This is a genomic window from Microbacterium sp. NC79, assembly GCF_019061125.1.
Classification (GTDB): Bacteria; Actinomycetota; Actinomycetes; order Actinomycetales; family Microbacteriaceae; genus Microbacterium.
Genome location: NZ_JAHQYI010000001.1, coordinates 1,325,165 through 1,439,240 on the forward strand (window position 1 = coordinate 1,325,165; position 114,076 = coordinate 1,439,240).

The following is a 114,076-nucleotide window of genomic DNA, read 5'->3' on the forward strand; positions in this document are numbered from 1 at the left end:
GCTGCTGCCTGGGACGAAATGCGTCAGCGCCGTGAAGTGCGCGCGGGCGTCAACCGCCTCGTGAACTTCGATGACGCGAACCTGCGCCGATCCGCACAGGCCGCGGTCGCCGCGTGTGCACGCATCGAGCGCGCACTGGAGATTCTGGCGGATGAGGTTCCTGACCACCTTCGTCAGGCTGGCGAACTTCGCCTCGCTCACCGCGATGCGAGCCTTGATGAGCTTGGTCACCGTGCCGACCCGCCGCTGACGAAAGACGCTGTCGCCGGCCGCATCCGTCGCCTGCTGGCGATGGCAGACAAGCGTGCTGAGGCCGAAGGCATTCCCGGAACCGAAGCTGCGGTTCCGACCGGAGAAGACTAAACACGCGCGACAATTCACACACCGCCTGGCAAAGGAATCTTCCCGAGCCAGGCGGTGTTGTCGTCGGTAGGATGAAAATGATTGACCTTCCCGCCTCGGCGGTTCCGGAGGTCACCAAGGCGCCCACTGGGTGCAGACCAGAAAGAAGCGAAACAATGGCGACATACACGCTGCCAGAGCTGACCTACGACTACTCGGCCCTCGAGCCGGCAATCAGCGGTGCCATCATGGAACTGCACCACGGCAAGCACCACCAGGCTTACGTCACCGGTGCTAACACGGCCCTCGAGCAGCTTGCTGAGGCTCGTGCCGCGGGAAACTTCGCGAACATCAACAAGCTCGAAAAGGACCTCGCGTTCAACCTCGGCGGCCACACGAACCACTCGATCTTCTGGACGAACATGTCGCCGAACGGTGGCGACAAGCCCACCGGCGAGCTCGAGGCAGCGATCGCGGACCACTTCGGTTCGTTCGACGCATTCCAGGCACACTTCACCGCAGCAGCCCTTGGTGTTCAGGGCTCGGGTTGGGCTGGCTTGTTCTGGGACTCGATCGGCGAGAACCTGATCATCCAGCAGTTCTTCGACCAGCAGTCGCAGTTCGCTGCCGGTTCCGTGCCGCTGCTCCTGCTCGATGTTTGGGAGCACGCATACTACCTCGACTACAAGAACGTCCGTGCTGACTATGTCAAGGCGTTCTGGAACATTGCGAACTGGGACAACGTGCAGACACGTTTTGAAACAGCACGCACGCAGAGCAAGGGCCTGCTGGTACAGTCGTGAACGGTGGCGTCCCCGGTGGGGATTCCACCGGGGACGCCGATGTCCGCGACTTCTATTCGTCACGCGTTCATCGGCGCGCGTGACAGACCACTAGGGAGCATAAGTGGCTGTAAAGATTGGTATTAACGGCTTCGGCCGCATCGGGCGCAACTATCTGCGCGCGGCCCTTGCACAGGGAGCCGACCTTGAGGTTGTTGCCGTCAACGACCTCACCGACAATAAGACCCTCGCGCACTTGCTGAAGTACGACTCGATCCTTGGTCGTCTCGACCAGGACGTCACGTACGACGACGAGTCGATCACGGTGGGTGGCAAGGTTATTCGGGTGTTCGAGGAGCGCGACCCCGCCAACCTGCCATGGGGCGAACTCGGTGTTGACATCGTGATCGAGTCAACGGGTCGCTTCACGAAGGCTGAAGACGCTGGCAAGCACATCGCTGGTGGCGCCAAGAAGGTCCTCATTTCGGCACCGGCAACGGGCGAAGACGCAACGTTCGTCATGGGTGTCAACGAGCACCTCTATGACCCGGCCGCGCACCACATCATCTCGAACGCATCGTGCACCACGAACTGCCTCGCGCCGCTCGCCAAGGTGTTCAACGACAACTTTGGCATCGAGAACGGTCTGATGACGACGGTCCACGCCTACACGGCTGACCAGAACCTGCAGGACGGCCCGCACAGCGACCTTCGCCGTGCACGTGCTGCTGCTGTCAACATCGTTCCGACTTCGACCGGTGCGGCAAAGGCAATTGGCCTGGTTCTTCCGGAGCTTAAGGGCAAGCTTGACGGCTTCGCTCTGCGTGTACCGGTTCCGACCGGTTCGATCACAGACCTTACCGTCACCTCATCACGTCCGGTCACGCTGGACGAGGTGAAGGCTGCGTACAAGGCAGCTGCAACCGAGGGGCCGCTCGCCGGCATCCTCAAGTACACCGAAGACGAGATCGTCTCTAGCGACATCGTGACTGACCCGCACTCGTCGATCTTCGACGCAGGCCTGCTGCGTGTGATCGGCAACCAGGTCAAGCTGTCGAGCTGGTACGACAACGAGTGGGGCTACTCCAACCGTCTCGTCGACCTCACCGAATACGTTGGAGAGCGTCTCTAAATATGACTCTGCGAACCCTCGACTCGCTCGGATCCCTTGCGGGCAAGCGCGTTATCGTCCGTTGCGATCTTAATGTTCCGTTGAAAGACGGTGTTATTAGCGACGACGGTCGAATCCGCGCCTCACTTCCTACGTTGAACACTCTGATCAATCAGGGTGCGCGCGTAATCGTGTGTTCTCACCTCGGGCGACCCGAGGGTGCACCGGACGAGCGTTACAGCCTCGCTCCGGTCGCGCAGCGTCTCGCAGAACTCCTCGGAAAACCGGTCGCGTTTGCGCGCGACACGGTAGGGGAGTCTGCGCAAGAAGCCACAGCCGGTCTCGATGACGGCGGCATCGCCGTCATCGAGAACCTGCGCTTCAACCCCGGCGAGACCAGCAAGGATCAGGGCGAGCGTGACGCGTTCGCTCGGCAGCTGGCTGCCCTCGGGGACGTCCTCGTTTCGGACGGCTTCGGTGTTGTGCACCGCAAGCAGGCGAGCGTGTACGAACTCGCGCAGCTGGTTCCGTCTGCCGCTGGCCTGCTCATCGCCACCGAACTTGATGTGCTTGACCGCCTCACCGAGAATCCGGAGCGACCGTACACGGTTGTTCTTGGCGGCTCGAAGGTGTCAGACAAGCTGGGTGTCATTGAACACCTGCTTCCGCGCGTCAACCGCATCCTCATTGGTGGCGGCATGCTGTTCACCTTCTTGAAGGCCGAGGGCCACAACGTGGGCTCCAGCCTGTTGGAAGAAGACCAGCTCGACACCGTACGCGGGTACCTGGCCGACGCGCGCGAGCGCGGCGTCGAGATTGTGCTGCCGACCGATGTTGTTGTCGCGGAGAAGTTTGCCGCCGACGCCGCACACGAAGTTGTTGCTGCCAGCGCGATCGAAGAGACGAGCTTCGGAACCGCTGGCATCGGTCTCGACATTGGCCCGGAGACGTCGAAGGCCTTTGCCGACGCCGTTGCCTCGAGCAAGACGGTGTTCTGGAACGGCCCGATGGGCGTGTTCGAGTTCCCCGCTTTCGCTGGCGGTACGAAAGCAGTTGCGCAGGCGCTGACTGCCGTTAACGGTCTCAGCGTTGTGGGCGGCGGCGATTCTGCCGCAGCCGTACGTCAGCTCGGTTTTGCCGATGACCAGTTTGGTCACATCTCCACCGGTGGTGGTGCAAGCCTCGAATTCCTCGAAGGCAAGAAGCTTCCCGGACTGGAGGTCCTCGGATGGTCGTAACACGTACGCCGCTCATTGCGGGTAACTGGAAGATGAACCTGGATCACCTCCAGGCGGTCGCGTTCGTGCAGAAGCTGCACTGGACGTTGAAAGACGCGAAGTTTGAGTCGAACGCGGTCGAGGTTGCGGTCTTCCCGCCTTTCACCGACATTCGTTCAGTGCAGACGCTGATCGACGCCGACAAGATTCCGTTCTCGCTTGGTGCACAAGACATTTCAGCGCAGGACTCCGGCGCATACACGGGTGAAATCTCGGGCCTGTTCCTCTCGAAGCTCAAGTGTGGCTACGTCATCATCGGCCACTCCGAGCGTCGCGAATACCACAACGAGACCGACGAGATCGTGGCAGCGAAGACGAAAGCCGCCATCAAGCACGGTGTCGTACCGGTGATCTGCGTCGGCGAAACTGCCGAAGACCTCGAAAAGCACGGGGCTAGCGCGGTTCCCGTCGCTCAGCTTCGCGTCGCTCTCGAGGGCATCGACAAGAAGGCCGATATCGTCGTCGCTTACGAGCCGGTCTGGGCGATCGGCTCCGGCCAGGCGGCAACGCCCGCGCAAGCACAGGACGTGTGCAAGGCTCTGCGCGGCGTCATCGCTGAGACGCTCGGCGATGAGGCGGCGGCGCGCACCCGTGTGCTGTATGGCGGGTCAGTGAAGGCAAACAACATCGCCGCGTTCATGCGCGAGCCTGATGTAGACGGCGCTCTCGTCGGCGGTGCAAGCCTGATCGTGGACGAATTCGCGGCGATTGCTCGCTTCCCGAGCCACGTCGGCGTCTAGCGTTTCGCTGAGGCAGATTCGTCTTCTCCCATATACTGGAGTTTCGTGCGCGATCCGTTCGCACTTGAAAGGTTTTTCCGTGGCTATTCTTGAGCTCATCCTGCAGATTGTGCTGGGTATCACCAGCCTGCTGCTGACCCTTCTTATCCTTCTGCACAAAGGACGCGGTGGCGGTCTGAGTGACATGTTCGGCGGCGGAATGAGCGCCTCCTACGGTTCCAGCGGTCTTGCCGAGCGCAACCTGAACCGCTTCACCGTGGTTCTCGCGCTTGTCTGGTTCGTCACGATCGTCGGCCTCGGCCTGATCACGAAGTTCACGGGATTGGCAGGCTAATGGCTACCGGAGGAAACGCAATTCGCGGCACCCGCGTCGGCGCTGGCCCCATGGGCGAGCAGGATCACGGTTACCACGCTGACCGTACCGCTGTTTCGTACTGGGACGCACTCGGCAACGAGACCGTACGCTACTTTGCAGCCAACCTGCCTGAGGAAGAAATTCCCGAGCAGATTGACTCGCCGCAGTCCGGCCTGCCCGCAGGTCGCGACAAGGACAACCCGCCGGCACTGGCTAAACCTGAGCCGTACAAGACGCACCTGGCATACGTGAAGGAGCGCCGCACAGACGAAGAGGCCGTCCAGTTGCTGGATGAAGCTCTCGCCGCAGTGCGCGCACGCCGCGGACAGTAAGCATTAAGCGAAAGGGGTGGGACCGCACAAGCGGTTCCACCCCTTTCGCGTTCCGTCAGCCCGTGGTTCCGGCGTCAGCCCGTGGTTCCGGCGTCAGCCCATGGTTCCGCGTCAGTCCGTGGTTCCGGCGTCAGTCCGTGGTTCCGGTCCGTCGCACTTCATATGTTGCGCGAGACACAATTTGGTCGGCGAGAAACATGCGGCGCGGTGATGTTTCGCCGACCAAAATGTGTTTCGCACGCATGCGGAACCGCGGGAGCGGAACCGCGGGTGCAGAACGCAGCCCGCGGAATCCAGCCCGCGGAATTGCGGGGCCGTTAGAAGCTGGGGTCAATCAGTTCGGCAGGAACCTGACCGGCGGCGGCTTCGTCAACAATGATGATCGTGCGGCTCGTGCCCTTGGCGCCGGCGGCAGGAACCTGCTCGTAGTTGGCTCCAGCGAGAATGAGTCCGAGGGCTCCGGCCTTCTCTTCACCCGCGACGACCATCCATACTCGACGCGAGGAGTTGATCACAGGACGCGTCAGCGTGATGCGTTCGGCGGGAGGTTTGGGGGAGTTGCGCACCGCGACGGCGGCGCGATCCGTCACCGTGATCGCCGAGCGATCCGGAAACAGCGAGGCGATGTGGCCATCGGGCCCGACGCCCAGGAAGCAGACGTCGAAGCTCGGCCAGGCGTTGGAGCCGTTGGCAAAGCTTGCGAGCTCGGTAGCGTACGCGTCGGCTGCCTCATCCAAGGTCAAGCCTTCGTCTGACGCAGGCATCTCGTGAATGTTCGCTGCCGGAATATCCAACATGTCAAGAAGCGCGGCACGAGCCTGCCCCTCGTTACGGTCGGCATCGTCACGAGCGACCCAACGCTCATCGCTCCACCAGAAATGTACGGCAGACCAATTGACCAAATCACGCAACGGGTTTTCTGCCACGGCCGCCAGAACCGCGATGCCCATGGTTCCGCCGGTCAACGACACATGTACCGGTCGATCTTCCGATGCATCCATGGCGACCTTGCCGAGAAAGCGCTTGGCAACGCTCTCGGCGAGATCGGTTGGCGTCGGCACAACGACGACACGTTTTTCGGTCATGCTGAGTGTCCTTCCGAGGCCGGACCGAGGCGGTGCCAGCCTTCTGAGATGACTCGACCGTACAGCACGTCGGGGTCAAGGCGACGCAGCTCTTCGGCGAGGCACTCGCGCAGGGTGCGTCGTGGTAGCGGTAGATCATGATCCGGTTGCCCCGGCTGCGTCAGCAACGCAACACCCGGTTCCGGACGCTCCAACAGGATGTCGCCAGACGCGCGCGTCAGGCGCACGCTCTTGATACCCTCTCGCCACGTCTCGTGCGACTCGTAGACCCACTTCACCGGTACGTCGAGTTGCAGACGTAGCCAGGCGGCAAGCAGACCGGTGGAGGGGGATTCAGCGGAACCATGAACTTCGACTGCAGTCACCTGGTCGTAGGGCGGCTGGTCAAGCACAGCGGCCAGTTGCTCGCGCCAGTAGGTGAGGCGGGTCCAGGCCAGGTCAGTGTCGCCAGGGGCGTACCCTTCGCCAAGGTTGGACAGTCGCCGCACCGTGTCAGGATCGGTGGACGCGTCGGTAATGCGGCGCTGTGCAATGCGGCCAAGCGGGCTGGCGGCAGGACGCAGCGGCGGCTGGTCAGGCCACCACACCACGACGGGTGCATCAGGCAGGAGGAGCCCGGTAACGAGGCTCTCCTCGTTCGTTGCGGCGGCGCCGAATGCACGGAGGACGATGACCTCACTAGCGCCCGCGTCGCCACCGACGCGAATCTGTGCGTCCAGACGAGCATCCGCGTTTCGATCGGTCAGCAAAACGATGACGCGCATCGGGTGCTCGCGTGACGCGTCATTGGCGGCATCGATGGCGGGCTCTGCTGCTTCTTCACGAGTCGCGATGACCAGCGTGAGCACGCGGCCAAGCGCGACGGCACCACCCTCTTCACGGACCTGCACGAGGCGCTTAGCGACCTGGCTAATGGTGGTGTCAGGAAGATCAACGATCATGGTCGCCTCCAGGTGCGTCCGTCGCGTGCCAGCATGTGGTCGGCACTCGCCGGACCCCACGAGCCAGGTGCGTACTGATCAAGCGGCCCGCCGAGGGATGCCCAATACTCTTCGACCGGGTCAAGAATGCGCCAGGACTCTTCTACCTCTTCGTGACGGGGAAACAGCGGCGGGTCGCCAAGTAGAACGTCAAGGATCAGACGCTCGTACGCCTCCGGGCTCGCCTCGGTGAAGGCGTGACCATAGCCGAAGTCCATCGTCACATCGCGAACGTGCGTGCCGGTTCCTGGCACCTTCGAGCCAAACTTCAGCGTGACACCCTCATCGGGCTGAACACGGATGACGAGTGCGTTCTGGCCGAGGTCAGGCGTGCTGCCACGAGAAAACAGGTGTTCGGGTGCGCGCTTGAAAACCACCGCGATCTCGGTGACGCGACGGCCAAGGCGCTTGCCAGTGCGCAGGTAGAACGGCACTCCCGCCCAACGGCGCGTGTTGATCTCGAGCTTGACCGCGGCAAAGGTCTCGGTGGCGGAGTCCGGTGCCATGCCATCTTCTGTCAGGAAGCTGCGCACTTCTTCGCCACCCTGCCAACCGCCAGCGTACTGACCGCGTGCCGTCGCCGCTGACAGGTCATCTGGCAGCGTGACAGCGGCGAGAACCTTTTCTTTTTCGGCGCGCAAGTGGTCGGCGCTGAGGCTAATCGGCTCTTCCATCGCCGTGAGCGCGAGCAACTGCAGGAGGTGGTTCTGCATGACGTCGCGTGCAGCACCGACGCCGTCGTAGTAACCGGCACGACCGCCAACACCAATGTCTTCCGCCATCGTGATTTGCACGTGGTCGACGTAATTGCGGTTCCAGATCGGTTCGTATAGCTCGTTCGCGAAACGCAAAGCCAGAATGTTCTGGACGGTTTCTTTACCGAGGTAGTGGTCGATACGGAAGATCGCATCGGGAGAGAACGTTGACTCCAGCGCCTCGTTCAGCTCGCGGGCGGATTCCAGATCGTGGCCGAACGGCTTTTCAATGACGACGCGGCGCCAACGATCCGGATCCTGCGTATTGCTGACGAGCCCCGACTCGCGCAATTGGCGGGCCACCGTCGGGAAGTCCTTCGGCGGAATCGAGAGGTAAAACGCATGGTTACCCATGGTTCCGCGCACCCGATCGAGATCCTCGACAGTGTCGCGCAGACTCTTGAAGCTTTCCGGGTCATCAAACGTGCCCTGCACGAAGCGAATTCCCTCGAGAAGCTGCTTCCAGGTCTCTTCGCGGAACTCGGTGCGCGCATGCGCCCGAACCGCGTCGTAGACAACCTGCGCGAAGTCCTGATCTTCCCAATCACGGCGTGCAAAACCGACCAGCGCGAAGCCGGGAGGAAGCAGGCCACGGTTGGCAAGGTCATACACGGCAGGCATCAATTTCTTGCGCGAAAGATCGCCGGTGACACCGAAGATCACCAGGGCGCTTGGCCCGGCAATTCGGTTCAACCGGCGATCATCGGGGTCACGCAGTGGGTTGTGCCCACGCGAGATGAATGCAGTCATCGGGGGAGTGCTCCAGTTGGGGGTTTGAGTCAGTCGTCGACAGCCTGAAACAGGTCAAGCACGTCGTCACCGGAATCGCTCAGTGTGAAGGTGACGACGGGGCGACCGTGCTCGGCAAGAACGGCGGCGTCACCGGCGGCCTGCGCCTGGATCAGCTGACCGAATGTAAACGGACGCTCCGGAATTTCGACGTCGACACTATCCGACTCCAGAATCTGCAGGAAGACGCCCTGTGCGGGGCCACCCTTGTGATACTGGCCGGTGGAGTGCAGGAATCGCGGCGCCCATCCAAACGTCACGGGGCGACCGGTGTCGGCAGCGATCATGTCGCGCAAGCCCTCAAGCTGCGGGAACTCGAGGCGATTCACGTAGGCCTGAATCGAGACGTATCCGTCGGCAGGGAGAGCCGCATACAGTGCGTCAAGCGTGCCCTTGAGGGTTCCGCTCGCGGTGAGAGTTGCGTCGCTCGCACGCACCTCAACATCCGCCTCAACGAAAGCCGGCTCCGTTGGTTCCGGTCGCGAATCCAGCAGCGCACGTGCCGCGACCTTTGCCGACTCCACATCGGGCTGGTCAAACGGGTTGATGCCGAGCAGACGGCCAGCGATCACCGTGGCGTACTCCCACAGCACGAGCTGTGCGCCAAGCGAACCCGAAACCAGAATTTCGCCCTTGTGGCGTTCGAACAGACGCAGGTGCTCCGCGTCTTCCACGAGGCGAACGATCTGCACGTCGTGCGGCGTGTTATCGACCTCGGGGGAGAGCGACGTCAGGACGACAGGCAGAATGCCGGTGCCTTCCTTGCCTGTCGACTCCGCAATGAGCTGCTCGATCCAGTCAGGCAGGCCGACGATCGCGGTGCCATCCGGAACCAAGCCGAGCTTGTCCTTGCGGCTGCCGTTGAGCGAGCCTCCGATGGCGGCGCCGAGCCGCAACGCAGGGTTTTCGATCGAGTCGATCGACACCTCGAGGAGGGCCGAATCTGCTTCGCGCAGGAGGGTTTCGATGTCGACGCCGGCGAGCCCAGACGGAACCAGTCCGAAGGCCGTAAGCGCGGAATAGCGACCGCCGACGTTCGGGTCGGCGTTGAAAACCGTGTAGCCCGCCTCACGAGCCGACGCATCGAGCGGCGAGCCCGGGTCGGTCACAATGATGATGCGCTCGGTCGGGTCAATGCCGAGGTCGCGGAACGCTGCCTCGAACGCGCGGCGCTGAGAGTCGGTTTCCACCGTCGAGCCGGACTTCGACGAGACGACGAGCGCCGTCTGCGCGAGTGAGCCATTCTCGTCGCCATCAAGGGCAGCGAGAACCTGGCCAGGTGCCGTCGAGTCCACAATCACAAGGGGCACACCCGCCGTACGGGTGATGACCTCGGGGGCAAGCGATGAGCCGCCCATACCAGCGAGAACGATGCGCGTGACACCGGCAGCGGTCAGCTTGTCGCGCAGAGCCTTGATCTCAGCGACAAGTGGGGTCGATACGCTGACGGCTTCAACCCAACCGAGTCGAATTGACGCCTCGGAGACCGACTTTTCGCCCCACAGTTCGGCGTTTTGCGCCGTAATGCCGGAGGCGACCATGTCGTTTACGAGCGCGGGCAACTCTGCCGCGGCGACCTCGGCCGGATAACCGGTCAGGTGAACTTCGGTGGCGCTCACTTGGCGGCCTCCAGTGCCATGCGGACGGTCTCCTTGAGCTCCTGCCACGAGGCAATGAACTTCTCAACGCCCTCGTCTTCGAGTAGCTGGGTGACATCGGCGAAGTCAATGCCGACATTCGCCAGTGCTGCCATGAGGTCGTGGGCACCTGCGTAGTTCGTCGTGATGGTGTCACCGCTGATGACGCCGTGGTCGAACGTCGCTTCCAGCGTCTTTTCCGGCATGGTGTTAACGGTGCCTGCCGCGACCAACTCTGTGACGTAGAGCGTGTCAGGCAGAGCAGGGTCCTTCACGCCGGTAGACGCCCACAGCGGGCGCTGTGCGTTGGCGCCTGCCGCAACCAGTTCCTTGGCGTCTGCTGCCGCGAAGCGCTGCTCGAACAGTTCGTAGGCGAGGCGCGCATTTGCGAGACCCGCCTTGCTCTTCAGCTCAAGTGCTTCCGTGGTTCCGATCGCCGCGAGACGCTTGTCTACCTCGGTGTCCACACGCGAGACGAAGAACGAAGCGACGGAGTGGATCTTGGACAAATCGTGGCCCGCTTCGCGCGCCGCCTGGAGACCAGCAATGTACGCCTCGATGACCTCGCTGTAACGCTCGAGACTGAAGATCAGCGTGACATTGACGCTGATGCCAGCGGCAATCGTCGCGGTGATCGCGGGAAGGCCCGCCTTGGTGGCCGGGATCTTGATGAGCGCATTGTCGCGACCCACCAACTGCCAGAGCAGACCGGCCTGGGCGATGGTTCCGTCCGTGTCGTGTGCGAGGTCGGGGGAGACCTCGATCGACACGCGACCGTCGACACCGTTCGTTGCGTCGTACACGCCGCGGAAAATGTCGGCTGCTGCCCGGACATCGTCGGTCGTTGCCGCGATGATGGCGTCGTCGACAGACACGCCGTCAGCGGCGAGCTGGTGAAGCTGCGCCGCGTAGTCTTCGCCGCCGTTGCCAATGGCACCAGCGAAGATGGTCGGGTTCGTGGTGACGCCCGACACGGTGCGGCTTTCGATCAGTTCGGCCAGGTTGCCGCTCACAATGCGTGAGCGCGAGAGGTCGTCCAACCAGATGCTGACGCCCGCTGCAGCGAGGTCTTGGGTGGGAGTGCTCATGCGTTCTCCTTAACTGTTTCGCGTGCGGCTGCGACGACAGCTTCTGCCGTGATGCCGAACTTTTCGAAGAGGGTCTTGTAGTCGGCGCTTGCGCCGAAGTGCTCGAGCGACACACAACGGCCGGTGCTACCGACGATGGCGTGCCACGGCATTGCGATGCCGGCTTCCACCGAAACGCGCGCCTTGACCGCAGCAGGCAGAACGCTCTCGCGGTATTCAGCCGACTGTTCAGCAAACCATTCGAGCGACGGAGCGGAAACCACGCGGGCGTTGATGCCTTCGCCAGCCAGAGTCTCGCGGGCGGAGACAGCAAGCTGAACCTCGGAACCTGTGGCAATCAGGATGACGTCTGGGGTTCCGTTCTGCGCTTCGGCCAGCACGTAAGCACCCTTGGCAGCGAGCTGTGCGGATGCGAACGTGTCGCCACTGGCTTCGCCTTCGCCGCGCGCGAACGTGGGAACGTTCTGACGCGTCAGGGCAAGACCGGTCGGGCTGCCATCGCGGCGAAGCGTCTCGAGCCAGACAACCGCTGTCTCGTTCGCGTCGGCTGGGCGAACGACGTTGAGGTTCGGGATTGCGCGAAGCGACGCCAGCTGCTCAACAGGCTGGTGCGTCGGGCCGTCTTCACCGAGGGCGATCGAGTCGTGGGTCCACACGTAGATCGCGGCGACGTTCATCAGCGCGGCCAAGCGAACGGCCGGGCGCATGTAGTCACTGAAGATCAGGAACGTGCCACCGAAGGGGCGTGTCTTACCGTGCAGGCGGATGCCGTTCAGGATCGAACCCATGGCGTGCTCACGGATGCCGAAGTGCAGCACACGGCCGTACTCATTGCCCGACCACTCGTGCGTTGACCACTGCGTCGGAACAAACGACTTGGCGCCCTTGATCGTGGTGAGGTTCGACTCTGCGAGATCGGCGGAACCACCCCACAGCTCGGGAAGCTCGGCAGCAAGCGCATTCAACACGGTGCCGGAAGCGGCACGCGTCGAAACGTCTTTACCCGATTCAAACACGGGAAGAGAGTCTGCGATGTTCTCGGGGAGGGCGCCTGCTTCGAGGCGGTCAAGAAGCTGCTTACGCTCCGGGTTTGCCGCGGCCCATGCGTCGAACGCTTCCTGCCACGTGGCGCGGGTGGCGGTTGCGCGTTCCTGCAACTGGCGAGTGTGCGCGATGACATCGTCTGCAACAACGAACGTCTGCTCGGGGTCAAAGCCGAGAACCTTCTTCGTGGCAGCCAGCTCGTCAGCGCCGAGCGCTGAACCGTGGATCTTGCCCGAGTTCTGCTTGCCGGGCGACGGCCAACCGATGATCGTCTTCAGGATGATGAGTGACGGCTTGTCTGTCTCACCCTTGGCCGCGTCGATTGCCGCGTTCAGTTCGGCGACGTCTTCGACATACTGGCCTGTCTTCTTCCAGTCGACCGTCAGCACCTGCCAGCCGTAGGACTCATAGCGAGCAGCGACATCCTCCGTGAAAGCGATGTTCGTGTCGTCTTCAATCGAGATCTGGTTCGAGTCGTAGATCGCGATGAGGTTACCGAGCTGCTGGTGGCCAGCGAGCGACGAAGCCTCGCTCGTGACGCCCTCCTGCAGATCGCCGTCGCCAGCGATGACGTAGACGAAGTGGTCAAACGGGCTGGTTCCTGCCGCTGCCTCAGGGTCGAACAGACCGCGCTCGTAGCGAGCAGCGTAAGCGAAGCCCACAGCCGAGGCGAGGCCCTGACCGAGCGGACCTGTCGTGATTTCGACACCCTTGGTGTGACCGTACTCAGGGTGGCCTGGGGTCAATGAGCCCCACGTGCGCAATGACTTGAGGTCATCAAGTTCGAGACCAAATCCGCCGAGGTACAACTGCACGTACTGCGTAAGCGAGGAGTGACCAACCGACAGGATGAATCGGTCGCGACCAAGCCAGTCAGTGTCTGCCGGGTCGTGGCGCATGACGTGTTGATACAGCAGGTACGCTGCGGGCGCCAGGCTCATCGCGGTGCCAGGGTGGCCATTGCCAACCTTTTCCACAGCATCCGCAGCGAGTACGCGTGCCGTATCTACAGCGCGCTTATCGATCTCTTCCCAACGCAGTTCCGACACCCGGACCGCCCTCCCGAAAAGTAGGTGCGCTCAACCCAAACGTGCCCTAATTAGTCAGAAATTAAGGGGAATTCGCTGAACGCGTGTATGTCATTTCAGCATAGCGACTAGCGCTGGTGCGCGGCGCTGATTGTGTCTTTGTGACAAGACCAGACCGCGTTCGTATCGCGGTAGACTAGTTGCGTGTGTGCTTTCTGCCGTGCGCACAAATCTCTCACGTCCTAAGGGGGCGATCCACCTGACTGCGACATCTGCCGCACCGGCGAATGCGAAGCTCAGCCTCGGTAAAACGATCCGCGCGTATGTGGAACTGACGAAGCCGCGGGTCATGGAGCTTTTGCTCGTGACGACCGTGCCTGTGATGTTCCTCGCGCAAGACGGCGTGCCCAACGTATGGCTCATGATCGCAACCGTCATCGGCGGAGCCATGAGTGCTGGTTCCGCCGCGTCCTTCAACATGTACATCGACCGTGACATGGACGCGCAGATGCAGCGCACCGAGAACCGCCCCATTGTGACCGGGGAAGTATCGCCGCGCAACGCGCTTATCTTCTCGTGGGTGCTTGCCGTTGTCTCCACCGTGTGGCTTTTGCTCACCACGAACTGGCTTGCCGCCACGTTGTCTGTCGTGGCGATCTTCTTCTACGTCGTGATTTACACGTTGATCTTGAAGCGTCGTACCGAACAGAACATCATTTGGGGCGGGATCGCGGGATGCTTCCCGGTGCTCATCGGATGGACTGCCGTCACCGGATCGCTGTCGTGGACGCCCTTCATCCTGTTCATCGTGGTCTTCCTCTGGACGCCGCCGCACTACTGGCCGCTGTCGATGAAGTACAAGGAAGACTACGGTTCGGTGCACGTGCCCATGCTGGGCGCCACGCGTCCGACCCACCAGGTGGGCCTCCAGATCATTCTGTACGCGTGGGCAACGATTGCTTGCTCACTCCTGCTGATCCCGGTTGCGGGCATGGGCGTCGTGTACACCGTCTCAGCTCTCGTGTTCGGCGGCTGGTTCCTGTACGAGTCACACCGCCTCTACAACCAGGCAGTGAAGGGCGCAAACGCGGCTCCGATGCGTGTCTTCCACGCCTCGATCACGTACCTCACGCTGCTCTTCGTCGCGATTGCCGTCGACCCGCTACTCCCGTTCTAACGGGTTCTCAAACGGCCGCTCACTTTTGTGGGCGGCCGTTTTGCGTTTCACGGTTCGGTCTTCACCGCCGATGACTCCGCGCTCGTGCCCGGGTGGTCCCGTACGCTGCCTACTCCTCCCGTGGTTCCGGTTTTCCCAGTTATGCATGAGCCTCCGCAGTTACGCATGAGCAAACTCCCCAAAGACCGGCGACACGCTGTGTTTTCGGGCATGAACGGCCGTCCGCTCATGCATAACTGAAATCGTTCATGCATAACTGGGCCGACCCGTCGAGGAAGACTGAGGTCCAGGGGCGGAACCAGGGCAAGTGGAACCCAGGCTTCGGAAGCGGGGCCGCGGAGGAAGCTTGCGAGCCAAGGGCCCTCGGAAGCGGGGCTGCGGAACCAGGGCTGGCGTACCCGGGCTGCAGAACCCCGGGGGTGGGGTTTCGATACGCGTGGCGGGTGAGCGCGTGTCGCAAAAGAAGTGTGCCGCCCGGATAATCCGAGCGGCACACGAAGAAGTAGCGCGTTAGGCGGCGAGAGTGTCGACCGTGACGGGGCGTTTGAGCTTCAGCACGATCGCGGTATACGCGGCAGCGGCGAGGGCCGCGAGCACCATGTGAATACCAACGAGAAGCGGCGGCAAGCCTTCGCGAGCCTGCCAGACGCCGACCATAACCTGCACGCCAACAACCACGACGAGCGCGATCAGCCAGGTGTGTACCGGCAGGCGCTGCGCCCAAGCCGCGATCATCAGAACAACGAGCAGGCCGGTGAGGATATATCCGGGCCACGAGTGCACGTGGGCAAGAACGGTGGCGTCGAATCCGTTGCGAGCAACATCAGCATCGCCCGAGTGCGGGCCCGATGCGGTGGTCAACACGCCGAAGAAAATTGTCAGCGCGAGCGCCAAGCCCGTGACATGCGTCAAGATCGCAAACCACGACGGAACAACGCGTTCGCGGGCTGCCTCGCCCTGATACATACGCACGAGGTACGCCGGCGTCACGCAGGCCAGCAGCAACGAAGCGACGTAGTGGAAGCCGACGATAAACGGGTTCAGCTCGGTGAGAACGGTGATGCCGCCGACGAAAGCCTGAGCGATGACACCGACCAACACGATCCATGCCAACACGGGGAGATCCTTGCGGCCAGGAATCGTGCGAATTGATTGCACCGCGCCGATGATGGCGACGAGCAAAAGACCAGCGGAGAAGAACGGGAAGGCAGGCACGCCCGCCAGCGCAGCGATAACGTAAGCCACGAGGCCCGTCGTGATTCCACCCAGCGCAAACCACAGCATGTTGATGACGGAGCGGCGCCCGCCGATGATGTGCAGCGTGAACAGCAGCACGACAAGCGCCAGGATTCCGACGACGCCGGTGATCGTGCGGTTGCCGAACTCAATGAGGCCGTGAATGCCCTGCTCCGGAGTCGGAACCAGGGACTCCGGCGTACACAGCGGCCACTCGGTGCATCCGAGGCCAGAACCGGTCAGGCGCACCGCGCCACCGGTTCCGATGATGAACACCTCGAAGATAAACGACAGCCACGCGAACACGCGTACCGGCTTACTAAACGTGGTGGGCAAGCCGAGGAAGGAGCGCTCTCGCCCTCCAGGGCGAACAGAAGCCGTCTCCGGGGTGACGATGTCAGTCATGAAGCCTCCGGTTCCGCCCAAAGGGGCCAGCGGAACCTGTAGAATCGAAGGGTTGCAAGATCGCGAAAAGCGCGGCTCTTGCGTTCAAGTGTAGGCGTCTTCTGGACGCCGCAAAGAAAGGCCCGACGGCAACTCCCACGTAAACGCGGGGGAGTGCGACCGGAGCGGATAACACCGCTAGGCCATAAGGAGAGTGTGACGCCATGTCTGATGTGCTCATTGACCGTCCCGAGCTCGAAGGGCTGGGGGTGTACGAGTTCGGCTGGCACGACGCCGACGCCGCTGGCGCAAGCGCTGCCCGCGGTATTAACGAAAACGTCGTGCGTGACATCTCGGCACTGAAGGCTGAACCCGAGTGGATGCTGAAGACCCGTCTCAAGGGCTTCCAGCTGTTCGGTCGCAAGCCGATGCCGACGTGGGGTGCTGACCTGTCGGGTATCGACTTCGACAACATCAAGTACTTCGTGCGCTCGACGGAGAAGCAGGCCCAGTCATGGGAAGACCTGCCTGAAGACATTCGCAACACCTACGAGCGCCTCGGTATCCCCGAGGCTGAGCGTCAGCGTCTCGTTGCCGGTGTCGCCGCACAGTACGAGTCTGAGGTGGTCTACCACCAGATCCGTGAAGACCTTGAGGCCCAGGGCGTCATCTTCATGGACACCGACACGGCACTGCGCGAGCACCCCGAGTTCTTCGAAGAGTACTTCGGAACCGTTATTCCGGCTGGCGACAACAAGTTCGCTGCTCTCAACACGGCCGTGTGGTCGGGTGGCTCGTTTGTGTACGTCCCGAAGGGCGTGCACGTGGAGATTCCGCTGCAGGCCTACTTCCGTATCAACACGGAGAACATGGGCCAGTTTGAGCGCACGCTCATCATCGCTGACGAAGACAGCTACGTGCACTACATCGAGGGTTGCACCGCGCCGATCTACAAGTCGGACTCGCTGCACTCGGCTGTCGTCGAGATCATCGTGAAGAAGAACGCTCGCGTTCGCTACACGACGATCCAGAACTGGTCGAACAACGTCTACAACCTGGTGACCAAGCGTGCCATCGCACACGAGGGCGCAACCATGGAATGGGTCGATGGCAACATCGGCTCGAAGGTCACGATGAAGTACCCGTCGATCTTCCTTACCGGTGAGCACGCCAAGGGCGAGACCCTGTCCGTCGCGTTTGCTGGCCCCGGCCAGCACCAGGACGCTGGCGCAAAGATGATCCACATGGCTCCGTACACGCAGTCATCGATCACGTCGAAGTCGATCGCTCGTGGTGGTGGCCGTGCCGGTTACCGGGGCGAGGTTCGTATTGACGCCAACGCCCACCACTCGTCGAACTCCGTGGTGTGTGACGCCCTTCTGGTCGACACCCAGTCACGCTCAGACACGTATCCCGCGATCGACATTCGTGTCGATGACGTCATCCTCGGCCACGAGGCCACGGTCTCGAAGGTGAGCGAAGAGCAGCTCTTCTACATCATGAGCCGCGGCGTCGAAGAGACCGAAGCTATGGCAATGATCGTGCGCGGCTTCATCGAGCCCATCGCACGTGAGCTGCCCATGGAGTACGCGCTGGAACTGAACAAGCTCATCGAGATGGGCATGGAAGGATCGGTCGGCTAAATGTCAACCGCAACCGAAACGCTGGCATCAAACATTCTTACTCACGACGCACCCGTGGTTCCGATTCAGACGCGCTCTGAACGCCCGACGTCGTTTGAACCCACTGACTTCCCGAACCCGACGGGTCAAGAGGTCAACTACAAGCACTCGCCGGTCAACCGCCTGCAGCCGCTGCTGAACGTCGACGCCGTCGCGTCGGACTCCGTCGACTACACGATTACGCCTGAAACGTATATCGTGCCGAGCGTTGGTCTCGACGCTCCGGTTCGCGGCGAATTCTTCCGTCCGGAAGACCGCATGGCGGCTTTGGCATGGCAGAAGTCGCAAGACGCCCTCCACATTCGCATTCCCGCGAACGAAGAGGTCGCCGAGCCGATCACGATTGCGATCAACGGCCAGAGCGCCGAAGGCACCGCATTCGCGCACATCGTCATTGAGGCGATGCCGAACGCACACGCCACGGTCATCCTCGACCACAAGGGCGCAGCCACCTACGCGCAGAACGTTGAAATCATCGCGCGCGATGGTTCCGACCTCCGCGTCATCACGGTGCAGCGTTGGGAAGAAGAGACCGTTCACGCTGCCGCCCACCAGGCGCGCGTTGACAAGGACGCGAAGCTCACGCACATCGTTGCCAGCCTGTCTGGCGGCGTCGTGCGTGTGAACCCGTCTGTCGAACTCGACGGCACCGGTTCCGAAGGCAAGCTCCTCGGCATCTCGTTCGCAGACCCGGGGGAGCACCTCGAAAGCCAGGTGTACATGTTCCACAAGGGAGCACACACCACGGGCGACGTGCTCTACAAGAGTGCTCTGCAGGGCGCCACGGCTCGCACCGTCTGGATCGGTGACGTGCTCATCGGGCCGGACGCTGTCGGCACCGACTCGTACGAAGCCAACCGCAACCTGGTGCTCACCACGGGTGCTCGCGCTGACTCCATCCCGAACCTGGAAATCAAGACGGGCGACATTCAGGGAGCCGGTCACGCATCGGCAACCGGCCGCTTTGATGATGAGCAGCTGTTCTACCTGCAGTCGCGTGGAATCTCCGAAGACGAGGCACGCCGCCTCGTTGTCGTGGGCTTCCTCGGCGAGATCGTGCAGAAGATCGGCGTGCCGACCTTGGAAGAAGAACTCTTCGACGTGATTCAGGTCGAGCTCACCGATGGTTTGTCGGCATGAGCGCAACCCGCGCCTGTTCGTATAGCGAACTCGAGCAAGACGCCGCGTTGCGCGTCGTCATTGACGATGTTCCGATCTGTGTCGTGAAGGACGGCGATGGCGTGGTGCACGCCATCGGCGACACCTGCACGCACGGCGAAATCTCACTTGCAGATGGCTTTGTTGAAGGCGACACGGTTGAGTGCTGGGCCCACGGTTCCGCATTCTCCCTTGTCACAGGCAAGCCGCTGAACCTCCCCGCTTTCGAGCCCGTCCCGGTATATGTCGTCGAAATCGACGGTGACGACGTGCTCATTGACCCCTCCGTAACGAAGGAAATTTAATGTCTGTCCTCGAGATCCGCGACCTGCACGTAACGGTCGAGACCGATGAAGGAACCACGCCGATCCTTAACGGCGTCAACCTCACCATCAAGACCGGTGAGACCCACGCCATCATGGGCCCGAACGGCTCGGGCAAGTCGACGCTCGCGTACACGATCGCCGGCCACCCGAAGTACACCGTCACGGGCGGAACCATCACGTTTGATGGTGAAGACGTTCTGGAGATGTCGGTTGACGAGCGCGCTCGCGCTGGCGTCTTCCTCGCGATGCAATACCCGGTAGAAATCCCCGGCGTCACCGTCACGAACTTCCTGCGTACCGCGAAGACCGCAATCGACGGCGAAGCACCGTCGCTGCGCACGTGGACGAAGGACGTCAAGGAGTCGATGAAGGCTCTGCGCATGGACAACAAGTTCGCCGCGCGTAACGTCAACGAGGGCTTCTCCGGTGGTGAAAAGAAGCGCCACGAGATCCTGCAGCTTGAGCTACTCAAGCCCAAGATGGCTGTTCTTGACGAGACCGACTCGGGTCTTGACGTTGACGCCCTGAAGATCGTTTCTGAGGGCGTGAACCGTGCGAAGGAAGCAACCGACCTCGGCGTGCTCCTGATCACGCACTACACGCGTATTCTTCGCTACATCAAGCCCGACTTCGTGCACGTCATGGTCAAGGGCCAGATCGTTGAAGAGGGTGGCCCTGAGCTCGCCGACCGCCTCGAGAACGAGGGCTACGAGGGATACTTCCCCGCGGAGACCCCGGCCGACGCTCCCGTCGAGGCGTAGGATCACACTATGAGTGCACTGGCCCCCGAGAAGTACGACGAGGTGACGGAAGCTCTCAAGGATGTGATGGATCCTGAGCTCAACGTCAACGTCGTCGACCTCGGCCTGATTTATGACCTCAGCTGGGATGACGAGAACGATGCTCTCATCATTCACATGACGCTGACGAGCGCCGGGTGCCCGTTGACGGATGTCCTCGAAGCACAGACAGGGGAAGCCCTGGACGGCGTCGTTGACCAATACCGCATCAACTGGGTATGGATGCCGCCGTGGGGCCCAGAACGGATCACCGACGACGGGCGCGACATGATGCGTGCCCTGGGTTTCGCGATCTGACATGGCAGCAACGCCACTGACTGCGCTGCCCATCGAGCAGCTTCGCCGCCGCTCCAGCACGAAGTGGCGTTCTTACGCCGACGATGTCCTGCCGCTGTTTGTCGCGGAATCGGACTTTCCGCTAGCACCCGCCATCACGCGGGTGCTAGCGGAGGCCGTCGCCACCGGAGACACCGGCTACACCCCGCCCCGTCACGCCTACCAGGAGACCTTCGCCGAGTTCCATGAACGGCGCTTCGGCTGGAAGGTTGACCCCGCGCACGTGCGCACGACGGGGGACGTGGTGATGGGACTCGTTGAAATTTTGCGCGGTGTCATCGCGCCAGGAGACGCCGTGGTGATCACGCCGCCGGTGTATCCGCCGTTTTACGACACGGTCACGGAGGCGGGCGGAACCGTTCGTTCCGTGCCACTGCACGTCACAGACGCGGGGTGGGCACTAGACCTTGATGGCATCGAGGCGGCATTCCGGCAGGGCGCGAAAGCGATGCTGCTGTGCAACCCGCATAACCCGACCGGAACCGTACACACGCGAGAGGCACTGGCTGCGCTTGCGAAGCTGGCTGCGCAGTACGGTGCCTGGATCGTGAGTGACGAAATTCATGCTCCGCTGGTTCGCCCTGGCATTGACTACACGCCGTTCTTGACAGCCTCAGATGAGGCGGCCGCACGCGGTTTCACCGTCACGAGCGCGAGCAAGGCGTACAACCTGGCCGGCCTCAAGACCGCTGCCATGGTGACGGCCGCCCGCGAACCTGCCCGGATTCTGGCCTCCCTTCCGATGGAAGTGGAATGGCGCACCGGTCTGTTCGGTGTGATCGCTGGAATCGCGGCATACAGCGAAGAGTCCGACGCATGGCTGGACTCATTGCTCGTCACGCTAGAACAGAACCGCCAGATCGTTGCGGACGGCGTTGCCAGCATGCCAGGCGCAGAACACCGCGTGCCTGATGCCGGCTACCTCGCCTGGATCAACATGCAACGCTCCCACATCGAGGGCGATCCCTCGAAATACCTGCTGCACAACGCCAAGGTGGCCCTGAACTCCGGGCCGACGTTTGGCCCCGAGGGCGAGCGCCACGTGCGCATGAACTTTGCAACATCACCGGAGATTCTGCACGAGGCTTTTGCTCGCATCGCAGCCGCGCTGTGAACGCGGCGCGCAGCCTGTGGAGTGAAAACTACCGCTGGGTAACGCTGGGCGCTGTCGCGCTGGTCTTCCTGGCAGCGATTCAATCGCTCGCCGTGACAACCGTCATGCCGGTCGTCAGCGCCGACCTCGACGGAGAATCACTCTACGCTGTCGCGTTTGCCGGCACGCTCGCGACGAGCGTCATCGGCATGGTGGTCACCGGATTATGGAGCGATCGCTCGGGGCCAGTGGCGCCGCTCTACGCCGCTGTCGCCCTCTTCGCAACCGGGCTGTTGATTGCCGGGTTTGCCGACACGATGGAGCTTCTGGTGCTCGGCCGCCTTATTCAGGGGCTGGGCATCGGCGGGCAGACGGTCGCGCTATATGTCGTCGTCGCGCGGGTCTATCCGTCCGACCTGCATGGCCGCGTCTTTGCGCTGTTTTCGGCCGCGTGGGTGGTCCCGAGCCTCATCGGCCCGTTCCTTGCGGGCGCCGTTGCCGAGTACCTGCACTGGCGATGGGTGTTCCTTGGCGTCGCCGTCCTGACGGTGCTCGCCTTCATTCTGGTCGCAACACGCCTCCGCGAGGTCGATCTCAGCGCAGCGGAACAAGGGTCTGGTTCCCCCTCCGTTGCCCGCCGCCTCGGCCTTGCCATCGTCGTCGCTGCACTGGCCGTCGTGCTCAGCCTCACCGGCCGAGTAACCGCTGACTACGGTGCCGTCATCGGATGGATCATTGCCGGTGCCGCGCTCATCGCTCTCGCCATCGCGGTGCGCCCGCTACTCCCGAAACGCACACTCCTTGCCGGGCGCGGCCTACCTGCCGTCATCGTGATGCGCGGTTTGGTCGCCGGTACCCTCTTCGGCGCCGAGGTCTACGTGCCGCTTTTGCTGACAACACAGTATGGCTTTGGCCCGACGATGGCGGGGCTCGCCCTCACCGTTGCGGCGATCGCGTGGGCCGTGGCCGCTGAAGTGCAGGGCCGCTATGGCGACCGGCTGGGCAACAAACGCATTGCCGTGATCGGAATCTCCCTCCTCGCGTTCGCCACGATCACGGGTGCGGTGACGGCGCTCCTCCATTTGCCCGCCTTCGTGCTGATCACCGCGTGGATGTTTGCAGGCGGAGGCGTTGGGCTCATTTATCCGCGCCTGACCGTGCTGACACTCGCGTACTCGTCCACGGAGAACCAGGGTTTCAACTCGGCGGCCCTGTCGATCTCAGATTCCCTGGGCTCGTCTGCGGCCATCGCCCTGATGGGCCTCATCTTCATCTCTCTAGGATCAGCAGGGTTGGCCTTCGGCATGGTCTTCATTGCCGCCACTCTGCTGGCAGCGCTCGCCCTGGTTCCTGGACTGCGGATGTCACGGATTGCGGAACCTGGGCAGCCGTCATAAGAATGAGTCACGATATGCGAATGGCAGCCCGGAAACCGGGCGGCCATTCGCATAGTGCGGGTTAGTCGCGGCGACGCTCAACCGCCGTGACGCCGCGCCACGCGAGCGGGATCAAGGCGGCGGCGACCGCCGCCTTGATGACGCCACCGACGATGAACGGCGTCACACCGGCGGCCAAGATCTCCTCAAACGAGAGGCCTGCATCCATCACGCCGTTCAGGATGAAGGCCATGTAGGGCACGCCGACGAGGAACGGAACGACGCTCGCACCCACGAACGCGGCAAACGCCAGTAGCGGGCGGCGATCCCACGCGCGCTGCGCGGCGTAGCCCGCCACCATCGCCGCCGGGATGAAGCCGATGATAAAGCCAAAGCTGGGGGAGGCCAGCGCCGCGATGCTGCCAGAGAACCCGGCAAAGACGGGGAACCCTGCCAGCCCCGCCAGCATGTAGGTGAGCAGGGCCAGCCCACCACGGCGGACGCCCAGCGCCGCGCCGACCAGTACGACGGCGAGCGTCTGCCCGGTGATCGGGACGGGCCAGAGCGGAATCTCGGCCTGCGCGAGCAGAGCGACGGTCATCGCGCCGGTCGCGATCAGTGCGGCATCGAGGGCGAGAGCGCGGGCGCGCGTCGTGGGCCGAGGTAACGCCTCCGCAAGGGGGAGTCGGGTGGAAACGGTGAGAGTGCTCACAGATCTTCTCCTGTCACAGGTTTTTGGTCAGAGGGGGAGTCACCGCGAACTAGACTAGGGCGCTGGGCATGATCGCCCAGTTATCCCCTTCGTTAAAAGAATCGAGATTTCGCTGTGCTTGCCGTACAAGGTCTGGAGATTCGCGTCGGTGCCCGCCTCCTGATGGAGAACGTCACCTTCCGCGTGGGCCCTGGCGACAAGATTGGTCTCGTCGGCCGCAACGGTGCTGGCAAGACGACACTGACGAAAGTACTCGCTGGCGATCTCATTCCTGCTGATGGTTCCGTCACTCGTTCCGGTCAACTCGGATACCTGCCGCAGGATCCCCGCACCGGCGACCCGGAAATGTTGGCACGCACGCGAATCCTCGACGCTCGCGGCCTCGGCTCGCTGCAGGTCAGCATGGCGGAGCACAGCGCGAAGATGGCATCGGATGATCCCGCCATCGCCGAGCGCGCCATGCGCAAGTACGCGAATGTCATGGAACGCTTTGAAGCGCTCGGCGGCTACGCAGCTGAAGCGGAAGCGGCGTCGATCGCACACAACCTGTCGTTGCCTGACCGTATTCTTGACCAGCCGCTGAAGACACTATCCGGTGGTCAGCGCCGTCGTATCGAGCTCGCACGCATTCTGTTCAGCGATGCCGAGACGATGATCCTTGACGAGCCCACCAACCACCTCGACGCCGATTCCGTCGTGTGGCTGCGCGACTTCTTGAAGACCTACCGTGGCGGCCTGATTGTGATCAGCCACGACGTTGAGCTCGTGGGGGAGACCGTGAACCGTGTCTTCTACCTCGATGCAAACCGACAGACCATCGACCTGTACAACATGAATTGGAAGAACTACCTTCGCCAACGTGTTGCCGATGAGGATCGCCGCAAGAAGGAACGCGCGAACGCCGAGAAGAAGGCAACCCAGCTCCAGCTGCAGGCTGCCCGGTTCGGTGCGAAGGCTTCGAAGGCCGCGGCTGCCCACCAGATGGTGGCCCGCGCAGAAAAGCTCTTGCAGGGTCTTGATGAGGTGCGCCAGGTTGACCGCGTCGCCAAGCTACGCTTTCCGAAGCCCGCGCCCTGCGGTAAGACACCGCTCATGGCTCAGGGACTATCCAAGTCGTACGGTTCCCTGGAAATTTTCACCGACGTCGACCTCGCAATCGACCGCGGATCGCGCGTCGTCATTCTCGGCCTGAACGGTGCGGGTAAGACGACCATGCTGCGCATTCTCGCTGGCGTTGACAAGCCAGACACCGGAACCTTGGAGCCGGGTCACGGCCTGAAGATCGGCTATTACGCCCAGGAACACGAGAACCTCGACGTGAAGCGTTCCGTTTTGGAAAACATGATGTCGGCAGCGCCAGACATTAATGAGACCGAAGCGCGTAAAGTGCTCGGATCGTTCCTGTTTACCGGCGATGACGTTCTCAAGCCTGCTGGCGTTCTCTCCGGTGGTGAGAAGACCCGATTGTCGCTTGCAACGCTCGTCGTATCCAGCGCGAACATGCTGCTGCTCGATGAGCCGACGAACAACCTCGACCCCGCTTCCCGCGAGGAGATCCTGGGTGCGCTCGCGCACTACGAGGGCGCCGTGGTTTTGGTCTCGCACGATGAGGGCGCGGTCGCTGCTCTCAACCCCGAGCGTGTCCTGATTCTGCCCGACGGCGTTGAAGACATCTGGAACAAGGAATACCAAGACCTCATTGCGCTCGCGTAGTCGCTGAGCGAAATCAGGAGGCGGTTCCGGGAGTGATTCCCGGAACCGCCTCCTCGTTTTATCGGCCTGTGAGAGCGTGCGTGCGGCGGGTTAGGCGTCCAGCAGCGCGTCTTCCTGCTCGGCGTCCTTGTCGCGGCGGCGCTTGACCTTGACAGTGGCGACGCCAGCTTCCTCGCGGCGCTGTGCGCGTTCCGTGCGAATGATGTACACGATGAAAATGAACCCCATCAGCGCGAACAGAATCCACTGGATCGCGTAGGAGAGGTGCGGACCCGGGTCTTCCGTCGGCGGCTCGACCTGTCGCGGAACGTCGGCGACTGCGGGGTTTTCGCTCACCATGAGGCCGTATACCGACGTAACGGTGTTCTCCCCGGTGTGTTCCGCGATCGTCGGGAGGTTAATGGACTTGAACGTCAGATACTCGCCCTCGTTCGCACCGATGCCGGTGCGCGGGACACCTTCTGACGGGCGCAGACGCACAACGACGCTGACATTTTCGCCGCTGGGTGGTTCCGGAACCACATCAGGCAACGTTCCTTCGCCGGGGGCGACCCAACCGCGGTTCACGATGATGATGCGGCCATCGGTGAGTTGGAACGGCACGAGCACCTCGAAGGCGCTGCTGCCGCCGTGCGGGCGGTTGCGGGCGAGGATCTGCTCGTCGGCGAGGTACTGACCCTCGAGCGTCACGGGGAGCCATTCGGTGTTCGGATCGAAGACGTTCGCATTCGGGACGGCTTCGTCAAACGGAACCGGCTCGCGGTCATAGTTTTGCTCAACGAGCGCGATCTCGCCGTTGCGCTCGTCACTACGGGAGAACTGCCAGTTTGCGAGAAAGCCACACACGATGGCGAAGATCAGGGCGATGACGAGGTAGATCGTCCAGCGAATGAACGGGTTCTTACTCATCAACGTTTCCTTCGGAGGTGTGCGGGCTGACCGTAACCGGGAAGTTGCGGGCGCGAAGAAATTCTTCGAGATAGTTCTCATGCTCGGGGCAAGCGAGCCAGGTTTTGGTGCGTCCATCGCGATGGATGCGCGGGTTGCTCCACACCAAGCGTACGGTGGCTTGCGCGCGACACCCCGCACGCGAACAAGTGTCGGCGGGCGGTGCGAATCCAATCACGCCGACTCCTGTGACTTGGGTGCAGGCAGTGACGGCCGTGGCGTCTCGTTGACCTGAATGACCGTCGGAACCTGAGGTGCGGTATCGACTGTGGGCGCAGGCGCCGAAATCTGCCGCTCAGGAGATTCAATGCCGGCAGCTTCTTCTGGTGCAGGCGTGTTCGCGAAGACGACGGCGATGTAGGGGAGGAAAGCGGCGCCGAGCGCGAAAATCCACGTCCACCATCCCAGCGGCTGCACCGCGAAAACCAGAACCACGCACACGGTACGGATCGTCATGGTGATGACGTACTGGCGCACTCGACCGTCTGCTTCCGTGCGCGGGGCGACCGGAAGCGAGGTCGCAGACGGGGTAATGTGGCGTTTCTTCACGGTACCTCCAGGATACGCGCGATTACGGGGCCGAGCATCCGCGCCCACTAGGCTGTTGACGTTGTATCCCTATTCGGAGGCTGAATCATGTCCGCGTCTCGCGTTGTCTTGGTAACTGGAGGAAACCGCGGCATTGGCCGCGCCATTGCGGAGCGCTTCGTGCGCGACGGGTACCGGGTCGCTGTCACTGCTCGCTCAGGTGAAGGCCCGGAAGGCACGCTCACAGTACGGGCGGACGTCACCGACTCGGCTGCACTCGACGCCGCATTCACCGAGGTCGAGGCGAAGCTCGGCCCGGTTGAGGTCGTCGTTGCAAACGCGGGTATTACTCGCGACATGCTGCTTTTGCGCATGTCGGAAGAAGACTTTGACACCGTCGTCGACACGAACCTCGGCGGAACCTTCCGCGTCGTCAAGCGTGCTTCCAAGGGCATGCTGAAGGCGAAGTTCGGACGCGTCATTCTGATCTCGTCCGTCGTGGGTCTCTACGGCGGCGCCGGCCAGATCAACTACTCATCGTCCAAGGCAGCGCTCGTTGGCTTCGCACGATCGCTGACGCGCGAGCTCGGCTCGCGCGGCATCACCGCCAACGTGGTCGCTCCCGGCTTTATCGAGACCGATATGACCGCAGCGTTGCCTGAAACCACGCAGACGGAGTACAAGAAGAGCATTCCGGCTGGCCGTTTCGCATCGCCCGATGAGGTCGCCGGCGTCGTCACATGGCTCGCTTCGGATGACGCTGCCTACATTTCTGGTGCCGTCATTCCGGTTGACGGCGGCCTGGGCATGGGCCACTAGTTCTGCAAAGAAGAGAGGGTCCGCACGGCGACGTGCGGACCCTCTTTGCATACCCGGTAGGAGGGTAGGAGCGAACTAAGGGATGAGCGGGAGAATCTCGCGCAGATCGATGCGATCGACCACGAGGCTTGCCTGCTCACGCACTTTCGGCTTCGCGTTGAAGGCGAGGCCGAGGTCAGCGACTCCCATCATCTGAAGGTCGTTGGCGCCGTCGCCTACCGCAAACGTTGCGGTGGCACCGTACTCTTGCGCCCAGGTCTGTAGCCACCGTGCCTTTGCGGCGCCATCAACGATCTCACCGTCGACGTCACCGGTCAGGACGCCGTTGTCGACAGCGAGCCTATTGGCACGCCAGACATCGACGCCGAGGTCGGGCGCGACAACGTCAAGAATTTCGTGGAACCCGCCGGAAACGACGCCGACGATCCCGCCGCGAGCATGCACGGCTTCGATCATCTCGCGGACGCCAGGCGTCGGGCTCACCCGCGCAAGCACGCGTTCAAAGGCGGTGACCGGAACACCCGCAAGGGCAGCGACCCGGTTGCGCAGGCTGGTCGCGAAGTCAATCTCGCCGCGCATCGCGGCTTCGGTTGCCGCAGCGACTTCGGCGCCGCGGCCGGCTTCATCGGCGAGAAGTTCAATGACTTCGTTCTGGATGAGGGTGGAATCGGCGTCAAGGACAACAAGAGAGCGGGGCACGGTGCGAGCCTACCCGCCCCGTGCCCCGCTCTGAGAATCAGTTACGGCTCGACGATGGTGCCCTTACCGACGACCGTGATGCCCGAGTCCGTCACCGTGAACCCGCGCGCCAGGTCGCGATCGCGATCGACACCGACGGTGGCGCCAGGCAAAAGCCGCACATTCTTGTCGAGAATGGCCTTTTCAACGCGGGCATTGCTGCCGATATTTACGTTGTCGAACAACACGGAGGAGTGAATGATGGAGCCGCCATCTGCCAGGGTCCACGGACCCACCACACTGCTTTCCAGGTGTGTTCCGCTCATCACCGACCCGAGCGACACGATCGAGTCGAGCGCATTGCCCATTCGGCCGATGCCATCGCGCACAAACTTCGCGGGCGGCGAGTTCACTGCCTGCGAGAAAATCGGCCACTCCATGTTGTACAGGTTGAAGATCGGCAGGGTGGAGATGAGGTCCATGTGTGCGTCGTAAAAGGAATCAATGGTTCCGACGTCGCGCCAGTACCAGCGGTCGCGCTGCGTAGAACCCGGAACCTCGTTGCGCACCATGTCGTAGACACCCGCTTCGCCGCGACCGACGAAGTAGGGCACGATATCGCCACCCATATCGTGATTTGAGGTGGGGAACTCGCCGTCTGCTTCAACCGCTTCAATCAGCGCGTCGGTATTGAAAATGTAGTTGCCCATCGACGCCAGAACCTCATGTGGTGCATCCGGGAGTCCGGTGGCGTCGCTCGGCTTCTCCAAGAACTCGCGAATCATCGTCGGGTGCTCCGGGTCAACGTCGATGACGCCAAACTGATCGGCCATACCAATGGGCTGACGAATACCCGCAACGGTCGCGCGGGCACCCGATTCGATGTGGGCGTCGAGCATCTGCTGGAAGTCCATGCGATACACGTGATCCGCTCCGATGACGACGACGTAGTCGGGCTTTTCGTCATTGATGAGGTTCATGCTCTGCAAAATGGCGTCGGCCGAACCCATATACCAACGCTTGCCCAGGCGCTGCTGCGCGGGCACAGACGCCACATACGAGTTCAGCAGTGCCGACATGCGCCAGGTCTGCGAAATGTGGCGGTCAAGGCTGTGCGACTTGTACTGCGTGAGCACAACGATCTGGCGGAGCCCTGAATTGATCAGGTTCGAGATCGCAAAGTCGATGAGGCGGTACTGCCCGCCGAACGGAACCGCGGGTTTCGCCCGGTCGGCCGTCAAAGGCATCAGACGCTTGCCCTCGCCGCCAGCGAGGACGATTCCCAGAATCTTTGGTGCAGCTGGCATGTCACCAATCTAGGGGGAGCGGCGCTGATGTACTAGCGTTCGAGTCATGCGCGTTGACATTGTCACGAAAGAGTACCCACCGGCCATCTACGGAGGGGCAGGCGTTCATGCCGCGGAGCTCGTCCGTTCACTCCGCGATACCGGCACGGATGTGCGGGTGCGCGCGTTCGGTACGCCGCGAGAAGAGGGCGGAACCACGGGGTACGCGGTGCCTGCGGAACTCGCCGACGCGAACGCCGCGATTCAAACGCTCGGCGTCGATCTCACGATGGTGAGCGATATGGCAGGAACCGATGTGGTGCACTCGCACACGTGGTACGCCAACTTCGCCGGCCATGTCGCCTCCCTCTTGCACGGAGTGCCGCACGTCATCACAGCGCACAGCCTTGAACCGATGCGACCGTGGAAGGCAGAACAGCTGGGCGGCGGGTACGCCGTCTCGAGCTATATCGAAAAAACCGCGTACGATGCTGCCGCCGCCGTGATCGCTGTCAGCGGCGGAATGCGCGCCGATATCCTGCGTAGCTACCCCGATCTTGACCCCGCGAAAGTACACGTCATCTACAACGGGATCGACGCCGACCAATGGCAGCCAGTACACGATGCCGCGGTGCTTGACAGATTCGGCATCGACCCGACACGTCGTTCCGTTGTTTTCGTCGGTCGCATCACGCGTCAGAAAGGGCTCCCGTATCTATTGCGGGCGGCAGCGTCGCTTTCTGCTGACGTGCAGCTCGTGTTGTGCGCTGGGGCTCCTGATACCCCGGAGATTATGGACGAAGTGCGCGGCCTCGTCGCCGACCTTCGCGCAACGCGCGACGGCGTCGTCTGGATCGAAGAGATGCTGCCGCGCCGTGAGCTCTCCGCAATTCTCACGTCGGCGACGACGTTCGTGTGCCCGTCGATTTACGAGCCGCTCGGCATTGTGAACCTGGAGGCCATGGCGTGTGGCGCGGCCGTTGTGGGCACCGCAACCGGAGGAATCCCGGAAGTCGTCGTCGACGGCGTGACCGGGCGTCTGGTTCCGATTGAGCAGGTGGCAGACGGAACCGGCACCCCCGTTGATCCGGAAGCATACGTTGCAGACTTGGCGCGAGTACTCAATGAGGTACTCGCCGATGAAGAACAGGCGGCAGCGTACGGTGTCGCCGGTCGAAAGCGGGTCACAGAAGAGTTCAGTTGGGAGCAGATCGCTACGCAAACCCGCGCGTTGTACGAGAAGGTGGCAGCGGCGAGCCGGTAGGCTAAATGCATGTCCTTGGTTCTTGAATTCACCGATACCAGCGTGCGCCGAGACGGCAAGAACATTGTCGACTCATTGAGCTGGAGCGTGGAAGACGACCAACGGTGGGTCATTCTCGGACCAAACGGTGCCGGAAAGACGACGATTCTGCGGTTGGCTTCTGCCATGATGCACCCGACGTCTGGTCAGGTTAACGTTCTCGGCGAACAGCTCGGCCGCACTGACGTCTTCGAACTGCGTCCGCGGATTGGCATTGCCTCCAGTGCGATGGCCAAGCAGATTCCCGGTGACGAGACCGTGCGCAACGTGATTCTCACGGCAGCCTACTCAGTGCTTGGTCGCTGGAATGAAGAGTACGAACGCATCGATGAGCGCCGCGCCGAGCGTGTGCTTGCGGACTGGCGCATCGATGACCTGGCTGACCGCCTGTTCGGAACGCTGAGTGACGGTGAGCAGAAGCGCGTACAGATTGCTCGCGCCGTCATGACGGATCCGGAAATGCTCCTCCTTGACGAGCCGACGGCAAGTCTTGATTTGGGTGCCCGTGAAGGACTCCTGCAACTTCTCTCCGCGTACGCGCAGTCGCCGGCAACGCCCGCCATGGTCATGGTGACGCATCACGTGGAAGAAATTCCGGTGGGCTTCACGCATGTCCTCCTGATTCGTGACGGCGGCGTGGTGGCGCAGGGCCCCCTGGACTCGACGCTGACCGAAGAATCGCTGACCGCGACGTTCGGTCTGCCGATCCGACTCACCAAGGAAGAAGGACGTTTCGCTGCCCGTGCGGTGTGACGCCATCTGATAGACTCGATCCTTGGTGCCACGCACCCTCTGATCTTTTGTTCCAAATTCTATAAACCTCATCAAGGGATTCCCCATGAAGACTGACATCCACCCCGAGTACAACGCCGTCGTTTTCCGCGACCTCGGTTCGGGCGAAACGTACCTGACGCGTTCCACTGTTTCGAGCGACAAGACGATTGAGCTCGATGGCGTGGAGTACCCGGTCATCGACGTTGAAATCTCCTCCGCATCGCACCCGTTCTACACGGGCAAGCAGCGCATCATGGACTCGGCTGGTCGTATCGACAAGTTCAACCAGCGCTTCGCTGGCTTCGGCGGCGTGTCCAAGTAAGCACCACGCTTTCTTCGAAGGGCTCCAGGGAAACCTGGGGCCCTTCGGCGTTCCTGCGCACAGCCCCCTAGATTCCCCACCCACGAGCGTGCCGCGGGTGCCTCCCGCGTGCGAGCCGCGTGGTTCACTGCTGCCTGCTCCGTGGTTCCGTCCCACGATCCAGCTCTCGGGTTCGTCTCATCTCCTGTTATGCACGATCACGTGCGCGAGTCAGCTCGACACGCCGGGTTTTGCGCTCCGTTGGCGTGGCGCGTCGTGCACAACAGGATGGGTCTTGCTCAACAAGACGTGGTCGTGCACAGCAGCACGAGGGGTGGAGCAGGGGGCGCTGCTGTTCGTTAGTCGGTGGCGACGGAAGAGCGCACGGGCCAGGAACCATCGAGCTCATCATCAGCATCGAGCCGGCCAATGCGGATGAAGTAGTCCGTCAGGCTCGCGGCCTGCGAACGCGCCCATCCAACCTGGCGGGCGTGAAGTTCGCGCATCGTCTCAGGCATGAGGTGCGCGTAGATTCGTGCAATTGCCTGTGCAACGCGGCCAGCTGCACGAGCGTCTGCAGACGCATCGTGCGCGTTCTCCAACTCGACACCGTAGTGTTCGGCAACATCTGTGAGTCGTCGCTTGCCGCGACGGTAGCGGTCGAGCGCTTTGTCCATCACAAGCGGGTCAAGCACCGGCGTCGGGTTGTCAATGGGCTCAATGCCGTGGCGGCGGCACTCGGCGAGCAGTAAGGAAAAGTCGTAATTGGCGTTGAACGCGACCACCGGAATACCCTGCGCAAAGAGCTGACGAAGTGCTTCGGTCACCTCGCGCACCACGGCGGACGCCAAATGGCCATGCAGTCGAGCGCGCTCGTTACTGATGCCGTGCACGGCGGTCGCTTGCTCCGGAATCGGAATACCGGGATTTGCGAGCCAGTTGTGTGACTCAAGCACCGCACCATTCGCGTCGAGAACGCCAACGTGCGCGGTGACGATGCGATCGGTCGCGACGTCGATTCCGGTTGTCTCCAAGTCGAACACGCCAATGGGTGAGCCCCAGGAAATGGCGGGGATGGCGATGTTCTCTGACATGTCACCACCGTACGGCGAGCCTCCGACACTGACGTGGCGACGCGCGGGGGAGCGGCGCGCTGCTCGTAGACTCGAAGGGTGCGCTCTCCCTACGCTTCGCTCCTGGCCGACATTCCCGTTGTGCGGGAGACCGTTGACGTTGCCGGGGTGCAGACGGCGTACTGGGTGTACGGCGATGACGACGCGCCAACAATCGTCGCTGTGCACGGCTTTCGTGGCGAACACCACGGATTGGAACCGGTCGTCGCCTACCTGCCCGACTACCGCGTCATCATGCCGGATCTCCCCGGGTTTGGAGAGACGCCGCCGATTCCGGGCCGCGAACATAACCTGCAGGCGTACGTCGACTGGCTAAACGCGTTCGTCGCCGCGGTAGCGCCCGGCGCCATCATTCTTGGCCACTCGTTCGGGTCGATCGTCACCTCGGCAGCCGTTGCTGGCGGCTTGGAAACACCTCGACTCATCTTGGTGAATCCCATCGGTGCGCCCGCTCTCGCAGGCCCCCGAGGCATCATGACCCGCCTTGCGGTGTTCTATTACTGGGTGGGAGCCCGCCTACCCAAGCCCATCGGTGACGCCTTGTTGCGTTCCAAGCTGATCGTTCGGGTGATGAGCAACACGATGGTCAAGACGAAAGACAAGACGCTCCGCGCCTTCGTCCACGACCAGCACGACGAGTACTTCTCCCGCTTTGCAGACCGCGACGTGCTTCACGAGGCGTTCGTGACGAGCGTTTCACACGACGTGAGCCAAGTCGCGCCCCAGCTGACGGTTCCGACTCTGCTGATCGCAGCAGAAAAAGACGACATCACGCCGATTGAGGCGGAGCGAAAGCTCGCGCAGCGCATCCCAAACGCGGTATTGGTGGAGATCCCCAACGTCGGGCACCTGATCCACTACGAAACGCCAAAGCAGGCAGCCGACGCGATCGAAGACTTCCTGTCTGACCTTTAAGCCTCGCGGCGGGCCAGCTCCATCAAGCCGCCAAGGCGGAACGGAATCACTTCGCCCATGACGAGCGATGTCTCCGTGCGCTCAACGCCTTCGATCGCGAGAATGCGCGCGTCGGTGTCGAAAAGATGACGAGCGTCGCGGCACGAAACACGCACCAACAGATCGATCTGGCCGGAGAGTCCGTGCGCCTGCACAACTTCAGGAATGCGTGAGATTTCCGCAATGATGCGTGGCAGATCGCTCTGACGGACGCCAACGCTGACAAACGCCTCAAGCGGGAAGCCGAGGGCACCCGACGACACCGACCGCTCGAAGGAAAGGAAGACGCCAGCCTTCTCAAGGCGAGCCATGCGCGCCTGCACCGTGTTGCGGGAAAGGCCAAGGCGTTCTGCGAGGGCGACGACCGTCGCGCGGTGATCCGCCGCGAGGGCGTTCAACAGTTCGAGATCGGTGCGGTCAAGAGCGGTCATACTGCGAAAGAATAGCAGGACTGCACCCCGCCTTCATACGCAACATGCTCAGATTGCGTCGAAATGCTTGAGCGAGGTGCTGTGTCGGCCTACGCTCGAGGCATCCGGCGGAGTTGCCGGTAACGCGAGGGGAGCCCCACAAGGGCTTCCGGAACGGAAGGTCGAGACAATGGTGTACGCCCTGAATCCGAGTGCAGAGCCGGCCACGGCATGCATGGATATTTCCCAAGTGCTCACACCCGACGGCGTGCGGGTGCAGAACGTCGAGCTGGATACCTATCTGGCGTCGGTCACAGCCGACGACGTGCTTTCGCTGTACCGCGATATGGCGGTTGTCCGCCGCATCGATAAGGAAGGCTTCTCGCTGCAGCGGCAGGGACAGCTGGGCCTGTGGGCGCCGTGCCTCGGGCAGGAAGCCGCACAGATCGGCACTGCGCGGGCACTTCGCGCGACGGACTTCGTGTTCCCCAGCTACCGCGAGACCGGCGTGATCTATGTGCGCGGGGCCGAGAACCGTGACTTTGTTGGCACGTGGCGCGGTGAAACCAACTCAACATACGACCCGTATCGCATCAATACCGCCACGATGCAGATCATCATTGGTGCGCAAACGCTCCATGCGGTCGGGTATGCGATGGGCATCACCGCCGATGGTGCTGACGACGTCGCTGTCGCCTACTTCGGTGACGGCGCGTCGAGCCAAGGCGACGTTAACGAAGCGATGGTGTTCGCGTCGTCGTTCAAGGCACCCGTTGTTTTCGTTTGCCAAAACAACCAGTGGGCAATCTCCGAGCCCGTCAGCGTGCAGTCGGAGTTCCCGATTGCCGGGCGCGCGCCCGGGTTCGGTATCCCTAGCATGCGCGTCGACGGCAACGATGTGCTGGCTTGCCTTGCGGCGATGCGCTGGGCGACGGAACATGCACGCAACGGCCACGGACCGGCATTCATCGAGGCAGTGACCTACCGGATGGGGCCGCACACCACGAGCGATGACCCCACGCGCTACCGCGACGAGGAAGAGCTGGAAACATGGCGCCGCCGCGACCCGCTGGACCGTGTCGAGAAGTATTTGCGGGCGGAAGGCGTACTGACTGACGACGTCGCGGCAGATATCGCTGCCGAAGCCGATCGGGTCGGCACTGCCGTCCGCGAAGCCGCACTGACGATGCCGAACCGGGCACCACTCGAAGTTTTCGATCACGCGTACGCGACGCCGCACACCGGCATTGAAGCTGAGCGCCGCGCCTACGCCGCGTATCTCGCGCAGTTCGAAGGCGGTGCATCATGACGACCATGACGATGGGCAAAGCGCTCAACCAGGCCTTGCGTCAGGCGATGACAGACGACGACAAGGTCGTGTTGATGGGGGAGGACATCGGTGCCCTCGGCGGCGTATTCCGCATCACCGACGCCCTCCAAGACGAGTTCGGCGCAGGCCGTGTGATTGATACTCCGCTCGCAGAATCCGGAATCGTCGGAACCGCGGTGGGGCTCGCAATGCGCGGCTACCGTCCAGTGGTGGAGATTCAATTCGACGGCTTCGTGTACCCAGCGTTCGATCAGATCGTCTGCCAGGTCGCGAAGTTGCACTACCGTACCCTCGGGCGCGTAAAGATGCCGATCACGATTCGCATTCCGTGGGCCGGTGGCGTTGGCGCTGCCGAGCACCACTCGGAGTCGCCGGAAGCGTACTTCGTGCACACCGCTGGCCTGCGCGTTATCGCGGTATCGAACCCGCAAGACGCCTACGCGATGCTGCAACAGGCGATTGCTTGCGATGACCCGGTGATCTTCCTCGAGCCGAAGCGGCTCTACCACACCAAGGGAGAGGTCGACCTCGATACCCATCACACCGACGTTGCCCCGATGGGGATCGCACGCGTTGCACGCCCTGGCACCGATGTCACGCTCGTCACCTACGGCGCACAGGTAAAGACGGCGCTCGATGCTGCTGAAGCAGCCGCCGACGAGGGCGTATCGATTGAGGTTATCGACCTGCGCTCGATCTCACCGATCGACTACGAAACGATTGACGCGTCGGTGCGAAAGACCGGTCGCGTTGTGGTGACTCACGAGGCTTCGCGCGAAGCGGGAGTGGCTGCCGAAGTTATCGCCAGCATTACTGAGCGATGCTTCGATTGGCTCGAGACCGCGCCGGTGCGCATCACAGGCCACGACATCCCGTACCCGCCGTCGAAGCTGGAAAAGCAACACATCCCTGACCTCGATCGCATTCTCGACGGCGTTGACCGCGCGCTCGGCCGCCAAAATAGCATGACGGGAGTCGAGCTATGAGCACGTCTTTCCTTCTGCCCGACCTCGGTGAAGGGTTGCCCGAAGCGGAGATTGTTGCCTGGCACGTCGCCGTTGGTGACGAGGTCGCGTTGAACCAGACGATCGCTGAAGTAGAAACGGCGAAGGCGATCGTTGAGTTGCCTTCGCCGTATGCCGGAACCATTGCTGAGCTGTTTGCGAATGCCGGTGACGTTGTGGAGGTGGGTAAGCCTCTCTTGGCGTTCACACTGGCGGGGGAGAGCTCGCCAGCGCAAACGGCGCCAACCGCTGATGGTGATGACGACGTCGTGCCGCCCAACCTGGTTGGTTATGGCGCGGCTCCCGCAGCCAAGGGCAAGCCCGCGCGGCGCGCGCGCGGCGGCGCCCCCGCTGCTCCTGTCGCGACCAGCCACTCCGTCACGGCACCAGCGGCACCTGCCGCCGCGGTTCCGGCAGCCTCTGCCGTCGAGGTTCCGGCCGCGGCGGCGGAGAGAGCCGAACGCCCACGCTCAACCCCGCCCGTGCGCAAGTTTGCGCGCGATCACGGTGTTGAGCTGACCGACATTGCCGGCACGGGTGAGTTCGGCCGCATTACGCGCGCCGACGTCGAGGCATTCATCGCTGGGGAAGTGGCCAGGGTGAGTGACACGCCAGTAGCGCAGATCGAGTCTGTCGGTGCTCGTGAAACACGGACCCCCATCAAGGGTGTGCGCAAGTTCACAGCCGCTGCCATGGTGCAAAGTGCCTTCACCGCGCCGCACGTCACGTGCTTCCACACGGTTGACGTGACCGCGACGATGGAACTCATCGCACGGCTTAAAGAGGATCGAGCGCTCGCTGGGCACCGCATCGGCGTCATGGCGATCATCGCGAAGGCGGTGTGTCTCGCTCTGCGCGCGACGCCATCGCTCAACTCTCGGTGGGATGAGGCGGCTGGCGAGATCGTCGAGTACCACTATGTGAATCTCGGGATCGCCGCTGCAACGCCGCGTGGTCTTGTCGTGCCGAACATTGTCGATGCCGACCGGCTGACTTTGCCTGACATGGCATCGCACATCAGCGAACTGACGACGACGGCCCGTGAGGGCAAGTCGACGCCGGCTGCGCTGAGCGGCGGAACCTTCTCCATCAGCAATATCGGAACGTTCGGAATCGAGGCGGGCACCCCGATTCTGAATCCAGGTGAGGCCGGAATCCTTGCCGTGGGCGCGGTTCAGCGTCGGCCATGGGAATTTCAGGGTGAGATCGCGCTGCGCGACGTCATGACGTTGAGCCTGTCGTTTGATCATCGCCTCGTAGACGGGCAGCAGGGTGCGGAATTCTTGCGAACTGTTGGCGACCTGCTGAATGACCCGGGCCGGGCGCTCTTGTTCTAGTTCGTGGGGGTGGTGGGTGCGGACACGTACCCGCCATCGCCCAACTCGGCAAGGAGCGCAGCCTTCGTCATCGCGACCAACGTTGCCGCGGTGAACGACGCGTGCGCGCCAGAGCCGACGCTGTGCGGGGTTGAGTTAATGAGACCAAAACCGGCCTGCACGCGCAGGCGGCGCTCAGCTGGGTCCAGCGCTGGGCGCACTTCGCCGAGCACCTGCATCCAGTTCTGAATGTAGGCACGCTGCAGGTGACGGACAGTTTCGAGGTCATCAGGCGCGAGCTGGGAGAAGTCGCGATCCTGCACGCGAATGACGTCGCTTTGCGAAAGTGCGAAGGTGACATGAAACACGATGAGGTCGTGCAGGCGCGAATCAGCATCCGCATCGCGGGCCGTGACAGCCGCTCCGCCATCGTGCAAACGCTGGCTGACGTCGATGAGGAGGGCGCCGAGGAGGGCCTGTTTGCCGCTGAAATGGCGGTAGACAGCCGGGCCAGACACGCCGACGGCAGCGCCGAGATCCTCCAGCGACACGGCGTTGAATCCGCGCGTGGCAAAGAGCCGTGCCGATTCACGCAGCAGAGCTTCGCGACGAAGCGCCTTTGCGCGATCGCGATCAGTGACCTCTATTGCCATTTCAGTTAATCCTCGCTAACCTGAAATCTCAGTTAGTGAACACTAACCAATGACGATCATGCCAGACAACGGGTGTGATCGGATTGTGACGTCGACGGAGACTCCATGATCACGCTTTCCAGCACCGCCACCCGCGATGAATCGTTCACCACCAATGAACAGGCGCAGCTCGCTTTACGCGACGAACTGCGCGATCGTCTCGCCACCGTCGCCCTCGGCGGGCCAGAATCATCCCGCCAGCGGCATGTGAAACGCGGCAAAATGCTCGCGCGCGACCGCATCGATCGCCTCCTTGACGAAGGCAGTCCGTTTCTAGAGATCGGCGCCCTCGCCGCGTTCGGTCTCTACGAAGGCGAGGCACCGTGTGCCGGAGTGGTCGCTGGTATCGGCATGGTGCATGACCGGCTCGTCATGATTGTCGCGAACGACGCGACGGTCAAGGGCGGCACGTACTACCCGATGACGGTCAAGAAGCATTTGCGCGCGCAGGAGATTGCTCGCGAAAACCGCTTGCCATGCATTTATCTCGTTGACTCCGGTGGCGCCTACTTGCCCAGACAGGATCAGGTTTTTCCTGACCGAGAGCACTTCGGCCGTATTTTCTTCAACCAGGCGAACCTCTCCGCGGCTGGTATCGCGCAGATCGCGGCCGTCATGGGCTCAAGCACAGCAGGCGGCGCATACGTGCCTGCCATGAGTGACGAGACCGTGATCGTTCGTCGCCAGGGCACGATCTTCCTCGGCGGACCTCCGCTCGTGAAAGCGGCGATTGGCGAAGACATTTCGGCGGAGGAGCTTGGTGGCGGCGACGTTCACGCCAAGCAGAGCGGTGTCGTCGACCACATCGCTGAAAACGATGAGCACGCGCTCGAAATTGTGCGCGACATTGTCAGCACGCTGCCGCCAACGCCAGCACCCGTGTGGCCGGTCGCCGATGTTCGCGAGCCGGCCGTTGCCGAAGACGAACTGTACGGCGTGATCCCCGTCGACGTTAACCAGCCGTATGACCCCCGCGAGGTGATTGCCCGCCTCGTCGATGGTTCCGAGTTTCGCGAGTTCAAGCGGGAGTATGGTGACACCGTCGTCACCGGCTTCGCGCGCGTTCACGGCCACCAGGTCGGAATCGTCGCAAACCAGGGCGTGCTGTTCCGGGAATCAGCATTGAAGGCCGCGCACTTTGTTGAGCTGTGCGATCAACGCGGCATTCCGCTCGTCTTTTTGCAGAACATTTCCGGCTTTATGGTCGGTCGGGATGCCGAGGCCGGTGGCATCGCGAAAGACGGCGCCAAAATGGTCACCGCTGTCGCCACGACGCGCGTGCCGAAGATCACGATTATCGTCGGCGGCTCATTTGGTGCGGGAAACTACGCCATGAACGGGCGCGGCTACGACCCGCGGTTCTTGTTCACGTGGCCAGGCTCACGCATCTCTGTCATGGGTGGCGCACAGGCAGCGCGTGTGCTATCAACGGTCAGGGGGGATCAGCTTGCGGCTGCCGGAACCCCGTGGTCGGCTACGGAGGAAGCGGAGTTCCAAGCACCGATTCTTGCGCAGTACGAAGAGCAGGGCAGTCCCTACTATGCCACCGCCCGGCTCTGGGACGACGGCATCATCGAACCCACCGACACGCGCCGTGTTTTGGGGCTCACCCTCGACATCGTTTCCCGTGTTCCCCTCGCCGAACCCCGCTTCGGCCTGTTCCGGATGTGAGCGCCATGTTCCGTACCGTTTTGGTCGCCAACCGTGGCGAGATCGCGCGCCGTGTCTTGCGCACACTGCGACAAGAAGGCATCCGCTCCGTCGCCGTGTACAGCGATGCCGACGTGGACGCGCCGTTTGTGCGCGAAGCTGATGTCGCCGTGCGCATTGGCCCCGCCGCAGCGCGCGACAGTTACCTCAACATCGACGCCGTGATCGCGGCAGCCCAACAGAGTGGTGCTGAAGCGATTCACCCAGGCTACGGTTTCCTCTCCGAAAACGTGGCCTTCGCCGAAGCGTGTGAACGTGCGGGCATCGTCTTCATCGGGCCGAGCGTCGAAGCCCTGACCATAATGGCCGACAAGATCACCGCGAAAACCCATGTTGCCGCGCACGACGTGCCCGTGGTTCCGGGCTTTAGCGCTGTCGGCATGACAGACGACGCCATCATCGCGAAGTGCGCCGAGATCGGTTTCCCGTTGCTCATCAAGCCGTCAGCGGGCGGCGGAGGCAAGGGCATGCAGGTCGTTGAATCCGCGGCAGACGTGAGCGATGCCCTGGGCACCGCGCGCCGCATCGCAACGGCGTCGTTCGGTGACGATTCGATGCTGATTGAACGGCTGGTCGTGCGCCCCCGCCACATCGAGGTGCAGGTGCTGGGCGACAACCACGGCACCGTTGTGCACCTCGGTGAGCGCGAGTGCACATTGCAACGCCGCCACCAAAAGGTCATCGAAGAGGCGCCGTCTGCGGTTATCACCCCGGAGACGCGCGAACGCCTCGGCAAGGCTGCGGTCGCAGCAGCACAGAGCGTCAACTATCGGGGCGCAGGAACCGTCGAGTTTCTTGCGTCGGGCGATGACGTGTCTGAGTTCTTCTTCATCGAAATGAACACGCGCCTGCAGGTCGAGCACCCGGTGACCGAACTCGTGACGGGAATCGACCTGGTGCGCGAGCAGCTGAACATCGCGGCGGGCGAGCCGCTCGGCTTCGCTCAGCACGACATCACGCTCACCGGCCATGCCGTGGAGGCGCGAGTGTACGCCGAATCGCCCGAGCGCGGATTCTTGCCAGCAACCGGAACCATTGTGCGATTCACACCGTCAGCTCGCGTGCGCAACGACAGCGCTATTGAGACGGGCTCAGAGATTTCCAGCGACTACGACCCAATGATCGCCAAGGTCATCGCCTACGGCCGCACCCGTGAGGAAGCGCTGGACACGCTCACGCAGGCCCTCGAAGAAACCGTCGTGCTCGGGGTCGAAACCAACATCGAGTTCCTCACCGGCCTCTTGCGCCGCGACGAAGTGCGAGGCGCCACGTTCGACACCGAGCTTCTTGACCGGCTGGGAACGCCTGACCGCACGCCAACGTCGCCCGCGCTTGTGGCGGCAGCGGCAGCAACCGTGCACTCCGAAACTGGCGCGGGCGTATGGCATCAACGCGATGGCTGGCGTGCTGGCGGGCGAGCACAGGCCACCGTGCGGCACTTCCTCGACGACGGTGAGCTCATCACGACGACCGGGCAAGAACCCGCGCCAGCCGTGAGCGCCGTGGTCGATGCCGATGGCGCGCTGTGGGTCCATGCCGAAGGGCAAACCCGCCGTCTTGAGCCCCTCACGAGACGGGGCGTCTTGGAACGCCACCTGGCAACCCTCGAAGAAGCCGAGCACCCGTCCGATCCGCAAGCACGCGCACCGATGCCTGGCAACGTGGTCGCCGTGCATGTCGCGACCGGTGACACGGTCGCGGTGGGAGACCGCCTCATCACGATCGAAGCCATGAAGATGGAGCACCCCGTTATCGCTACCGCCGCAGGCATCGTCACGATTGACGTCGCTGTCGGCGAGCACGTTCGCCGCGACCAACCCGTCGCGCACATCACCACGATTGATTCAGGAGACAACTGATGCGTGATCTCACTCCAGACGAGCGCGAGTTCGCCGGGCTCGTTCGCGACTTTGCCGAACATGTCGTCGCGCCGCAAGCCTACGAGGCCGACCGCACCCACACCCTCAACCTCGATGTCGTCGCACAAATGGGGGAGATGGGACTGTTTGGTCTCCCGTTCCCCGAGCAATACGGCGGTCAGGGCGGTGACTACATGGCGCTCGGTCTCGCGATCGAGGCGTTGGGGCGCGTTGATCAGTCCATCGCGATCACCCTGGAAGCCGGTGTCAGCCTGGGCGCTATGCCGATCTTCCTGTTCGGCACCGAAGAACAGAAGCAGCGCTATCTGCCTGATCTGCTGTCTGGCACCGCTCTGGCTGGCTTCGGACTGACGGAACCAGAGGCTGGTTCCGACGCCGGAGCCACCCGCACCACCGCGCGTCTGGACGGCGACGAATGGGTCATCAATGGTTCCAAGCAGTTCATCACCAACTCCGGAACCGACATCACCCGTTTCGTCACGGTGACGGCTGTCACCGGCGAGCAGGAAGGCAAAAAGGAGATCTCAACGATCCTGGTGCCCAACGGTACTGACGGGTTCACCGTCGAGCCGGCATACGACAAGGTGGGCTGGCACGCTTCCGACACGCACCCACTGACGTTTGTGGATGCCCGGGTGCCCGCCGAGAACCTCATCGGCGAGCGCGGCCGCGGGTTCTCCAACTTCCTCAAGATTCTCGATGAGGGGCGGATCGCGATTGCGGCGCTCGCCACCGGTGCTGCCGAAGGGTGCTTGGAAGCTGCCGTCGACTACGCGAAAAAGCGGAATGTGTTTGGCACGCCGCTGTCGACGCGTCAGAACGCACAGTTCACTCTGGCCCGCATGGAGTCTCGCGTGCACATGTCGCGCCTCGCATGGCACCATGCTGCGCGCTTGCGCGACGCCGGTGAAGAGTTTGCTGTCGCTGCCGCTCACGCCAAACTCGTCTCGAGCGAAGCGGCCATGGACAACGCGCGCGATGCGACGCAGATCTTTGGCGGCAACGGATTCATGAACGAATATCCCGTCGCCCGGCACTACCGCGACTCTAAGATTCTTGAGATCGGTGAGGGCACGACAGAAGTGCAGCTGCTCGTCATCGCCCGTTCGCTCGGGGTAGCGTGATCGCATGACCGACACCCCACGAGAGATTGTGCAGCGCGGCCTCTACTTTGATGAGTTTGAGACCGACGTCGTGTATCGGCACACGCCGGGGCGCACAGCCACCGAGGCCGACAATGTGCTGTTCACGACCCTCACCATGAACGCGCAGGCCCTGCACCTCGATGAGGCCTATGCCGCCACCCAACCGTTCGGTCGACGCCTGATGAACTCGATGTGGACGCTATCGACCCTGGTGGGGCTCTCGGTCGCGCAACTCACGCAGGGCACGCTCGTGGCACAACTCGCCCTCAGCGACATTTCGTTTCCGCACCCCATGTTCGCGGGCGACACTCTGACGTGTGAAACCGTCGTCGTTGACAAGCGCCTGTCGTCTTCGCGGCCGGGGGAGGGCATCGTGAGACTGCAACACACCGGGCGGAACCAGGACGGAACCATTGTGGCGCTGGCCACGCGGGTGGCACTCATGCACGTACAGGAGAAAGCATGACGTTCACCCTGGGGCCTGCACTGCTGTTTTGTCCTGCCGATCGTCCCGAACGCTTCGCGAAGGCAATCACCGCGGCAGACACCGTCATCATCGATCTGGAAGACGCTGTTACCCCCGATGCGAAGGCTTCGGCGCGCGCCGCGGTCCAAGCGGCAGAGTTCGACCCCACGCGCGTCATGGTGCGAGTGAACCCGGTACGTACGCCTGATTTCGCGCTCGACATCGCGGCGCTCGCAACGACGTCGATCACGACGATCATGCTGGCAAAAACAGAATCCGTCGACGATATCGCCCAGGTTCCGCAGCACCTCAACGTCGTCGCACTGTGCGAGACTGCGGCTGGCGTCGTGAACGCGGCGACCATTGCCGCGCACCCCCAGGTGATTGGTTTGATGTGGGGTGCGGAAGATCTCATTGCCTCCCTCGGCGGAACCAACAGTCGCCGCGCTGACGGAACCTACCGTGACGTCGTGCGCACGGCTCGCTCCACCGTGCTGCTGTCTGCCGGAGCACACACGAAGGCCGCGATTGACGCCGTCTACATGGCGATCGCCGACCACGATGGGTTGGCAGCCGAATGTGCGGACGCGGTCGCGAGCGGGTTCACCGCGACCGCATGCATTCACCCGGGCCAAGTGCCCGTGATTCGCGGTGCCTACCAGCCCAGTGTTGAGCAGGTGCGGCACGCGACAGCGCTACTCGCGGCAGCCGAGGGTGCACGCGGTGCATTTCAGTTCGAGGGCGCGATGATTGACGAAGTCATGCTGCGGCACGCTCGGCGCGTTTTAGAACGAGGGCGGCACTAGCCGACGCCAAACCGCGGCTACTTGACGTTGGCCGGGGCCAGCCAGCGAATCTCATCGTCGCTGACGTGAAAGTCGTGGGCAGCACCGTTAGCGACGCCGACACCGGGTGCGGGGTGCTCGCCATCGGTGAGCGAGCGCAACAGCTCAGCAATCATCGCACCGTGGCTCACCGCAACCAGACGCGTGTCGGCGCTCACACCGTTTGCTTTCGCGTGCGCCACCACGTCACGAAGCGCCGCAACGATACGAATGCGAATGTCGGCCTTCGTCTCAGCACCCGGCACTTCTGCCGTCGGCCAGGGGCCAAAGCGTTCCAAGAAGTCGGAAGTGAGAATGCCCTCGGCATCACCGTAGAAACGCTCGCGTAGCGGCACGATGACGTGCGGCTCATTCCAGCCGTGCACGCCCGCGATAATGCGTGCGGTCTCATTTGCTCGGCTGAGATCGCTCGAATACATCACCGTTGCCACCGTTGCATCGAGCGCGAGAGCCGCCTCGCGTGCCTGCTCTCGCCCGGTGTCGTTCAACGGAATGTCTGTTGACCCCTGAATGCGCCCGGCAAGGTTCCAATCGGTCTGGCCGTGGCGGATCAGCGTAACGATCATGCAATCTCCATAGCATCGGCGAGCGCCTGCAGCGTCGCACTGGTTCCGTCGTCGATCTTCACAGCAGCCTGCGAGTCCCATTTCGTCGGACCGCGATTGATGATCACGATGGGTAGATTTCGGCGACGTGCGCGGTCGAGCAAGCGGATCGGGGTGTTAACGGTGAGGGAGGTTCCTGCCACCACGATGGCGTCGGCGGCAGCGACCATGCCTTCTGCTGAGGCGAACCGCTCGCGCGGGATGAACTCACCGAAGAACACCACGTCAGGGCGCAAGACGCCCCCACAATTGGTGCACTCCGGAACCACGAATTGTTCGATGTTGTCGGGGATGGAGTCGCCGTCGGGGCCGAGTTCGTCGGCTGGTGCCGATGCGAGCCAGGGGTTTGTCGCTTCAATGCGTGCGCCAATTTCGCGACGGTCAAACACCTGCCCGCATTCGATGCACACGATATTGCGCGCGGTACCATGCAACTCCACAACGTGCTGGCTGCCGGCTTTCAGATGGAGCCCATCGACGTTTTGGGTAATCACGCCGAGCGCGTTACCTGCCCGCTCAAACCGGGTGATGGCGTGGTGAGACGCGTTGGGCACGGTGGCATCAAACGTCTTGAAGCCCCGGTGGCCACCCGCCCAATAGCGTTGGCGTGATTCCTTATTTGTGAGGAAGGCGTTGATGTCCATCGGGGTGCGGGGCGCGCTGCCGGCACCGCGGTAATCCGGAATGCCGGAGTCGGTGGACACCCCCGCTCCGGTGATGAAGGCAATGCGGCGAGCGGTCAGCACAGCGCGAGCGTCGGCAATGCCGCGCGCACTCGCGAATGAAGAAAGCTCGGTCACCCTCCAAGTCTATGGGGGTTCCTCGCGGTGGGATCAGCGTGTGCGTCGCGAGGGCGTGTACCGCATCTCCGGGCGACCAGCGCTGCCGTAACGCGGCTCGACGTCGGCGCGCCCGCAACCCGAGCGGGGCATCCTCTCCACCCGTCATGTGCGCACGGTTGACGACGAATCGAAGAAGCCGCCGCCTAGCTGAGATGACGCGGCTGAGGGAGGTGAGGCTTATGCCCTCACCTCCCTCCTTTTCGTTTCCACAGCCGCACCGCAGACAATGGTGAGATGCACGCGATTGCGCTCACCGATGGTTCCGACCCCCGACTCGATGGGTTTCGCACCCTCACCGACCGCCAAGCGCGGCACAGTCACGAGGCGGCGACCGGCACATATATCGCGGAGTCGTTTGTTGTGCTTGAGCGGGCGATTGCCGCTGGGCACGTCGTTATCGCAGTGCTCGCGCAAGACAAGTGGGTACAGCGGCTGGAGCCGTTGCTTGCCGCAGACACTCCGGTCTACGTCGTGCCTGCCGAGATTGCCGAAGCTGTGACCGGCTTTGCCGTGCACCGCGGCGTCATGGCCGTGATGCAACGGCCGGCACCGCTTTCGCTCGATGAGGCGTTGCGCGGTGCGCGCACGGTCGTGGTCGCCGATGACATCACCGATCACACCAATATGGGCAGCCTGTTTCGAGCCGCCGCTGCGCTCAATGCCGACGCCGTGTTGCTGTCGCGCGTGTGCGCGGATCCGCTATATCGCCGCAGTGTGCGCGTCAGCATGGGAACCGTTTTTGCCTTGCCATGGGCGCGTGCCGTTTCGTGGCCGTTGCTACGCGCCGCCCTCGTTCGGGCGGGCTTTGAGATCGTGGCCCTGGCCCTCACCGATGACGCCGTATCGCTGCGCGAGTTCCAGCCGGCAGAGCGCGTGGCGCTCGTCGTGGGAACCGAGGGTGACGGACTGAGCGAGGTCGCCCTCGCGCACGCTGATCACACCGTGATGATTCCCATGCGCGAGGGTGTCGACTCGCTCAACGTCGCCGCTGCGGCGTCGGTCGCCCTCTGGGCGGTTCAAGACCGCTAGTCGGTGATGGTTCCGGACCGCTAGTCGGTGATGGTTCCGGACCGCTCGTCGGCGACTGTTCCGGACCGCTAGTCGGTGACTGTTCCGGACCGCTAGTCGGTGCCCTCGTCCGTTGCCTGCTCGGGAGTTGCCGGGGGCTCGGGCGTGGCAGGCACGATTGGCGCGACGTCGGGGCGCTTTGGCGTCATATTGTCACCAGAAGACTGGTGACGCACACGTCGCAAAACCCACGGAACGAGGTGGCCGCGTGCCCAGATCAGGTCATCTGTGCGAGCCTCGCGCCACGTACGCACCGGGTGCGGGGCGGGTTCCATCGGCTTGAGATCATTCGGGACGTTGAGTGCGCGGAGCACCATGCGCGCGACTTCGTGATGACCGAGCGCGTTCATGTGGAGCCGGTCAGCAGCGAAGAACCGTGTGTCCTGCACTGATTTCAAAGCCCACTGATCAGCGACGATGCAGTCGTACTTTTCGGCGACAGCCCGGATATTTTCGTTGTAAATCGCGACCTTACCGCGGAACGGACGAAAGACCGGAGTGAAATTGACGTCGATGCCGGTGAAAACGACAACGGTGGCACCGTTCGCGCTCAGTCGAGCCACCGCAGCTTCAAACTGTCCGGTGATTTCGTCTGGGTCGGTACCGGGGCGAATCACGTCGTTTCCACCGGCCGAAATCGTGACGAGGTCAGGGCGGAGGGCGACTGCAGCATCAAGCTGCTCGTTGATGATCTGCCCGATGAGCTTGCCGCGCACCGCAAGATTTGCGTACGCAAAGTCCTCGGCGGTCTCACTGAGCACCTCGGCAACACGGTCAGCCCAACCACGCACACCGTGCGGCGAGTTCTCATCATCGTCGCCAACACCCTCGGTGAAGGAATCGCCAATTGCGACGTAGCGCCGCCAGGGGTGGGACTCTTCGTTGGACATAAGTGGGTTCCGAGCGTCAGGGCTCGTAGATGGATCGGTCATCGCATGCTCCTCTGCGGTGGATACTCAGCAGTCCACCCTAAACCGGCACGCCAAACACACACGGACTTTTGAGCGAGTGTCCGAGCGGGCGACTATCGTTGAGCAGGTGCTGTCACCGTCCTATCCTCAACGTGCCCCGTGGGGTACCGCAGGAAAGTTGCGAGCATGGCAACAGGAAGCCCTGGAAACGTACTTCGCGCAAGACAAGCGCGACTTTCTCGTTGCCGCCACCCCGGGCGCAGGAAAGACGACGTTCGCGCTGACTCTGGCTCAAGAACTGTTGCGGATGCGCGTCATCAATCGCATCGTCGTTGTCGCTCCCACCGAGCATCTGAAGACACAGTGGGCCGACGCCGCCGCACGCCTGCACATTCGACTTGACCCGCGGTTCCGCAACTCTCATGTGGCACCGTCCCGCCAATACCACGGCGTTGTCGTGACGTACGCACAGGTCGCGGCGCGCTCATCGGTGCATAAGCATGTCACCGAGGGGGCACGCACGCTGGTCATTCTCGATGAGGTACACCACGGCGGCGATGCACTCAGCTGGGGCGATGCGATTCGCGACGCATTTGGTTCCGCCGTCAAGCGGCTCCTGCTGTCTGGAACCCCGTTCCGTTCAGACACGGCACCGATTCCGTTCGTCGAGTACGCGCCAGACGCGACAGGCGGGCGCGTGTCACGCACCGACTACAACTACGGTTATGGGCGGGCCCTGGCCGATGGTGTCGTGCGGCCCGTGCTTTTTCACGTGTACTCCGGAACCATGCGCTGGCAAACGAGCATGGGCGATGAACTCGAGGCTCACCTCAGCCAGGACAATACGAAGGACGTCACGTCGCAGGCGTGGCGCACGGCGCTTGATCCTGAAGGGGAGTGGATTCACGCGGTTTTGAAGTCGGCGAATGAGCGGCTCACCGAGATCAGGCAGCATATTCCAGACGCCGGAGGCCTGGTCATTGCCACCGATCAGACGGTCGCGCGTGCCTACGCAAAGATTCTCCAGGGGCTCACTGGGCAGTCGCCGACCGTTGTGTTGAGCGATGAGAAAGAGGCCTCGAGCCGAATCGAGAAGTTCGCGGAAGACACGAGCCGGTGGATGGTTGCGGTTCGCATGGTTTCTGAAGGCGTTGACGTGCCTCGACTGGCCGTCGGTGTCTACGCCACAAGCTCGTCGACGCCGCTGTTTTTCGCTCAGGCCATCGGCCGCTTCGTGCGTGCTCGCCGTCGTGGTGAAGCTGCGAGTGTGTTCTTGCCGCACGTACCGCCACTGCTGAAGTTGGCGAACGAAATGGAGCGGGAACGCGACCACGCGCTTGACCGCAAGCAAAAAGACGACGATGGCCTTGACGATTCGTTGCTGGAATCAGCGAACCGCGAAGACAAAGCATCGGACGCACTGACCGAAGAGTTCAAGTACACCGCGCTTGGCTCCACGGCACACTTCGACAGCATCGTGTTCGAAGGAAAACAGTTTGGTGAGCTCGCCGAACCCGGCTCGGATGAAGAGCTGGAGTTTATTGGCCTGCCCGGCCTGTTAGAACCCGAACACGTTCACGAACTCCTGATGCAACGCCAGAGCCGTCAAGCCCGCCACCGCGAGGCCCGTGAGGCCCGTGAGAAGGCGGTCGGCGCCCCCGAAACAACGTTGCCCGCACCGTTGCACCGCACACTGCGCGAACAGCGCCAGCTCTTGAATAGCCTTGTTGGTCTCTACGCACGCCAGACAGGGGAGCCGCACGGGCTTGTGCACGCGGAATTGCGCCGGCTGTGCGGTGGTCCCGCGGTCGGTACCGCAACGGTCGCGCAACTGCAGTCCCGCATCGAACTCCTGCGCCGCCGCGTACACTCCTAACCTTCGCCCCACCCGGCCGCGCTCCCCACCCGCACCGGTTGGGTAGTTCCGCGCCGTCCGCACTGCGGTTCGGTGGCTCCGCCCCGAGGCTGCCCGTGGTTCCGTGGTTCCGTGTCCGGTACTGCTGCACGTGGTTCCGTCGCCTGCTCCGACGCTTCGACGTGCAACCGTCGGACAAATCTCTCGGGAAGGGGGGCCACGGGCGCCGTGTTCGGCGTGTCGGCGGAAGTCGTCCGACGGTTGCACGGGGCAAGCCTGATTTCGGGCGCCCGAACGTTTCGGGGCGCCGAATATAGTGAAATCGCGGGGGACAGCGGGTGGCGGTCGGTAGCGTTGAGGTTTCCCCCACAGAACTTGGAGCACCATGAGCGCGCCTGCAGACGCTACTTCCGCCGATCGCAAACGATGGGCGAAGTACCTCGTTGACGAGCGCGCCGAAGCGAAGGTCTATCGGCGTTTGGCCGAACGCAAAACGGGGGAGGAGCGCGAAATTCTGCTTGCTCTCGCCGAAGCCGAAGGCCGGCACGAATCACACTGGCTCGCTTTGCTTGGCGGAGAACCCGCACGACTCCCGCGGCCGGGCCTGCGTACCCGTCTGCTCGGCGCGATGGCAGGCACTTTTGGTTCCATCTTCGTGCTCGCACTGGCACAGTCGGCCGAAGCGCGTTCACCCTACGAGGACGAAGCCGATGCAACCGTTGCAATGGCCGCGGATGAACGTGTGCACCATGAGGTCGTGCGCGGTTTGGCGGCACGCGGCAGGCGTCGCCTGTCCGGAACCTTCCGGGCGGCTGTCTTTGGAGCGAACGACGGCTTGGTGAGCAACCTTGCTCTGGTCATGGGAATCGGTGCGACGGGCGTCGCTCCCGGTTTCGTGCTTTTCTCCGGCTTTGCCGGCCTGCTCGCCGGTGCGCTCTCGATGGGTGCGGGCGAGTTCGTGTCCGTGCGTAGCCAGCGGGAACTCCTTGCCGCTACGCAGCCGAGCGATTATGCCGATGGCGCCCTCACACACCTTGATATTGACGCTAACGAGGTCGCGCTGATCTATCGCTCGCGTGGTGTCGATGCTGATGAGGCCCTCGAACGCGCCCGCAAGGTCGTCGCGGCCGCGCACAACGGCATCGCGCCAAACCGCGACGTCGTCGAGGACGATGACGACATTGTCGGCAACGCCTGGGGTGCGGCGCTGTCCAGCTTCCTCTTCTTCGCCTCCGGCGCCATCATTCCGGTCTTGCCGTGGCTGTTCGGCCTGAGCGGTGCCGCAGCGCTCGTGTTGGCGCTCGTGCTGGTGGGCATCGCCCTCATGGCGACGGGTGCCGCCGTTGGCGTGCTGAGCGGAACCTCACCCCTGAAGCGTGCGCTGCGCCAACTTGCGATCGGCTTCGGTGCGGCCGCGGTCACGTATGTGCTCGGACTCATCTTCGGTGTCTCTGTCGCTTAGCCGTACGCACGCAATGTGCCTCGGAATGCGTTCCGAGGCACATTGCTTTTGCGTGGGGACCTCATGGTCATTCGTTGCGTGAGGCACCGCGTCGCGAGCGAGACGTAACGCGTGAAAACGGCGTCGTGGCCGATCAATCAATAGGCCAGCCACACATATGCAGGCACAACGAAAATGACCCCCGAATCTTTCGATCCGGGGGTCATTTTCGTTCTGTGCGCGAAGGGGGACTTGAACCCCCACGCCCTAACGGGCACTAGCACCTCAAGCTAGCGCGTCTACCTATTCCGCCACCCGCGCATTTGGGTGTTTGTTTGGCTCTCACCAACGAGTAGTTAGCCTAGCACGGCTCTGCGGGACCTCACGAACCAAGATGCAGGTCGGGCGTGGCGTAACGTGGAGGCATGACCGCTGAGCTCTCCGACGTTGTTCGTATCGCCCGTGACCTGATTCGTTTCGACACCACAAACTACGGAGGAGGCCGCGCGAAGTCCGAGCGTGAAGCCGCCGAGTATGTCGCTGCGATCCTCACCGATTTGGGACTCACGCCCGAACTTTACGAAGCGGTCCCCGGCCGTACGAACGTGCACGCGCGAATCGCTGGATCCGACCCCACCCTTCCTGCTCTCATTCTGCATGGCCACCTCGACGTGGTTCCGGCGATCGCCGAAGACTGGACACACGACCCGTTCTCCGGCCACATTGACGCCGATGGTCTGCTCTGGGGTCGCGGTGCCGTCGATATGAAGGGCATGGACGCGATGATCCTCGCTGCCGTCTCTGAGGTTCTGCGTGCTGGGGAGCAGCCGCGCCGCGACATCATCATCACGTTCTTTGCCGATGAGGAAAATGGCGGCGTCGAAGGTTCCACCCCCGTGGTTGCCCAGCGTCCGGATTGGTTCGAGGGTGCGACCGAAGCTATCAGTGAGGTCGGCGGCTACTCGATCACGGTGGCTGGCCAGCGCGCTTACCTGCTTCAGGTGGGGGAGAAGGCACTGTTGTGGCTCCGCCTCTCCGCCAAGGGCCGAGCCGGTCATGGTTCTGGATTCCACCTGGACAACGCGGTCACGCGCCTTGCTGAAGCGGTGACTGCGCTCGGACGCACCGCGTGGCCCGTCACTCTCACTCCGACCACCGAGGCGCTGCTCGCCGAGTTCCAGCGGCTGAGCGGAACCACGGAGACAGACCCCGATACGCTCGCTGCGCTGTCGGGTAACGCCCAGGGCTTCATCCGGTCGTCACTTCGCACCACGACAAACCCGACGGGCCTCGAGGCCGGTTACAAGCACAACGTGATTCCAGACAAGGCTCACGCGCTCATTGACGTGCGCGTACTTCCCGGGACCGAAGCGCAGGCGCTCACCGATATCCAACGCATTGTCGGCGACGACATCGAGATTGAGGTCGTTGTCGGCGAGGTCGGACTCGAGGTGCCGTTTGCTGGCGACCTGGTCGACACGATGGTTGCATGTATTGGCGAGCATGACCCTGGCGTGCCAGTAATTCCGTACCTGCTTGGCGGCGGAACGGACAACAAAGCGCTCTCTTCGCTCGGCATCGCCGGGTACGGGTTTGCCCCGATGCGACTGCCAGAGGGGCTCGACTTCACCGGCATGTTCCACGGTGTTGACGAGCGGGTACCGACCGACGCGCTGGAGTTTGGTCAACACGTGCTCGCGGACCTGATCCGTCGTTACTGATTTCGCTCAGCCGCGCGCCTGACAAACGCTCAGCGCGCGGCAGGTAAAGTCCTCTTTTGGCGTGCCCACCGGCTCGCAAGACGCACAGGAGCACGTCATGGAATTTCTCGAAGCAATCATCCTGGGCATCGTTCAAGGCCTCACTGAGTTCTTGCCGATCTCCTCGAGCGCACACATCCGCATCGTTGGCGAGATGTTCCCGAACGCCGCCGACCCCGGGGCAACCTTTACGGCGATCACCCAGATCGGCACTGAGCTTGCTGTGCTTGTGTACTTCCGCAAGAAGATCGCGGCCATCATCAAAGCCTGGTTCCTCTCGCTCCGCGGCGTCGTGCCGCGTAACGACCCGGATGCCCGCATGGGATGGCTCGTCATCCTGGGTTCGCTGCCGATCGCAGCTCTCGGCTTCTTCGGACAGGAGTACATTCGCGGCGCGTTCCGGAACCTGTGGATCGTCGCCATTGTGCTGATCGTCTTCGGCATTCTGCTTGGCATCGCCGATGCCTACGGAAAGCGCACCCGCGAGCTGAAAGACATTACGTACCCCCATGGCATCGCGATGGGCTTCGCGCAGGCGCTTGCACTCATTCCGGGTGTCTCACGCTCAGGCGCGACCACGACGGCAGCCCGCGCGCTCGGATATAACCGCACAGCTGCCGCCGAGTATGCCTTCCTGCTGGCCGTTCCCGCTGTCTTCGGCAGCGGACTCTACGAGTTGGTGTCCAGCCTCGACGAGCCCATGGTTCCGTACGGCATGGCAGAAACCGCCGTCGCCACCGTCGTCGCCTTCGTCGTCGGCCTCGTGGTCATCGCGTACCTGATGAAGTACCTCAAAAAGGGCAGCTTCCTGCCGTTTGTGATCTACCGCGTGGTTCTCGGCATCGTGCTCATGGTGCTGCTCGCAACCGGCATATTGCACGCGTTCTAAGCGGAACCGCCCAGCAGATATGACGAAGGCCGCGAATCGCTCGCGGCCTTCGTCATATGTTCGCAGTGCTATGCCTCATCACCCGGGCCGGACGCCGGCCCCTTCCGCGGACCCTCATTGTCACGACGCAAGAACTGTTCGAACTCGCGGGCAATGGCATCGCCCTTGGCTGCGGGAATATCCCACGCATCACGGGCCTGCTCCAGCGAGCGAATGTACTCGATCATCTCCGCGTCATCGTTCATCGCCGCATCGATCGAGGCTTCCCACTTGCGGGCTTCGGCGTCCAGCTCGTCATGATTCGTGCGTACGCCGGTCAGATCAGCAACCTTTTCAATGAGCGCAATCGTGGCTTTCGGCGCCTTCGCCTGCATCGAAAGGTAGTGCGGAACGCTTGCCCACTGACTCATGGTCGGAATGCCAGCCGTTTCCAGCGCATCCGCCATGACGGACAGCATCCCGACGGGCCCCTCGTAACGGCCGCGCTCGATCGTGGAATTGGCGCGAATGTATTCGTTCTCGCTCCACGCGTGCACCAGAATCGGCCGCGTGTGGGGCACATCACCCATCATCGCGCCCAACAGGATCACGCCGGTGATTCCTTCGTCCCGTGCCGTGGCAACGAACTCGGAGGCAAAGCGCTTCCAGCGTCTGGCAGGCTCGTGGCCGCGCAGTAGCCAAAGCCCGGAACCATGACGCGGGCTCCACAGCGTGGCCCCCGGCCATGTCAATCGGCGAACACCGTCCTCGTCGCGGTGCACACTCGGCCGGGTGTATTGAAAGTCGAAGTATGATTCGGGGTCAACGCTGTGCGCCAACACATAGTCACCATCGGCTCGCATGACGTCGACGGCTGCTGTTGCGGCTTCTGCCGCATCATTCCAACCTTCAAATGCAATGACGAGAACTCGGTCTCCAAGTAGCTGCACGGTACCTCCTGACTTCAGCGTAGCGTCAGGGACTGTGTCACGGTCTGGACGTTTCATCTTGCTTCACCAAGCTCGCCGGACTCGCCGGGTGGGGCACAAGCATGCAGAGGGGCATAAGCGCTGTGCCCGCCGAGCCAGGGCGGTAGGCAGACAAGAGGGCGATGGGTGTCGGCCATCGTGCGGTCCTCGGGCTAGCATGGTGAAGTGAAAAAGGCTTCAATGCGTGCAGTGCTCTGGGACATGGACGGGACTCTCGTCGACACGGAACCATACTGGATGCGAAGCGAGGAAGAGCTCGTTGCCGAGCACGGCGGCGCCTGGACGGATGAAGACGCCACGAAGCTCGTCGGTCTGGGCCTTGATACTTCCGCGCGCATTCTGCAGGGTGCCGGCGTTCGCATGGATGAAGACGCCATCATCAACCACCTCACCGACCAGGTGACGTACAAGCTTGCGACCGAGGGTGTTCCCTTTCGCCCCGGGGCTCGCGAACTCTTGGCCGACCTCAAGGCGGCAGGTATCAAGACCGCGCTCGTCACGATGTCGCTGCGTCGGATGGCTGCCGAGGTCGTGAGCCTGATCGACTTCGATGCCTTCGACATCATTCTCGCCGGTGACGACGTCACGCGGCCGAAGCCATTTCCCGATCCCTACCTGATGGCATGCGAGGCATTGGGTGTGAGCCCAGACGAATGCGTTGCCCTCGAGGACTCACCGAATGGTGTTGCCTCAGCGGTCGCCGCAAGAATCCCAACCATCGGCATCCCGCACATTGTGCCGCTTGACGACACCGGCGTGACTGAGACGCGCGCGACGCTTGCCGGTGTGACCACAGCCGATCTTCTCGCTTTCCACGAAAGGCACACGTCATGAGTTCTGCTCGCCCCAGCGGACCCTTCCGCATTGGTGACCGCGTTCAGCTCACCGGCCCGAAGGGCAAGCTGCACACCACCACGCTGCGCGCTGGGGGTGAACTGCACACGCACCATGGCGTCCTCCGTCACGACGAGATCATCGGTTCTCCCGATGGTTCCGTGCACACGAACAGTGGCGGTCACGAGTATTTGGCGCTTCGTCCGCTGATGCGCGACTTCGTGATGTCGATGCCACGAGGCGCGGCCATCGTGTACCCGAAGGACGCCGCGATGATTGTGACGCAGGCTGACATCTTCCCTGGCGCCGTTGTCGTTGAGGCGGGAGTTGGTTCCGGAGCCCTCTCGTTGTCGCTACTGCGCGCCATCGGCTCGCACGGGCATTTGCACTCGTTCGAGCGTCGCGAAGAGTTCGCCGATGTCGCCAAGGGCAACGTCGAGACGTTCTTCGGTGAGGTTCCTGAGGCCTGGTCTGTGCACATTGGCGATCTGGCCGAAGCGCTGGAGAATGTGGTCGAACCCGGAACCGTTGACCGCGTCGTTTTGGACATGCTGGCTCCGTGGGAGTGCATGGAGACGGTCGCAGAAGCGCTCACACCGGGTGGCGTCGTGATTTGCTACATTGCCACGGCCACCCAGTTGTCTCGAGTCGCTGAGCACATTCGAAACCTCGGTGTGTTCACCGAGCCGGAAGCAAGCGAAACCATGGTTCGCGGCTGGCATGTCGAGGGTCTCGCCGTGCGGCCTGACCACCGCATGATCGCGCACACCGGCTTCCTGCTCACCGCACGCCGACTAGCCCCCGGTGCTATCCCGCCCGAGGTCAAGCGCCGCGCGTCAAAGACCAGCTTCAGCGATGCGGATGTAGAAGCCTGGACCCCCGGAGCCGTGGGCGACCGCGAGATCACCGACAAGAACCTCCGTAAGCGGGTTCGCGACGCACAGAAGCACGCAACTGCCGCGCGCATTGCCGCGGCAACACCGAAACTTTCAGAAGACGAGAACTAAGCTGTGCACGTGCGTAAACCTGTTGTAGCTCTGACCGCCCTCTCTGTTATTGCTCTGGCGCTTGCCGGATGCACGGCATCGACTCCGAACACGACGCGCGTTGCCGAGAGCAGCTGTGGTTCCGCGTTTGATGCGCCGACACCGCTGCTGGACACGCTGAGTGTGTCTGGGGAGGCAGGAGAACTCCCGGCTGTCACCATGCCGAACCCGCTCCAGGTTCCACGTAATGAACGAAAGATTGTGAACGCCGGTGACGGTGCGCTGATCACAAGCACCTCGCAGCTCGCCCACACCACGGTGTGGGCAGCGCCAAGCACAAGTGGCGAGATTCTCGGCGCGCTGGGATCAACCTCGGGGCAAATGGGGCAGGTGGATCAGTGGGCACAGGACTTGCCTGGGCTTGCCGAAGAGCTCCTCTGCGTTCCCGGCGGCTCTCGTGTGCTCATCACCCTGCCCACGAGCGATCTCGCCCCTGCCTGGAGCGAAATCTACAAGCTGGAAGAAAATCAGGGCGTCGTTCTTGTCGTCGACGTCGGACAGGTCGTTCCGCAGGCAGCCGCCGGCGCTGACGTCTTCAACGCGGATCGTGGACTACCAGCGGTGATCCGCGACACGACAGGTCGCCCTGGCTTGGTCATTCCGTCAGGGGATGCGCCGACCGATGTCCGTACCCAGACGTTGCTCAAGGGCGATGGCGAGGCGATCACCGCCGATGCTCCGGTCTACGTCCAGGTATTGGCTGTGGCGTGGCGCGGTCATGAACCCTTCATCAATACCTGGGCTCAGGCGCAGCCAGGGCCGGTTGCGGTGTCGCAGGGCTTCCCCGCAGATGTGGCTCAGGCGCTTGAAGGCGCCACGGTTGGTTCGCAGGTGATGGTCGTTCTGCCCGCAGGCTCCATTCCCGCAGAAGCCCTCCAAGGTTCCAGTATTCCTGCCGACGACGCTCTCGTTTACGTCGTCGACATTCTCGCGATCGCCCAGTAGCGGGTCTGTCGCTCATCCTGGAGGACTACATGCGCCTCTAGGATGAGCGTGTGGCAGCGAAAATTCCCCCCGAAGAGCGACTGACAAACCTCGTCGTCGCACTCATGGCGACCGATCGCGGGTTGACGAAGGCACAGATTCTGGAATCGGTTTCCGGCTACCGTCAACGTGCGGAGAGCGGAACCGGGGCTGACGCTCTCGAGAAGATGTTCGAGCGCGACAAGGACGACCTCCGCGGACTCGGGATTCCGGTCGAGACGCTGGGCGACCATGCTGATCCCAACGACCTCCGCGAAGCACGGTATCGGATTCCAAAATCGGAATATACCTTGCCTGACGATCTCTCCTTCACTCAGGAGGAGGTCGCTCTGCTGACATTGGCTGGCACCGTCTGGCGTGAGGGATCGATGTCGGACGACTCGCATGCGGGCATCCGTAAAATCCGTTCGCTCGGTATCGACGTTGATGAGCCGATCATCGGCTTCGCGCCGGAATTGGGCCTCACTACGAACTCGTTCGTTCCGCTGAAGAACGCTATTGAGGCGAATCGAGCCGTCACCTTTACCTATATCAAGCCGGGGGAGAAGCGTGCGTTGTTGCGCCGCGTGCAACCTCTCGCGCTTGTGGAGCAGGAAAACCGCTGGCACCTGTTCGGTTTTGATACTGACCGCGACGCTGAACGTACATTCCTTCTCAGCCGTATTTGCGACGACGTGAAGACCACTCGACTTTCGTTTGACCCGACGCTCAAGGTGGGCGCGGGGGAGCGGGCGCTGGCTGGGCTGGCCGCCGTCGCTGCCCGCAACATCGCACATCTCGAAGTTCATCCGGGGTCAGAGGCCGCACTCCGTCTGGCGCGCCGCGCTCAGCAGGCACCCCAGGGCATCGACGTCTCGTTTCTGGACCTGCATATTTTCGCTGACGAACTCGCGTCATACGGGCCTGAAGTGCGCGTGATTTCGCCCGATGAACTTCGCAATCAGGTGATTGCGCGGTTGCAAGCGGCGCTTGCTCGCCACCAGGAGGTCACCCGTGGCTGATCGACCCAAGCCCATGATGGCACCCGACCGCGTGCGCATTTATCTCACCCTGGTTCCGTACCTCGCAGAGCGCGGTCAAGTGAGCGTGGCCGACGCGGCACACGACTTCGGGGTATCCGTCGACGACATGCGCGCCATGGCGGAGAAACTCACCGTGATGGGGCTGCCAGGCGACAGTGGCTACTACCAGCTTGATCCTGACCTGTTCAATATCAACTGGGATTTGCTTGACGAAGCCGACATGATCGAGCTCACCAATACGGTGGCGCTCGAACGTGCACCGAAGCTCTCCGCGCGTGAGGCGGCGGCGCTCCTGTCTGGTCTGCAACTCACCAGGGCGATCGCAGGCGTCAGCCCGGAACTTGTCGATGGTCTCATCGCGAAGCTCACTGCGGGCTCATCAACTGACCCGGTCAACGTCATCGTGGCGCCGCCACAGGCGGATGCCGTACGCACGGTTGTCGCCGACGCTTTGCGACAGCGTAAGGCAGTCTCGTTCACGTATCGCGCGCCCGACGCTCAACCCACAACGCGTACCGTCGATCCGGTGCGCGTGCATATTACGAGTGGCGAGTGGTATCTGGAGGGCTGGTGTCATCTCCGCCGCGCCATGCGAACGTTCCACCTCGATCGTGTATCAGACCTCGCGGTTACCGACATTGAGATATCGCACACCGTGGGGGACGAACCGCCCGCATATACCGAAGTCGCAGAGGGAACGGCCGCCGCTATTCGGTATCCGTCACAGCTGGGCGCTCTGGTTGGCGACTACCTGCGCGGTGCGCAGTTAACGACCGATCATGAGTTCTCGATTGCGCGGTTCAGCGTGGGGGACCCGCTGACGCTGAAGCGTTTGGCGACACTGCGCAGCGGAACCATCGAAGTGCTGGAACCGGAGTCAGCTCGCGCCGCAACGATTGACTGGGCGCACCGCGCACTTGCGCAGTACGACACAGAAGCGAACTAATTCCCGCTGATCCAGACGCACGTTAGCGAAACGTATAGGCGACACCAAGGTTCGCCCACACCCTGCGGGGTAGACTGAAGCCGCATTCGCACCCCCGACCATTGGAGCGCTCATGGGCAACGCATTTCAGCCAGCACACCTGTTGATCCTTCTGCTGATCGTTCTGCTGTTGTTCGGCGCTGCGAAGCTTCCGGCTCTGGCCAAGAGCCTCGGCCAGTCTGCCCGCGCATTCAAGGGCGAGATGAAGGCAATGAAGCAGGAAGACGCCGCTGATGCTGCCGCGAACGCTGTGGCGTCCGAAGCTGCGCCGCAGGCTGGCGTCGCTCCTGCCCAGCCGCAGACGCCCGACACGAATCTTTCTGACGGCTCGCGCCCGTAAACAGCGTGACGACAGAAACCCCCGAGTCGGCTCTGGAGGGCGACCCGAAGCGCGACAAACGTATGTCGCTGGCGCAACACCTGGTGGAGTTGCGCCGCCGCTTCATGATTGCGGCCATCGCATTCATCGTGTGTATGGTCGCGGCCTTCTTCATCGCTGACTGGGTCATTGATCAGCTCGACAACCCGATCGATGTGATCGCGGCGAATGGGCACGGCGAAGCCGCGCTGACGTTTACTCGCATCACCATGGCGTTTGACATGAAGCTGCGCATTGCGGCGTCGATTGGCCTTATTCTGTCTGGCCCGATCTGGATCTGGCAGTTGTGGGCCTACATCATGCCCGCGATGACCAAAAAGGAAAAGGTTTACACGCTCAGCTTCATGGGTGTCGCTGTGCCGCTATTTTTCGGCGGTGTTGCTACGGGCTGGTTTGTTCTTCCGCACATCATCGAAGTGATGGCATCGTTTGTGCCCGATGGCGCCTCATACAATCAGTTCTTCGAGGCAAGCTACTACTGGGATTTTGTTTTTAAACTCCTCCTCACCGTGGGCGTCGCCTATGTGCTTCCGCTGTTTCTCGTGATCCTCAATCTTGCCGGTGTCATCACGGGCAAAGACATTCTGAAGGGCTGGAGAATCGCTGTGCTGATCGCCTCCGTTTTCGCGGCCGTCGCAACCCCGGGTTCCGACGTTGTATCCATGCTTCTGTTGGCGGCCATTCTTGTGGTGCTCTACCTGCTCGCCGCCTGCGTTGCGCTGCTCTTTGACCGTCGTCGACGTAAGCGTGAAGGCGATCTGTTTACGCCCTCGGTGATGGCGTGAGTGCAGCCGAGCAGTACGCGGCCGCGCAATCACGCGCGGCACATCCGCTGACGCAGGAGTTTGCGGCTCGTTTGTCGTTTGAGATGGACGAGTTTCAGGTGCAAGCGTGTCACTCGTTGGAAGAGGGCCACGGAGTGTTGGTCGCGGCACCCACGGGGGCGGGTAAAACCGTCGTTGGTGAGTTCGCGATCTATCTCGCGATGCGCACCGGTACTGACAAGGCCTTCTATACGACGCCCATGAAGGCGCTGTCCAATCAGAAGTTCCGTGAACTTGTCGACGTGTATGGCGCGGGCGAAGTGGGGCTGCTCACTGGCGATACAAATATCAATCCGCATGCGCGTGTTGTGGTGATGACAACCGAAGTTTTGCGCAACATGCTCTACGCCGATTCCGCGGCGCTGCGCGGTCTTCGTTTTGTCGTGATGGATGAGGTTCACTACCTTGCCGACCGGTTCCGCGGCGCGGTGTGGGAAGAGGTCATCATCCACCTCCCCGAAGAGGTTCGCGTTGTCGCCCTGTCTGCCACCGTGTCAAACGCCGAGGAGTTTGGTGACTGGTTGGCTGCGGTGCGCGGCGGAACCGAAGTGATCGTTTCTGAAATTCGTCCGGTTCCCTTGGAACAGCACGTGTTGGCCCGCGGCGACCTGTTACCGCTCTTTGACCAGCGGTCAGGCATCGCTACCCAGCAGGTGAATCGCGAGCTTGCCCGCCTCCGTACTTTCAAGGGTGTGGCCTGGGAAAACAACTCCCGTACCGCGCATGCCCGCGGTCGCGACAAGCAGAAGCCCAAGTACCAGAAGCCATCCATGGCGGGCCGAGGCAGCCGTCTCGATCGAGCCGAAGCCATTGAGACTCTGCGTCGCGACAATCTTTTGCCTGCGATCTTCTTCATCTTTTCCCGGGTCGGGTGCGAACAGGCCGTTCAGCAGGTCGCACGCGATGGAATTTCGTTAACGAGCGCCGACGAACGTCGCGAAATTCGCCGTCACGTCGAAGAGCGCATATACATGCTCCCCGACGAAGACCTTTCGGTCCTCGGCTACTGGACGTGGCGCGAGAACCTGGAGCGGGGCATCGCGGCTCACCACGCCGGAATGTTGCCCGCATTCAAGGAGATCGTCGAAGAGCTGTTTCAGCGCAAGCTTGTCAAGGTGGTATTCGCCACCGAGACATTGGCGCTCGGTATCAATATGCCCGCTCGTACCGTCGTGCTCGAAAAACTCGAAAAGTTCAATGGTGAGGCCCGTGTACCGATCACGTCGGGGGAGTACACCCAGCTGACGGGTCGTGCCGGTCGCCGCGGTATTGATGTCGAGGGCCACTCCGTTGTGGTCTGGAACGAGGGCATGGATGTTGAGGCGGTTGCGGCGCTGGCATCGCGGCGCACGTATCCGATGAACTCGTCGTTCCGGCCGACATACAACATGGCCGTGAACCTCATCGATCAGTTCGGTCGCTCCCGTGCGCGCGAGATTCTGGAATCGTCGTTTGCGCAGTTCCAAGCCGACCGTGCGGTCGTCGGGCTGGCCGTTAAGGTGCGTGATGCCGACGAGTCATTGCGCGGATACCGCGACTCTCTGGCATGTGATCGCGGGGATTTCCTTGACTACTCTCGGTTGCGCCGCGAGCTGACCGAGGCGGAAAGACGGGGCAGGGGCGAGCTTTACGGCTCGCAGGAACGCGCCGAGAAGCGCCGCAATGACATCAACAGCCTGCGTGCGCGGATGCAGAAACACGCGTGCCATTCGTGCCCCGATCGCGAAAAGCATGCGCGCTGGGCGGAACGGTACTGGAAGCTCGAGCGCCAGGTCTCTCAGTGGCGCTCGCAAATTGACCGTCGCACCGGAACCGTCGCCCGCATCTTTGACCGTGTTGTCGACGTACTGGATGAGCTGGGCTACGTCGACGTCGCCCCCAACGGATCTGCGACTCTGACGCCGTCCGGGCGCACAATGCGGCGCATCTATGGCGACCGCGACCTGTTGGTCGCCGAATCTCTTCGCACCGGCATTTGGAAGAACCTGGACGCCGCTTCGCTTGCTGCGCTGGCTTGTGCTCTCGTGTATGAACCGCGTCGCGACGAAAACGGTACCGGAATGCGTGACCTGCCCAAGGGCGCGTTCCGGATCGCGCTTGATGAAACCGCCATGCTCTGGGCACGACTCGATGACGTGGAACACGACTTTGACCTGCCGGGAACCGAACCGCTCGCCCCTGGACTGTCGGCTGCCATGCACTCGTGGGCCCGCGGCGCGAACCTTGACCGCGTTTTGACGCAGGCTGACATGGCCGCTGGCGACTTTGTGCGCTGGACCAAGCAGACCATCGACCTGCTTGACCAGCTCAGCATCGTGGCAGACGGTGATATCGGAACCACTGCTCGGCGGGCACTCGATCTCGTACGCCGCGGCATCGTCGTCTATTCAGGAGTGTGACGTGAGCGTCGTCGATCCAGCGCCAGACAAGGCGTTCGTCCCGCTCGGGGTTGCGGCGTTTCTCGCCGTGATTGGTGGAGCGGCCCTCGACCTCGCGTTTCCGTCCGTGGGCATCTGGCCGCTCGCTTTCGTCGGCATTGCCATCGCGCTGATCACGCTGATTGGGCGTTCGATCGGCGGTGGGCTGCTGATCGGGCTGCTCTTCGGACTTTCGTTTTACCTGATCCACATTCTGTGGGCGACGCGCTACCTCGGGGTGATCCCGTGGCTTGCTCTCGCCGGAATTGAAGGCATCTTCTGGGGCCTCGGCTCCATTCTGATTGTGCTCGCCTACCGGTGGGTGCCGAAGCTCTCCACGCGGCCCGTGGTGACGCACGTAGCGACTGCAGTCCTCGTGGGTGGGATCTGGAGCGCGCGCGAACTCTTCATGGGCTCCTGGCCGTACAGTGGCTTTCCCTGGGGGCGGATGGGCATCAGCCAATCGGAAAGCCCGCTCGCACACCTCACATCGTGGGTGGGCATCACCGGCTTGAGCTTTTTGCTGGTGACTTTCACCGCACTCGTCGTCGAATGGTTCCGCTTTATTCGCGCTCGCTGGCATACGGCACCGACGCGTACGCGCGTGGGCTGGGGAATGTTTGGCGCCCCTATCGCGACGATGATGGTGCTGTTCCTGGTGCTGCCTGCGTTCCCGACGACGCCCAATGGAACCATGACGGTGGGATCGGTGCAGGGTAATGGCCCTGCCGGGTATTTTGATGACCGCTCAGAGCACAGTGTCATGCAGGCCCAGCTTGATGCGACAGAGCCACTCCTCGGCGAAGACATCGATGTGCTGTTGTGGCCGGAAGGCGGCGTCGACTGGGATCCGCTGCAGCAGCCGACGGTGGCCCGGATTCTGGATCGGCTGGCAATTGATGCAGACGCACCCATTCTGATGAACGCTGTCACCGAGCGTGGCGAGCAGTACTTCAACACCTCCATGCTGTGGCAGGCGGGGGATGGCGCGGTCGCGTACTACGACAAACGCAACCCGGTGCCGTTCGGAGAGTATGTGCCCGATCGATGGTTCTACGAAATGATCGTGCCGGATCTCATCGGCCTCATTCAACGCGAGTACGCCCCTGGAACCAATAGTCCCGTTTTCGACGTTGATGGTATCGCCGTTGGCCTTGCAATCTGCTTCGACGTTATTTACGACGCGGTGATCTGGGAGGGCGCTGCTGACGGCGCCGAGGTCTATATGTTCCAGACCAACAATGCTGACTTTCGTGAGACCGACGAAAACCTGCAGCAGTTGGCGTTTGCGCGCATGCGTGCCATTGAAACCGGACGCTCTGTGGTGAACATTTCAACTGTCGGCACGAGTCAGGTGATGGCGCCAGACGGCAGGACGATCGACCAACTACCGGAAGCCGAGCCTGGGCACATGCTGACCGAGGTGGAATTGCGCACTGGCCTCACTCCGGCCGTGATCCTGGGCTCGTCGATTCAGTTCGTGTTGCTGTGGGGCAGCGTGGGGGCACTGGTCGTGGTGGGCGTCGCCGCCCGCCATCGACGCCGTCGTACGACAGCGGTGCAGTGAGCGGCATGCCGGGTAACTGAGACCACGAAAAGAGGGGTGTCACCGTGTGGTGACACCCCTCTTTTCGTCAGGAGTTACGCGCCGACTCGTGCCGGCGCTTCTCCACGGCGCTCGCGCAAGTATGCGAGTCGCTCAGCCAAAATCTCTTCTAGTTCTTCACGCGTGCGACGTTCCAGCAGCATGTCCCAGTGGGTACGTGCAACCTTGTCTTCGCTGTGGTCGACGGTGACGGCTTGGCCATCAACGACGAGCAATGCTTCGGCGCCGCACGTGCGGCATTCCCACGTTGCTGGCGGCTCTGCATCAGCCGCAAACGTGAGCGTTGTTTCGCGCTCACACTGAGTACACGTGTACGTGTGATTCGTTCGGTCCATGAGCACGACGCCCTCTTCGCTTTGTAAGCTCTGAGCGCCGAGTCGGATACCACGCAGGCTGCGTTCTGCCATGGGTGAGTCCTCTCGTCAGTCCCTAGTTCTAACGTCTCCGCCTGTGCAGATCATCCAAACAGGGAGGGAATCGTACTCTTTCCCAGGCAACGCACAGGGCATAGGCGTTGAACAGATGATGTCAGAGCGCTAAAGCAACATCAATACGGTCGGTGACGAGCCCGTCGACACCGAAATCGAGTAACCGTCGCATGTCTGCCGGATCGTTTATTGTCCAGACATGCACAACCGTTCCGTTGCGGTGTGCGGCAGCCAATAGGCGACGCGTGAGCACGCGAATCTTTCCGAATGATTCAGGTATTTGCAGGGCGTCGAATCCGGCAAACAAGCGCTTCTGCCACGGGCGAATTCCGAGGGCGACAGCAACGAGAATCTTGGCCATGGATGATTGGCCGGGGGAGTACGCAGGGCGTGCGCCCAGTTCTGCGAGGCGAGCGGCAGCGGCGGAACGGGCCCGGTCGCTAAAGCTCGTCACCAGCACCCGGTCAGCGTGGCGGGCGATGATGTCTGCCGCCGGGGCCGCAGCAGCGTGCGCCTTGATATCGATGTTGAAACGGGTCTGCGGAAAAGACTCCAGCGCCTGCTGCAGCGTGATGAGTCCGCCACGATCCGTCATCAGGTCGGCCAGTTCACGCTCGGTCACATCGGCGACGAGACGCGCGTCCCCCGTAACGCGCAGGAGCGAAGAATCGTGGAACAAAACCACGACACCGTCAGCCGTCAGATGACAGTCAGACTCAATGTAGCGAGCGCCCGCAGCATGAGCTGCGGCGACAGCGGCGAATGAGTTCTCTACAACGCTCACCGTGGCCCCGTCGGAATCGACGAGGCCACGGTGAGCGAGGAGCTGCGGAACAACACCCGCGAGATACGGATGAATGATGCTACGCACCCGGATTCTGCGGAGGCAGCGGGGGTACAGGTGGGAGCGTCGGGTTGATGCCAAGCTCTTCTTCGTAGACCTCAGCAGGAACTGCACCTGAACGCACGTCGTTCGCTTGCGCTTCGGCAATCAGATCCCGCACTGACGGCTCGCCGTCGAGAACGCTATCAACGACGGCGTCCGCCTCCGTCTTTGCCTGCTCCGCAGCAACCACCGGTTCCGACGGAGTGACAACGGGCTGTTGGGGAGCGGCCGCGGGCTGCTGAGCATAGGCTGCTGCAGGCCCACCACCGGCGCCTGGCGCTCCGGGGAATGGCGACGCGCCACCGCTCTTGGGCGTAAACGCTCCGCCGATACCCTTGAGCGCCTCGGTGAGCTCGCTCGGGATGATCCACAGCTTGTTGGATTGTCCCTCCGAGATCTTCGGCAGCATCTGCAGGTACTGGTAGGCGAGAAGCTTGTCATCGGGCTGACCGGCGTGAATGGCGCCGAAGACAGTCGTGATCGCTTCTGCTTCACCGTGCGCACGCAGAACCGCTGCCTGCTTGTCACCCTCGGCGCGGAGAATCTCCGCCTGACGAGCACCTTCAGCCTCCAGAATTGCGGACTGCTTGGTTCCTTCAGCCGTCAGAATGGCGGCACGGCGATCACGCTCGGCGCGCATCTGCTTCTCCATCGAGTCTTGGATGGAGAGGGGCGGGTCAATCGCCTTCAGCTCGACACGCGACACGCGGATACCCCACTTGCCGGTCGCTTCATCAAGCACCAAGCGAAGCTGGCCATTGATTTCGTCGCGGCTGGTGAGCGCCTCTTCCAGGTTCAATCCACCGACGACGTTACGAAGAGTCGTCGTGGTGAGCTGCTCAACGGCGCCAAGGTAGTTCGCGATCTCATACGTCGCGGCACGCGCATCGGTGACCTGGAAGTAGACAACGGTGTCGATCGAAACGACCAGGTTGTCTTCCGTGATGACCGGCTGCGGCGGGAATGAAACGACCTGCTCGCGCATGTCGATCAGGGGGCGCAGGCGATCGATAAACGGAACCAGAACGTTCAGACCCGGCATCAGGGTTTTGTGGTACTTGCCGAGTCGTTCAACAACGCCAGATGCGGCCTGCGGAATGATGCGAATAGACCTCGCCAAAATCGTGATCGCGATGATCACGAAGGTGATGGCAATAATCCACCCGATCACAGTGGGAACGATGTTATCGCTATCCATATCGCGGGTGATTCCTTTCTCTGTAGTGGTGGCCGTGACTGCGAACGACGGCGCGAACCAGCGGGAGGTTACTGCGAAGCGGTTGCGTTAACCGGAACCACAACGGCGACAGCACCGTTGATGGCAGAAACAACAACAGGGGTTTGCGGCGAGAGCAATTGGTAGCCGGTGCGGGCTGTCCAGGTGTCGCCATTTTGCAACTTGACCTGTCCAGACGTTGTGGTGACCGTCTCGATCACCATGCCGTGCATGCCAATCAGGGCGTCGACGTTGCTCTTGGCTGGGTCAGCATTCTTTGAGAGCCGAGCCAATAGCGGTGGCCGCAAGAACAGAATCAGTAGCACGCCGATGACGGCGGCAACGACAACCTGCAGCCAAAATTCGGCGCCGGTGAGTGAAACCACGAGGCCCGCGGCGCTGCCCAACGCCAACATGAGGCAGGTGAATTCGAGCGTGAACATCTCAATCACGATAAAAAGCGCGATGAGCACAAGCCAGACGACCCAGGCCCAGTCGGTCAAGAATTCGATGATTTCCATAGAAACCTCCCCTTGGCAGTGAACTTACCACGAGGCATCGGGTCACTTCTTGTTGACGCCCAACGTGGGGGAGACGCACAGCGTTGATAGTCTCAGAAAGCGCATTTTTGCGCCTGTAACCAAAGGAGTCTCTGTGACAACGCTGCTTCCCCCCGGTTCTTTGAACGGAAAGGTGGCCCTCGTCACCGGTTCTTCGCGCGGTATCGGTGCCGATACGGTGCGTTACTTCGCCGAAGCTGGCGCCGATGTCGTCATTAACTTCCGCAACAAGGCTCCGCGTGCTGAGAAGCTCGCAACGCAGCTGCGTGATTTGGGCGTGCAGGCCATCACGGTAGGCGCAGACCTCACCGACCCGGACTCGGTCAAAACCATGATCGACGCTGTTCGTGAAGCGTACGGAAAGCTCGACATCCTTGTCTTGAACGCCTCGGGTGGCATGGAGTCGGGAATGGCGGCGGACTATGCGCTCACGCTCAACCGCGATGCCCAGCTCAACATGCTCAATGCCGCACGCGAGATCATGACGCCAGGTTCGCGCGTCGTGTTCGTCACGAGCCACCAAGCACACTACATTCGCACCACGCCGACGATGCCGGAGTACGAGCCTGTCGCGCTGTCAAAGCGTGCGGGTGAAGACGCACTGCGCGAGCTCATCCCATCGCTCGCTGAAGATGGCATTGAGTTCGTTGTCGTCTCGGGCGACATGATCGAAGGAACGATTACCGCGACGCTCCTCGAGCGCGCGAATCCGGGAGCAATCTCCGAGCGCCGCGAATCTGCAGGCAAGCTCTACAACGTGTCTGAATTTGCCGCCGAGGTCGCTCAGGCCGCCGTCGATCCGCTCCCCGCAGACAACACCCGCCTCGTCGGCGATGTCTCCGCATTTGAAAGCAACTAAGTCAGATGAAGCCTCAGGACATTACTCAGCTCATTTCCGTCTCGCGTCCCACCATCGCACCCGATGGTTCCTTCGCGGTCTTCGCCACCTCCCGGCCTGACGAGGTCGCGAACCGTAGCGTCGGTCAGCTCTGGCGCACTGACTTCGTTGGTGCCCCGCGGCGTATTACTCGTGGCGTGGCGGATGCTGCTCCTGCGCTGTCGCCCGACGGCACCCAGATTGCGTTCCTCCGCGGTGTCGAGAAGAAGGGCGCCCAGCTGTTCGTGGTTGACGCGAACGGTGGTGAGGCGATTCAGGTCACCGACGTTCACGGCGGTGTGAGCGGATTCGAGTGGGCACCCGACGGTGCATCCTTCGTGTTTGCTGCTCGGGTTGCGGAGAACGGCCGGTACGGAACCGTTGACGGGCTCGGCGAGGCTGCGGAGGCTCCGCGGAAGGTCACCGGGTTCCGCTGGCACGCCAACGGCCTCGGATACACCGTTGACCGTCCCAGCCACCTGTTCGTGGTTCCGGCCCCCGATCTTTCGGCCGAGCCGTTCTATGCTCCCGCTCCGGCGGTCATCGCTGATGGTGCGGAGAAGCCGAAGCCGCAGGTTATCCCGGCGGAACCGCGTCAGATCACGACGGGCGAAGGTAAGACGTACGCGGGTATTGCCTTCACTCCCGATGGCAGCGAGGTGCTGACCACGGTCGCCGATGTGCAGCCGACGACGATCGACTTGACCACCACGGTTGTTGCCGTGACCGTGGCTGACGGCGCTGAGCGCGTTGTGGTTGCGCCCGAGGCGCTGCTTTCCGTTGGCGACATCGCTGTGGCGGAAGACGGAACCATTGCACTGCTGGCGTATTCGGTAGGGGAGTCCCGCACCGACTTCGTGGCGCCCGGAATGGGCCTGTGGGTTCTCGACGGCGCGACTCCGCGCGCGCTGACGGATACCGCCACAATCGACCTCGGTGAGGTTGGCAGCCACATTGTTGTTGTCGGCGACGACTTCCTCGTCCTTAACCGCACGCGCGGTCGTGTGCACGCTCTTCGCGTGACTCGCGCGGGCGATGTCTCCACCGTGATCGATGGCGACGTCGAGCTCGGTGGTCTTGCTGCTGCCGATACGGCTGCCGGCCTGCGCATCGTGGCGACTGCGACGTCGCCCGACTCGTTCGGCGAACTGCTCGTCTCGGACGCTGAGGGAACACGTACCGCGACGAATTTCGGTGCGGGGCTCCGCGCCAGCGGTATCGTCACGCCGAAGGAACTGACGATCACCGGCCGCGACGGTTACCCGATTCACGGCTGGCTCGCCGCCCCCGAGGGTGACGGCCAGCACCCGGTGATTCTGATGATCCACGGCGGTCCGTACGCGAGCTACGGTGTGCACGTGTTTGATGAGGTACAGACGCTTGTCGACGCTGGCTACGCCGTTGCTTTCTGCAACCCGCGTGGTTCCGCCGGCTACGGCACCGCACACGGGCGTTCGATTCGCCAGGCCATGGGTACCGTCGACTTCAACGACGTCATTGACTTCCTTGAGGGCGCGGTTGCAAGCGATGCGCGCCTTGACGGCGAGCGTGTCGGTGTGATGGGCGGTTCATACGGCGGCTACCTCACCGCATGGGTGACCACGCAGGATCACCGTTTTGCGGGAGCCATTGTGGAGCGCGGATTCCTCGAGCCCGAGTCGTTCGTCGGAACCAGTGACATCGGATCGTTCTTTGGCATCGAGTACGTGGGTGGTACCGCTGAGCAGATCGCTGCGCAGAGCCCCTACGCGCACGTCGACAACGTGAAGACCCCCACGCTGGTCATTCACTCCGAGCTGGACTTCCGTTGCCCGCTTGAGCAGGCGACACGGTATTACTCGAAGCTGAAGCACAACGGTGTTGAAGCCGAAATGCTGATCTTCCCTGGTGAAAACCACGAGCTCACCCGCTCCGGCCAGCCGCGCCACCGTCTGGAGCGGTTCGCTGCCGTTCTGGAATGGTGGGACCGCGTGCTTCCGGTTACGAAGTAGCAAAGCAGAGGTGGGTGGCGTGGGCTTCGGCTGACGCCACCCACCTTTTTCGTGGCCGCAGGTGCCGTGTCGGTGCATACTTATAGGCTGAACAGCCCACAAAGCCTCTGGAGCCCGCATGTCGCACCCCGCTGACAACCACGATTACATTCGCGTGCAGGGTGCACGCGAAAACAACCTGAAGAACGTTTCAGTCGCCATTCCGAAGCGCCGGCTGACCGTCTTCACGGGGGTTTCCGGTTCCGGTAAATCGTCCCTCGTGTTCGGAACCATCGCAGCCGAGTCCCAGCGCATGATTAACGAGACGTACAGTTCGTTCGTGCAGGGCTTCATGCCGTCGATGTCTCGTCCAGATGTCGACGTTCTCGAGGGGCTCACGACGGCGATCATCGTCGACCAGGAGCGCATGGGCGCGAACTCCCGTTCCACGGTGGGCACGGCAACCGACGCGAATGCGATGTTGCGCATCTTGTTTTCGCGCATGGGTGTGCCGAGTGCCGGGGGACCACAGGCGTACTCGTTTAACGTGCCGAGCGTTTCCGGTGCGGGTGCCGTCACGATCACGAAGGGCGGCGAGACGGTGAAGGAGCGCCGCAGCTTCTCCCAGGTTGGCGGTATGTGTCCTCGCTGCGAGGGAATGGGGTCAGTCACTGATCTCGATCTCACCCAACTCTACGACGAGTCCAAGTCGTTGCTGGAGGGGGCAATCACCATTCCTGGCTACACCGCAGACGGCTGGGCCACCCGCATTTACGCGGCGTCTGGGTTTGTTGACCCGAACAAACCGATCAAGGACTACACCGAGCAAGAGCTCCAGGACTTCCTGTACAAAGAGCCCACCAAGGTCAAGATTGAAAGCATCAATATGACCTACCAGGGCCTCGTCAACAACATTCAGAAGTCGATGCTGACGAAAGACCGCGAGGCGATGCAGCCGCACATTCGCGCCTTTGTTGAGCGCGCGGTGACCTACACCGCGTGCCCGGAGTGCGACGGCACGCGGTTGGCTGCGCACGCGCGTGATTCCAAAATCGGTGACGTCAGTATCGCGGATGCCTGTCGCATGCAGATTTCCGACTTGGCGGTGTGGTTGCGTTCCATTGATGAGCCCTCCATCGCACCTCTGGTTCGTGCCCTCCAGGAGTCACTCGACTCATTTGTCGAGATTGGCCTCGGCTACCTGTCGTTGGAGCGTCCGAGCGGAACCTTGTCTGGGGGAGAGGCACAGCGCACGAAGATGATTCGTCACCTGGGTTCGTCGCTCACTGACGTTACATACGTGTTCGATGAGCCAACGATCGGCCTCCATCCGCATGACATTCAGAACATGAATGGGCTGCTGCAACGACTGCGTGACAAGGGCAATACCGTGCTGGTTGTGGAGCATAAGCCGGAGGCAATCGCCATCGCGGACCACGTCGTTGACCTGGGGCCACGCGCTGGCGTCGAAGGCGGCGAGATTTGCTACCAGGGCGATTTGGCGGGTCTTCGAGCGAGCGACACACTCACCGGCAAGCACCTCGATGACCGAGCACATCTCAAAACCACTGTGCGCACACCGAGCGGGACCTTTGCCGTGCGCGGCGCGAACACGCACAACCTGAAAAACGTTGACGTCGATATCCCGCTCGGCGTGCTGACGGTTGTCACGGGCGTCGCAGGGTCAGGCAAGAGCTCGCTTATCCACGGTGCGTTGCCCGCGCATGGCGATGTCATTGTGGTCGATCAGGGGGCGATCCGAGGCTCACGCCGGAGTAACCCGGCGACCTACACGGGTCTGCTCGATCCGATTCGAAAGGCATTTGCCAAGGCGAATGATGTGAAACCCGCGCTGTTCAGCGCGAATTCCGAGGGTGCATGCCCGACCTGCAATGGTTCCGGCGTCATCTACTCCGACCTGGGCGTCGTCGCCGGTGTGTCTGCCGTCTGTGAGACCTGCGAAGGCAAGCGCTTTGCCGCAGGCGTGTTGGAACTGATGTACGCAGGCAAGAACATCAGTGATGTGTTGTCGATGTCGGTACGGGAAGCCGTCGAGTTCTTCTCGGCAGGGGAGGGGAAGCTCGCTCCGGCCGCGACAATTCTGAAACGTCTGAGCGATGTGGGCTTGGGCTATTTGACAATTGGGCAGCCGCTCACAACGCTGTCAGGCGGCGAACGTCAGCGGCTAAAGCTCGCGACGCACATGGCTGACAAGGGCGGCGTCTACGTTCTTGATGAGCCGACGACCGGACTACACCTCGCCGACGTCCAGCAGTTGCTGGGGTTGATGGATCGGCTCGTTGACGCGGGCAAGTCGGTGATCGTGATCGAGCACCACCAAGCGGTGATGGCTCACGCCGACTGGATCATTGACATGGGTCCAGGGGCCGGCCATGACGGTGGGCGCGTCGTTTTTGAGGGCACACCGCGTGAGCTTGTGGAGTCTGGGTCGACGGTTACGGGGGAGCACCTCGCGCGTTACGTGGGCGCATAACGAAGGGCGTTTCGCCTCACACAGTCGCGCCCACTCGCATGGCGAGCGGCGGCGCCGTGAGGCGAAACGCCCGGAGACTCTCCGTCGTTAGTCTTTGCCGATAGTGAAGGCGCGAACGACCTGCACGATACCGATGACGAACAGCGAGATGCCGAACCACATCCACAGCACGGCGCCAGCGAACAGCGGCGACAGCAGCAGACCAATGCCGGCAAGGATGCTCACGATCGCGAAGAAGATTGCCCAGCCCTTGCTGGGTGCAAGCTTCAGCGTCGTGAGGGCTGCGACGCCCTCAAAGATCCACGACACACCGATAAAGATCACGACGATCGCGGCAAATGTTTGAGCGGCGATCGCCGGGTTCATGAATGCGATGATGCCGGTGGCGATGAAGACGAGACCCGCGAGTGCGTGGCCTACGCGGCCACCGACCGACATGCCTTTGGCGACGATGGCAAGGATGAGATAAAAAACACCACCGACGAGAGCGTAGGCAGCAAGGATCATTGTGAACGTGATGGCCGACTTCGTCGGCCACAGGAAGATCAGGGCGCCAATGATGATTGCAAGCGCTCCACCGAGTCCGAGAAGCCATTTCAGGCTCTTCAGCAGCGGGGAGTCGGCTGCGGGGGCGCCGACGGTTGCGTTGTCGACAGATTCAGACATTTTTGCCTCCTGAGCAAGGGTGATCACCTTAAAGTAGCGCTTTAAGGTATTTCCTGCCGGTAGCAACCGCGCTTGAGCGCAATATTTCGTCAATTCTTGATGATGCTGTGCGGTCACGAGAGCGAAACCGGCGCAAAAGGGGACCCTCATGAGCGCCGTGGGGGAGTCGTGCCAGGATGGAACGGTGAGCGTGATCGCCGTATTTCCGCCGCTGGGCCTTCGAATCGAGGCAGGGCCGCTGGTGTTGCGCCCGGTCAGCGACGACGTCATCCCACAACTGGCAGAACTTGCACTCAGTGGAATTCATGATTCCAATTCCATGCCGTTTGCTTATCCATGGACCGACGCTGCGCGAGAGGTATTGCCAACCGAGTTTGCGCAGTATCACTGGAGCAATCGTGCGCGTTGGTCGCAGGCGGCGTGGAGCCTCGATTTCGCTGTCGAGCACGAAGGTGAGCTGGTGGGCACCCAGGGCATCGCCACGCGTGATTATGTCAGTACTCGCACCGGCGAGACCGGTTCATGGCTGGCTCTCCAACATCAGGGGCGCGGTATCGGAACGCAGATGCGGCAGGCGCTGTGTGCATTCATGTTTGATTACGCCGGCGCAAGCGAAGTGACGTCTGCGGCTTTTACCGACAATGCGAAGTCGCTTGCCGTCAGTCGCAAGGTGGGTTATCGACCTGACGGAGATGTTCGTGTGCAGCGGCGTCACGAATTGGCGATCAGTCGCCGGCTCGTGCTGACGCCTGAAGCCTTTGTGCGGGGTGACGCGATCACCGTGACCGGCGCCGAGGCGTTCCGCGCGTTTATCGGGCTTGATTCCTAACCTCAGCTCCGCCTCCCCGCGCAATCATAGCTTATCCGATAATGCACATTATGTCAGATCGAGAATTGCGCGCACGGATGGGCACTCCTCCGCGATACGCAATCGAGTGGGAGGAAATTGACGCGGCAGAAGGAAGCCTGCGCGATATTTGCCTTCCCTCGCGACACATTCCTCCTGCCAGGCGTCGGTTGTGTCGAGGTGAGCAGCGCAGATAGCCTGCTCGCATGCACTCCAAGACGGACTATGAGGTCATCAATATCGGCGCGCTCGATGAGTGGCGCCAGCACTACGGCGGATTCGTTCCGGCACGCGCGCGGGATGGCCGCCGCGTCGTTGACCATGAACTCGACGCCCAGTACATCGGCATGACGGCGAACGCCCTCCAGCCCGGTGAAGATGCTGGCTACTGGCATACGCACTCGGCGCTCGAAGAGCTCTACGTGTTCCTTGCCGGGTCCGGGCAGTTCGCTGTCGACGACGATGTCATCGATGTTCGTGCCGGAACCGTTGTGCGCGTTGGGCAGAATGTCTGGCGCAATTGGCGTGCGAATCCCGACAGCGATGGCGAACTTCGCTGGCTCTGTATTCGAGCCGGAGGCCAGCACCGCGAGCGTATTCCGAACGACGCTACCCGCGACAGCGAACGCCCCACCCCCTGGTAGCCGCGGGCAACTGCCCGCCACTCCCTTGGTTCCGCGTCCCATCGGCGCAGGTTGCTCCGATGCCGAATGCGATCCCCTTTTCGAGAGGGAAGGAGGACAATGGAACCATGAGCACACAGCCGCGTTCCGCCGTCTTTCAAGCAGCAGGAGATTCTGAAGAGCTCACCCTGATCGCTCTTAAGAAGGCCGCCAACCTGCTGCGCGAGCACCCCGCAACCGTCATCGAAATCGTGGTGTCTGGTTCCGCTGTCCACGGTCTCATCGAGGGGCACGCGACAGCCGTCGCCGCAGAAATTCTCTTGGGTGATCACCCCTCTGTCACCGTCGTTGCTTGCCGCAACGCTCTTCATGCGCACGACATCGATGAGTCATCGCTCGCCGATTCGTTCGCCGTGGTTCCGGCCGCCGCTGCTCGCATTGTCGAACGACAGTGGGAAGGCTGGGCACTGCTCGTCATCAACTGACGCGAAACGCCCGTGTTTTCTCCTAAGGCCACAGCCTCCCGCATTCGTGCGTACGCTTCGGGATAATGGACGCATGCCGAAAATCTCTGCGTCCACCGTTGCTGAGCACCGGCATGCCCAGCACTCGGCGCTCCTGGCGGCCGCCGAACAGATTCTGCTCGATCACGGTGTCGATGGCGTCACGGCAGGCAAGGTCACGTCGGCCGCCGGTCTCGGGCGATCCACGTTCTACGACTACTTTCCCTCGCGCGACGACATTCTCGTCGCCCTGGCACGTGTCGCGTTCGAACAATGGAACGCGGAGTTGCGCGTGGCAACCGACGCAGCAACCGCCGGACCCGATCGCCTCCGGGTGTACATCGAGAAGACGATCGAGATGACGAACGATGGGCGCCACCATCTCGCAACCGCGCTTCGAGATGTCACCCTCTCCCCCAAAGGCCGTGATGACATCGTCGCTCTGCACGATGCGCTCGCAAAACCCATCACCGAGCTGGTGGCCAGCTTCCCGTTCGAGACCACGCCCCTCTCCCCCATGTTCGTGCGCGGCGCTATCGCTTCGGGCATGGCTCTCGTCAATCACGGCGTTCCTGCCAGCGAAGTCGCGCAGCAACTGACAACTTTCATCCTTAACGGACTCAAGAACTAGTCCATTCCGACACACTGTCGCTAAAATGGAACCATGGAGATCCTTAAGAACGTCATCCTTGCGTTCCACATCATTGGTATCGCAAGCCTTCTGGGCGGCATGCTCGTCCAGATGAAGAGCATGAAGACGGGTGAAACCAAGATCGTTCCCGCCATCATGCACGGCGCATGGACGATGCTAATCACCGGTCTCGCACTCGTCGGCATGGCATACGCGCTGGGCAACGGCGAGTTTGTTAACAACGCGAAGATTGGCGCGAAGACGGTCGTCTTGCTTGCCATCTTCGTCATCGCCTTCATGAACAAGAAGAAGCCGACCCTTGCCGGTTGGGTACTTCCGTCGCTCATGGTGCTGACACTCGTCAACATCTTCATGGCGACGGTCTGGAAGGCTTATAACTAAGCTCTCACCTGTTGATGGCCCACGGCGTATTTCGCCGTGGGCCATCACACATTTGTAGGGTGGGCTTATGGCTGATCTTGTTCGACCTCTCCTCGCCGCACTCATCAACGATGACCTGCGACAGGTGCTAGCCGAAACGCTCATCGCTGACGCGGAACCGCTCACGGCTGCACGGCGTGCGCGAGCCACGGAGAAGCTCATTGCCACCGGGATTCTGTCTGACGCCGAGGGCGGGCTGACGTTTGACCCCGCGCAGGTGCGCACAGCCCTGCAGTCGTTGGCGACGCCACGACGAGAGGGCGTCGAACGGTTCTTGACGCCAGCGGGAAAAGTCGACCGCTACCCCTCAGATCATGCCGCCCGTGTCGAACTCCTCCGCCACCTCGCGCATGGCGTGCTGCAGCCGTCTGATCGACTCACCGAACCAGTGCTGACGGAACGCTTACGGGCATTGGCTGATGATCCGGTGCTCCTGCGTCGCCATCTGGTGGACTACGGGGTTGTGCAACGCACGCCGGGTGGCGAGGAGTACTGGCTTACGGCTGGACAGTAACCCAGTCGCCATACTTCGGCTGGCGCCCATCCCCCGAACTCGTTTTCGTGACCCGCCGCTTCACCCACGGAACCAGGTGCTCGCGGAAGTAGACGCCGTTGGGAAGCGGCGCTGTGGCAGCGTCCAGCGGGAGAGACCACCAGCCGTCCGGAACCTGTTGACCAAGCGCTTTCAGCATGCGTGCGGCAACCCGGTGATGACCGCGCGTGTTCATGTGTAGGCGGTCGGGAGCCCAATATGTGGGGCCGGCGAGTTCACGGTCGGGCCAGTTCAGGGCGCGGATGATGTCGGGCCGGTAGGTCAACCGGCCGATCACCGCATCAGACAGCTCATTGCCGCGTCGGCTGATCAACCCGGGCATCGGGAGGCCTGTCGAGGGGAAAGCGCCAGACAGGATGATGAGTTGCACGCCCTCCTCGTCACACCGACGAATAACGCGCGAGTAGGCGTCGGCGATGTGCTCAGGATCGGTACTGGGGCGCAACATGTCGTTGCCGCCGCCATTGAACGAGAGATGCGTGGGTTTCAGAGCCAATGCGGGCTCCAGCTGTTGCTCCACGACAGGCCAGGCAAGCTTGCCGCGAATCGCGAGGTTGGCGTACTGCACGGGTTCGCCCAGTGAGGCCGCCCAGCCCTGCGCAGTGAGATCCGCCCAGCCCCGCGGCGTACCGTCTTCGCGCTCGTCACCCACGCCCTCGGTAAACGAGTCTCCGATCGCGACGTAACGAACCTCAGCCATGATCTAAATTCTATGAGATTCCGATGGTTCCGCGGCGCTCTCCGGCGTCTCACGCGCGTCGAACGTGACGTCAGACGCGGAGATGACTCGAGAAGTGCGACCCGGGGCGTGCTGGCCTGCCCAATACGCATTGGTGTGCGCAATCACGCCGGCAGGGTCGGGTACCTCAGGAAGCCATTCGCGGAGGTCTTCGGTCGTGTGTGCATCGCCGACGAGAGTCATGTCATAGCCGCGTACGATACCGCCGTGCAATGTCGACCGCACGCAGAAGTCAGTTTGACCACCAACAACGACAATCTCCGATGTCTTCGCCTGCGCCAAAACATCTTCGAGGTTGGTGTCTTCGAAGGAGTCCCGCCAGACTTTCTCGACGATCGCTTCACCCGCGGCCGGCTCGAGTTCGTCGACAATGCGCCAGCCGTCGGATCCGTACGTAAGCCCTTCGTCTGAGTGCTGCACCCATATGACGGGCGCTCCTACGCGTCTCGCGCGTTCCACGAGGCCGACGATGCGTTGAACGACGCCGTCACGATCGTGCGCGGAAGCGAATACGTCGCGCTGCACGTCAATGACAAGCAGTGCGGCACCATTTCGATCAGCAAGTGTGCTCATGCACGCATTTTTCCACGAGGTTCCGACATTCACTAGCGTTCGTCGAGCGCGGCACCCGAGCGGTCAACCAGCCCCCACGTCGCGACCGCCGCTATGGCGAATGCGATGGCGAAGATCACGAAGAGGGTTGGGGCACCCGCGTTGGCGAGGATCACCGGAACCAGAATCGGCGCAATAATCGACGCGATTCGGCCGACACCTGCGGCCCACCCTGAGCCGGTCGCGCGCATTGACGTGGGGTACATTTCCGGGCTCACGGCGTACAGCGCACCCCATGCGCCCAGGTTGAAGAAGCTCAGCGCCATGCCGGTGGCGATGATCATTGGCACCGTTGTCGCTGTGCCAAAGAGCATGGCGGAGACAGCGGAACCAACAAGAAAGACAGAGAGGGTGGTGCGGCGACCCCATACCTCAATGAGCCAGGCTGCGACCGCGTAGCCGGGAAGCTGTGCGAGGGTAATGATCAGGGTGAAGCCAAACGACCGCACGAGGTCAAAGCCGGCCGCGACAAGGATCGACGGAATCCAAATGAACGCGCCGTAATACGCGAAGTTCACGCAGAACCACACCACCCACAGGGCCGTCGTGCGTACACGGAACTCAGGCGAAAATAGCGCGGCCAAGCGCTCACGAAGTGACGAAGCCACCGCGACGACTGCCGTCGGTTCCGCTGCCTCGGTCGGAGACTCGACGCCTGCCGATGCCTCGAAGTCGCGCACAATTCGCTCCGCCTCTGCGGTACGGCCCTTGCGTTCCAACCAGCGTGGGGACTCTGGCAACCCCCACCGCACGATCAGTGCGTAAATTGCCGGGACGGCACCAATCGCGAATGCCCAACGCCATCCCTCAGGGACGTTGGGGATAACGAAGTAACCGATGAGCGCCGATGCAGTCCAACCGACCGCCCAGAACGCCTCAAGCCAGACGATGATGCGGCCACGGTTGCGTGCTGGCGCAAACTCACTGACGTATGTCGACGCAACCGGAAGCTCGGCGCCAAGTCCAAGCCCGACGAAGAAGCGGAGCACCAAAAGCGCCGCCACTCCCCCAACGAGGGCGCTCGCTCCGGTCGCAATACCGTAAACCAGCAGCGTGAGAGCGAAGATCGAGCGCCGGCCGAACCTGTCGGCAAGCAAGCCTCCGAGCGTTGCGCCCAGAGCCATGCCGACGAATCCGAGCGAGGCGATCCAGCCCTTTTCCGCCGGAGTGACATTCCACACGGCGGGCAATGCCGCGAGGATGAAGCTGATCAGCCCAACATCCATCGCGTCCAGCGCCCACCCGAGCCCCGACCCAGTCAGAATCTTGCCGTGTTTACGGGTAAACGGAAGTCGGTCTAGTCGAGCGCTACGGCCCAGCGGCATTGCCTGAGTGTCGGTCACGATGTCAGCTTAAAGCATTATTGCCCAACTTGAGAACAAAGCGACGTAACTGTTACTCCCCCAGGATCTCGCGTACCCGCGGAATGACTTGCGTGCCATACAACTCAATCGACGACATCAGCTTCTCGTGCGACGTGGTTCCGTTTGCAAACTTGAAGTCGAAGCGATCGATCTCGAGCGCGTTGACGGTCGCGGCAATCTTTTGCGCGACCCGCTCGACCGAGCCAACGTACTGTGCGCCGTCTGGACCCACCTCGTGCTGGAACTGCGCGCGCGTGTACGGCGCCCAGCCACGCTCGGCGCCAATACGGTCACTGAGCTCCTTCACACCCTCGTACGCCTCGTTCCACGCTTCTTCGTCTGTGGCGGCAATGTAGCCCGGCGAATGCACCGCGATCGGGCGACGGTCAAACCCGAAGGTCTGCACCGACTTGTGAAACAGATCGACAAAGGGGCGGAACCGGTGGGCGCCGCCGCCGATGATGGCGAGCGCCAGTCCGTGGCCGTATCGGGCCGTGCGCACGACCGACTCCGGGCTTCCGCCGACGCCGACCCAGACCGGCATCTTGGCTTCGGTTTTTGGGAAGAGCTCAACATTGTTCAGCGGGGCACGCGTGTGACCACTCCACGTAATGCCCGGATTGTCGTTCAGGATCGTGGTGAGCAGTTCGAGCTTCTCTTCAAAGAGCGCTTCGTAGTCGTTCAGCGAGAAGCCGAAGAGTGGGAAGGACTCGATGAAGCTGCCGCGGCCGACGACAATCTCGGCACGGCCGCTGGACAGGGCATCGAGCGTCGCGAAACGCTCGTACACGCGCACGGGGTCGTCAGAGGAGAGCACGTTGACGGCGGTGCCGAGTTTGATGTTCTTAGTCGCCGTGGCAATACCCGCCAACACCATTTCGGGTGCTGACACCGCGAACTCGTTGCGGTGGTGCTCCCCCACGCCGAAGAAGTCGATGCCGAGTTCGTCGGCAAGGGTTGCTTGTTCGACGATGTTGCGGATCGTTTGCGCTTCGGAAATAAGCTCGCCATTGGCGTCGCGTGTGACGTCACCGAATGTGTCGAGACCAAACTGCAGTGGCATGAGTTCTCCTTACTCTGCTGGGGATAACCTGCCACCAGCAAGATTCATTCCCCTGAATGCAAGCGGAACCAAAAGCGGTGGCCGGGAGGCTACTCCCGACCACCGCCTAACGAAGCTGTTAGCCCAGAAGTGCCTTCTTCAGGGTGTCGAGGCCGACACCACCGAGGTCAAGCGCACGCTTGTGGAACTCCTTGATCGAGAAGTTCTCGCCCTGCTTGGCGGCATACGCGTCACGCACGTTTTCCCAAATACGTTGGCCGACCTTATAGCTGGGCGCCTGTCCCGGCCAGCCGAGGTAACGGTTGACTTCAAACTGTACGAACTGGTCGCTCATGTTGACGTTCTTGCGCATGAAGTTGAGGGCGTAATCCGCGTCCCAAATGCCGTCGCCATCGAGGCGCGGCTTGCCGAGGTGCACACCGATGTCGAGCACGACGCGGGCAGCGCGCATGCGCTGGCCATCGAGCATGCCGAGACGGTCAGCCGGGTCGGAGAGGTATCCGAGGTCTTCCATCAGCCGCTCGGCGTACAGTGCCCACCCCTCAGCGTGGCCCGAGGTTCCGGCAAGCACACGGCGCCACGAGTTCAGCTCGGCACGGTTGTACGTTGCCTGCGCGATCTGCAGGTGGTGACCGGGAACGCCCTCGTGGTAGACCGTCGTCAGCTCACGCCAGGTGTCGAACGTGTCGACGCCCTCAGGCACCGACCACCACATGCGACCCGGGCGGGAGAAGTCATCCGTCGGACCGGTGTAGTAGATGCCACCCTCCTTCGTGGGGGCGATCATGCACTCCAGCTTGCGGATGGGCTCGGCAATGTCGAAGTGGGTGGCAGCGAGGTCAGCGATGGCCTTGTCGCTGGTGGCCTGCATCCATTCCTGCAGCGCCTTGGTGCCGTGCAGCTTGCGCGACTCGTCCTTCTCGAGGAAAGCGACGGCCTCCTCAACGGATGCCCCCGCCTTGATCTCGTTGGCAATGGAGGTCTGCTCGGTGACCATGCGGCGCAACTCGTCGATGCCCCACTCGTACGTCTCATCGAGGTCGATCGTCGCACCAAGGAAGCTGCGCGAGTGCAGCGCATACAGGTCGCGGCCCACAGCGTCAACGTCGGACGCTGCCGGCGCAAGCTCGTCGGCAAGGAACGCAGCCAGCTTGCCGTACGCAGCGCGGGCCGAGTCTGCATTGTTTGCCAGCTCGCGCGCGAGCGTCGTCGGCAGCGAACCGTCTACGGGCTTTGCCTCGCCGGCAAACTCAACGAAGTAGCCGTTGTCTGCGGCGTACCGCTCGACCTGCGTGATGACTTCGGCGACCTGGCGGCGTGCCGGAACGGAGCCCTGTGCAATACCTTCACGGAGCGTTTCGATGTAGCCGTCGATGGCGCCACCGAGGTTGCTCAGACGTGTCGAGATGACGGACCAATCATCCGTCGTCTGCATCGGCATGAGGTCCAGCACATTGCGGATCTCCTGCGCGGGCGACGCGATGACGTTGAGGTCGCGGAGCGCCCACTTCGCGTCGTTGAGCTCTAGGTCGAGCTCAAGCGTTGCGGACAGGTCGGTCTTGGTAACCTCGTCGATGGCGTCAACGGGTGTCGCGGCGTTGAGCTTGGCGAGCGTTGAGCGCGTCTCAGCAATGAGTGCCTCGTGTCCGGCCGGGCTGTAGTCACCGTAGCGGTCGTTGTATTCGGTGCGTCCGAGGTAGGTACCCAGCGTCGGGATCTGTTCTGCGAGCGTGTCGACCCACGCGTCGGCGATCTGGTCGATCTCCGTGGGAGTGCGTTGTTCAGTCATGATGCTGAGCCTATCGAGAAAGCGGAACCATCGGAGGGCAAAAGTAGTCGCCTGCTGAGCGCTTAACGCGGAGTACCCGGGTCGAAACGAACCGCATGGCGACGGCGCGTTTCGACCCGGGTACTCGTTCAGCGAGTGCGGGGTGCGTGTTAGTGGCCGGCGGCGTCCCAGTTCGGGCCGCGGCCGACCTGCACGTCGAGCGGAACCGACAGGCTGGCGGCATCTCCCATACGCTCACGGACGATCTTCTCGGTGGCATCCCATTCGCCCGGTGCGACTTCAACGACCAGTTCGTCGTGGATCTGCAGCAGGACGCGCGAACGCAGCTCGGCAGCGCGCAGGTCTTGGTGAATGTGGAACAGCGCGATCTTCATGATGTCGGCCGCACTGCCCTGGATGGGCGAGTTGAGCGCCGCACGCTCAGCGTTTTCACGCAGCACGCGGTTCGGGCTCGACAGGTCGGGGAACGGCCGGCGGCGACCAAAGATCGTCTCGGTAAAACCGTCGATCTTGGCCTGCTGCACGGAAGCGCGCAGGTAGTCGCGCACCGCACCAAACCGATTGAAGTACTCGACCATCAGGTGCTTGGCTTCCGACTGTTCGATACGCAACTGCTTCGACAGACCGAACGCCGAGAGTCCGTACACCAGACCGTACGACATCGCCTTGACCTTGGTGCGCATCGCCGGGGTGACATCGCTCGGGGCAACACCGAACACACGGGAGCCAACGAAGCGGTGCAGGTCTTCGCCCGAGTTGAACGCTTCGATGAGGCCGGGGTCTTCTGAGAGGTGTGCCATGATGCGCATTTCAATCTGCGAATAGTCGGCAGTCAGCAGCGTTTCATAACCTTCGCCCACTTCGAACGCCTGCCGGATGCGGCGTGATTCTGCCGTGCGCACCGGAATGTTCTGCAGGTTCGGGTCGGTGCTCGAGAGGCGCCCGGTCTGGCTACCGGTCTGCACGTACGTCGTGTGCACGCGGTTGTCTGGCTTAATCGCGCTGTCGAGCGACTCGATGATCTGGCGCAGCTTCGTGGCCTCACGGTGCTGTCCGAGCAGGTCGAGGAACGGGTGTGGGCTGGACTCCTGCAGGTCGGCAAGCGCCGCGGCGTCGGTAGAGTATCCCGTCTTTGTCTTGCGTGTCTTCGGCAGCGAAAGTTCTTCGAAAAGTACCTCCTGAAGCTGCTTGGGCGAGCCCAAGTTCACTTCGCGGCCGATGGTTCCGTATGCCTCCTGTGCGATGCCTTCCGCACGCTGCGCAAGCTCAGCACTAAACCCGCTGAGGAGCTCGTGCGACACCGCGACACCAGCAAGCTCCATGTCGGCCAGCGCCGACAGCGTCGGCAGTTCGATGTCGACGAGCACGCTGAGGATGTTCTCCGGCATGTCGGCGCGAACGGCGTCGGCGACGCGCAGCGTGAACCAGCTCAGCTGGCCGGGGGTTGCGCCTTCAGTTTCAGGAACGAGCTGCGTCGGATCGGCTTCGGGGAGCTTTTCGCCGAGATAGCGGTCAACAAGATCGCCGAGCGTCTTGTCTGGGTAGCTCGGGCGAATCAGCCATCCTGCCAGGTTCGTGTCAAACGACAGCCCGGCGAGGTCGGCTCCGGAACGCCGAATCGCCTTGAGCTGCGCCTTGGCGTCGTGCAGAACCTTGTCGTCGTTGCCAGCGAGCCACGAGAGCACGGCGGTATCGGTGGTCCAGTCAAACTCAATCGCCTCGGAAAGCGTCGCCACACCTACCCGCTGCGGCGCGCCCCCGTCAACAGTGATCGTGACGCCGACCGGTGCTGCGTTGTTCTTGGTGAGCCAATCGGCAGCGCCAGCAGCGTCCACCTGACGCGCCTCAGGAACCGGCATCGATGGTTCCGGTGCGCTCTCTTCGGCGACGGCGCCGGTTGCTTCGAAGACACGCGGCAGGAGCGTGCGGAATTCGAGCCGGGCGAACATGTCGCGCACGGCCTGAGCGTCGATGGGCTGCACCGCGAGATCAGCAGGCTTCACGTCAAGCTCGACGTCGGTGAGTAGACGGTTGAGTTTGCGGTTGCGACGCACATCGTCCATGTGCTCGCGGAGGTTGTTACCGACGACACCCTTGATTTCGTCGGCGCGCTCCAAAATGGCGTCGAGGGTGCCGAACTGGTTGAGCCACTTGACGGCGGTCTTCTCCCCCACCTTCGGAACGCCCGGCAGGTTATCGCTCGTCTCGCCGACGAGCGCGGCAATATCGGGGTACTGGTGTGGGGGCACGCCGTAGCGTTCCATGACGGTGTCCGGGTCGTAGCGCTTGAGCTGAGAGACGCCCTGAACAGACGGGTAGAGCAGCGTGACCTGGTCGTTCACCATCTGAATTGAGTCGCGGTCGCCCGAGCAAACGAGCACGTTGTACCCCTCAGCAGCGCCCTGCGTCGCAAGCGTTGCCAGAATATCGTCGGCCTCGAAGTCTTCCTTCGTCAGCACCGTGATGTTCATTGCGCGGAGGGTCTCCTGCAGCAGCGGAATCTGGCCAGAGAACTCTGGCGGCGTTTCGTTGCGCGTGCCCTTGTACTCCGGGTACTCCCGAGTACGGAACGACTGACGGGAAACGTCAAAAGCGACGGCAATGTGCGTCGGCTTCTCCGCCTTAATCAGGTTGACGAGCATCGACAAGAAGCCGTAAATCGCGTTGGTGTGTTGGTTGTCTTTGGTCGTGAAGTTCTCGACCGGGAGCGCGTAAAACGCGCGGAAAGCCAAGGAATGGCCATCGACAACAAGAAGGGTAGGCTTTTCGGAGTCCGTCACCCCTCCAGCCTAACGAGGGATACCGACGAGCGCAGGAGGAACCTCAATGCCGATGAACAACCAACATCTCGCCGAGCTGTACGACAATCCCCTCGAATGGGTGCAGTCGCGCGGAATGGGGGCGCTGGCCGAGCGCATGGGAATCGAAATGACCGCGTTCGATAAGGATCACGCCGTGGCCACGATGCCAGCGGAAGGCAATACGCAACCCGTCGGCCTCATTCACGGGGGCGCATATGTCGTGCTCGGCGAGTCGCTGGGTTCGATGCACGCGAACCTCCTCGCCGGCCCCGGCAAGCTTGCCGTCGGCGTCGACATCAACGCCACCCACACACGCTCCGTGCGCAGCGGATCCGTCACCGGCACCTGCACACCCATTCATGTGGGGCGAAGCCTCGCTGTTCACGAGATCGTCGTCACGGATGACGAGGGCCGTCGGTGTTCAACGATCCGCATCACGAACGCCATCATCGACCAGCGATAGTCGCCCGCGCGCCGCAGGCACCGGTTCCGGAACCAGAACAGCGGAACCAGCAGGCGGTAGATACACGAATGGCCACCCCACGAGGTGGCCATTCGTTTGCGTACGGGGTACTAGTCCTTCTTCGGGGACAGCTGGTCGATGATGGCCTTGGCGACATCTTGCATCGTCAGGCGGCGATCCATCGAGGCCTTCTGAATCCAGCGGAATGCCTCGGGCTCGCTGAGCCCCATCTTTTCGTTGAGCAGGCCCTTGGCGCGGTCAACGAGCTTGCGGGTCTCGAAACGCTCGACCATGTCGGCGACCTCGGCCTCAAGGGTAATGATCTGCTCGTAGCGGGCGAGGGCAATTTCGATTGCGGGCAACAGGTCGTTCGGCGTGAAGGGCTTGACAACGTATGCCAGGGCGCCGGCCTCGCTGGCGCGCTCGACGAGCTCCTTCTGGCTGAACGCGGTCAGCAGAACGACGGGTGCAATGTGGTTCTTGCTCAGCTTCTCGGCTGCGGTGATGCCATCCATCTGCGGCATTTTGACATCCATGATCACCAGATCAGGGCGCAACTCGGTCGCGAGCTGAACGGCCGTCTCACCGTCGCCTGCCTCACCGACAACGTCGAAACCGTTGTCTCGGAGAATCTCGACAATGTCGAGGCGAATAAGCGACTCGTCTTCGGCGACGACCACGCGACGGGGTGCGGGCGCTGAGGTGGCTTCGGTTTGTTCCTGATCGGTCACTGCTCAATCCTATGGCACAGGCCTGGTTCAAATGGTGTTTCCCACACAGCAAACGTGGATTAACCCCACCTAATGCCGACGTAACCGTGCGATGAGCTCCTGCTTTCGCAATCTCGAGTAGCCAGCAAGCCCCAGCTCCTTCGCTCGTTTCTTCAGCTCTGGTACGGTCCACTCTTCATATGGTTCCGCTTCTCCCCCGCGTTTTCCCACCGCCGCGCGTCCATCGCGGGCGCTCGCGTTCGCGATGCGGGCAGCCTTCTCTTTCGATGCGCCCTCGCGGCGGAGCGCCTCGTACACGTCTTCATCCTTGATTTGGGGGTTCGGCATCGTGTTCCCTTTCAATCGACCGGTTCGCGCTGGGTTTCGATGAACTGGCGGTCATCATCGCTGAGCGTCTCACCATCCCGCACGACGTAACCGGTGAGGGTTCGAATCTCCTCCACCACGGTCGCAGGCAAGACGTCATTTGGTGCCTCCCAGATGGCGTGCTTGGCCTCGATGCTCAGCTGCGGCCACCAGGTGTGAATGTCTGGCAACATCGTTCTCCCTTCCACACCACCAGCGTGTCAATCAGGCGGAACAATGGGCACCCCCTTGACAACCACCGCAGGGTCTGGGGACTACCTACCCAGCACAGACCCGTCGCTCGTGTCAACCCGTTAGACCGAACGCGCGGCGTCGGGTCATAGTACAGCGACATCATTGTGCTCGAGAAGGGTTCACACAAATGGCGCGATCTTTTGGGATCGAGGAAGAGTTCATGTTCGCGGACGCTGAGTCGTTGACTCCCGTGAACGTCGCGCACGATGCCATCGAGGACTTACGATCGCGCAATTTGCCCGGTACGGTCACCGCCGAGTTTCTGGACTGCCAAATTGAGTTTGCCTCGGGTGTGTGCCACGGCGCCGCACAGGCGCTCGATGAGCTCACCGCATTTCGCACCGCCGCTCAGGCGTGGGCGGAACATCGAGGTCTCACTGTGGTTCCGTCCGGCACGCCTTTCGTAGCCGGGCGCTCCCGCATCGAACCTACGAGCGCTCGATACCATCTCATCGCGCAAAATGTCGGACGATTGGCGGGCGAACATCTTCTCAACGGCATGCACGTGCACGTGGGCATCGATGATCCCGCCGACCGCGTGCGAGCTCTCGGCGTCGTCCGGCCGTGGCTCCCCGCACTCCTGGCGATATCCGCAAACTCCCCGTTTTGGAAGGGTGCAGACACTAGCTTTCATAGTTGGCGATCGATCCAGGCCCGCAGATGGACAACGAACGGCATCCCTCCTGCCTACGAAGACCAGGCCGATCATGATCGGCTGCGTGAAAGGTTGATCGGTGTGGGTGCCACGCAGCACTACAGCACCGCAAGCTGGAGCGTGCGCGTTTCGGAAAACCTTCCCACGATCGAGTTGCGCATCAGCGACGCGCAACTCACCGCCGCCCGCGCGGTGTCGATCGCACTCGTCATCCGCGGGCTCGTTGATGTCGGCCTCCGCACCCTTCCTGAGGGGTCACCTGAACGTCACCATATCCTCGACGCAGAGCTGTGGCACGCCGCTAGACACGGCATGAGTGAGGGGCTGTATAATCCCATGACCCGCACGCATACCCCGAGCAGTGACGTGCTTTCTCACCTCGTAGCGATGCTGCATGACAGCGAAGAGGCAACGCCCGCATTCGTCGACACGGAACTCGACACGATGGCTGCCGGAAGCGATGGCGCGACCATTCAACGCGCAGCGCTCGCCCGTAGTCTCGGACACCTTACCGCCCTCTACTGCGGTTCCATGCGTGGGGACGAGGATTAGTCTTTGCCGTTGTCCACGGCCTCGAAGTGCTCAGCAACCAGCATGATGCCGCCGGTGGAATGTGCAGAGCGCGCCAGCTCATCAAGCCAGGCCGGGCTGAGTTCTGCGGGTTCGGGTGAATCGAAAATGAACCGTAACGGAATAGCGGGATGCAGCCAAATGGTGCTGCGACCGCCGTCAGTATCCTCCGGGTGAATCCAAGAAACGGTGAAGCTCTCACCGCGGCGCAATTTCGTCGTGATGACGACCTTCAAATGCGCGAGTGCGCGATCTTCAATCTCGATGGGGCTATCGGGGTGACCATAGTACAAAGCGCCCATCACACAACCGAGCCTTCTGCTGGTTCCGGAACCATATGTAGGCCGTGCGCGGAGTGCGCCGTTTCGGAGAGTGCATCGAGCCAAGCGGGGTTGAGCTGCGGCCGGCGGCTACCATAAAACTTGAACACCAGTGAGGCAGAGCTGTTGATCCAGACGCTCGTGCGGCCGTCCCCGACGCTCGCGTCATCGCGCCAGCTGAAAAAGAAGGGCTCATTGCGACGCAACTTCGCTCCGATGACAACCTGAAGGTGTGCCAGCGCGCGATCTTCGACATCAATCTTGACATTAGTGTCGTAGATGAATTTTCCCAACGTGCTCCTTAGCGACGCGCCAATCGTGCGAGTCCACCAAATGGTAACCCAGGTACAGCCAACCAGCCCCGCGTGGAGATAGCAAGCCTTAGCCTTCCGCTGTCAACTATGCAACCCCCTGTTCCTGGACGGACAGGGGCGTAATCTAGCGGCGAAGCGATGGAAAGGTAGATCATGGTCCCCGACCCTAACCTCGAGCCCGAGCCCGTAACACCGACCACCGACGGTGCCGCAGCCAGCCAACCACGCATGTGGCGAGAGGTATCACTGGACTCCGGAGAAATATCAGTCGTGCCCCCGAATCCCGTTGGCATTGACGAGCCGAAGGACGTTTCTGACTAAAGAGACCCCTGCTCCACGACGCGCCCGGCCGCTCCTCACGTCGCGCTGAGGCTCAAAACTGCGATAGTGTCGAGTTGTTTCACGCACTTGCCGGTGTGGCGGAATGGCAGACGCGGAGCACTCAAAATGCTTTGTCCGAAAGGGCGTGTGGGTTCGAATCCCACCACCGGCACCATTCAAACGAATCGAAACCCCCTCAAACGGACATTTTGAGGGGGTTTCACTTCGTTTCAGGGCGGCCCGCGTGGGGATGAACCGGGGATGAAGCCACTTTCGGCTCGATTGGAGGCCGAAGCGCGGCGCTATGCCACGCAAAAACACCAAAGAAGCGGTGCCGAAAGTACGTTGAGATACCTTGGCGCGGCGACCTCGACAAAGTTTCGGCTCGAGGCATGCCAGTTGAATGGGAGATTGATCTCTCCGCTCACACTGCGGATGAGGGAAAGCAGGATCAAGCCTTGCTCGTCTTGCCGAGAGTCTCGATGGCCATCAGTAGCAGCTTTACGAGTTCGGCATTCGAGGCAGATTCGCTAACGTTCTCTGCCTTTTGGTCTGCCCCCCAGGCACGACCGAATGCCATCTTCACGAATGCGAGCTTCGCTTCGTCAGAACCAGCAACATCCTGAAGGAATGGCGTCAGGGCGCGAAGTTCAAGCTCTTGCCTCTTGAACGAAGTTGCCCGAGCGAGCGCCTGTCCACCAAATCGGAAAGCCACCGCGGCTATACCGCCGACCGCCGCAGTCAGCCCCAGCTTCAACACAACCTGGGGCCATTCGAGTGCGCCACGCGCATCTCCAAATGCGAATAGGGCGACCCAAACTCCAGCCGCACCCGCGAGTATCCCGGTGAGGTAACCGACGTATCCGGAGATGCGATCCCAGCGAGCGGACCTCTTGTATTGGTCGCCAAGTATGTCTCCTGAAGCAAGGTTAGACATATCCACGACGCTCGTGCGGAGCTGCGTTACTTTCTCAAGCGCCCTCACAGCAGTCTCATCCGCCTCAATAATGGCATCTAGATGCGGTTTCGCGAGGTCAGTGAAAGACTCTTCCTGCTGTTCGAGCCACTTTAGGAAGCGTTCTTGGCGGTCGGCCTGAGCTTTAAGGAAGGCGTCACTCGTCTCTGTCAAGGAAGTGGCTAGCCGCGTTTCATCGTCGCTGATCCGCTTCGCGAGCTTCTCAGCTTCCGCTTTGGCAGTTTCAAGCTGCGCGGAAAGCTCAGCCCCGCGGCGGACATGCTCAGCGACTTCGTTCAAGTGGTCAGCTCGGAGTTCCGACAGTTGCTCGATGAGCAGGCGACGAGCGGCATCAACCTGTTCGGTGTAAGCTCCAGCGGCGCGTGTCGCAGCACCCTTCTTAGCGCCCGCTTCATCGGGCTTGGGGAACTGTATTAATGCCGCCCGTACGGCATCGGCCGTCGCAGTCTTCACGGTTTCAAGGTGCGATAAGTAGCTCGCGGGTGCCTGGACGTATTGCGCCACGCCTTGATGGAGCTGACTCCATGCGTTGTTCAGCGCATCCATTGAGGATGGGCTCAGAAGTGCGAGCTGATCTATCTCCCGTTGAGCCTCGGACACAGCGAGCAGTTGACGAACCTCATGCAATCCAGCAGACACTTCAGCATCGCCAAGGGCATCAAGCGCTGTGATTTGCTCCGCGGCGCCCTTCATGGTGCGCCATAAGGCATGATTCTCGAACGCGCTCTTCTCCATGGTGACCCCTCTCTTCCCTCAGGCTACTGGTAGCTCGGCGTTGTCCTTCGCAGCCAACACGCCGAAATTCGTTGCGCCGAATCCGATGTGGTCGCCGCAGACAACGTGCGCAGAGTATGCGGAACGGCACCAGTGACGGCGCGGTGCCTACGCGTGTTCTCGAGTCGTCTTTGCCCGGTGGCGAGAGCGTTATCCGCCGTGAATTACTTTCGAAGACCTCGTGATCGCGGAGCTCGACTTTCGCAGTTCATGTTGGCTAACACCGACATGGGGTTGGAAGTAGGGACGGGTCGAGCATCTCCTTGATGGTGGCCCCTGGAAGATCCCCAAGTGCCATCGCACTGTCACGCTCTGAGCGCTCAGTGTGGCGGCGTGAAGTTGGCAAGCGCCGATGCCGCATCGTAGCGACTGTCTACTTGCGCGAAGTCCCGCTTCTCTCCAATTGGCGTTGCGGGACTCGTTACTCCGGCTCGCCTACTCCACTTAGAAACTTGCCAAACACTTCACCCGAGCCCACCATGCTCGGAAGGGCCCGCCAAGCAATTATCGACCGCCTCGTCAACATTGGAAGCCCACTCTGAAATGCACTCATCGCAACTAGCGCTGGTCGTGATTTCATGAGCGTCGGCATTGCGCATCGCGCGCCATTTGTTGGGTTGCACGGTCTTCGAATCTAATGGCGAGGCGTTTCTCGATGGCAGACGGCGTGCAAATGAGCAACCGGCGATTGAGTACCTCATCAGCAGTCTCCCGCTTCGGGAGCATTGTGGTGGTGGGGCCGATTAAACCTGGAACAGCGGAGTGCGGGGTAGTGCACGCGTAAGCGAGCATCATTCCGAGCGCCAGCCTGGCACCGGGTCGCGCGCGGACTAAACATGACCACCATTGGTGAAGACATGCCCCCGCTGGACCTGGATCAGAAAACTTCGCGCTTCTTCGAATAGGGTTTGCCTCAGCCTAGGTAGATTCGGCCTAAGAGTCCTGCGGCTCAAGATGGGAGCAAAGGTATGGCATCGTTCAAATCTCGCGAATTGACCGCCGCAATTGTGTTGCCGACGCTGATGTCACCGCTCGGAGAACACGATTCAGAGCCGGTGGCGATTAGGGCGACGCGACATAAATTGGGTTCCGTCGCCATTGTGCGAGGAGGCCGAAGCATCGGTCGATTCCTTACCGCGTCAAATGCGCTGCTCATGGATATCGAAGAGGGGCGCCGCTCAGCTGTTGCGGCTCTTCAACTCGCCGGATTTTCGCCCCTCTCCCCGGTCACGCAGGAGGCAACGGTGGGCGAGCCAATCCTGCGACTGCTCCTTGAAACTGGCGCGGGCGGTTCACCTGTTATCTACCTTAGATCCAAGGGTGTTTCCTCAGTGGGAGATGTGACTTTTGGCGCCTATGATCCGTCCACCCAATCTCTCGTGATGGCAGCCGAGAAATTTGAACCGCACATGGTGCGACTACTTGATCTGTGTGGTCTCAGCGTGAGCGTCGCCACGGTGAGACCACATCCGTCGATAAGCGCGAAAACACGGCGCTTCGTCACTTGGGATGACGCTAGGTGGATACAAGATACTGTCAACGAGGAGTCTCGAATAGCGGCGCGGGGCAACTCCGTCGTGCGACGAGCGATGCTTCCCCAGCTTGCCGACAGATTTCCAAAGAGCATCGTGAATGCAGTCAACGAGACGCTCGATTTTCCTACTGACAGTTGGAGGCGAATACGTAAAAAGGCCGACCAAACTTCGCTTTATACGTTCCCGAGCATTGACGAGCTACGGGTTGTTGGCCGAGAACTACAGGGAATTAGCCTCCCGAATGGCTGGCATGAAGTTTGGGCGGGTTCGCTCAAAATTTCTCCCTACTTCGCGGGCCGAATCGCGGCGTTGGATCTGCGGGACAGCTTTAACGAATGGTGGCAGACGATCCCACCCACCCACGTCGGAAGCCCCACACGAGATAGATTCTCGATACCAGAAAGCATGTACAACCCGTCGCGACATGGTGCGAGGACTACCTCTGAGATAGCCGATTGGTTTGAAGCGGAGAACGGTCGTGTCGTAACCGTAGCTGCGTTACTCGCTGCCACGGTAGGGAGTGAAATTCCCGACACTGTCGGTTTTGAGCCGTGTTCGTGTCCGCTCTGCGGCACCAAATACAGCCCCGCGGAATTAAGCATTAAGTCTGTCCGCGAGCACATGACCGAAGCTTGTCCGCGTTGCTTGTCGCCCGTGCGGCAGTACGAGGATACGACTCCCACACAACGGGCAGGCGCCCTGTCCGCAATCCAACACCTAGTAAGAACTGCGCGCCGAATTGTGCAGCCAAATATGTTCAGAACGCTGGTGGTGGAGGGGGATATCGACCCCATCGAGCTTCTGGTGCTGAAACATGCTCTCCCAGACAAAAGATCCCAGTCCTGGTCGGGGTGGTTGGCGGAAGCTGGAGTGCTCGGAAAAGGTTGGCGTCCCTCTTATGGATTCATCACAAAAGCCTTGGACGGCCACGATTGCCGCTCGCTGTTCGAGCGAATAGTCGACGACTTCTTTTCGAGTAAGGCCTTGCATCACATTGTTGAACCGGCATATCCATATGACTCGGAGCTGAACCAGCATGGAATGAGGGCCGACTGGCTCGTGGACGGGAGAGTTTTCGTGGAAGCAGCCGGGTTGACCGATATGGCGGACTATGCACAAAAGATAGAGCGCAAGAAAATACTCGCCGACCGCCACAATCTTGAACTCGTGATCCTTACTCCTGACGATTTGACGGGCTTGGCGGCAATCTTTCAAGAACGTCCGTCCACTGTTCATTAGCGAGATCCGCCTCAGCGCGCCGTAGTCAAGCGCAGTTCGTTCCTACCCCGCGTCCGATGTTGCGTACATAACCGATCTTGAAGGAGGCGCACCCACAGGTGCGCCTCCTTCTGCTTGGTAGCAACTCATGCCTGCCCAGCCCCTCCTGGTTCCACTCCCCTGGATCCGCTCTTCCCTGCTGCACTCCTGGTTCTGCTCCCCCTGCTTCCGTGCCCGTTATGCAGGAACCAACGGGTGACACGCCGGCGAAAACCCGCGACACGCCGTCGTTACTGTCGTGCGTTCCTCCATAACGGACAGAGCGGAACCACGACGCACGCCAGTGAGGCACGCGGCAGACACAAAACAGCACGCCGCAGACACGCCCGGGCCGATGACACCCGAAGGTGCCACCGGCCCGTAAACGGAACTACTTGACCTCTTGGTAGATGGGCGCAGCGCCGTGAATGGCGTCTCCCACCTTGTGAACGCGAAGGTCGTTCGTTGAACCAATGATTCCGGGAGGGGAACCAGAGATTACGACGACCTTGTCGCCCACTTCAGCGAGGTTGTTCTTCAACAGATAGTTGTCGACCTGCACGTACATCAGGTCGGTGTGCTTGACCGTGTCGACGAGCGTTCCGCGCACGCCCCACGTCAAGGCGAGCCGGCGGCGGATGCCCTCAAGCGGCGTGAACGCGAGCATCGGGATCTTTGAGCGCAGACGCGACATGCGCCGGGCCGAGTCACCAGACTGGGTGAAAACGCACAGGTACTTTGCGCCCACGAAGTCAGCAACCTCAGCCGCTGCCAGCGTGATTGCGCCGCCCTGCGTGCGGGGCTTTGCCGTCATGGGTGCGATGCGCTCCAGGCCGTGGTCTTCCGTTGACGCGATGATGCGCGCCATCGTTTCCACAACGACCGTCGGGTATTCGCCGACGCTCGTTTCGCCAGAGAGCATCACGGCGTCGGCGCCATCAAGCACCGCATTCGCGACGTCGCTGGTTTCAGCACGCGTCGGAACCGGGCTCGAAATCATCGACTCCAGCATCTGCGTGGCAACGATCACCGGCTTCGCCATGCGGCGGGCAAGCTCAACGGCGTGCTTCTGAACGATCGGCACAGCCTCGAGCGGCAGCTCAACACCAAGGTCACCACGGGCAACCATGATGCCGTCGAAGGCGTCGACGATCTCTTCCAGAGCGTCAACAGCCTGCGGCTTCTCGATCTTTGCGATCGTGGGAAGGAACTTACCCTCCTCGCGCATGATCTCGTGAACACGCTCAATGTCACGAGCGTCGCGCACGAAGCTCAGCGCAATGAGATCTGCGCCAATACGCAGACCCCAACGGAGGTCTTCCTCGTCCTTTTCGCTCAGGGCAGGAACATTCACGGCAACGCCGGGAAGGTTAATGCCCTTGTTGTTGGACACCGCGCCCGCGACGATGACCTTCGTGACGACATCGACGCCGTCAGTCGAGACAACCTCAACGCGAACCTTGCCGTCATCAATCAGGAGGAAATCTCCCGGCTTGACGTCTCGGGGCAGGCCCTTGAACGTGGTTCCGACTCGCTCCTTGGTGCCAAGGATGTCGTCAGTTGTAATGGTGAAGAGGTCGCCCTCGGCAAGCTCGTGTGGTCCGTCGGCAAACTTGCCGAGTCGAATCTTTGGTCCTTGCAGGTCCACCAGGACGGCAACGGCTTTACCGATGTCGTCCGCCGCGCGGCGCACGTTGGCAAAGTTTGCCTCGTGCACCGAATAGTCGCCGTGGCTGAGGTTCAGCCGTGCGACGTCAACGCCCGCTTCAAGAAGCGAACGTACGGTTTCATATGTGGATGTTGCAGGACCCAGGGTGGCGACGATTTTTGCGCGTCTCATCCGTATGTGCTCCGGTTGTTAGGGTTCTGTGGCCATCAGGGGCCGTGTCCAGCCTACTGATGCGGTAGTCCGATAGCGACATCACTCGCCCGGACCGGCGCAGGAAGTGACGTCGTACCCATCAGATACGCGTCAGCATGCGCCGCTGCCGCACGTCCTTCTGCGATTGCCCACACGATGAGCGACTGGCCTCGGCCAGCGTCACCAGCGACAAAAACGCCAGGAAGAGAGGTGCGGAAGTCGTCTTCGCGAGCCAGGTTGCCCCGCGATGTGAAGGGTGCCTTGATCTGCGGTTCAATCGTGTCCCGCTCCGGGCCGGTGAAGCCCATCGCGATGAGCACCAGGTCAGCGGGAATCTCGCGCTCGGTGCCCGACTTCGGCACCCGCTTGCCGTCGATGAACTCGGTTTCTGCGACGCGCAGCGCGCGGACCTCCCCCGCATCGTTCGCCAAGAATTCAACGGTGGACGCCAAGTAGACCCGCTCCCCACCCTCTTCGTGTGCGGATTGCACCTCGAAGATCGTTGGCATCATCGGCCACGGCTGGTGCTCGGGTCGCTCGTCCCCCGGCTGACGACCGATCGCGAGGTTCGTCACGCTGAGCGCTCCCTGCCGGTGCGCCGTGCCGATACAGTCGGCTCCGGTGTCACCGCCACCGATAACGACGACGTGCTTACCCGCTGCGGTGATCTGGTTCGTGACGGTGTCGCCCGCCAAAACCTTGTTCGACTCGACGAGGTACTCCATCGCGAAATGCACACCGGGCAGGTCGCGGCCGGGGATTGCCAGGTCTCGCGGAACCGTCGCACCGGTTGCGACGATCACGGCGTCATACCGGTCGCGCAACTGGGCCCACGTGATGTCTTTACCAATCTCCACGCCAGCGCGGAAGCGCGTTCCCTCATCCTGCATCTGACGGATGCGGTCTTCAATGTGCGACTTTTCCATCTTGAAGTCCGGGATGCCGTAGCGGAGCAAGCCACCGATGCGGTTATCCCGTTCGAACACAGCGACGGTGTGACCAGCGCGGGTCAGTTGCTGTGCGGCGGCAAGGCCTGCGGGACCGGAACCAACGACGGCGACGGTCTTGCCTGTGATGCGTCCTGGAGGCTGCGCCTGCACCCATCCGTTTGCGAACGCCTCATCGATCGTCGAGACCTCGATCTGCTTGATCGTGACGGCTGGCTGGTTGATACCGAGAACGCATGAGCTCTCGCAGGGAGCCGGGCACAAGCGTCCGGTGAACTCCGGGAAGTTGTTCGTGGCGTGCAGACGCTCGATGGCCTGACGCCCCTCGCCACGCCAGGTCAGGTCGTTCCACTCCGGAATCAGGTTGCCGAGCGGGCAGCCCTGGTGGCAAAAAGGCACACCACAGTCCATGCAACGACCGGCTTGGCGCCGCAGCACCGCCTTGTCGCCGGGCTCGTACACCTCTTTCCAGTCCATGATGCGCACGGGTACCGGGCGACGCTTGGGGAGCTCTCGCTCCGTGACTTTCAGGAAGCCCTTGGGATCAGCCACCTGTCACCTCCAGAATGCGGTTCCAGACGACCGTGCCGTCGGGGTCCAACCCCTCGGCTGCGGCGTCTTGACGAGTTTTGAGGACGGCAGCGTAATCACGCGGCACGACCTTGACGAAGTTCGGGGCTTCGTCGTGGAAATTGGCGAGGAGCGAGCCCGCACGTGACGATCCGGTCGTCACTTGGTGACGCGAGAGAAGATCCCGCAGAATCTCGCGGTCGGCAGCGCCGAGGCTCTGAATCTCTAGCTCCCCCGAGCGCAGTGCGTCGCGGTTCACGAGCTCACGGCGCAGCCGGTAGACATACGCGGTTCCGCCCGACATGCCTGCACCGAAGTTGCGGCCGGTCTTGCCGAGAATCACGGCGAGACCGCCGGTCATGTACTCAAGCGCATGGTCGCCCACACCCTCGACTACGGCGGTCGCTCCGGAGTTGCGCACCAAGAAACGCTCGCCAACAACACCACGAAGGAACATTGTTCCCTGCGTCGCGCCGTAGCCGATCACGTTGCCTGCGATCACGTTGCGTGCGGCATCGAAGGTCGCGTCCCGCGGCGGCAAAACGGCGATCTGGCCGCCTGACAGTCCCTTACCGACGTAGTCGTTCGAATCGCCTTCCAAACGCAGGGTGATGCCTGCGGGCAGGAAAGCGCCGAACGATTGACCAGCGGAACCAGTGAGGTTGACGACGATCGAATCGTGCGGGAGGCCGTGCTCACCATGCTTCTTCGTCACGTAGTGACCGAGCAGGGTGCCGACGGCGCGTTCGGTGTTGCGGATGGGCAGGTCAATTGTCTCCTGTCCCCCGTGCTCGATCACCGGGCGCGCATGCTCGAGCAGGGCAACGTCAAAGTGCTTATCGAGCTCGTGGTCTTGCTCACGCATGTGCTTGCGCGGTGCATCCTCGGGAAGATCCGGACCGACCAGGATGGGCGTGAGGTCAAGGCCCCGCGCCTTCCAGTGCGCGAGCGCGTTCTCCGTGTCGAGGAGCTCAGAGTGGCCGACCGCTTCATCGAGCGAGCGGAAGCCCAGTTCAGCCAGGTATTCACGCACCTCTTCAGCGATGAACTCCATGAAGTTGATCACGAACTCGGGCTTGCCGGTGAAACGCGAACGCAACACCGGGTTCTGCGTGGCAACGCCGACCGGGCACGTGTCGAGGTGACACACGCGCATCATGATGCAGCCGCTGACGACGAGCGGAGCGGTCGCGAAACCAAATTCCTCCGCTCCGAGGAGAGCCCCGATCACGACGTCGCGACCGGTCTTGAGCTGACCGTCAACCTGCACAACAACGCGGTCACGCATGTTGTTGAGCATGAGCGTCTGCTGCGTTTCGGCCAGGCCGAGCTCCCACGGCGAACCCGCGTGCTTCAGCGAGTTCACGGGGCTTGCCCCGGTTCCGCCGTCGTGGCCAGACACCAGCACGACATCGCTCAGCGCTTTCGCGACACCCGCAGCGACCGCCCCGATGCCAGACTGACTGACCAGCTTGGTGTGAATACGGGCAGACGGGTTGGCGCGCTTGAGGTCGAAGATGAGTTGCTTCAGATCTTCAATGGAGTAGATGTCGTGGTGCGGTGGCGGCGAAATGAGGCCGACACCCGGGGTTCCGCCACGGGTGCGGGCAACCCACGGGTACACCTTTTCCGGAGGTAACTGACCACCCTCACCGGGCTTAGCACCCTGAGCGAGTTTGATCTGAATGTCTTGTGCCTCGGTCAGGTACAGGCTTGTGACGCCAAAGCGACCGGAGGCCACCTGCTTGATGGCGCTTCGACGTTCCGGATCAAGCAGACGATCCACGTCTTCGCCGCCCTCACCGGTATTGCTCTTTCCCCCCAGACGGTTCATCGCGATCGCGAGGGTTTCATGCGCCTCCTGCGAAATCGAGCCATAGCTCATCGCACCGGTCGAGAAACGCTTCACGATCTCCGAGACGGGCTCCACCTCGTCTAGCGGGACCGGCGGGCGCACTCCCGTGCGCAGCGCCATCATGCCACGCAACGTCTTGAGCTCGGTTGCCTGGTCGTCCACGAGTTTCGTATATTCACGGAAGATGTCATAGCGGCGCGTGCGCGTGGAGTGCTGCAACCGGAACACGGATTCTGGGTTGAAGAGGTGCGGCGGGCCTTCGCGGCGCCACTGGTATTCACCGCCCGTCCAGAGTCGTTCATGGGCGCGCACGGCGTTGTCTTCTGGGTAGGCGAAGTCGTGTCGCGCCTGATTCTCAGCGGCGAGTTCTTCGATGCCGATTCCACCGAGTTTCGATTCGGTCCCGGTGAAATAGGCGTCGATCAGTTCCTGAGACAGCCCAATTGCTTCGAACACCTGAGCGCCGGCGTAGGAGCGCACGGTCGAGATCCCCATCTTGCTCATCACCTTGAGCACGCCCTTGCCGAGCGCGTAGATCAGGTTCTTCACTGCCTTCTGCTCGGTGACACCCGTGATGCGGCCGGTCCGCACCAGCCACTCGACCGTCTCCATCGCCAGGTACGGGTTGACGGCCGACGCGCCATAACCAATCAGCGTCGCGACGTGGTGGACTTCGCGAACGTCGCCTGCTTCGATGATCAGACCGACCTTCATGCGCGTTTCGTTGCGAATCAGGTGGTGGTGCACTGCTGCCGTCATCAGCAGCGACGGAATCGGAACCAGGTCCTTATTGCTGTCCCGATCGCTCAGAATCAGAAACTCCGCACCCGATTCGATGGCCGCGTCAGCTTCGGCACACAGGTCGATGAGACGCTGTTGCATCGTGCCCGGGCCCGCATCAAAGTGGTAGAGCCCCTTCAGCGTGACGCTCTTTCGCTTCGGCAACGCCTTGTGGATGTGCTGAATCTTCGCCAATTCGTCGTTGTCGATGACAGGGAAGTCCAGCGTCACGCTCTGCGCATGTTCCGGACCCCACGTCAGCAGATTGCGCTCGGGGCCGATGCCCATGCGCAGTGACGTGACAACCTCTTCACGAATCGAGTCAAGCGGCGGGTTCGTCACCTGGGCGAACTGCTGCACGAAGTAGTCAAACAGCAGCCGCGGGCGATCGCTCAGCACCGCGATCGGGGTGTCAGACCCCATCGCGCCGAGTGGTTCCGCTCCGTGCTGCCCCATCGGCGCGAGCAGCGTGCGCACCTCTTCTTCTGTGTAGCCGAAGGTGCGCTGGCGACGCGTAATGGAGGCTGCCGGATGTACGATGTGCTCGCGCTCGGGCAGGTCATCAAGACGCACCGCGCCCTCCAGCCAGTCCTCCCACGGGTGCAGGTTGGCGAGATCTTCTTTAATCTCGTCATCCTTGATGATGCGGCGCTGCGCCGTGTCAACGAGAAACATGCGTCCCGGTTGCAGGCGTCCGCGACGCTTAATGCGCTCGGGCTCAAATTCGAGCACACCGGTCTCGGAGCCGATCACGATCAGCCCGTCCTTCGTCTCGGTCCAGCGACCAGGGCGCAGACCATTGCGGTCAAGCGTCGCTCCCACGACGGTGCCGTCCGTGAAGATGAGGGCTGCCGGGCCGTCCCATGGTTCCATCTGCATGGCGTGGAACTCGTAGAACGCGCGTAGCTTCGGGTCAATGTCCGACTGCTTTTCGTACGCTTCCGGAACCATCATCATGATGGCGTGCGGAAGGCTGCGGCCGGTGAGGGTGAGCAGCTCAAGCACTTCGTCGAACGAGGCCGAGTCGCTCACCCCTGGCGTGCAAATCGGGAGCAGCGGCGCCATATCGCCGAGCACCTCAGACTCAAGTTGCGATTGCCGCGCGCGCATCCAGTTGCGGTTGCCGCTGACGGTGTTGATCTCCCCGTTGTGCGCGAGCATGCGCAGCGGCTGCGCCAGCGGCCAGGACGGGAACGTGTTGGTGGAATAGCGCGAGTGCACCACGGCAAGTTCGCTCGCGAACCGTTCGTCTTGCAGGTCAGGGTAAAACGGCTCCAGCTGGAGCGTCGTGACCATTCCTTTGTACCCCAGCGTGCGGGAGGAGAGGGAAACAAAATACGCGCCCTGCTCGGTTCGAGCACGGACGCGTAGACGGTAGGCCAGACGGTCAAGTTCGACGCCGCTCATAGCCGGAGCGCCACCGATCGCCGGGCGGGAAAGGAAGAGCTGTTCGCACTGCGGGCGTGCGTTGTATGCCAGCTTGCCGAGGTTTTCGGGTGCGGTCGGCACCAGACGCCAACCCAGAACAGTGAGCCCCTCGGACTCCGCGATCGCTTCAATGCCACGCTTTTGCGCGGTGCGGGCGTCTTCCTCCAACGGCAGGAAGGCCATGCCTGCGGCGTACTCGCCAACAGCGGGCAGCTCGAACTCCAAGACGTCACGGAAGAACGCATCAGGCATCTGAGTCAGAATGCCTGCGCCGTCACCGGTGCCCGCGTCTGAGCCAATCGCTCCGCGGTGCTCAAGGTTGCGCAGTGCTTGCAGTGCCAGCGCGACGATATCGTGGCCAGCTTCACCACGCAGAGTGGCAACCATGGCCAACCCACACGCGTCCTTTTCGAACGCGGGGTTGTACAGGCCCTGCTTCGCGGGGAAATTTCCCACGAGAGCTGGTTGAGGGGTCGAAGACATAGAAGTCGTCCTCACAAAAATGGCGGTCAATGACTGGGACGACGTTGGCCCAAGTGCGGAAAACCTGCGCAGAAGTCAGGCAAATTCGGGCGAGCTTGTGGCGACCTGATGTGATGAAAGTCAGTGGGAGGTTCTCTCACATCGACCCCATCGGGGGATTGTTTTGAAATCCTAGCATTTTCGATTTCCTGCTCACGACCACCGCGTAAATGTCTGAAACCATGCGTTTTCGTGCACTGGGCTCGATGGTTCCGTCATCGGAATCGACGTACCCGATTCTCGCCCGTTTTTCCGCCACTGCGCGCCGCGGAGACGGAACCAGTGCCACGGTGCGCAGAAAAGCAGAAAGTCGTGAAGAAAAAATTCTTCACGACTTTCTGAACGGCGTGTTGCGTTAAGACTTGGACGCCTCGACCACGTCGACAGCGCCGTCAGGTGCGGACGTATCGACGTACTCAACATCGGCACCCTGGCCCTCAGGCTCGCGTCCGGGGACGTAAGGGGATGGTTCCAAGCCGTAGTGACGACGCTGCACCAGGAGGACGATGATTCCGACAACGACGCCGAGAATTGCCGACCATACGTTGGTGCGCAGGCCAAGAATGATCTCACTCGGGTCGATGCGGATCGACTCCCAGAAGATGCGACCGAACGAGTACCAAATCAGGTAGATCGCAAACAGGCGACCCCACTGCATGCTGAGCTTGCGGCCGAGCCACAGCAGCACGACAACGCCAAGGACGTTCCAGATCACTTCGTACAGGAAGGTCGGGTGGTACAGCGTGCCAGGGGCGGCGCCAATCGGCAGCGCGGGGTTTCCCGGAGCGATTTCCAGGCCCCAAGGCAGGTCGGTGGGAAGCCCGAACAGCTCCTGGTTGAACCAGTTACCGAAGCGGCCCATTGCCTGCGCGAGCAGCATTCCTGGCGCCAGTGCGTCAGCGAAAGTCGTGAAGCGGATACCTGTCCAGCGGCAGCCCAACCAGGCGCCGATGGCGCCACCGATCAGGGAACCGTAGATGGCGATGCCACCCTCCCAGATCTTGATCCACGCCCAGGGGTCGGTCACTTCCGGCCCGAAGTAGTCGTCGAAGTGCGTGAAGACGTGGAACAAACGCGCGCCGATCAACGCGAGCGGCACCGCCACCAGAATGATGTCGATGACAACCCAGGGCTCGGCGCCGCGCTTGGTGAGGCGGTGGTTCGTCATGAACGTCGCGACGATGATGCCAGCGATGATGCACAGCGCGTAGAAGTAGATCGTGAACGGACCCACCGTGAAGCTGTTGATATCAGGGCTCGGGATACTCGTGGCAACGCTGTGTGCGAAGGGCTGCATGTGTGAAGTCTACTTCCGTGTCTTCGGATGCGCTCTAGGCGCGGGGGCGAGAGGTTCCGGCGGCAAGTGCGCGCGTGGTTTCGGCGAGTCCGGAGACGCCGCGATCGCGCAATGAGCGTACGAGCGCGGTTCCGACGATCGCACCATCGGCGTATTCCAGAACCCCGGCAACCTGTTCCGGCGTCGAGATGCCAATGCCAACGCATGCGCGTAGCGGGCCGAAGGCTCGCAACCGCGAAACGAGCGTGCGAGCGGCTGCATCCAACTGCGCGCGCTCCCCCGTGATGCCCATGGTCGAAACCGTGTAGACGAACCCTGTCGAGTTCTCGACGATCATCTTCAGTCGTTCGTCTGTCGAGGTCGGCGCGGCAAGGAAAATGCGGTCAAGGCCGGTGCGCTTACTCGCGGCGATCCATTCCCCAGCAGCTTCCGGGGTGATATCAGGCGTAATGAGTCCGGCTCCGCCTGCGGCGAGCAGATCGTCAGCGTACCGGTCGACGCCGTACTGCATGACGGGGTTCCAGTAGGTCATCACGACCACCGGAACCGCGACACGCGCTGTGATGGCTTTGATCGTTGGGAAGAGGTCAGCGAGACGGAAGCCCTGAGCCAACACCTGCTGCGTGGCTTGCTGAATGACCTCACCGTCCATCACCGGGTCGGAATACGGCGGGCCGAGCTCAATGATGTCTGCGCCGTTTTCAGCCAGCGCCACGGCTGCGTCGACGGATGTCTGCAGATCCGGGAACCCGGCGGGAAGGTAACCGATGAGCACTCCGCGTCCGTCGGCTTCGGCTGCGGCGATCGCCGCTTCGACGCGGCTCATGCCTGCCCCTTGTCATAGAGATCGAAGTACCGCGCTGCGGTGTCCATGTCTTTGTCGCCGCGACCAGAAAGGCACACAGCGATGACGGCGTCAGGGCCAAGCTCTTTACCGAGGCGGAGCGCGCCGGCCAGTGCGTGGGCCGACTCAATGGCCGGAATGATGCCTTCCGTGCGGCTCAGCAGACGCAACGCCTTCATCGCCTCATCGTCTGTCGCCGGAATGTACTCGGCACGTCCAATGGATGCAAGCCAGGCGTGTGCCGGTCCAACACCCGGGTAATCGAGTCCGGCAGAGATCGAATGCGACTCAATCGTCTGACCGTCTTCGTCCTGCAAGACGTAGGTCTTCGACCCGTGCAGAACGCCGGGGCGGCCGCGTTCGATCGATGCGGCGTGACGCAGCGTATCGACGCCATCGCCCGCTGCCTCCACGCCGTAGAGCGCGACACCTTCATCATCGAGGAAAGCGTCGAACATGCCGATGGCGTTCGAACCGCCACCGACGGCCGCGACGACGGCGTTCGGAAGCGCACCGGTGAGTTCCAGAATCTGTGCGCGGGCCTCTTCGCTGATAATCGCTTGGAAGCCTTGCACCATCGCAGGGAACGGGTGTGGGCCCGCTGCCGTGCCGAAGACGTAGTTGGTGGTCTCTACGGTTGCCACCCAGTCCCGGTAGGCGTCGTTGATCGCGTCTTTCAGCGTGCGCGATCCGGTCTTGACGGCGATCACTTCAGCGCCGAGCAGACGCATGCGCGCCACGTTCAACGCTTGACGCTCGGTGTCGACCTCGCCCATGTAGATCGTGCAGTCCAGGCCGAACAGCGCAGCAGCCGTCGCTGTGGCGACGCCGTGCTGGCCAGCGCCGGTCTCCGCGATCACGCGCGTCTTGCCGAGGCGCTTGGTGAGAAGCGCCTGCCCGAGCACGTTGTTGATCTTGTGGGATCCGGTGTGATTGAGGTCTTCGCGCTTCAAGATGATGCGCGCACCACCTGCGTGTTCTGCGAAGCGCGGAACCTCAGTGATGACCGAAGGGCGTCCCGCGTAGGAGTGCAGAAGCGACCGATACTCCGCGATAAACGCGGGATCGGCCATCGCCTCTTCCCACACGACGGTGAGCTCGTCGATGGCCGCGATCAGCGACTCCGGCATATACCGGCCGCCGAAATCGCCGAAGAAGGGTCCGTGTTCGTCACGAAGACTCATGCTTATACCGCCAGAAATTGTTTCAGGGTGGCGACCGGATCGCCGGTGACCAATGCCTCGCCGATCAGCACGACATCTGCTCCAGCGGAGCGGTAGTGAGCAACATCAGCAGGTGTCAGGACAGCTGACTCCGCGATCTTGATCGCATCAGCAGGGAAGGCATCAACAAGCGCACCGAACAGGTCACGGTCAAGCTCGAACGTGGTGAGGTTACGCGCGTTGACACCAATCAGCTTCGCGCCGATGGCCTTCGCTCGTTCCAGCTCCTCCGCGGAGTGCGTTTCGACCAACGGTGTCATGCCGAGCGACACGATGAGCTTGTACAACCGCTCCAACGTCGCTTGGTCAAGTGCCGCGACAATCAGAAGAACCAGGTCGGCACCCGCTGCGCGGGCTTCGTACACCTGATATTCCGATGCGATGAAATCCTTGCGCAACACCGGCAGCTGAACGCGCGCACGCACCGCTTCGAGGTCAGCGAGGCTGCCCTTGAACTTATGCCGCTCAGTGAGGACGCTGATCGCCGAGGCGCCGCCCTGTTCATAGAGCGCCGCCTGATGCGCTGGATCCGGAATGTCAGCCAGATCGCCGCGGGAAGGCGAAGCACGCTTCACCTCAGCAATGATCTTGACAACGTCTGCCGGAGCCAGGGCAGCCAACGCATCAATCGCCGCAGGTCGCGCCAAAGCGTCGCGCTCAACCATCGCGATCGGGCGGAGCGCTTCGCGCTCCTGTGCGTCAGCTACTGCGCCGGCCGTCAGGTCGGCGAGTGCCATCAGTGACCCTTCGGAACGTACTTCGGGCCCTTAACACCCCAGCCGAGCTTGGCCATGAGCCAACCAACGAGCAGGCCGGCGACCAGAACGCCAGCAGAAATGTAGACACCGAGCGAGTTGTGCGAAACGAAGAAGTACGTTCCGACAACAAACGCCAGGAGCATGATCGTCACGGCCGTCCACGCGGCGGGCGAGTGTCCGTGTCCGGGGTCGTCGATCGGGTTGCTCATAGTTCTCCTCCGAGAAAAGTCGTTAGGGGCTTTCAGTCTATCGGGAATGTGTGCGCGCGCCCGTCAGGCACTCTGCGTGGGGTCTTCGCCGCGGCTTAGATCGTCCCATGAATCAATCTTGTCGAGCGGGCCGGTATGGGCAGCCGCGTTGGTCGAGACCCGGTATTTCTTGCCTGCTGACGCCCACGACCGGGCGGTCACGAGCGCCAATAGGCCGCCGCCGATGACCAGCAGCCAGGCAATAACAGTCACCGAGACCCAAGGCGTTTGCGTCAGCGCTGTCACCATTTCGGCAATCGCAGAGTCGCCCGCAATTCCGGTCGCCTCTGTCACAGCTGCCGCGACATCGTGCGCGGAAGCGCCCGTGATCAGGCGAACGTTCAATACCAAAAGGGCGACACCGATGACGACGCTTAACGTGCCGAGGACATATCGGAAAGCGAGACCGGCGATGCTGAGCGTGATGGCAGCCGCGATCGCCGCAAGGCTGAGTGGCGCCATCAAAGCGATCGCGTCCGCACCCGCGACATGGAGTGCTTCGGCTGCACCGTCGTTGATCGTGACATCAAGCCAGGTCTGGGTCGATGCGATGAGGCCGAACAGTCCTCCGGCGAGAATGCTCAAGACGCTGAGAAAACGTGCGCGTTTCATCATTCCGCGTTCTCGATTCGCAGTTCGCGCTCATCGAAACATGTGTGAGTGCCGGTATGGCAGGCAGCACCGGTCTGTTCGACCTGCAGGAGCACCGTGTCACCGTCACAGTCGTACGACGCAGAAATCAGCACCTGGGTGTGTCCTGACGTGTCCCCCTTGCGCCAGTACTCCCCACGAGAACGCGACCAGTAGGTGACGCGTCCTTCCGTGAGCGTGCGACGCAGTGCCTCTTCGTCCATCCACGCGAGCATCAGCACCTCTTTGGTTCCGGCCTCCTGCACAATCGCAGGAACCAAACCGTCGGCATTGAAGACGACCTGAGGAAAGCGGGGCGCAGTCATCGCACCAGTACTCCTGCATCGCGCAGAGCGGACTTCACCGCGCCGATTGTGAGCTGACCGGAGTGAAACACGCTCGCGGCGAGGACCGCATCGGCGCCGGCTGCTACGGCGGGGGCGAAATGCTCCACGGCGCCGGCACCACCGGATGCGATCACCGGAACGTAGGCAATCTCACGCATGAGACGCACCAGTTCCAGATCGAAGCCTGCCTTGGTTCCGTCCGCGTCGATGGAGTTGACGAGCAACTCCCCCGCGCCACGCTCCATGGCTTCGCGTGACCACTCCAGCGCATCGATCGATGTTTCTTTGCGGCCACCGTGCGTCGTGACGACGAAACCGCTCGGAACCTCGGCGGATCGCTTGACGTCGAGTGACAGTACCAAGACCTGAGAGCCGAACCGGTCGGCAATCTCGGAAATCAGTTCAGGGCGCGCAATTGCCGCCGAGTTGACCCCGACTTTGTCTGCGCCGACGCCCTGCAGCCGCGCAACGTCATCGGCGCTGCGGACGCCGCCGCCGACCGTCAGAGGAATGAATACCTGCTCAGCCGTACGCCGCACCACGTCATACATCGTGGAGCGATCGTCAACCGTCGCCGTGACATCCAGGAAGGTGAGCTCATCTGCGCCTTCTTCGAAGTACCGTGCAGCGAGCTCGACGGGGTCGCCCATTTCTTTCAGGTTCTGGAAGTTGACGCCCTTCACGACCTTGCCTTCGGCGACATCGAGGCACGGGATAACGCGGGTTGCCACAGTCATTAGAGTCTCGCCGCGTCGATCGCCGTGACCAGGATGGCTCGTGCACCAATGGCGTACAGGTCATCCATCACCTTATTGACGGACTTGCGCGGGCTCATGACCCGCACAGCCACCCACGCCGGATCGCGCAGAGGCGAAATCGTGGGCGACTCGATGCCAGGGGCAAGCGCGACAGCCTGGTCGACAAGGTGCGAAGGCAGGTCGTAATCGATCAGCACGTAACGGCGCGCGACCATGACGCCGCGCAGGCGACGCAGCAGCGTCTCCGTGCCGTCAACGTCTTGCGGGCCAGCGATTAAAACGGCCTCAGATTCAAGAAGCACAGGGCCGAAGATTTCCAGCCCGGCCTGACGCAGCGTGGTTCCGGTGGATACGACGTCGGCAACCGCGTCGGCGACACCCAGATCGACTGCCGATTCCACGGCTCCGTCGAGCGGAACCAGGTCGACGGCCACGCCGTGTTCGTCGAGGAAACGGTCAACGAGACCGGGGTAGGCCGTTGCGACGCGGAATCCTTCGAGATCCTTCAGTTCGGTAAACCGGCCGGGGCGGCTCGCGAAGCGGAACGTCGAGTCACCAAAACCGAGCGCCTCGATTTCGCGTGCTGGCATGCGTACGTCGAGCAGCAGGTCGCGGCCGGTGATGCCGACATCGAGAGCACCCGAGGCAACGTAGGTCGCAATGTCACGCGGGCGCAGGTAGAAGAATTCGACATCGTTCGGCGAGTCGATAACGTGCAGGTCTTTGGGGTCGCGGCGACCGGTGTATCCGGCCTCGGCGAGCATGGCAGAAGCCGTATCGGAGAGGGAGCCCTTATTGGGCACAGCAATTCGAAGCATGATGGGCTTTCGGTGAAGTTTTTACAGGTGGCGGTAAACGTCGGCGAGGGTAATCCCCTTCGCCAGCATCAGAACCTGGGCGTGGTAGAGCAGCTGGGAAACTTCCAGGGCAAGGTCGTCATTTGTCTCGTATTCCGCAGCCATCCAGGCTTCAGCGGCTTCTTCCACGACCTTCTTGCCGATGGTATGCACGCCTGCTTCCAGGAGTTCGACCGTACGAGAACCAGATTCTCCCGAGGTCGCCTTGTCACTGAGCTCTGCAAACAGATCGTCGAAGGTCTTCACCCTCTTAGGGTACTAGTCGTGGGAGTGGCGGTGATACGCGGCAGCCCCTAAACCGCGAAGTGTGACGATTGCCTCATCGGGATCGGCCGCGCCAAACACAGCGGAACCAGCCACAAAGGTGTCTGCACCGTGCTCTGCGGCGATTGCGATGGTGTCGATATTGATACCACCGTCGACCTGCAACCACACGTCGGAACCGACAGATCGTGCGTGTGCGGCGAGTGCCGAGAGCTTCGGCATGGTGTCTGGACGGAACGACTGACCGCCAAAACCGGGTTCCACCGTCATCACCAGAATCTGGTCGAATTCGTCAAGGATGTCGTACAAAAACTCGGCGTCTGTGCCTGGTCGCAGGGCCACGCCTGCACGTGCGCCAATGTCACGGACGCGACGAGCCGTGGCCACGGGGTCACTCGTGGCCTCGACATGGAAGGTCACCGAGGCCACGCCGAGTTCTGCATACTTCGGAGCCCAGGTATCGCAATCGTTGATCATGAGATGCACGTCCAGCGGAACCGGACTCGTCTCCTGCACCCGCTGCGTCATTTGCGGACCGAAGGTCAGGTTCGGCACGAAATTGTTGTCCATGATGTCGACATGCACGAAGTCGGCGTTGCCGATGCGCTGCAGGTCGCGCTCCATGTTGACGAAGTCGGCCGACAGGATGCTGGGGTTGATTCGCACGTCGCTCACGCCTCCCATTATGGTGTGGCTCACGCTTTCTTCTGCAGCAACGCTAGGAACATGCCGTCGGTACCGTGCCGGTGCGGCCAGAGTTGGGCGCGACCGGAACCATCGGCTGGTGTCGGAAGATCAAGTTCTGCCCGCGATACGGCTTGGATAGCAGCGCGCGCATCCAGCTCATCGAACTCATCGCCAACCGCACGCCGCAAGTGCGTGAGAACACCGTTTGTCTCGGCCAGGTGCGGCGAGCATGTGACGTAACCAATGGTTCCGCCCGGCTTCAACGCCATCAGCGCGGCATCAAGCAGTTCGAACTGCAGGTCGGCGAGGTCAGCAACGTCGCCGGGTTGTTTGCGCCAGCGTGACTCCGGGCGGCGGCGCAACGCACCGAGCCCGGTGCACGGTGCATCGACAAGAATGCGATCGTAGGTATTCGGGCGCATCGCGGCAAAGTCGCGCCCGTCTTCTTCATGCACCACGACGTCGAGCGGAATTCCGGTGAGGGCTTGGCGCACGAGTCCGGCGCGGGCGGGCGTCACTTCGTTGGCTTCCAACGTCGCGCCCACAGCTAGTGCTTCCGCCGCGAGAATCGCCGTCTTCCCGCCTGGGCCCGCGCACAAATCGAGCCACTTCTCCCCCGGCTTGACCTCCCCGTGCCTGGCCAAAGCAAGGGCGACGAGTTGGGAGCCTTCATCCTGCACACGAACACGCCCAGCGGATTCGCGCACCATCGCAGCCGGGTCACCGCCTGGGCTGACGAATCCGACGGGTGAGCCTGCGGTGCGCGTTGCCTCGTCGGGAATCTCGGCAAGCCCAGGAAGCGCCGCCATCACGACAGACGGCGACACGTTATCGGCCTCGAGGAGGGCGTCGAGCTCGTCGGCACGGCCTTCAGCTGCCAGCGCGCGGCGGAAAGCGCGAATGACCCAGACCGGGTGCGATGCCATCACCGACAGCCGCTCATCGTCGGAGTGCGAAGCCTCTTCCAGGCGGGTCATCCAGGTGTCAAGGTCGGCCTCAACAACGCGTCGCATCACGGCGTTTGCGAAGCCGGTTGCCCGACTGCCCACCATGTCACGCACCAGCTGCACCGTCTCATTGACGGCGGCGTGATCCGCGACTCGTGTCGCCAGAACCTGGTGCACGCCCAGACGGAGTGCGTCGCGAACGGCCGGCTCAACGCTGTCAATGCTGCGTTTCGATGCCATCTCGATGATCGCGTCATAGGTGCCGAGGCGACGCAGCGTGCCGTAGGTCAGTTCGGTCGCGAAACCCGCATCTTGCGGGCTGAGCGCCTGACGTCGGATGGCGACAGGCAGCGCAAGGTTTGCGTACGCATCGGAGGTTGAGACCGCGTGGATAACCTCATAGGCGACGCGGCGGGCTGGAGCGGCGTAGGTGGTCATGATCCTGCCTTCAGGGATTCAGTGCGTAGACCGCGCCACCAGTCTGCAGCGGGCATCGCCGCCTTACCAGTGGGTTGGACGGTCACGAGGTGCAGCGGCACGTCGGCTGTGCCAATAACGACGGCTTTACCGTCGAGATAAATTTCTCCGGGAGCCGGACGCTTTTCGCTGTCGGAACGCGCGGCGCGTAGCACCTTGAGTGGCGTGCCCGCAATGGTTGTGAAGGCGCCAGGTTCCGGTGTGACTCCGCGCAGCTGCGCATAGACGGCGGCCGCACTCTGGTTCCAGTTGATGCGACCATCCTCGCGCTCGAGTTTGGCTGCCACGCTTGCCTCGCCTTTTTGCGGCACAGCGAGGGCGGTTCCGGCTTCAATATCACTGACAACGCCGGCCACAATGGGCGCACCCAGCACCGCAAGTTCATCAAGGAACTCGCCAGCCGTGGCATCGTCAGGCACCGGAACCTCGTGGCTGGCGAAGATATCGCCAGCGTCAAGTGCGGCCACCAGTTGGAAGACAGCAATGCCGGTGACGGCATCACCCGCCATCATCGAACGCTGCACAGGGGCCGCCCCACGCCACAGCGGTAGCAGCGAGAAATGCAGATTAATCCAGCCGTGCGTTGGCGCGCTGAGAAGCGGCTCACGCACGAGTCCGCCGTAGGCGACGATGACGCCGAGCTCCACGTCAAAACCGACGATAGCGGCCGTCGCTTCGTCGTCAAGGCGGGCGGCCTTTACGACCGGGATACCGAGCGCCTCGGCGGCAACCGCTACCGGGGACGGCGTCAGTACCCGCTTACGGCCAAGAGGAGCATCGGGTCGGGTGATGACAACGGCAACGTCGTGACCTGCAGCGACGAGGGCCTGAAGTGTCGGCACGGCGACGGCGGGCGTGCCAGCAAATGCAATGCGCATGGGTGTCCTTAAAGTCGCGGGTCGGCGACGTCGGTGTGGAGCTTGAGTGTCGCTCGCGGCGGCCGGTTGGGACGGGTTCGAGTGCTGCGGCGCCCGGCGACAGCCGCCGCGATAACGCTCGCACGGAGGGAAGCGACCACCCGCTGTCCGAGGGCATAGTCGTAGCGGATCAGCGCGCGGGCAAGTTCGTCACCGTTGCCATCGAGTGGAAGCGGGCCGAGCACGGCATCGCGAGCGAGGTTCGGGACGTCTTCGCGGAGCTTCGTCAGCGCCGTGCGTAACGATTCGTGGTCTCCCTCGAGCATCGCGACGCGTGATGTGGGCGGCATCCGTAGCGGAGCACGCTCAGCGAGCTCACTCTGCGCGAATGCCGCGTGCGTCCACGTGGCAAAGGCGCGCGCCACCTCACCGGCAACGCCAACAAGCAGGACGGGAGCGCCAGGCGCGGCCAGTGCCGCAGCGTTTGACCACCAGCGCAGACAGGACTCGCTGACCCGCAGGTCATCGCTCATCAGCATGCGGTCTCCATCGAGGAGAAGCACAGCGTGATAGCCACCGGCCGCAATCGGCTCGGCGCCACGCGTGGCCACGACAAGGACGGGCGTTTCTGCCACCGTCGTGACCGCGTGTTCGCCGTCTGACACGATAATGCGGGCGCCAGGGAAGGCGCGACCCAGGTCGTCTGCCGTCCGCTCGCTGCCTGATGACGCCAGCCGGACACTGACCGATTGGCATTGGGGACATTTCCATCCGTGCGCGGTGCGCCCACACCAGCGGCACTGCGGAGCAGCGCCACGTGCCTTCGCATGTAGCGGCCCGGAACAGTGCGCGCACTTCGATGGCGTGCGGCACTGTGCGCACACCAAGACGGGCGCGTATCCCGGACGAGAAACCTGTACGAGCACGGGCCCCGTCGCTAGCGCCTCACGGACGGCACGATAGGCGCTCGACGGAATCCGAATGCCTGGAGCTTCATGATCGGTGGGCGACGAGAGGATCGTGCGGGGCGCGTAGACGCGAGCC

110 protein-coding genes and 2 tRNA genes (2 of these 112 cut by a window edge) are annotated in these 114,076 nt (G+C 62.1%); 57 read left to right on the forward strand and 55 right to left on the reverse strand.

Features of this window, described 5'->3' with window-relative positions; all coding sequences use genetic code 11:
* From whiA to KTJ77_RS05945, 7 genes are all read left to right on the forward strand, one after another.
* Positions 1-363, forward strand: the final stretch of a protein-coding gene (whiA, locus tag KTJ77_RS05915; RefSeq protein WP_217337529.1) for a DNA-binding protein WhiA. Its footprint begins 612 nt before the window's first position; only the last 363 of its 975 coding nucleotides appear in the window; the start codon falls outside the window, past its left edge; its stop codon occupies positions 361-363.
* A gap of 155 nt (positions 364-518) precedes the next feature.
* Complete coding sequence (locus tag KTJ77_RS05920) at positions 519-1,145, forward strand: superoxide dismutase (RefSeq protein ID WP_217337530.1); 627 nt, start codon at positions 519-521, stop codon at positions 1,143-1,145.
* Positions 1,146-1,248: 103 nt separating this feature from the next.
* Positions 1,249-2,256 (forward strand): type I glyceraldehyde-3-phosphate dehydrogenase, encoded by a 1,008-nt coding sequence (gap, locus tag KTJ77_RS05925; protein WP_217337531.1) that lies wholly within the window; start codon positions 1,249-1,251, stop codon positions 2,254-2,256.
* A 2-nt stretch (positions 2,257-2,258) separates the two neighbouring features.
* Positions 2,259-3,473 carry a phosphoglycerate kinase gene (gene pgk / locus KTJ77_RS05930; protein ID WP_217337532.1) on the forward strand — a complete coding sequence of 405 codons (1,215 nt, stop codon included), beginning with the start codon at positions 2,259-2,261 and terminating at the stop codon, positions 3,471-3,473.
* Positions 3,464-4,252 (forward strand): triose-phosphate isomerase, encoded by a 789-nt coding sequence (tpiA, locus tag KTJ77_RS05935; RefSeq protein WP_217337533.1) that lies wholly within the window; start codon positions 3,464-3,466, stop codon positions 4,250-4,252. The genes pgk and tpiA overlap by 10 nt, the downstream gene beginning before the upstream one ends.
* 79 nt (positions 4,253-4,331) lie before the next feature.
* On the forward strand, positions 4,332-4,586 hold the full coding sequence (gene secG, locus KTJ77_RS05940; RefSeq protein WP_217337534.1) for a preprotein translocase subunit SecG: 255 nt from the start codon (positions 4,332-4,334) through the stop codon (positions 4,584-4,586).
* Complete coding sequence (locus tag KTJ77_RS05945; protein ID WP_147824450.1) at positions 4,586-4,939, forward strand: RNA polymerase-binding protein RbpA; 354 nt, start codon at positions 4,586-4,588, stop codon at positions 4,937-4,939. Before secG ends, KTJ77_RS05945 begins: the two co-directional genes overlap by 1 nt.
* 317 nt (positions 4,940-5,256) lie before the next feature.
* On the opposite strand, the gene pgl is transcribed toward KTJ77_RS05945, so the two are convergent.
* The 6 genes from pgl to tkt are packed head-to-tail and all read right to left on the reverse strand — an operon-like array spanning position 5,257 to position 13,366.
* Positions 5,257-6,024, reverse strand: coding sequence for a 6-phosphogluconolactonase (gene pgl / locus KTJ77_RS05950; protein WP_217337535.1), 768 nt, complete (start codon positions 6,022-6,024; stop codon positions 5,257-5,259).
* Complete coding sequence (locus KTJ77_RS05955) at positions 6,021-6,965, reverse strand: glucose-6-phosphate dehydrogenase assembly protein OpcA (RefSeq protein ID WP_217337536.1); 945 nt, start codon at positions 6,963-6,965, stop codon at positions 6,021-6,023. The genes pgl and KTJ77_RS05955 overlap by 4 nt, the downstream gene beginning before the upstream one ends.
* Positions 6,962-8,509, reverse strand: a complete 1,548-nt coding sequence (gene zwf / locus KTJ77_RS05960) for a glucose-6-phosphate dehydrogenase (RefSeq protein WP_217337537.1) — start codon at positions 8,507-8,509, stop codon at positions 6,962-6,964. The genes KTJ77_RS05955 and zwf overlap by 4 nt, the downstream gene beginning before the upstream one ends.
* Before the next feature lie 29 nt (positions 8,510-8,538).
* The gene (locus KTJ77_RS05965; protein ID WP_217337538.1) at positions 8,539-10,167 is read right to left on the reverse strand and encodes a glucose-6-phosphate isomerase; all 1,629 of its coding nucleotides are present in this window, start codon (positions 10,165-10,167) and stop codon (positions 8,539-8,541) included.
* Positions 10,164-11,273 (reverse strand): transaldolase, encoded by a 1,110-nt coding sequence (gene tal, locus KTJ77_RS05970; protein WP_217337539.1) that lies wholly within the window; start codon positions 11,271-11,273, stop codon positions 10,164-10,166. The genes KTJ77_RS05965 and tal overlap by 4 nt, the downstream gene beginning before the upstream one ends.
* Positions 11,270-13,366, reverse strand: a complete 2,097-nt coding sequence (gene tkt / locus KTJ77_RS05975) for a transketolase (protein WP_217337540.1) — start codon at positions 13,364-13,366, stop codon at positions 11,270-11,272. The genes tal and tkt overlap by 4 nt, the downstream gene beginning before the upstream one ends.
* 238 nt (positions 13,367-13,604) lie before the next feature.
* Between tkt and KTJ77_RS05980 the strand changes: the two genes are divergently transcribed.
* Positions 13,605-14,522, forward strand: a complete 918-nt coding sequence (locus KTJ77_RS05980) for a heme o synthase (RefSeq protein ID WP_217338358.1) — start codon at positions 13,605-13,607, stop codon at positions 14,520-14,522.
* A 510-nt stretch (positions 14,523-15,032) separates the two neighbouring features.
* On the opposite strand, the gene KTJ77_RS05985 is transcribed toward KTJ77_RS05980, so the two are convergent.
* A complete protein-coding gene (locus KTJ77_RS05985; protein ID WP_217337541.1) occupies positions 15,033-16,163 on the reverse strand; it encodes a heme A synthase in 1,131 nt (376 codons plus the stop codon).
* Positions 16,164-16,366: 203 nt separating this feature from the next.
* On the opposite strand from KTJ77_RS05985, the gene sufB reads away from it, so the two are divergent.
* From sufB to KTJ77_RS06020, 7 genes are read left to right on the forward strand one after another with little or no spacing between them, the layout of a single operon-like run.
* Positions 16,367-17,785 carry a Fe-S cluster assembly protein SufB gene (sufB, locus tag KTJ77_RS05990; protein ID WP_217337542.1) on the forward strand — a complete coding sequence of 473 codons (1,419 nt, stop codon included), beginning with the start codon at positions 16,367-16,369 and terminating at the stop codon, positions 17,783-17,785.
* On the forward strand, positions 17,786-18,964 hold the full coding sequence (gene sufD / locus KTJ77_RS05995) for a Fe-S cluster assembly protein SufD (RefSeq protein ID WP_217337543.1): 1,179 nt from the start codon (positions 17,786-17,788) through the stop codon (positions 18,962-18,964).
* Positions 18,961-19,287, forward strand: coding sequence for a non-heme iron oxygenase ferredoxin subunit (locus KTJ77_RS06000; protein ID WP_217337544.1), 327 nt, complete (start codon positions 18,961-18,963; stop codon positions 19,285-19,287). Before sufD ends, KTJ77_RS06000 begins: the two co-directional genes overlap by 4 nt.
* Positions 19,287-20,069: a Fe-S cluster assembly ATPase SufC gene (sufC, locus tag KTJ77_RS06005; protein ID WP_217337545.1), complete on the forward strand. Its 783-nt coding sequence runs from the start codon at positions 19,287-19,289 to the stop codon at positions 20,067-20,069. Before KTJ77_RS06000 ends, sufC begins: the two co-directional genes overlap by 1 nt.
* Positions 20,070-20,078: 9 nt before the next feature.
* Positions 20,079-20,405: a metal-sulfur cluster assembly factor gene (locus KTJ77_RS06010; RefSeq protein ID WP_217337546.1), complete on the forward strand. Its 327-nt coding sequence runs from the start codon at positions 20,079-20,081 to the stop codon at positions 20,403-20,405.
* 1 nt (position 20,406) lies between these two features.
* Positions 20,407-21,558, forward strand: a complete 1,152-nt coding sequence (locus tag KTJ77_RS06015; RefSeq protein WP_217337547.1) for a MalY/PatB family protein — start codon at positions 20,407-20,409, stop codon at positions 21,556-21,558.
* The gene (locus KTJ77_RS06020) at positions 21,555-22,934 is read left to right on the forward strand and encodes an MFS transporter (protein ID WP_367948842.1); all 1,380 of its coding nucleotides are present in this window, start codon (positions 21,555-21,557) and stop codon (positions 22,932-22,934) included. Before KTJ77_RS06015 ends, KTJ77_RS06020 begins: the two co-directional genes overlap by 4 nt.
* Positions 22,935-22,995: 61 nt before the next feature.
* Here the strand turns inward: KTJ77_RS06020 and KTJ77_RS06025 are convergent, their stop codons facing one another.
* Positions 22,996-23,625 (reverse strand): biotin transporter BioY, encoded by a 630-nt coding sequence (locus KTJ77_RS06025; protein ID WP_217337548.1) that lies wholly within the window; start codon positions 23,623-23,625, stop codon positions 22,996-22,998.
* Positions 23,626-23,739: 114 nt separating this feature from the next.
* On the opposite strand from KTJ77_RS06025, the gene KTJ77_RS06030 reads away from it, so the two are divergent.
* Entirely contained in the window at positions 23,740-25,338 is a 1,599-nt protein-coding gene (locus KTJ77_RS06030) for an ABC-F family ATP-binding cassette domain-containing protein (RefSeq protein ID WP_367948843.1), read from the forward strand.
* A gap of 90 nt (positions 25,339-25,428) precedes the next feature.
* Here KTJ77_RS06030 and KTJ77_RS06035 read toward each other — a convergent pair whose 3' ends face one another.
* From KTJ77_RS06035 to KTJ77_RS06040, 3 genes are read right to left on the reverse strand one after another with little or no spacing between them, the layout of a single operon-like run.
* Positions 25,429-26,247 carry an SURF1 family protein gene (locus KTJ77_RS06035; RefSeq protein WP_217337549.1) on the reverse strand — a complete coding sequence of 273 codons (819 nt, stop codon included), beginning with the start codon at positions 26,245-26,247 and terminating at the stop codon, positions 25,429-25,431.
* Positions 26,240-26,461, reverse strand: coding sequence for a hypothetical protein (locus KTJ77_RS13695; RefSeq protein WP_367948899.1), 222 nt, complete (start codon positions 26,459-26,461; stop codon positions 26,240-26,242). The genes KTJ77_RS06035 and KTJ77_RS13695 overlap by 8 nt, the downstream gene beginning before the upstream one ends.
* Positions 26,461-26,835: a DUF3099 domain-containing protein gene (locus KTJ77_RS06040; protein WP_367948844.1), complete on the reverse strand. Its 375-nt coding sequence runs from the start codon at positions 26,833-26,835 to the stop codon at positions 26,461-26,463. Before KTJ77_RS06040 ends, KTJ77_RS13695 begins: the two co-directional genes overlap by 1 nt.
* 87 nt (positions 26,836-26,922) lie before the next feature.
* Between KTJ77_RS06040 and KTJ77_RS06045 the strand changes: the two genes are divergently transcribed.
* Positions 26,923-27,633 carry a beta-ketoacyl-ACP reductase gene (locus KTJ77_RS06045; protein ID WP_217337550.1) on the forward strand — a complete coding sequence of 237 codons (711 nt, stop codon included), beginning with the start codon at positions 26,923-26,925 and terminating at the stop codon, positions 27,631-27,633.
* Between the two features lie 75 nt (positions 27,634-27,708).
* Here KTJ77_RS06045 and serB read toward each other — a convergent pair whose 3' ends face one another.
* Together serB and KTJ77_RS06055 are read right to left on the reverse strand one after the other, a co-directional pair.
* On the reverse strand, positions 27,709-28,332 hold the full coding sequence (gene serB / locus KTJ77_RS06050) for a phosphoserine phosphatase SerB (protein WP_217337551.1): 624 nt from the start codon (positions 28,330-28,332) through the stop codon (positions 27,709-27,711).
* 41 nt (positions 28,333-28,373) lie between these two features.
* Entirely contained in the window at positions 28,374-29,618 is a 1,245-nt protein-coding gene (locus tag KTJ77_RS06055) for a glucose-1-phosphate adenylyltransferase (protein ID WP_217337552.1), read from the reverse strand.
* A gap of 46 nt (positions 29,619-29,664) precedes the next feature.
* Here KTJ77_RS06055 and glgA point away from each other — a divergent pair, with 46 nt between their 5' ends.
* The 3 genes from glgA to KTJ77_RS06070 all read left to right on the forward strand — a co-directional run bounded on the left by glgA (position 29,665) and on the right by KTJ77_RS06070 (position 31,996).
* Positions 29,665-30,861: a glycogen synthase gene (glgA, locus tag KTJ77_RS06060; protein ID WP_217337553.1), complete on the forward strand. Its 1,197-nt coding sequence runs from the start codon at positions 29,665-29,667 to the stop codon at positions 30,859-30,861.
* 9 nt (positions 30,862-30,870) lie between these two features.
* Positions 30,871-31,653 carry an ABC transporter ATP-binding protein gene (locus tag KTJ77_RS06065; RefSeq protein WP_217337554.1) on the forward strand — a complete coding sequence of 261 codons (783 nt, stop codon included), beginning with the start codon at positions 30,871-30,873 and terminating at the stop codon, positions 31,651-31,653.
* Between the two features lie 85 nt (positions 31,654-31,738).
* Positions 31,739-31,996 carry a type B 50S ribosomal protein L31 gene (locus tag KTJ77_RS06070; protein WP_217337555.1) on the forward strand — a complete coding sequence of 86 codons (258 nt, stop codon included), beginning with the start codon at positions 31,739-31,741 and terminating at the stop codon, positions 31,994-31,996.
* 338 nt (positions 31,997-32,334) lie between these two features.
* Here the strand turns inward: KTJ77_RS06070 and KTJ77_RS06075 are convergent, their stop codons facing one another.
* Positions 32,335-33,069: a 3'-5' exonuclease gene (locus KTJ77_RS06075; protein ID WP_217337556.1), complete on the reverse strand. Its 735-nt coding sequence runs from the start codon at positions 33,067-33,069 to the stop codon at positions 32,335-32,337.
* A gap of 78 nt (positions 33,070-33,147) precedes the next feature.
* On the opposite strand from KTJ77_RS06075, the gene KTJ77_RS06080 reads away from it, so the two are divergent.
* Positions 33,148-34,023 carry an alpha/beta fold hydrolase gene (locus tag KTJ77_RS06080; RefSeq protein WP_217337557.1) on the forward strand — a complete coding sequence of 292 codons (876 nt, stop codon included), beginning with the start codon at positions 33,148-33,150 and terminating at the stop codon, positions 34,021-34,023.
* Here the strand turns inward: KTJ77_RS06080 and KTJ77_RS06085 are convergent.
* Positions 34,020-34,493, reverse strand: a complete 474-nt coding sequence (locus KTJ77_RS06085) for an Lrp/AsnC family transcriptional regulator (protein WP_217337558.1) — start codon at positions 34,491-34,493, stop codon at positions 34,020-34,022. The genes KTJ77_RS06080 and KTJ77_RS06085 overlap by 4 nt on opposite strands.
* A 214-nt stretch (positions 34,494-34,707) precedes the next feature.
* Between KTJ77_RS06085 and pdhA the strand changes: the two genes are divergently transcribed.
* Genes pdhA through KTJ77_RS06100 form a run of 3 tightly spaced genes read left to right on the forward strand, consistent with a single transcriptional unit; the run spans position 34,708 to position 38,143 of the window.
* Positions 34,708-35,781 carry a pyruvate dehydrogenase (acetyl-transferring) E1 component subunit alpha gene (pdhA, locus tag KTJ77_RS06090; RefSeq protein WP_254367380.1) on the forward strand — a complete coding sequence of 358 codons (1,074 nt, stop codon included), beginning with the start codon at positions 34,708-34,710 and terminating at the stop codon, positions 35,779-35,781.
* Positions 35,778-36,788 (forward strand): alpha-ketoacid dehydrogenase subunit beta, encoded by a 1,011-nt coding sequence (locus KTJ77_RS06095; RefSeq protein ID WP_217337560.1) that lies wholly within the window; start codon positions 35,778-35,780, stop codon positions 36,786-36,788. The genes pdhA and KTJ77_RS06095 overlap by 4 nt, the downstream gene beginning before the upstream one ends.
* A complete protein-coding gene (locus KTJ77_RS06100; RefSeq protein ID WP_217337561.1) occupies positions 36,785-38,143 on the forward strand; it encodes a dihydrolipoamide acetyltransferase family protein in 1,359 nt (452 codons plus the stop codon). Before KTJ77_RS06095 ends, KTJ77_RS06100 begins: the two co-directional genes overlap by 4 nt.
* Here the strand turns inward: KTJ77_RS06100 and KTJ77_RS06105 are convergent.
* Positions 38,140-38,775 carry a TetR/AcrR family transcriptional regulator gene (locus KTJ77_RS06105; RefSeq protein ID WP_217337562.1) on the reverse strand — a complete coding sequence of 212 codons (636 nt, stop codon included), beginning with the start codon at positions 38,773-38,775 and terminating at the stop codon, positions 38,140-38,142. The genes KTJ77_RS06100 and KTJ77_RS06105 overlap by 4 nt on opposite strands.
* 105 nt (positions 38,776-38,880) lie before the next feature.
* Here KTJ77_RS06105 and KTJ77_RS06110 point away from each other — a divergent pair, with 105 nt between their 5' ends.
* Genes KTJ77_RS06110 through KTJ77_RS06130 form a run of 5 tightly spaced genes read left to right on the forward strand, consistent with a single transcriptional unit; the run spans position 38,881 to position 44,821 of the window.
* Complete coding sequence (locus KTJ77_RS06110; protein ID WP_217337563.1) at positions 38,881-40,485, forward strand: carboxyl transferase domain-containing protein; 1,605 nt, start codon at positions 38,881-38,883, stop codon at positions 40,483-40,485.
* A 5-nt stretch (positions 40,486-40,490) separates the two neighbouring features.
* The gene (locus tag KTJ77_RS06115) at positions 40,491-42,383 is read left to right on the forward strand and encodes a biotin carboxylase N-terminal domain-containing protein (protein WP_254367381.1); all 1,893 of its coding nucleotides are present in this window, start codon (positions 40,491-40,493) and stop codon (positions 42,381-42,383) included.
* A complete protein-coding gene (locus KTJ77_RS06120; protein WP_217337565.1) occupies positions 42,383-43,528 on the forward strand; it encodes an acyl-CoA dehydrogenase family protein in 1,146 nt (381 codons plus the stop codon). The genes KTJ77_RS06115 and KTJ77_RS06120 overlap by 1 nt, the downstream gene beginning before the upstream one ends.
* A gap of 4 nt (positions 43,529-43,532) precedes the next feature.
* On the forward strand, positions 43,533-44,015 hold the full coding sequence (locus KTJ77_RS06125) for a MaoC family dehydratase (RefSeq protein ID WP_217337566.1): 483 nt from the start codon (positions 43,533-43,535) through the stop codon (positions 44,013-44,015).
* The gene (locus KTJ77_RS06130) at positions 44,012-44,821 is read left to right on the forward strand and encodes a CoA ester lyase (RefSeq protein ID WP_217337567.1); all 810 of its coding nucleotides are present in this window, start codon (positions 44,012-44,014) and stop codon (positions 44,819-44,821) included. Before KTJ77_RS06125 ends, KTJ77_RS06130 begins: the two co-directional genes overlap by 4 nt.
* A gap of 17 nt (positions 44,822-44,838) precedes the next feature.
* On the opposite strand, the gene KTJ77_RS06135 is transcribed toward KTJ77_RS06130, so the two are convergent.
* Entirely contained in the window at positions 44,839-45,426 is a 588-nt protein-coding gene (locus tag KTJ77_RS06135; RefSeq protein ID WP_217337568.1) for a histidine phosphatase family protein, read from the reverse strand.
* Positions 45,423-46,265: a Sir2 family NAD-dependent protein deacetylase gene (locus tag KTJ77_RS06140; protein WP_217337569.1), complete on the reverse strand. Its 843-nt coding sequence runs from the start codon at positions 46,263-46,265 to the stop codon at positions 45,423-45,425. Before KTJ77_RS06140 ends, KTJ77_RS06135 begins: the two co-directional genes overlap by 4 nt.
* A gap of 276 nt (positions 46,266-46,541) precedes the next feature.
* On the opposite strand from KTJ77_RS06140, the gene KTJ77_RS06145 reads away from it, so the two are divergent.
* Positions 46,542-47,336 (forward strand): RNA methyltransferase, encoded by a 795-nt coding sequence (locus tag KTJ77_RS06145; protein ID WP_217337570.1) that lies wholly within the window; start codon positions 46,542-46,544, stop codon positions 47,334-47,336.
* Positions 47,337-47,428: 92 nt separating this feature from the next.
* On the opposite strand, the gene KTJ77_RS06150 is transcribed toward KTJ77_RS06145, so the two are convergent.
* Complete coding sequence (locus tag KTJ77_RS06150) at positions 47,429-48,307, reverse strand: SGNH/GDSL hydrolase family protein (RefSeq protein ID WP_217337571.1); 879 nt, start codon at positions 48,305-48,307, stop codon at positions 47,429-47,431.
* A gap of 106 nt (positions 48,308-48,413) precedes the next feature.
* On the opposite strand from KTJ77_RS06150, the gene KTJ77_RS06155 reads away from it, so the two are divergent.
* The gene (locus tag KTJ77_RS06155) at positions 48,414-50,162 is read left to right on the forward strand and encodes a DEAD/DEAH box helicase (protein WP_217337572.1); all 1,749 of its coding nucleotides are present in this window, start codon (positions 48,414-48,416) and stop codon (positions 50,160-50,162) included.
* A 364-nt stretch (positions 50,163-50,526) separates the two neighbouring features.
* Positions 50,527-51,603, forward strand: a complete 1,077-nt coding sequence (locus tag KTJ77_RS06160; protein ID WP_217337573.1) for a VIT1/CCC1 family protein — start codon at positions 50,527-50,529, stop codon at positions 51,601-51,603.
* A 216-nt stretch (positions 51,604-51,819) separates the two neighbouring features.
* Here KTJ77_RS06160 and KTJ77_RS06165 read toward each other — a convergent pair.
* Positions 51,820-51,903 (reverse strand) — tRNA-Leu (locus KTJ77_RS06165).
* Between the two features lie 104 nt (positions 51,904-52,007).
* On the opposite strand from KTJ77_RS06165, the gene KTJ77_RS06170 reads away from it, so the two are divergent.
* Both KTJ77_RS06170 and KTJ77_RS06175 read left to right on the forward strand, forming a co-directional pair.
* Positions 52,008-53,303 carry a M20/M25/M40 family metallo-hydrolase gene (locus tag KTJ77_RS06170; protein ID WP_217337574.1) on the forward strand — a complete coding sequence of 432 codons (1,296 nt, stop codon included), beginning with the start codon at positions 52,008-52,010 and terminating at the stop codon, positions 53,301-53,303.
* A 97-nt stretch (positions 53,304-53,400) separates the two neighbouring features.
* Positions 53,401-54,231, forward strand: coding sequence for an undecaprenyl-diphosphate phosphatase (locus KTJ77_RS06175; RefSeq protein ID WP_217337575.1), 831 nt, complete (start codon positions 53,401-53,403; stop codon positions 54,229-54,231).
* A 68-nt stretch (positions 54,232-54,299) separates the two neighbouring features.
* Here KTJ77_RS06175 and KTJ77_RS06180 read toward each other — a convergent pair whose 3' ends face one another.
* Positions 54,300-55,160, reverse strand: a complete 861-nt coding sequence (locus tag KTJ77_RS06180; protein WP_217337576.1) for a PAC2 family protein — start codon at positions 55,158-55,160, stop codon at positions 54,300-54,302.
* Between the two features lie 219 nt (positions 55,161-55,379).
* Between KTJ77_RS06180 and KTJ77_RS06185 the strand changes: the two genes are divergently transcribed.
* From KTJ77_RS06185 to lnt, 9 genes are all read left to right on the forward strand, one after another.
* Positions 55,380-56,033, forward strand: coding sequence for an HAD family phosphatase (locus KTJ77_RS06185; protein WP_217338362.1), 654 nt, complete (start codon positions 55,380-55,382; stop codon positions 56,031-56,033).
* Positions 56,030-57,040, forward strand: a complete 1,011-nt coding sequence (locus KTJ77_RS06190) for a tRNA (adenine-N1)-methyltransferase (protein WP_217337577.1) — start codon at positions 56,030-56,032, stop codon at positions 57,038-57,040. The genes KTJ77_RS06185 and KTJ77_RS06190 overlap by 4 nt, the downstream gene beginning before the upstream one ends.
* A 9-nt stretch (positions 57,041-57,049) precedes the next feature.
* The gene (locus KTJ77_RS06195; protein ID WP_217337578.1) at positions 57,050-58,024 is read left to right on the forward strand and encodes an FKBP-type peptidyl-prolyl cis-trans isomerase; all 975 of its coding nucleotides are present in this window, start codon (positions 57,050-57,052) and stop codon (positions 58,022-58,024) included.
* Positions 58,025-58,074: 50 nt separating this feature from the next.
* Positions 58,075-59,064 carry a helix-turn-helix transcriptional regulator gene (locus KTJ77_RS06200; RefSeq protein ID WP_367948845.1) on the forward strand — a complete coding sequence of 330 codons (990 nt, stop codon included), beginning with the start codon at positions 58,075-58,077 and terminating at the stop codon, positions 59,062-59,064.
* Entirely contained in the window at positions 59,057-60,031 is a 975-nt protein-coding gene (locus KTJ77_RS06205; protein WP_367948846.1) for a helix-turn-helix transcriptional regulator, read from the forward strand. Before KTJ77_RS06200 ends, KTJ77_RS06205 begins: the two co-directional genes overlap by 8 nt.
* A 112-nt stretch (positions 60,032-60,143) precedes the next feature.
* The gene (tatA, locus tag KTJ77_RS06210; RefSeq protein ID WP_217337579.1) at positions 60,144-60,410 is read left to right on the forward strand and encodes a Sec-independent protein translocase subunit TatA; all 267 of its coding nucleotides are present in this window, start codon (positions 60,144-60,146) and stop codon (positions 60,408-60,410) included.
* 5 nt (positions 60,411-60,415) lie between these two features.
* Complete coding sequence (gene tatC / locus KTJ77_RS06215) at positions 60,416-61,234, forward strand: twin-arginine translocase subunit TatC (RefSeq protein WP_367948847.1); 819 nt, start codon at positions 60,416-60,418, stop codon at positions 61,232-61,234.
* An 83-nt stretch (positions 61,235-61,317) separates the two neighbouring features.
* Positions 61,318-63,672 carry an RNA helicase gene (locus KTJ77_RS06220; protein ID WP_217338366.1) on the forward strand — a complete coding sequence of 785 codons (2,355 nt, stop codon included), beginning with the start codon at positions 61,318-61,320 and terminating at the stop codon, positions 63,670-63,672.
* Between the two features lies 1 nt (position 63,673).
* A complete protein-coding gene (lnt, locus tag KTJ77_RS06225) occupies positions 63,674-65,257 on the forward strand; it encodes an apolipoprotein N-acyltransferase (protein WP_217337580.1) in 1,584 nt (527 codons plus the stop codon).
* A 74-nt stretch (positions 65,258-65,331) separates the two neighbouring features.
* Here lnt and KTJ77_RS06230 read toward each other — a convergent pair whose 3' ends face one another.
* From KTJ77_RS06230 to KTJ77_RS06245, 4 genes are all read right to left on the reverse strand, one after another.
* Complete coding sequence (locus KTJ77_RS06230; protein WP_217337581.1) at positions 65,332-65,703, reverse strand: RNA polymerase-binding protein RbpA; 372 nt, start codon at positions 65,701-65,703, stop codon at positions 65,332-65,334.
* A gap of 121 nt (positions 65,704-65,824) precedes the next feature.
* Positions 65,825-66,586, reverse strand: a complete 762-nt coding sequence (locus KTJ77_RS06235; protein WP_217338367.1) for a glycerophosphodiester phosphodiesterase family protein — start codon at positions 66,584-66,586, stop codon at positions 65,825-65,827.
* Between the two features lies 1 nt (position 66,587).
* Positions 66,588-67,808 (reverse strand): SPFH domain-containing protein, encoded by a 1,221-nt coding sequence (locus KTJ77_RS06240; protein ID WP_217337582.1) that lies wholly within the window; start codon positions 67,806-67,808, stop codon positions 66,588-66,590.
* 68 nt (positions 67,809-67,876) lie between these two features.
* Positions 67,877-68,347 (reverse strand): NfeD family protein, encoded by a 471-nt coding sequence (locus tag KTJ77_RS06245; protein WP_217337583.1) that lies wholly within the window; start codon positions 68,345-68,347, stop codon positions 67,877-67,879.
* Positions 68,348-68,480: 133 nt separating this feature from the next.
* On the opposite strand from KTJ77_RS06245, the gene KTJ77_RS06250 reads away from it, so the two are divergent.
* From KTJ77_RS06250 to KTJ77_RS06260, 3 genes are all read left to right on the forward strand, one after another.
* Positions 68,481-69,245: an SDR family oxidoreductase gene (locus tag KTJ77_RS06250; protein ID WP_217337584.1), complete on the forward strand. Its 765-nt coding sequence runs from the start codon at positions 68,481-68,483 to the stop codon at positions 69,243-69,245.
* A 5-nt stretch (positions 69,246-69,250) separates the two neighbouring features.
* Positions 69,251-71,254, forward strand: coding sequence for a S9 family peptidase (locus KTJ77_RS06255; protein WP_217337585.1), 2,004 nt, complete (start codon positions 69,251-69,253; stop codon positions 71,252-71,254).
* A 118-nt stretch (positions 71,255-71,372) separates the two neighbouring features.
* Complete coding sequence (locus KTJ77_RS06260) at positions 71,373-73,727, forward strand: excinuclease ABC subunit UvrA (protein WP_217337586.1); 2,355 nt, start codon at positions 71,373-71,375, stop codon at positions 73,725-73,727.
* Between the two features lie 87 nt (positions 73,728-73,814).
* On the opposite strand, the gene KTJ77_RS06265 is transcribed toward KTJ77_RS06260, so the two are convergent.
* On the reverse strand, positions 73,815-74,393 hold the full coding sequence (locus tag KTJ77_RS06265) for an HdeD family acid-resistance protein (RefSeq protein WP_217337587.1): 579 nt from the start codon (positions 74,391-74,393) through the stop codon (positions 73,815-73,817).
* Positions 74,394-74,541: 148 nt separating this feature from the next.
* Here KTJ77_RS06265 and KTJ77_RS06270 point away from each other — a divergent pair, with 148 nt between their 5' ends.
* The 6 genes from KTJ77_RS06270 (at position 74,542) to KTJ77_RS06295 (ending at position 77,952) form a co-directional block, all read left to right on the forward strand.
* Entirely contained in the window at positions 74,542-75,222 is a 681-nt protein-coding gene (locus KTJ77_RS06270) for a GNAT family N-acetyltransferase (protein WP_217337588.1), read from the forward strand.
* Between the two features lie 224 nt (positions 75,223-75,446).
* Positions 75,447-75,884 (forward strand): cupin domain-containing protein, encoded by a 438-nt coding sequence (locus tag KTJ77_RS06275; protein WP_217337589.1) that lies wholly within the window; start codon positions 75,447-75,449, stop codon positions 75,882-75,884.
* Between the two features lie 107 nt (positions 75,885-75,991).
* Positions 75,992-76,348, forward strand: a complete 357-nt coding sequence (locus KTJ77_RS06280) for a DsrE family protein (RefSeq protein WP_217337590.1) — start codon at positions 75,992-75,994, stop codon at positions 76,346-76,348.
* A 73-nt stretch (positions 76,349-76,421) separates the two neighbouring features.
* On the forward strand, positions 76,422-76,997 hold the full coding sequence (locus tag KTJ77_RS06285) for a TetR/AcrR family transcriptional regulator (RefSeq protein WP_217337591.1): 576 nt from the start codon (positions 76,422-76,424) through the stop codon (positions 76,995-76,997).
* A gap of 33 nt (positions 76,998-77,030) precedes the next feature.
* Entirely contained in the window at positions 77,031-77,399 is a 369-nt protein-coding gene (locus KTJ77_RS06290) for a hypothetical protein (RefSeq protein WP_217337592.1), read from the forward strand.
* A 67-nt stretch (positions 77,400-77,466) separates the two neighbouring features.
* Positions 77,467-77,952, forward strand: a complete 486-nt coding sequence (locus KTJ77_RS06295; protein WP_217337593.1) for a DUF2087 domain-containing protein — start codon at positions 77,467-77,469, stop codon at positions 77,950-77,952.
* Here the strand turns inward: KTJ77_RS06295 and KTJ77_RS06300 are convergent.
* From KTJ77_RS06300 to polA, 6 genes are all read right to left on the reverse strand, one after another.
* Positions 77,936-78,691 (reverse strand): SGNH/GDSL hydrolase family protein, encoded by a 756-nt coding sequence (locus tag KTJ77_RS06300; RefSeq protein ID WP_217337594.1) that lies wholly within the window; start codon positions 78,689-78,691, stop codon positions 77,936-77,938. The two genes, KTJ77_RS06295 and KTJ77_RS06300, sit on opposite strands and share 17 nt — an antisense overlap.
* Before the next feature lie 3 nt (positions 78,692-78,694).
* A complete protein-coding gene (locus KTJ77_RS06305) occupies positions 78,695-79,303 on the reverse strand; it encodes an isochorismatase family protein (protein WP_217337595.1) in 609 nt (202 codons plus the stop codon).
* 32 nt (positions 79,304-79,335) lie between these two features.
* Positions 79,336-80,667 (reverse strand): MFS transporter, encoded by a 1,332-nt coding sequence (locus KTJ77_RS06310; RefSeq protein WP_217338368.1) that lies wholly within the window; start codon positions 80,665-80,667, stop codon positions 79,336-79,338.
* Between the two features lie 70 nt (positions 80,668-80,737).
* Positions 80,738-81,769 (reverse strand): LLM class flavin-dependent oxidoreductase, encoded by a 1,032-nt coding sequence (locus tag KTJ77_RS06315; protein WP_217337596.1) that lies wholly within the window; start codon positions 81,767-81,769, stop codon positions 80,738-80,740.
* A gap of 118 nt (positions 81,770-81,887) precedes the next feature.
* Positions 81,888-83,558, reverse strand: a complete 1,671-nt coding sequence (locus tag KTJ77_RS06320; protein ID WP_217337597.1) for a DUF885 domain-containing protein — start codon at positions 83,556-83,558, stop codon at positions 81,888-81,890.
* Positions 83,559-83,707: 149 nt separating this feature from the next.
* Positions 83,708-86,338 (reverse strand): DNA polymerase I, encoded by a 2,631-nt coding sequence (gene polA / locus KTJ77_RS06325; protein WP_217337598.1) that lies wholly within the window; start codon positions 86,336-86,338, stop codon positions 83,708-83,710.
* A 52-nt stretch (positions 86,339-86,390) separates the two neighbouring features.
* Here polA and KTJ77_RS06330 point away from each other — a divergent pair, with 52 nt between their 5' ends.
* The gene (locus tag KTJ77_RS06330) at positions 86,391-86,822 is read left to right on the forward strand and encodes a hotdog fold thioesterase (RefSeq protein WP_217337599.1); all 432 of its coding nucleotides are present in this window, start codon (positions 86,391-86,393) and stop codon (positions 86,820-86,822) included.
* Between the two features lie 110 nt (positions 86,823-86,932).
* Here KTJ77_RS06330 and KTJ77_RS06335 read toward each other — a convergent pair whose 3' ends face one another.
* The 3 genes from KTJ77_RS06335 to KTJ77_RS06345 all read right to left on the reverse strand — a co-directional run bounded on the left by KTJ77_RS06335 (position 86,933) and on the right by KTJ77_RS06345 (position 88,092).
* Complete coding sequence (locus tag KTJ77_RS06335) at positions 86,933-87,553, reverse strand: response regulator (protein ID WP_217337600.1); 621 nt, start codon at positions 87,551-87,553, stop codon at positions 86,933-86,935.
* A 69-nt stretch (positions 87,554-87,622) separates the two neighbouring features.
* The gene (locus KTJ77_RS06340; RefSeq protein ID WP_217337601.1) at positions 87,623-87,880 is read right to left on the reverse strand and encodes a Rho termination factor N-terminal domain-containing protein; all 258 of its coding nucleotides are present in this window, start codon (positions 87,878-87,880) and stop codon (positions 87,623-87,625) included.
* An 11-nt stretch (positions 87,881-87,891) separates the two neighbouring features.
* A complete protein-coding gene (locus tag KTJ77_RS06345) occupies positions 87,892-88,092 on the reverse strand; it encodes a hypothetical protein (RefSeq protein WP_217337602.1) in 201 nt (66 codons plus the stop codon).
* A gap of 188 nt (positions 88,093-88,280) precedes the next feature.
* Between KTJ77_RS06345 and KTJ77_RS06350 the strand changes: the two genes are divergently transcribed.
* Positions 88,281-89,360 carry a YbdK family carboxylate-amine ligase gene (locus KTJ77_RS06350; protein ID WP_217337603.1) on the forward strand — a complete coding sequence of 360 codons (1,080 nt, stop codon included), beginning with the start codon at positions 88,281-88,283 and terminating at the stop codon, positions 89,358-89,360.
* Here the strand turns inward: KTJ77_RS06350 and KTJ77_RS06355 are convergent.
* Together KTJ77_RS06355 and KTJ77_RS06360 are read right to left on the reverse strand one after the other, a co-directional pair.
* Positions 89,357-89,680, reverse strand: coding sequence for a hypothetical protein (locus KTJ77_RS06355; protein ID WP_217338369.1), 324 nt, complete (start codon positions 89,678-89,680; stop codon positions 89,357-89,359). The genes KTJ77_RS06350 and KTJ77_RS06355 overlap by 4 nt on opposite strands.
* Positions 89,680-89,991 carry an ATP-dependent DNA ligase gene (locus KTJ77_RS06360; protein WP_217337604.1) on the reverse strand — a complete coding sequence of 104 codons (312 nt, stop codon included), beginning with the start codon at positions 89,989-89,991 and terminating at the stop codon, positions 89,680-89,682. The genes KTJ77_RS06355 and KTJ77_RS06360 overlap by 1 nt, the downstream gene beginning before the upstream one ends.
* Before the next feature lie 431 nt (positions 89,992-90,422).
* Here KTJ77_RS06360 and KTJ77_RS06365 point away from each other — a divergent pair.
* A tRNA-Leu gene (locus KTJ77_RS06365) sits at positions 90,423-90,508 on the forward strand.
* Between the two features lie 276 nt (positions 90,509-90,784).
* On the opposite strand, the gene KTJ77_RS06370 is transcribed toward KTJ77_RS06365, so the two are convergent.
* Positions 90,785-92,044, reverse strand: a complete 1,260-nt coding sequence (locus tag KTJ77_RS06370; RefSeq protein WP_217337605.1) for a hypothetical protein — start codon at positions 92,042-92,044, stop codon at positions 90,785-90,787.
* Between the two features lie 1,007 nt (positions 92,045-93,051).
* Between KTJ77_RS06370 and KTJ77_RS06375 the strand changes: the two genes are divergently transcribed.
* Positions 93,052-94,857, forward strand: coding sequence for a hypothetical protein (locus KTJ77_RS06375; RefSeq protein WP_217337606.1), 1,806 nt, complete (start codon positions 93,052-93,054; stop codon positions 94,855-94,857).
* A gap of 409 nt (positions 94,858-95,266) precedes the next feature.
* Here KTJ77_RS06375 and pyk read toward each other — a convergent pair whose 3' ends face one another.
* From pyk to gltB, 3 genes are read right to left on the reverse strand one after another with little or no spacing between them, the layout of a single operon-like run.
* Entirely contained in the window at positions 95,267-96,715 is a 1,449-nt protein-coding gene (pyk, locus tag KTJ77_RS06380; RefSeq protein WP_217337607.1) for a pyruvate kinase, read from the reverse strand.
* Positions 96,716-96,768: 53 nt separating this feature from the next.
* Positions 96,769-98,235 (reverse strand): glutamate synthase subunit beta, encoded by a 1,467-nt coding sequence (locus tag KTJ77_RS06385; RefSeq protein WP_217337608.1) that lies wholly within the window; start codon positions 98,233-98,235, stop codon positions 96,769-96,771.
* Entirely contained in the window at positions 98,228-102,799 is a 4,572-nt protein-coding gene (gene gltB, locus KTJ77_RS06390; protein WP_217337609.1) for a glutamate synthase large subunit, read from the reverse strand. The genes KTJ77_RS06385 and gltB overlap by 8 nt, the downstream gene beginning before the upstream one ends.
* 209 nt (positions 102,800-103,008) lie before the next feature.
* On the opposite strand from gltB, the gene KTJ77_RS06395 reads away from it, so the two are divergent.
* On the forward strand, positions 103,009-103,197 hold the full coding sequence (locus tag KTJ77_RS06395; protein ID WP_217337610.1) for a hypothetical protein: 189 nt from the start codon (positions 103,009-103,011) through the stop codon (positions 103,195-103,197).
* On the opposite strand, the gene lgt is transcribed toward KTJ77_RS06395, so the two are convergent.
* The 14 genes from lgt to KTJ77_RS06465 all read right to left on the reverse strand — a co-directional run.
* Complete coding sequence (gene lgt / locus KTJ77_RS06400) at positions 103,194-104,135, reverse strand: prolipoprotein diacylglyceryl transferase (RefSeq protein ID WP_217337611.1); 942 nt, start codon at positions 104,133-104,135, stop codon at positions 103,194-103,196. The two genes, KTJ77_RS06395 and lgt, sit on opposite strands and share 4 nt — an antisense overlap.
* A gap of 34 nt (positions 104,136-104,169) precedes the next feature.
* Positions 104,170-104,961 (reverse strand): tryptophan synthase subunit alpha, encoded by a 792-nt coding sequence (gene trpA, locus KTJ77_RS06405; protein ID WP_217337612.1) that lies wholly within the window; start codon positions 104,959-104,961, stop codon positions 104,170-104,172.
* Complete coding sequence (gene trpB, locus KTJ77_RS06410) at positions 104,958-106,163, reverse strand: tryptophan synthase subunit beta (RefSeq protein WP_217337613.1); 1,206 nt, start codon at positions 106,161-106,163, stop codon at positions 104,958-104,960. The genes trpA and trpB overlap by 4 nt, the downstream gene beginning before the upstream one ends.
* Before the next feature lie 2 nt (positions 106,164-106,165).
* Complete coding sequence (gene trpC / locus KTJ77_RS06415; RefSeq protein WP_217337614.1) at positions 106,166-106,939, reverse strand: indole-3-glycerol phosphate synthase TrpC; 774 nt, start codon at positions 106,937-106,939, stop codon at positions 106,166-106,168.
* Positions 106,939-107,169: an HGxxPAAW family protein gene (locus KTJ77_RS06420; protein ID WP_217337615.1), complete on the reverse strand. Its 231-nt coding sequence runs from the start codon at positions 107,167-107,169 to the stop codon at positions 106,939-106,941. The genes trpC and KTJ77_RS06420 overlap by 1 nt, the downstream gene beginning before the upstream one ends.
* A gap of 63 nt (positions 107,170-107,232) precedes the next feature.
* A complete protein-coding gene (locus KTJ77_RS06425) occupies positions 107,233-107,820 on the reverse strand; it encodes a Trp biosynthesis-associated membrane protein (RefSeq protein ID WP_254367383.1) in 588 nt (195 codons plus the stop codon).
* A complete protein-coding gene (gene hisI, locus KTJ77_RS06430; RefSeq protein WP_217337617.1) occupies positions 107,820-108,164 on the reverse strand; it encodes a phosphoribosyl-AMP cyclohydrolase in 345 nt (114 codons plus the stop codon). The genes KTJ77_RS06425 and hisI overlap by 1 nt, the downstream gene beginning before the upstream one ends.
* A complete protein-coding gene (gene hisF, locus KTJ77_RS06435) occupies positions 108,161-108,922 on the reverse strand; it encodes an imidazole glycerol phosphate synthase subunit HisF (RefSeq protein WP_217337618.1) in 762 nt (253 codons plus the stop codon). Before hisF ends, hisI begins: the two co-directional genes overlap by 4 nt.
* Complete coding sequence (hisG, locus tag KTJ77_RS06440) at positions 108,922-109,761, reverse strand: ATP phosphoribosyltransferase (protein ID WP_217337619.1); 840 nt, start codon at positions 109,759-109,761, stop codon at positions 108,922-108,924. Before hisG ends, hisF begins: the two co-directional genes overlap by 1 nt.
* 21 nt (positions 109,762-109,782) lie before the next feature.
* Positions 109,783-110,046, reverse strand: coding sequence for a phosphoribosyl-ATP diphosphatase (locus KTJ77_RS06445; protein ID WP_217337620.1), 264 nt, complete (start codon positions 110,044-110,046; stop codon positions 109,783-109,785).
* Between the two features lie 12 nt (positions 110,047-110,058).
* Positions 110,059-110,739, reverse strand: coding sequence for a ribulose-phosphate 3-epimerase (rpe, locus tag KTJ77_RS06450; protein ID WP_367948848.1), 681 nt, complete (start codon positions 110,737-110,739; stop codon positions 110,059-110,061).
* A gap of 20 nt (positions 110,740-110,759) precedes the next feature.
* Positions 110,760-112,136, reverse strand: coding sequence for an RsmB/NOP family class I SAM-dependent RNA methyltransferase (locus KTJ77_RS06455; RefSeq protein ID WP_217337621.1), 1,377 nt, complete (start codon positions 112,134-112,136; stop codon positions 110,760-110,762).
* Positions 112,133-113,053, reverse strand: a complete 921-nt coding sequence (gene fmt, locus KTJ77_RS06460; RefSeq protein ID WP_217337622.1) for a methionyl-tRNA formyltransferase — start codon at positions 113,051-113,053, stop codon at positions 112,133-112,135. The genes KTJ77_RS06455 and fmt overlap by 4 nt, the downstream gene beginning before the upstream one ends.
* An 8-nt stretch (positions 113,054-113,061) precedes the next feature.
* On the reverse strand, positions 113,062-114,076 hold the 3' portion of the coding sequence (locus tag KTJ77_RS06465) for a primosomal protein N' (protein WP_217337623.1). It continues 971 nt past the right edge of the window; only the last 1,015 of its 1,986 coding nucleotides appear in the window; the start codon falls outside the window, past its right edge — the gene reads right to left on this strand; it ends in the stop codon at positions 113,062-113,064.

Bases quoted from the DNA above. Each gene is read 5' to 3' on its own strand.
- KTJ77_RS06310 (WP_217338368.1), bottom strand. From the start codon at position 80,667: ATGCCGCTGGGCCGTAGCGCTCGACTAGACCGACTTCCGTTTACCCGT.
- gltB (WP_217337609.1), bottom strand. From the start codon at position 102,799: ATGTCTTCGACCCCTCAACCAGCTCTCGTGGGAAATTTCCCCGCGAAG.
- KTJ77_RS06375 (WP_217337606.1), top strand. From the start codon at position 93,052: ATGGCATCGTTCAAATCTCGCGAATTGACCGCCGCAATTGTGTTGCCG.
- KTJ77_RS05985 (WP_217337541.1), bottom strand. From the start codon at position 16,163: ATGACTGACATCGTCACCCCGGAGACGGCTTCTGTTCGCCCTGGAGGG.
- glgA (WP_217337553.1), top strand. From the start codon at position 29,665: ATGCGCGTTGACATTGTCACGAAAGAGTACCCACCGGCCATCTACGGA.
- KTJ77_RS06035 (WP_217337549.1), bottom strand. From the start codon at position 26,247: ATGAGTAAGAACCCGTTCATTCGCTGGACGATCTACCTCGTCATCGCC.
- KTJ77_RS06075 (WP_217337556.1), bottom strand. From the start codon at position 33,069: ATGTCAGAGAACATCGCCATCCCCGCCATTTCCTGGGGCTCACCCATT.
- KTJ77_RS06130 (WP_217337567.1), top strand. From the start codon at position 44,012: ATGACGTTCACCCTGGGGCCTGCACTGCTGTTTTGTCCTGCCGATCGT.
- tpiA (WP_217337533.1), top strand. From the start codon at position 3,464: ATGGTCGTAACACGTACGCCGCTCATTGCGGGTAACTGGAAGATGAAC.
- KTJ77_RS06045 (WP_217337550.1), top strand. From the start codon at position 26,923: ATGTCCGCGTCTCGCGTTGTCTTGGTAACTGGAGGAAACCGCGGCATT.
- fmt (WP_217337622.1), bottom strand. From the start codon at position 113,053: ATGCGCATTGCATTTGCTGGCACGCCCGCCGTCGCCGTGCCGACACTT.
- KTJ77_RS06070 (WP_217337555.1), top strand. From the start codon at position 31,739: ATGAAGACTGACATCCACCCCGAGTACAACGCCGTCGTTTTCCGCGAC.
- KTJ77_RS06330 (WP_217337599.1), top strand. From the start codon at position 86,391: ATGAACAACCAACATCTCGCCGAGCTGTACGACAATCCCCTCGAATGG.
- KTJ77_RS06395 (WP_217337610.1), top strand. From the start codon at position 103,009: ATGTCTGAAACCATGCGTTTTCGTGCACTGGGCTCGATGGTTCCGTCA.
- pgl (WP_217337535.1), bottom strand. From the start codon at position 6,024: ATGACCGAAAAACGTGTCGTCGTTGTGCCGACGCCAACCGATCTCGCC.
- trpB (WP_217337613.1), bottom strand. From the start codon at position 106,163: ATGAGTCTTCGTGACGAACACGGACCCTTCTTCGGCGATTTCGGCGGC.
- pgk (WP_217337532.1), top strand. From the start codon at position 2,259: ATGACTCTGCGAACCCTCGACTCGCTCGGATCCCTTGCGGGCAAGCGC.
- tal (WP_217337539.1), bottom strand. From the start codon at position 11,273: ATGAGCACTCCCACCCAAGACCTCGCTGCAGCGGGCGTCAGCATCTGG.
- hisI (WP_217337617.1), bottom strand. From the start codon at position 108,164: ATGACTGCGCCCCGCTTTCCTCAGGTCGTCTTCAATGCCGACGGTTTG.
- KTJ77_RS05955 (WP_217337536.1), bottom strand. From the start codon at position 6,965: ATGATCGTTGATCTTCCTGACACCACCATTAGCCAGGTCGCTAAGCGC.
- KTJ77_RS06275 (WP_217337589.1), top strand. From the start codon at position 75,447: ATGCACTCCAAGACGGACTATGAGGTCATCAATATCGGCGCGCTCGAT.
- KTJ77_RS06300 (WP_217337594.1), bottom strand. From the start codon at position 78,691: ATGGCTGAGGTTCGTTACGTCGCGATCGGAGACTCGTTTACCGAGGGC.
- KTJ77_RS06000 (WP_217337544.1), top strand. From the start codon at position 18,961: ATGAGCGCAACCCGCGCCTGTTCGTATAGCGAACTCGAGCAAGACGCC.
- sufD (WP_217337543.1), top strand. From the start codon at position 17,786: ATGTCAACCGCAACCGAAACGCTGGCATCAAACATTCTTACTCACGAC.
- hisF (WP_217337618.1), bottom strand. From the start codon at position 108,922: ATGACTGTGGCAACCCGCGTTATCCCGTGCCTCGATGTCGCCGAAGGC.
- KTJ77_RS06425 (WP_254367383.1), bottom strand. From the start codon at position 107,820: ATGAAACGCGCACGTTTTCTCAGCGTCTTGAGCATTCTCGCCGGAGGA.
- KTJ77_RS06340 (WP_217337601.1), bottom strand. From the start codon at position 87,880: ATGCCGAACCCCCAAATCAAGGATGAAGACGTGTACGAGGCGCTCCGC.
- pdhA (WP_254367380.1), top strand. From the start codon at position 34,708: ATGGATATTTCCCAAGTGCTCACACCCGACGGCGTGCGGGTGCAGAAC.
- sufB (WP_217337542.1), top strand. From the start codon at position 16,367: ATGTCTGATGTGCTCATTGACCGTCCCGAGCTCGAAGGGCTGGGGGTG.
- KTJ77_RS06315 (WP_217337596.1), bottom strand. From the start codon at position 81,769: ATGCCACTGCAGTTTGGTCTCGACACATTCGGTGACGTCACACGCGAC.
- KTJ77_RS06150 (WP_217337571.1), bottom strand. From the start codon at position 48,307: ATGACCGATCCATCTACGAGCCCTGACGCTCGGAACCCACTTATGTCC.
- hisG (WP_217337619.1), bottom strand. From the start codon at position 109,761: ATGCTTCGAATTGCTGTGCCCAATAAGGGCTCCCTCTCCGATACGGCT.
- KTJ77_RS06295 (WP_217337593.1), top strand. From the start codon at position 77,467: ATGGCTGATCTTGTTCGACCTCTCCTCGCCGCACTCATCAACGATGAC.
- KTJ77_RS06095 (WP_217337560.1), top strand. From the start codon at position 35,778: ATGACGACCATGACGATGGGCAAAGCGCTCAACCAGGCCTTGCGTCAG.
- KTJ77_RS06420 (WP_217337615.1), bottom strand. From the start codon at position 107,169: ATGAGCAACCCGATCGACGACCCCGGACACGGACACTCGCCCGCCGCG.
- KTJ77_RS06085 (WP_217337558.1), bottom strand. From the start codon at position 34,493: ATGACCGCTCTTGACCGCACCGATCTCGAACTGTTGAACGCCCTCGCG.
- KTJ77_RS06270 (WP_217337588.1), top strand. From the start codon at position 74,542: ATGAGCGCCGTGGGGGAGTCGTGCCAGGATGGAACGGTGAGCGTGATC.
- KTJ77_RS05920 (WP_217337530.1), top strand. From the start codon at position 519: ATGGCGACATACACGCTGCCAGAGCTGACCTACGACTACTCGGCCCTC.
- lgt (WP_217337611.1), bottom strand. From the start codon at position 104,135: ATGCAGCCCTTCGCACACAGCGTTGCCACGAGTATCCCGAGCCCTGAT.
- tatA (WP_217337579.1), top strand. From the start codon at position 60,144: ATGGGCAACGCATTTCAGCCAGCACACCTGTTGATCCTTCTGCTGATC.
- KTJ77_RS06220 (WP_217338366.1), top strand. From the start codon at position 61,318: ATGGACGAGTTTCAGGTGCAAGCGTGTCACTCGTTGGAAGAGGGCCAC.
- KTJ77_RS06290 (WP_217337592.1), top strand. From the start codon at position 77,031: ATGGAGATCCTTAAGAACGTCATCCTTGCGTTCCACATCATTGGTATC.
- KTJ77_RS06305 (WP_217337595.1), bottom strand. From the start codon at position 79,303: ATGAGCACACTTGCTGATCGAAATGGTGCCGCACTGCTTGTCATTGAC.
- KTJ77_RS06170 (WP_217337574.1), top strand. From the start codon at position 52,008: ATGACCGCTGAGCTCTCCGACGTTGTTCGTATCGCCCGTGACCTGATT.
- trpA (WP_217337612.1), bottom strand. From the start codon at position 104,961: ATGAGCCGCGTCGAAGCGGCGATCGCCGCAGCCGAAGCCGACGGACGC.
- KTJ77_RS06320 (WP_217337597.1), bottom strand. From the start codon at position 83,558: ATGACTGAACAACGCACTCCCACGGAGATCGACCAGATCGCCGACGCG.
- KTJ77_RS06100 (WP_217337561.1), top strand. From the start codon at position 36,785: ATGAGCACGTCTTTCCTTCTGCCCGACCTCGGTGAAGGGTTGCCCGAA.
- KTJ77_RS06355 (WP_217338369.1), bottom strand. From the start codon at position 89,680: ATGGGCGCTTTGTACTATGGTCACCCCGATAGCCCCATCGAGATTGAA.
- KTJ77_RS06125 (WP_217337566.1), top strand. From the start codon at position 43,533: ATGACCGACACCCCACGAGAGATTGTGCAGCGCGGCCTCTACTTTGAT.
- KTJ77_RS06240 (WP_217337582.1), bottom strand. From the start codon at position 67,808: ATGGATAGCGATAACATCGTTCCCACTGTGATCGGGTGGATTATTGCC.
- zwf (WP_217337537.1), bottom strand. From the start codon at position 8,509: ATGACTGCATTCATCTCGCGTGGGCACAACCCACTGCGTGACCCCGAT.
- KTJ77_RS06230 (WP_217337581.1), bottom strand. From the start codon at position 65,703: ATGGCAGAACGCAGCCTGCGTGGTATCCGACTCGGCGCTCAGAGCTTA.
- KTJ77_RS06455 (WP_217337621.1), bottom strand. From the start codon at position 112,136: ATGACCACCTACGCCGCTCCAGCCCGCCGCGTCGCCTATGAGGTTATC.
- sufC (WP_217337545.1), top strand. From the start codon at position 19,287: ATGTCTGTCCTCGAGATCCGCGACCTGCACGTAACGGTCGAGACCGAT.
- KTJ77_RS06175 (WP_217337575.1), top strand. From the start codon at position 53,401: ATGGAATTTCTCGAAGCAATCATCCTGGGCATCGTTCAAGGCCTCACT.
- KTJ77_RS06255 (WP_217337585.1), top strand. From the start codon at position 69,251: ATGAAGCCTCAGGACATTACTCAGCTCATTTCCGTCTCGCGTCCCACC.
- KTJ77_RS06185 (WP_217338362.1), top strand. From the start codon at position 55,380: ATGCGTGCAGTGCTCTGGGACATGGACGGGACTCTCGTCGACACGGAA.
- KTJ77_RS06260 (WP_217337586.1), top strand. From the start codon at position 71,373: ATGTCGCACCCCGCTGACAACCACGATTACATTCGCGTGCAGGGTGCA.
- KTJ77_RS06280 (WP_217337590.1), top strand. From the start codon at position 75,992: ATGAGCACACAGCCGCGTTCCGCCGTCTTTCAAGCAGCAGGAGATTCT.
- KTJ77_RS05945 (WP_147824450.1), top strand. From the start codon at position 4,586: ATGGCTACCGGAGGAAACGCAATTCGCGGCACCCGCGTCGGCGCTGGC.
- KTJ77_RS06345 (WP_217337602.1), bottom strand. From the start codon at position 88,092: ATGTTGCCAGACATTCACACCTGGTGGCCGCAGCTGAGCATCGAGGCC.
- KTJ77_RS06265 (WP_217337587.1), bottom strand. From the start codon at position 74,393: ATGTCTGAATCTGTCGACAACGCAACCGTCGGCGCCCCCGCAGCCGAC.
- KTJ77_RS06115 (WP_254367381.1), top strand. From the start codon at position 40,491: ATGTTCCGTACCGTTTTGGTCGCCAACCGTGGCGAGATCGCGCGCCGT.
- KTJ77_RS06015 (WP_217337547.1), top strand. From the start codon at position 20,407: ATGGCAGCAACGCCACTGACTGCGCTGCCCATCGAGCAGCTTCGCCGC.
- KTJ77_RS06350 (WP_217337603.1), top strand. From the start codon at position 88,281: ATGGCGCGATCTTTTGGGATCGAGGAAGAGTTCATGTTCGCGGACGCT.
- KTJ77_RS06190 (WP_217337577.1), top strand. From the start codon at position 56,030: ATGAGTTCTGCTCGCCCCAGCGGACCCTTCCGCATTGGTGACCGCGTT.
- pyk (WP_217337607.1), bottom strand. From the start codon at position 96,715: ATGAGACGCGCAAAAATCGTCGCCACCCTGGGTCCTGCAACATCCACA.
- KTJ77_RS06065 (WP_217337554.1), top strand. From the start codon at position 30,871: ATGTCCTTGGTTCTTGAATTCACCGATACCAGCGTGCGCCGAGACGGC.
- KTJ77_RS06160 (WP_217337573.1), top strand. From the start codon at position 50,527: ATGAGCGCGCCTGCAGACGCTACTTCCGCCGATCGCAAACGATGGGCG.
- KTJ77_RS06055 (WP_217337552.1), bottom strand. From the start codon at position 29,618: ATGCCAGCTGCACCAAAGATTCTGGGAATCGTCCTCGCTGGCGGCGAG.
- KTJ77_RS06135 (WP_217337568.1), bottom strand. From the start codon at position 45,426: ATGATCGTTACGCTGATCCGCCACGGCCAGACCGATTGGAACCTTGCC.
- KTJ77_RS06370 (WP_217337605.1), bottom strand. From the start codon at position 92,044: ATGGAGAAGAGCGCGTTCGAGAATCATGCCTTATGGCGCACCATGAAG.
- trpC (WP_217337614.1), bottom strand. From the start codon at position 106,939: ATGGCACTCGCCGACCTGACGGCCGGCGCAGTAGCTGACGCACAGGAG.
- KTJ77_RS06145 (WP_217337570.1), top strand. From the start codon at position 46,542: ATGCACGCGATTGCGCTCACCGATGGTTCCGACCCCCGACTCGATGGG.
- KTJ77_RS06120 (WP_217337565.1), top strand. From the start codon at position 42,383: ATGCGTGATCTCACTCCAGACGAGCGCGAGTTCGCCGGGCTCGTTCGC.
- KTJ77_RS06110 (WP_217337563.1), top strand. From the start codon at position 38,881: ATGATCACGCTTTCCAGCACCGCCACCCGCGATGAATCGTTCACCACC.
- KTJ77_RS06105 (WP_217337562.1), bottom strand. From the start codon at position 38,775: ATGGCAATAGAGGTCACTGATCGCGATCGCGCAAAGGCGCTTCGTCGC.
- KTJ77_RS06285 (WP_217337591.1), top strand. From the start codon at position 76,422: ATGCCGAAAATCTCTGCGTCCACCGTTGCTGAGCACCGGCATGCCCAG.
- KTJ77_RS06010 (WP_217337546.1), top strand. From the start codon at position 20,079: ATGAGTGCACTGGCCCCCGAGAAGTACGACGAGGTGACGGAAGCTCTC.
- KTJ77_RS06245 (WP_217337583.1), bottom strand. From the start codon at position 68,347: ATGGAAATCATCGAATTCTTGACCGACTGGGCCTGGGTCGTCTGGCTT.